Origin of the sequence: Halomonas beimenensis, assembly GCF_002549795.1 — a bacterium.
Lineage (GTDB): Bacteria > Pseudomonadota > Gammaproteobacteria > Pseudomonadales > Halomonadaceae > Halomonas > Halomonas beimenensis.
In genome coordinates this window covers 1,393,138-1,504,018 of record NZ_CP021435.1, presented here as the reverse complement: position 1 = coordinate 1,504,018, position 110,881 = coordinate 1,393,138, and the positions used below count along the sequence as shown (strand labels likewise).

104 protein-coding genes and 4 pseudogenes (2 of these 108 running past the window's edge) are annotated in these 110,881 nt (G+C 68.4%); 57 read left to right on the top strand and 51 right to left on the bottom strand.

What is annotated here, in order from left to right:
• The 5 genes from BEI_RS07130 to amrS form a co-directional block, all read left to right on the top strand.
• A protein-coding gene (locus BEI_RS07130) for an ATP-binding protein (RefSeq protein ID WP_097788863.1) crosses the window boundary here: on the top strand, positions 1 to 1,364 show its 3' portion. The gene continues 928 nt to the left of window position 1, outside the view; 1,364 of the gene's 2,292 nt are visible here — the last part of the coding sequence; its start codon lies off the left edge, out of view; it ends in the stop codon at positions 1,362 to 1,364.
• Entirely contained in the window at positions 1,361 to 1,906 is a 546-nt protein-coding gene (locus BEI_RS18940) for a DUF4242 domain-containing protein (protein ID WP_153045770.1), read from the top strand. Before BEI_RS07130 ends, BEI_RS18940 begins: the two co-directional genes overlap by 4 nt.
• Before the next feature lie 106 nt (positions 1,907 to 2,012).
• A complete protein-coding gene (locus tag BEI_RS07120) occupies positions 2,013 to 2,573 on the top strand; it encodes an OsmC family protein (protein WP_193765173.1) in 561 nt (186 codons plus the stop codon).
• Complete coding sequence (locus tag BEI_RS07115; RefSeq protein WP_097788862.1) at positions 2,570 to 3,865, top strand: NAD(P)-binding domain-containing protein; 1,296 nt, start codon at positions 2,570 to 2,572, stop codon at positions 3,863 to 3,865. The genes BEI_RS07120 and BEI_RS07115 overlap by 4 nt, the downstream gene beginning before the upstream one ends.
• A gap of 151 nt (positions 3,866 to 4,016) precedes the next feature.
• Entirely contained in the window at positions 4,017 to 5,126 is a 1,110-nt protein-coding gene (gene amrS / locus BEI_RS07110) for an AmmeMemoRadiSam system radical SAM enzyme (RefSeq protein WP_097788861.1), read from the top strand.
• A 15-nt stretch (positions 5,127 to 5,141) separates the two neighbouring features.
• On the opposite strand, the gene BEI_RS07105 is transcribed toward amrS, so the two are convergent.
• On the bottom strand, positions 5,142 to 6,044 hold the full coding sequence (locus tag BEI_RS07105; RefSeq protein WP_097788860.1) for a helix-turn-helix transcriptional regulator: 903 nt from the start codon (positions 6,042 to 6,044) through the stop codon (positions 5,142 to 5,144).
• Between the two features lie 121 nt (positions 6,045 to 6,165).
• Here BEI_RS07105 and BEI_RS07100 point away from each other — a divergent pair, with 121 nt between their 5' ends.
• The 8 genes from BEI_RS07100 to BEI_RS07060 all read left to right on the top strand — a co-directional run bounded on the left by BEI_RS07100 (position 6,166) and on the right by BEI_RS07060 (position 16,089).
• Positions 6,166 to 6,870 (top strand): ABC transporter permease, encoded by a 705-nt coding sequence (locus tag BEI_RS07100; protein WP_097791024.1) that lies wholly within the window; start codon positions 6,166 to 6,168, stop codon positions 6,868 to 6,870.
• The gene (locus tag BEI_RS07095) at positions 6,867 to 7,595 is read left to right on the top strand and encodes an ATP-binding cassette domain-containing protein (RefSeq protein WP_227644626.1); all 729 of its coding nucleotides are present in this window, start codon (positions 6,867 to 6,869) and stop codon (positions 7,593 to 7,595) included. The genes BEI_RS07100 and BEI_RS07095 overlap by 4 nt, the downstream gene beginning before the upstream one ends.
• 37 nt (positions 7,596 to 7,632) lie before the next feature.
• On the top strand, positions 7,633 to 8,442 hold the full coding sequence (locus tag BEI_RS07090; protein ID WP_097788859.1) for an ABC transporter substrate-binding protein: 810 nt from the start codon (positions 7,633 to 7,635) through the stop codon (positions 8,440 to 8,442).
• Between the two features lie 459 nt (positions 8,443 to 8,901).
• A complete protein-coding gene (locus tag BEI_RS07085; protein ID WP_097788858.1) occupies positions 8,902 to 10,071 on the top strand; it encodes an isovaleryl-CoA dehydrogenase in 1,170 nt (389 codons plus the stop codon).
• A gap of 110 nt (positions 10,072 to 10,181) precedes the next feature.
• On the top strand, positions 10,182 to 11,789 hold the full coding sequence (locus tag BEI_RS07080; protein WP_097788857.1) for a carboxyl transferase domain-containing protein: 1,608 nt from the start codon (positions 10,182 to 10,184) through the stop codon (positions 11,787 to 11,789).
• A 135-nt stretch (positions 11,790 to 11,924) separates the two neighbouring features.
• Positions 11,925 to 12,755, top strand: coding sequence for an enoyl-CoA hydratase-related protein (locus BEI_RS07075; RefSeq protein WP_097788856.1), 831 nt, complete (start codon positions 11,925 to 11,927; stop codon positions 12,753 to 12,755).
• Positions 12,752 to 14,803, top strand: a complete 2,052-nt coding sequence (locus tag BEI_RS07070; RefSeq protein WP_097788855.1) for an acetyl-CoA carboxylase biotin carboxylase subunit — start codon at positions 12,752 to 12,754, stop codon at positions 14,801 to 14,803. Before BEI_RS07075 ends, BEI_RS07070 begins: the two co-directional genes overlap by 4 nt.
• A 386-nt stretch (positions 14,804 to 15,189) precedes the next feature.
• The gene (locus BEI_RS07060) at positions 15,190 to 16,089 is read left to right on the top strand and encodes a hydroxymethylglutaryl-CoA lyase (RefSeq protein WP_097788854.1); all 900 of its coding nucleotides are present in this window, start codon (positions 15,190 to 15,192) and stop codon (positions 16,087 to 16,089) included.
• A gap of 65 nt (positions 16,090 to 16,154) precedes the next feature.
• On the opposite strand, the gene BEI_RS07055 is transcribed toward BEI_RS07060, so the two are convergent.
• The 4 genes from BEI_RS07055 to BEI_RS07040 form a co-directional block, all read right to left on the bottom strand.
• Entirely contained in the window at positions 16,155 to 17,129 is a 975-nt protein-coding gene (locus BEI_RS07055) for a LysR family transcriptional regulator (RefSeq protein WP_097788853.1), read from the bottom strand.
• Between the two features lie 130 nt (positions 17,130 to 17,259).
• A complete protein-coding gene (locus tag BEI_RS07050) occupies positions 17,260 to 18,900 on the bottom strand; it encodes an acyl-CoA synthetase (protein ID WP_097788852.1) in 1,641 nt (546 codons plus the stop codon).
• Positions 18,901 to 19,069: 169 nt separating this feature from the next.
• On the bottom strand, positions 19,070 to 19,873 hold the full coding sequence (locus BEI_RS07045; RefSeq protein WP_097788851.1) for an enoyl-CoA hydratase: 804 nt from the start codon (positions 19,871 to 19,873) through the stop codon (positions 19,070 to 19,072).
• 26 nt (positions 19,874 to 19,899) lie between these two features.
• Positions 19,900 to 20,349, bottom strand: a complete 450-nt coding sequence (locus tag BEI_RS07040; RefSeq protein WP_097788850.1) for an OsmC family protein — start codon at positions 20,347 to 20,349, stop codon at positions 19,900 to 19,902.
• 288 nt (positions 20,350 to 20,637) lie between these two features.
• Between BEI_RS07040 and BEI_RS07035 the strand changes: the two genes are divergently transcribed.
• The 7 genes from BEI_RS07035 (at position 20,638) to folD (ending at position 28,517) form a co-directional block, all read left to right on the top strand.
• On the top strand, positions 20,638 to 22,062 hold the full coding sequence (locus BEI_RS07035; protein WP_193765172.1) for a dihydrolipoyl dehydrogenase: 1,425 nt from the start codon (positions 20,638 to 20,640) through the stop codon (positions 22,060 to 22,062).
• Between the two features lie 582 nt (positions 22,063 to 22,644).
• Positions 22,645 to 23,136, top strand: a complete 492-nt coding sequence (locus BEI_RS07030) for an Lrp/AsnC family transcriptional regulator (RefSeq protein WP_097788848.1) — start codon at positions 22,645 to 22,647, stop codon at positions 23,134 to 23,136.
• 559 nt (positions 23,137 to 23,695) lie between these two features.
• Positions 23,696 to 24,874, top strand: a complete 1,179-nt coding sequence (locus tag BEI_RS07025; protein WP_227644625.1) for a glycine cleavage T C-terminal barrel domain-containing protein — start codon at positions 23,696 to 23,698, stop codon at positions 24,872 to 24,874.
• 268 nt (positions 24,875 to 25,142) lie between these two features.
• A complete protein-coding gene (locus BEI_RS07020) occupies positions 25,143 to 25,619 on the top strand; it encodes a methylenetetrahydrofolate reductase C-terminal domain-containing protein (RefSeq protein ID WP_097788846.1) in 477 nt (158 codons plus the stop codon).
• A 2-nt stretch (positions 25,620 to 25,621) separates the two neighbouring features.
• Positions 25,622 to 26,629: a methylenetetrahydrofolate reductase gene (locus BEI_RS07015; RefSeq protein WP_097788845.1), complete on the top strand. Its 1,008-nt coding sequence runs from the start codon at positions 25,622 to 25,624 to the stop codon at positions 26,627 to 26,629.
• 137 nt (positions 26,630 to 26,766) lie between these two features.
• Entirely contained in the window at positions 26,767 to 27,642 is an 876-nt protein-coding gene (gene purU / locus BEI_RS07010) for a formyltetrahydrofolate deformylase (RefSeq protein WP_097788844.1), read from the top strand.
• 14 nt (positions 27,643 to 27,656) lie between these two features.
• Entirely contained in the window at positions 27,657 to 28,517 is an 861-nt protein-coding gene (gene folD / locus BEI_RS07005) for a bifunctional methylenetetrahydrofolate dehydrogenase/methenyltetrahydrofolate cyclohydrolase FolD (RefSeq protein ID WP_097788843.1), read from the top strand.
• A gap of 95 nt (positions 28,518 to 28,612) precedes the next feature.
• Here the strand turns inward: folD and BEI_RS07000 are convergent, their stop codons facing one another.
• Both BEI_RS07000 and BEI_RS06995 read right to left on the bottom strand, forming a co-directional pair.
• The gene (locus BEI_RS07000) at positions 28,613 to 31,087 is read right to left on the bottom strand and encodes a YbcC family protein (RefSeq protein WP_097788842.1); all 2,475 of its coding nucleotides are present in this window, start codon (positions 31,085 to 31,087) and stop codon (positions 28,613 to 28,615) included.
• On the bottom strand, positions 31,084 to 32,664 hold the full coding sequence (locus BEI_RS06995) for an NADH-quinone oxidoreductase subunit L (protein WP_097788841.1): 1,581 nt from the start codon (positions 32,662 to 32,664) through the stop codon (positions 31,084 to 31,086). Before BEI_RS06995 ends, BEI_RS07000 begins: the two co-directional genes overlap by 4 nt.
• 100 nt (positions 32,665 to 32,764) lie before the next feature.
• Here BEI_RS06995 and BEI_RS06990 point away from each other — a divergent pair, with 100 nt between their 5' ends.
• The gene (locus BEI_RS06990; protein ID WP_097788840.1) at positions 32,765 to 33,664 is read left to right on the top strand and encodes a LysR family transcriptional regulator; all 900 of its coding nucleotides are present in this window, start codon (positions 32,765 to 32,767) and stop codon (positions 33,662 to 33,664) included.
• A gap of 76 nt (positions 33,665 to 33,740) precedes the next feature.
• Here the strand turns inward: BEI_RS06990 and BEI_RS06985 are convergent, their stop codons facing one another.
• From BEI_RS06985 to BEI_RS18935, 4 genes are all read right to left on the bottom strand, one after another.
• Entirely contained in the window at positions 33,741 to 35,930 is a 2,190-nt protein-coding gene (locus BEI_RS06985) for an OsmC domain/YcaO domain-containing protein (RefSeq protein WP_097788839.1), read from the bottom strand.
• 187 nt (positions 35,931 to 36,117) lie between these two features.
• On the bottom strand, positions 36,118 to 36,699 hold the full coding sequence (locus BEI_RS06980) for an acyloxyacyl hydrolase (protein ID WP_097788838.1): 582 nt from the start codon (positions 36,697 to 36,699) through the stop codon (positions 36,118 to 36,120).
• A gap of 69 nt (positions 36,700 to 36,768) precedes the next feature.
• A complete protein-coding gene (locus BEI_RS06975; protein ID WP_227644622.1) occupies positions 36,769 to 37,104 on the bottom strand; it encodes a cupin domain-containing protein in 336 nt (111 codons plus the stop codon).
• Positions 37,105 to 37,405: 301 nt separating this feature from the next.
• On the bottom strand, positions 37,406 to 38,086 hold the full coding sequence (locus BEI_RS18935) for a hypothetical protein (RefSeq protein ID WP_153045769.1): 681 nt from the start codon (positions 38,084 to 38,086) through the stop codon (positions 37,406 to 37,408).
• Positions 38,087 to 38,722: 636 nt separating this feature from the next.
• Between BEI_RS18935 and BEI_RS06965 the strand changes: the two are divergent.
• Both BEI_RS06965 and BEI_RS06960 read left to right on the top strand, forming a co-directional pair.
• Positions 38,723 to 39,181: pseudogene (locus BEI_RS06965) on the top strand (CIA30 family protein); the annotation flags it as partial.
• On the top strand, positions 39,155 to 39,715 hold the full coding sequence (locus BEI_RS06960; RefSeq protein WP_265331687.1) for a DUF393 domain-containing protein: 561 nt from the start codon (positions 39,155 to 39,157) through the stop codon (positions 39,713 to 39,715). The pseudogene BEI_RS06965 and the gene BEI_RS06960, both read left to right, overlap by 27 nt.
• Before the next feature lie 47 nt (positions 39,716 to 39,762).
• Here the strand turns inward: BEI_RS06960 and BEI_RS06955 are convergent, their stop codons facing one another.
• A complete protein-coding gene (locus BEI_RS06955; protein ID WP_097788835.1) occupies positions 39,763 to 40,524 on the bottom strand; it encodes a hypothetical protein in 762 nt (253 codons plus the stop codon).
• Positions 40,525 to 40,658: 134 nt separating this feature from the next.
• Here BEI_RS06955 and BEI_RS06950 point away from each other — a divergent pair, with 134 nt between their 5' ends.
• The 6 genes from BEI_RS06950 (at position 40,659) to BEI_RS06925 (ending at position 48,792) form a co-directional block, all read left to right on the top strand.
• Entirely contained in the window at positions 40,659 to 43,190 is a 2,532-nt protein-coding gene (locus tag BEI_RS06950; RefSeq protein ID WP_097788834.1) for an ABC transporter substrate-binding protein, read from the top strand.
• On the top strand, positions 43,187 to 44,314 hold the full coding sequence (locus BEI_RS06945) for an ABC transporter permease (protein ID WP_097788833.1): 1,128 nt from the start codon (positions 43,187 to 43,189) through the stop codon (positions 44,312 to 44,314). The genes BEI_RS06950 and BEI_RS06945 overlap by 4 nt, the downstream gene beginning before the upstream one ends.
• Positions 44,311 to 45,663 (top strand): ABC transporter permease, encoded by a 1,353-nt coding sequence (locus BEI_RS06940; RefSeq protein WP_097788832.1) that lies wholly within the window; start codon positions 44,311 to 44,313, stop codon positions 45,661 to 45,663. Before BEI_RS06945 ends, BEI_RS06940 begins: the two co-directional genes overlap by 4 nt.
• Complete coding sequence (locus tag BEI_RS06935) at positions 45,663 to 46,649, top strand: ABC transporter ATP-binding protein (protein ID WP_097788831.1); 987 nt, start codon at positions 45,663 to 45,665, stop codon at positions 46,647 to 46,649. The genes BEI_RS06940 and BEI_RS06935 overlap by 1 nt, the downstream gene beginning before the upstream one ends.
• Complete coding sequence (locus BEI_RS06930) at positions 46,646 to 47,653, top strand: ABC transporter ATP-binding protein (RefSeq protein ID WP_097788830.1); 1,008 nt, start codon at positions 46,646 to 46,648, stop codon at positions 47,651 to 47,653. Before BEI_RS06935 ends, BEI_RS06930 begins: the two co-directional genes overlap by 4 nt.
• A gap of 572 nt (positions 47,654 to 48,225) precedes the next feature.
• Positions 48,226 to 48,792, top strand: coding sequence for an outer membrane beta-barrel protein (locus BEI_RS06925; RefSeq protein WP_153045768.1), 567 nt, complete (start codon positions 48,226 to 48,228; stop codon positions 48,790 to 48,792).
• 526 nt (positions 48,793 to 49,318) lie between these two features.
• Here BEI_RS06925 and BEI_RS06920 read toward each other — a convergent pair.
• From BEI_RS06920 to BEI_RS06910, 3 genes are all read right to left on the bottom strand, one after another.
• Entirely contained in the window at positions 49,319 to 49,741 is a 423-nt protein-coding gene (locus BEI_RS06920; protein ID WP_227644735.1) for a VOC family protein, read from the bottom strand.
• 120 nt (positions 49,742 to 49,861) lie between these two features.
• On the bottom strand, positions 49,862 to 50,968 hold the full coding sequence (locus tag BEI_RS06915) for a DUF262 domain-containing protein (RefSeq protein ID WP_193765171.1): 1,107 nt from the start codon (positions 50,966 to 50,968) through the stop codon (positions 49,862 to 49,864).
• On the bottom strand, positions 50,961 to 51,716 hold the full coding sequence (locus tag BEI_RS06910) for an FRG domain-containing protein (protein ID WP_193765170.1): 756 nt from the start codon (positions 51,714 to 51,716) through the stop codon (positions 50,961 to 50,963). The genes BEI_RS06915 and BEI_RS06910 overlap by 8 nt, the downstream gene beginning before the upstream one ends.
• Before the next feature lie 237 nt (positions 51,717 to 51,953).
• Between BEI_RS06910 and BEI_RS19495 the strand changes: the two are divergent.
• Positions 51,954 to 52,193, top strand: a pseudogene (locus BEI_RS19495) (site-specific integrase); the annotation flags it as partial.
• 256 nt (positions 52,194 to 52,449) lie between these two features.
• Complete coding sequence (locus tag BEI_RS19490) at positions 52,450 to 52,668, top strand: tyrosine-type recombinase/integrase (protein ID WP_227644612.1); 219 nt, start codon at positions 52,450 to 52,452, stop codon at positions 52,666 to 52,668.
• A gap of 528 nt (positions 52,669 to 53,196) precedes the next feature.
• On the opposite strand, the gene BEI_RS06900 is transcribed toward BEI_RS19490, so the two are convergent.
• The 3 genes from BEI_RS06900 to BEI_RS06890 all read right to left on the bottom strand — a co-directional run bounded on the left by BEI_RS06900 (position 53,197) and on the right by BEI_RS06890 (position 57,541).
• Positions 53,197 to 53,682, bottom strand: a complete 486-nt coding sequence (locus BEI_RS06900; protein WP_097788826.1) for a GNAT family N-acetyltransferase — start codon at positions 53,680 to 53,682, stop codon at positions 53,197 to 53,199.
• 97 nt (positions 53,683 to 53,779) lie between these two features.
• On the bottom strand, positions 53,780 to 56,515 hold the full coding sequence (locus tag BEI_RS06895) for a cation-transporting P-type ATPase (protein ID WP_097788825.1): 2,736 nt from the start codon (positions 56,513 to 56,515) through the stop codon (positions 53,780 to 53,782).
• Between the two features lie 102 nt (positions 56,516 to 56,617).
• Positions 56,618 to 57,541, bottom strand: coding sequence for a DMT family transporter (locus BEI_RS06890; protein WP_097788824.1), 924 nt, complete (start codon positions 57,539 to 57,541; stop codon positions 56,618 to 56,620).
• Positions 57,542 to 57,720: 179 nt separating this feature from the next.
• On the opposite strand from BEI_RS06890, the gene ada reads away from it, so the two are divergent.
• Complete coding sequence (ada, locus tag BEI_RS06885) at positions 57,721 to 58,785, top strand: bifunctional DNA-binding transcriptional regulator/O6-methylguanine-DNA methyltransferase Ada (protein ID WP_097788823.1); 1,065 nt, start codon at positions 57,721 to 57,723, stop codon at positions 58,783 to 58,785.
• Positions 58,786 to 58,830: 45 nt separating this feature from the next.
• Here ada and BEI_RS06880 read toward each other — a convergent pair whose 3' ends face one another.
• Complete coding sequence (locus BEI_RS06880) at positions 58,831 to 59,796, bottom strand: universal stress protein (protein ID WP_097788822.1); 966 nt, start codon at positions 59,794 to 59,796, stop codon at positions 58,831 to 58,833.
• Positions 59,793 to 61,457, bottom strand: a complete 1,665-nt coding sequence (locus tag BEI_RS06875) for a cation:proton antiporter (protein ID WP_097788821.1) — start codon at positions 61,455 to 61,457, stop codon at positions 59,793 to 59,795. Before BEI_RS06875 ends, BEI_RS06880 begins: the two co-directional genes overlap by 4 nt.
• Before the next feature lie 174 nt (positions 61,458 to 61,631).
• On the opposite strand from BEI_RS06875, the gene BEI_RS06870 reads away from it, so the two are divergent.
• Both BEI_RS06870 and BEI_RS06865 read left to right on the top strand, forming a co-directional pair.
• The gene (locus tag BEI_RS06870; protein WP_097788820.1) at positions 61,632 to 62,537 is read left to right on the top strand and encodes a cation diffusion facilitator family transporter; all 906 of its coding nucleotides are present in this window, start codon (positions 61,632 to 61,634) and stop codon (positions 62,535 to 62,537) included.
• A gap of 68 nt (positions 62,538 to 62,605) precedes the next feature.
• A complete protein-coding gene (locus BEI_RS06865; protein ID WP_097788819.1) occupies positions 62,606 to 63,082 on the top strand; it encodes a RidA family protein in 477 nt (158 codons plus the stop codon).
• A gap of 32 nt (positions 63,083 to 63,114) precedes the next feature.
• Here the strand turns inward: BEI_RS06865 and BEI_RS06860 are convergent, their stop codons facing one another.
• Positions 63,115 to 64,143 carry a GlxA family transcriptional regulator gene (locus tag BEI_RS06860; RefSeq protein ID WP_097788818.1) on the bottom strand — a complete coding sequence of 343 codons (1,029 nt, stop codon included), beginning with the start codon at positions 64,141 to 64,143 and terminating at the stop codon, positions 63,115 to 63,117.
• Positions 64,144 to 64,253: 110 nt separating this feature from the next.
• Between BEI_RS06860 and BEI_RS06855 the strand changes: the two genes are divergently transcribed.
• The gene (locus tag BEI_RS06855; protein ID WP_097788817.1) at positions 64,254 to 65,348 is read left to right on the top strand and encodes a methyltransferase domain-containing protein; all 1,095 of its coding nucleotides are present in this window, start codon (positions 64,254 to 64,256) and stop codon (positions 65,346 to 65,348) included.
• Between the two features lie 70 nt (positions 65,349 to 65,418).
• Here the strand turns inward: BEI_RS06855 and BEI_RS06850 are convergent, their stop codons facing one another.
• The 6 genes from BEI_RS06850 to BEI_RS06825 all read right to left on the bottom strand — a co-directional run bounded on the left by BEI_RS06850 (position 65,419) and on the right by BEI_RS06825 (position 70,120).
• On the bottom strand, positions 65,419 to 65,772 hold the full coding sequence (locus BEI_RS06850; protein WP_097788816.1) for a DUF1428 domain-containing protein: 354 nt from the start codon (positions 65,770 to 65,772) through the stop codon (positions 65,419 to 65,421).
• Complete coding sequence (locus BEI_RS06845; protein WP_097788815.1) at positions 65,769 to 66,146, bottom strand: YciI family protein; 378 nt, start codon at positions 66,144 to 66,146, stop codon at positions 65,769 to 65,771. Before BEI_RS06845 ends, BEI_RS06850 begins: the two co-directional genes overlap by 4 nt.
• Positions 66,147 to 66,166: 20 nt before the next feature.
• Positions 66,167 to 66,988: a YciI family protein gene (locus tag BEI_RS06840; protein WP_097788814.1), complete on the bottom strand. Its 822-nt coding sequence runs from the start codon at positions 66,986 to 66,988 to the stop codon at positions 66,167 to 66,169.
• 78 nt (positions 66,989 to 67,066) lie between these two features.
• On the bottom strand, positions 67,067 to 68,290 hold the full coding sequence (locus BEI_RS06835) for an RNA polymerase sigma factor (RefSeq protein ID WP_097788813.1): 1,224 nt from the start codon (positions 68,288 to 68,290) through the stop codon (positions 67,067 to 67,069).
• Between the two features lie 72 nt (positions 68,291 to 68,362).
• Complete coding sequence (locus tag BEI_RS06830; RefSeq protein WP_097788812.1) at positions 68,363 to 69,208, bottom strand: PhzF family phenazine biosynthesis protein; 846 nt, start codon at positions 69,206 to 69,208, stop codon at positions 68,363 to 68,365.
• Between the two features lie 312 nt (positions 69,209 to 69,520).
• Positions 69,521 to 70,120 carry a LysE family translocator gene (locus BEI_RS06825; RefSeq protein ID WP_097788811.1) on the bottom strand — a complete coding sequence of 200 codons (600 nt, stop codon included), beginning with the start codon at positions 70,118 to 70,120 and terminating at the stop codon, positions 69,521 to 69,523.
• Between the two features lie 98 nt (positions 70,121 to 70,218).
• Here BEI_RS06825 and BEI_RS06820 point away from each other — a divergent pair, with 98 nt between their 5' ends.
• The 8 genes and pseudogenes from BEI_RS06820 to BEI_RS06785 form a co-directional block, all read left to right on the top strand.
• Positions 70,219 to 71,613 (top strand): aminotransferase-like domain-containing protein, encoded by a 1,395-nt coding sequence (locus BEI_RS06820; RefSeq protein WP_097788810.1) that lies wholly within the window; start codon positions 70,219 to 70,221, stop codon positions 71,611 to 71,613.
• A 198-nt stretch (positions 71,614 to 71,811) separates the two neighbouring features.
• Complete coding sequence (locus tag BEI_RS06815; protein ID WP_097788809.1) at positions 71,812 to 73,020, top strand: ammonium transporter; 1,209 nt, start codon at positions 71,812 to 71,814, stop codon at positions 73,018 to 73,020.
• A 147-nt stretch (positions 73,021 to 73,167) separates the two neighbouring features.
• Positions 73,168 to 74,922 carry a chloride channel protein gene (locus tag BEI_RS06810; RefSeq protein ID WP_227644611.1) on the top strand — a complete coding sequence of 585 codons (1,755 nt, stop codon included), beginning with the start codon at positions 73,168 to 73,170 and terminating at the stop codon, positions 74,920 to 74,922.
• Positions 74,909 to 76,039, top strand: coding sequence for an ABC transporter substrate-binding protein (locus tag BEI_RS06805; RefSeq protein WP_097788807.1), 1,131 nt, complete (start codon positions 74,909 to 74,911; stop codon positions 76,037 to 76,039). Before BEI_RS06810 ends, BEI_RS06805 begins: the two co-directional genes overlap by 14 nt.
• 17 nt (positions 76,040 to 76,056) lie before the next feature.
• Complete coding sequence (locus BEI_RS06800; RefSeq protein WP_097788806.1) at positions 76,057 to 77,007, top strand: threonine ammonia-lyase; 951 nt, start codon at positions 76,057 to 76,059, stop codon at positions 77,005 to 77,007.
• A 51-nt stretch (positions 77,008 to 77,058) separates the two neighbouring features.
• Positions 77,059 to 77,289: pseudogene (locus BEI_RS06795) on the top strand (YjbQ family protein); the annotation flags it as partial.
• A 186-nt stretch (positions 77,290 to 77,475) separates the two neighbouring features.
• Positions 77,476 to 78,465, top strand: a complete 990-nt coding sequence (locus tag BEI_RS06790) for an IS110 family RNA-guided transposase (RefSeq protein ID WP_097788805.1) — start codon at positions 77,476 to 77,478, stop codon at positions 78,463 to 78,465.
• A gap of 17 nt (positions 78,466 to 78,482) precedes the next feature.
• Positions 78,483 to 78,680: pseudogene (locus tag BEI_RS06785) on the top strand (YjbQ family protein); the annotation flags it as partial.
• Positions 78,681 to 78,758: 78 nt separating this feature from the next.
• On the opposite strand, the gene BEI_RS06780 reads toward BEI_RS06785, so the two are convergent.
• A complete protein-coding gene (locus BEI_RS06780) occupies positions 78,759 to 79,328 on the bottom strand; it encodes a carboxymuconolactone decarboxylase family protein (RefSeq protein ID WP_097788804.1) in 570 nt (189 codons plus the stop codon).
• Between the two features lie 64 nt (positions 79,329 to 79,392).
• Positions 79,393 to 79,980, bottom strand: coding sequence for a TetR/AcrR family transcriptional regulator (locus BEI_RS06775; RefSeq protein WP_097788803.1), 588 nt, complete (start codon positions 79,978 to 79,980; stop codon positions 79,393 to 79,395).
• 261 nt (positions 79,981 to 80,241) lie between these two features.
• Here BEI_RS06775 and BEI_RS19125 point away from each other — a divergent pair, with 261 nt between their 5' ends.
• The 3 genes from BEI_RS19125 to BEI_RS06760 all read left to right on the top strand — a co-directional run bounded on the left by BEI_RS19125 (position 80,242) and on the right by BEI_RS06760 (position 81,538).
• Entirely contained in the window at positions 80,242 to 80,508 is a 267-nt protein-coding gene (locus tag BEI_RS19125) for a hypothetical protein (RefSeq protein ID WP_193765169.1), read from the top strand.
• A gap of 9 nt (positions 80,509 to 80,517) precedes the next feature.
• Positions 80,518 to 80,856: a periplasmic heavy metal sensor gene (locus BEI_RS06765; RefSeq protein WP_097788802.1), complete on the top strand. Its 339-nt coding sequence runs from the start codon at positions 80,518 to 80,520 to the stop codon at positions 80,854 to 80,856.
• 211 nt (positions 80,857 to 81,067) lie between these two features.
• Positions 81,068 to 81,538: an aminoacyl-tRNA deacylase gene (locus tag BEI_RS06760; RefSeq protein ID WP_097788801.1), complete on the top strand. Its 471-nt coding sequence runs from the start codon at positions 81,068 to 81,070 to the stop codon at positions 81,536 to 81,538.
• A gap of 65 nt (positions 81,539 to 81,603) precedes the next feature.
• On the opposite strand, the gene BEI_RS06755 is transcribed toward BEI_RS06760, so the two are convergent.
• The 7 genes from BEI_RS06755 to BEI_RS06725 form a co-directional block, all read right to left on the bottom strand.
• Complete coding sequence (locus tag BEI_RS06755; RefSeq protein ID WP_097788800.1) at positions 81,604 to 82,095, bottom strand: GNAT family N-acetyltransferase; 492 nt, start codon at positions 82,093 to 82,095, stop codon at positions 81,604 to 81,606.
• 49 nt (positions 82,096 to 82,144) lie between these two features.
• On the bottom strand, positions 82,145 to 83,068 hold the full coding sequence (locus BEI_RS06750; RefSeq protein ID WP_097788799.1) for an EamA family transporter: 924 nt from the start codon (positions 83,066 to 83,068) through the stop codon (positions 82,145 to 82,147).
• A gap of 54 nt (positions 83,069 to 83,122) precedes the next feature.
• Positions 83,123 to 83,788 (bottom strand): DsbA family oxidoreductase, encoded by a 666-nt coding sequence (locus tag BEI_RS06745; RefSeq protein ID WP_097788798.1) that lies wholly within the window; start codon positions 83,786 to 83,788, stop codon positions 83,123 to 83,125.
• Positions 83,788 to 84,420 carry an NAD(P)H:quinone oxidoreductase gene (gene wrbA, locus BEI_RS06740; RefSeq protein ID WP_097788797.1) on the bottom strand — a complete coding sequence of 211 codons (633 nt, stop codon included), beginning with the start codon at positions 84,418 to 84,420 and terminating at the stop codon, positions 83,788 to 83,790. Before wrbA ends, BEI_RS06745 begins: the two co-directional genes overlap by 1 nt.
• 105 nt (positions 84,421 to 84,525) lie before the next feature.
• Positions 84,526 to 85,419, bottom strand: coding sequence for a LysR family transcriptional regulator (locus BEI_RS06735; RefSeq protein WP_227644610.1), 894 nt, complete (start codon positions 85,417 to 85,419; stop codon positions 84,526 to 84,528).
• An 82-nt stretch (positions 85,420 to 85,501) separates the two neighbouring features.
• Complete coding sequence (locus tag BEI_RS06730; RefSeq protein ID WP_097788796.1) at positions 85,502 to 86,701, bottom strand: methyltransferase; 1,200 nt, start codon at positions 86,699 to 86,701, stop codon at positions 85,502 to 85,504.
• Positions 86,691 to 87,653: a YbgA family protein gene (locus tag BEI_RS06725; RefSeq protein ID WP_097788795.1), complete on the bottom strand. Its 963-nt coding sequence runs from the start codon at positions 87,651 to 87,653 to the stop codon at positions 86,691 to 86,693. The genes BEI_RS06730 and BEI_RS06725 overlap by 11 nt, the downstream gene beginning before the upstream one ends.
• 158 nt (positions 87,654 to 87,811) lie before the next feature.
• Here BEI_RS06725 and BEI_RS06720 point away from each other — a divergent pair, with 158 nt between their 5' ends.
• Positions 87,812 to 88,957: a ChaN family lipoprotein gene (locus BEI_RS06720; RefSeq protein ID WP_097788794.1), complete on the top strand. Its 1,146-nt coding sequence runs from the start codon at positions 87,812 to 87,814 to the stop codon at positions 88,955 to 88,957.
• A 248-nt stretch (positions 88,958 to 89,205) separates the two neighbouring features.
• Positions 89,206 to 90,687, top strand: a complete 1,482-nt coding sequence (nhaD, locus tag BEI_RS06715; protein WP_097788793.1) for a sodium:proton antiporter NhaD — start codon at positions 89,206 to 89,208, stop codon at positions 90,685 to 90,687.
• 72 nt (positions 90,688 to 90,759) lie between these two features.
• On the opposite strand, the gene BEI_RS06710 is transcribed toward nhaD, so the two are convergent.
• From BEI_RS06710 to folE2, 8 genes are all read right to left on the bottom strand, one after another.
• Positions 90,760 to 92,526 (bottom strand): methyl-accepting chemotaxis protein, encoded by a 1,767-nt coding sequence (locus tag BEI_RS06710; RefSeq protein ID WP_097788792.1) that lies wholly within the window; start codon positions 92,524 to 92,526, stop codon positions 90,760 to 90,762.
• A gap of 192 nt (positions 92,527 to 92,718) precedes the next feature.
• Positions 92,719 to 93,189: a GFA family protein gene (locus BEI_RS06705; protein ID WP_097788791.1), complete on the bottom strand. Its 471-nt coding sequence runs from the start codon at positions 93,187 to 93,189 to the stop codon at positions 92,719 to 92,721.
• Between the two features lie 118 nt (positions 93,190 to 93,307).
• Positions 93,308 to 93,580, bottom strand: coding sequence for a hypothetical protein (locus BEI_RS06700; protein WP_097788790.1), 273 nt, complete (start codon positions 93,578 to 93,580; stop codon positions 93,308 to 93,310).
• A 304-nt stretch (positions 93,581 to 93,884) separates the two neighbouring features.
• The gene (locus BEI_RS06695) at positions 93,885 to 94,610 is read right to left on the bottom strand and encodes an aspartate racemase/maleate isomerase family protein (RefSeq protein WP_097788789.1); all 726 of its coding nucleotides are present in this window, start codon (positions 94,608 to 94,610) and stop codon (positions 93,885 to 93,887) included.
• Positions 94,611 to 94,768: 158 nt separating this feature from the next.
• Positions 94,769 to 95,095: a hypothetical protein gene (locus BEI_RS06690; protein ID WP_097788788.1), complete on the bottom strand. Its 327-nt coding sequence runs from the start codon at positions 95,093 to 95,095 to the stop codon at positions 94,769 to 94,771.
• Positions 95,076 to 95,600, bottom strand: coding sequence for an S-ribosylhomocysteine lyase (luxS, locus tag BEI_RS06685; protein ID WP_097788787.1), 525 nt, complete (start codon positions 95,598 to 95,600; stop codon positions 95,076 to 95,078). Before luxS ends, BEI_RS06690 begins: the two co-directional genes overlap by 20 nt.
• Before the next feature lie 218 nt (positions 95,601 to 95,818).
• Positions 95,819 to 96,232 (bottom strand): phosphoribosyl-AMP cyclohydrolase, encoded by a 414-nt coding sequence (hisI, locus tag BEI_RS06680; protein WP_097788786.1) that lies wholly within the window; start codon positions 96,230 to 96,232, stop codon positions 95,819 to 95,821.
• A complete protein-coding gene (gene folE2 / locus BEI_RS06675) occupies positions 96,232 to 97,131 on the bottom strand; it encodes a GTP cyclohydrolase FolE2 (protein ID WP_097788785.1) in 900 nt (299 codons plus the stop codon). Before folE2 ends, hisI begins: the two co-directional genes overlap by 1 nt.
• A 137-nt stretch (positions 97,132 to 97,268) precedes the next feature.
• Between folE2 and BEI_RS06670 the strand changes: the two genes are divergently transcribed.
• Complete coding sequence (locus BEI_RS06670) at positions 97,269 to 97,931, top strand: DUF1826 domain-containing protein (RefSeq protein ID WP_097788784.1); 663 nt, start codon at positions 97,269 to 97,271, stop codon at positions 97,929 to 97,931.
• Positions 97,932 to 97,946: 15 nt separating this feature from the next.
• On the opposite strand, the gene BEI_RS06665 is transcribed toward BEI_RS06670, so the two are convergent.
• The 4 genes from BEI_RS06665 to BEI_RS06650 form a co-directional block, all read right to left on the bottom strand.
• Complete coding sequence (locus BEI_RS06665; protein ID WP_097788783.1) at positions 97,947 to 98,525, bottom strand: antibiotic biosynthesis monooxygenase; 579 nt, start codon at positions 98,523 to 98,525, stop codon at positions 97,947 to 97,949.
• Positions 98,526 to 98,562: 37 nt separating this feature from the next.
• Positions 98,563 to 99,504, bottom strand: coding sequence for a pirin family protein (locus BEI_RS06660; protein WP_097788782.1), 942 nt, complete (start codon positions 99,502 to 99,504; stop codon positions 98,563 to 98,565).
• A 93-nt stretch (positions 99,505 to 99,597) separates the two neighbouring features.
• Positions 99,598 to 100,221, bottom strand: coding sequence for an isochorismate family cysteine hydrolase YcaC (ycaC, locus tag BEI_RS06655; protein ID WP_097788781.1), 624 nt, complete (start codon positions 100,219 to 100,221; stop codon positions 99,598 to 99,600).
• 77 nt (positions 100,222 to 100,298) lie between these two features.
• Positions 100,299 to 101,168 (bottom strand): pirin family protein, encoded by an 870-nt coding sequence (locus BEI_RS06650; RefSeq protein WP_097788780.1) that lies wholly within the window; start codon positions 101,166 to 101,168, stop codon positions 100,299 to 100,301.
• A 122-nt stretch (positions 101,169 to 101,290) separates the two neighbouring features.
• Between BEI_RS06650 and BEI_RS06645 the strand changes: the two genes are divergently transcribed.
• Entirely contained in the window at positions 101,291 to 102,247 is a 957-nt protein-coding gene (locus BEI_RS06645; protein WP_097788779.1) for a LysR family transcriptional regulator, read from the top strand.
• A gap of 237 nt (positions 102,248 to 102,484) precedes the next feature.
• Here BEI_RS06645 and BEI_RS06640 read toward each other — a convergent pair whose 3' ends face one another.
• Positions 102,485 to 102,856: a VOC family protein gene (locus BEI_RS06640; protein WP_097788778.1), complete on the bottom strand. Its 372-nt coding sequence runs from the start codon at positions 102,854 to 102,856 to the stop codon at positions 102,485 to 102,487.
• Positions 102,857 to 103,009: 153 nt separating this feature from the next.
• Between BEI_RS06640 and BEI_RS06635 the strand changes: the two genes are divergently transcribed.
• The 6 genes from BEI_RS06635 (at position 103,010) to BEI_RS06610 (ending at position 108,458) form a co-directional block, all read left to right on the top strand.
• Positions 103,010 to 103,288 (top strand): peptidylprolyl isomerase, encoded by a 279-nt coding sequence (locus BEI_RS06635; protein ID WP_097788777.1) that lies wholly within the window; start codon positions 103,010 to 103,012, stop codon positions 103,286 to 103,288.
• Positions 103,289 to 103,503: 215 nt separating this feature from the next.
• On the top strand, positions 103,504 to 104,457 hold the full coding sequence (locus BEI_RS06630) for an ATP-binding cassette domain-containing protein (RefSeq protein WP_097791019.1): 954 nt from the start codon (positions 103,504 to 103,506) through the stop codon (positions 104,455 to 104,457).
• On the top strand, positions 104,454 to 105,215 hold the full coding sequence (locus BEI_RS06625) for an ABC transporter permease (protein WP_097788776.1): 762 nt from the start codon (positions 104,454 to 104,456) through the stop codon (positions 105,213 to 105,215). Before BEI_RS06630 ends, BEI_RS06625 begins: the two co-directional genes overlap by 4 nt.
• Positions 105,216 to 105,283: 68 nt before the next feature.
• Positions 105,284 to 105,871, top strand: a complete 588-nt coding sequence (locus BEI_RS06620; protein ID WP_097788775.1) for an NAD(P)H-dependent oxidoreductase — start codon at positions 105,284 to 105,286, stop codon at positions 105,869 to 105,871.
• 87 nt (positions 105,872 to 105,958) lie between these two features.
• Positions 105,959 to 106,960 (top strand): nucleoid-associated protein, encoded by a 1,002-nt coding sequence (locus BEI_RS06615; RefSeq protein WP_097788774.1) that lies wholly within the window; start codon positions 105,959 to 105,961, stop codon positions 106,958 to 106,960.
• A 274-nt stretch (positions 106,961 to 107,234) separates the two neighbouring features.
• Positions 107,235 to 108,458, top strand: coding sequence for a GGDEF domain-containing protein (locus BEI_RS06610; RefSeq protein ID WP_097788773.1), 1,224 nt, complete (start codon positions 107,235 to 107,237; stop codon positions 108,456 to 108,458).
• A 9-nt stretch (positions 108,459 to 108,467) separates the two neighbouring features.
• Here BEI_RS06610 and trxC read toward each other — a convergent pair whose 3' ends face one another.
• Complete coding sequence (gene trxC, locus BEI_RS06605; RefSeq protein WP_097788772.1) at positions 108,468 to 108,905, bottom strand: thioredoxin TrxC; 438 nt, start codon at positions 108,903 to 108,905, stop codon at positions 108,468 to 108,470.
• 127 nt (positions 108,906 to 109,032) lie between these two features.
• Between trxC and BEI_RS06600 the strand changes: the two genes are divergently transcribed.
• Positions 109,033 to 110,823 (top strand): ABC transporter transmembrane domain-containing protein, encoded by a 1,791-nt coding sequence (locus BEI_RS06600; protein ID WP_097788771.1) that lies wholly within the window; start codon positions 109,033 to 109,035, stop codon positions 110,821 to 110,823.
• Between the two features lie 11 nt (positions 110,824 to 110,834).
• On the opposite strand, the gene BEI_RS06595 is transcribed toward BEI_RS06600, so the two are convergent.
• On the bottom strand, positions 110,835 to 110,881 hold the 3' portion of the coding sequence (locus tag BEI_RS06595) for a DNA polymerase II (RefSeq protein WP_097788770.1). The gene runs 2,317 nt beyond the window's last position; only the last 47 of its 2,364 coding nucleotides appear in the window; the start codon falls outside the window, past its right edge; its stop codon occupies positions 110,835 to 110,837.

The window sequence follows — 110,881 nt, the reverse complement described above, 5'->3', positions numbered from 1 at the left end:
CCAGCGAGCGCGGCCTCTGCTTCGCCGACGACGACTTGGCCGCACGGCTCTACGAGACGATCTCCCCGGCCAGGCGTCAGATCATGCATCGCAGCATCGCCCACCGACTGGTCGCCTCGCCGATCGGCGACCTCGACGCGGCGACCGAGCTCGCCCACCATGCCCAGCGCAGCGGCGACCCGGCGCTCGCCGCCGACGCCCTGGTCACCGCCGGCCGGCTCTGCCTGCGCTTCTTCGCCCATGAGGAAGCGATGCGCCTGGCCCGGCGCGGCCTGGCCCTGGCCGAGGAGTTGTCCGGCCTGCGCCGTATCTGCCTGCTGCTGGACCTGCGCGCGGTCATGCTCGGTGCCGCCCCACCGGAGGACTGGGAGGCCGCCGCCGAGGAACTGGTGATGCTCGCCGAGCAGGCCCTGGAGCACGGCGCCCTCGCCCATGCCCGGCGCGGCTACCACCTGGCCAGCCACCTGCGCTGGGCCCATGGCCAGTGGCGGCACGCCAGGGAGGAGGCGCTGCAGTCGGAGCGGGTGACCCGCAGCGCCGAGGATCCCGAACAGATCATCGCCATGGCCGAGGCGGCACGGTGCCTGGCCATGCTCGAACGCGACCTGGACGAAGCCCGGAGCCTGCTGGGGAGCGCCGAGCGGCGTGCCGGCCGGCAGGGCGTCGCTCACCCCGCCCTGTCCCTGGCCCGGGGCCTGCTGGCCTGGCACGACGAGCGCGTCGCCGAGGCGGAAGCGGCCTTGCTGGAGGCGCGCACCCTGTGCAAGGCCGCCGGCGATCGCCTCGGGGAGTTCCAGGCCATCGAGACCCTGATGATGATGGCGATGGAGGGGCAACGCTATCCGACCGCCTGCCGGCATGCCGAGGGACTGGTCACCCTGGGCGAACGACTGGCCGGCGGCAGCGAGGCGCCCTTCGCCCATGCCGCCCTGGGGCTATGCCGACTGGCCCTGGACGACGATGCCACGGCCCTGGAGGCGGCCCTGCCGGCCCTGCGCGGCGCCGATGCCAAGTTTCGCCTGGCCTGGATCCTGAACCGGGCGGCGCTGCTTCACCTGGCCCGGGGACGCGCGGCCGAGGCCCTTCACGCCGCCGAGGAGGCGCTCGCCGATGCCGAGGCGCTGGAGCGGGCCGGGGAACAATTGCTGGCCCATGCGGTCCTGGCCAGGTCACGGCAGGTCCTGGGCGCCCCCCCGGCCGCCCTCGCCCATGTGCGCGCCGCCGAGGCCTTCCGGGATGTCCCGCTGTCCGGCTGGGCCCGCGGGCAGGCGGCACAACTGCTGATGGTCTGGGAGACCGCTCCGCGCAGCGATGCCCAGCCGGCCGGGCAGGCAGACGCCGGCGACGAGGCCGCATCGCCATGATCGACGTCTTCCTGGAACGCCGCTTCGCCAGTCCCCAGGCGCCGGACCGGGTCAGCGAGGCGACGCTGGCCGCCCGGGCCTGCCTCGACCGCCACCGGATCGCCTGGCAGGGCAGCCTGCTGGCCCGGGACGGCCGGCGGCTGGTCTGCCACTTCCGGGCCCCGGATGCCGAGGGGGCGAGAATGGGCCTGCGCCAGGCCGGGACCGACGTCGCGCGGCTCTGGGCCGGCACGGTGCACGAGGCGCCCACGCCGGACGCCGCCGCGGATGCCGGCAACGTCCTGGTGGAGCGTGCCTTCGCCGAGCCGGTGAACCTGGCCGACGTCCAGGCCATCGAGGACGCCGGCTCGGCCTGCCTGCAGAACCACCGGGTGCGCTTCCTGCGCACCTTCTTCTCCCTCGACCGGTGCCGCATGCTGTGCCTCTACCGAGCGCCGGACGCCGAGTCGGTGCGCGTCGCCCAGCGCCAGGCCGGCATGCCGCTGGAGGCCGCCTGGGCCTTCCGGTGGGTGCTCCCGCCGGCTTCCACGCCCACGCCGTGAGAAACCACGCCCTTTCCCACGCTGGATCCCACGTCTTCCTCTCAAGCTGGTCTCCGAGCCGGACGACACCGGCCTCGACCATGACGACAACGCGAGGAGAGACCTCATGCACACCGCGATCCGCCCCATCGACAACGGCGTCAATGTCACCGCCCTGCTGGACGCCCGCGAGGCCCTGAGCCAGGCCCCGGAGGCCGCCCGCTTCAACTGGCGGGCGAGCTGTGACTGGATCCGGGGCACCCATAGCCGCCACACCATCGAGGGCTTCCACGGCCTCGGCGAGCCGCAGCGCCATCGCCGACGCTTCACCTTCGATAGCGACCATCCGGAGGTCTTCGCCTCCGAGGACCAGGGCCCCACCCCGGTGGAGTACGTGCTGGTCGGACTGGCAGGCTGTCTGACCGCGGGCATCGCCGCCGTGGCCCAGCATCGCGGCATCCAGCTGCATTCGGTGAAGGCCAGCGTGGAGGGCAGCATGGACATCCAGGGCATCCTGGGCATGGACAGCGAGGTGCGCAACGGTTTCGACGACGTGCGCGTGACCTTCGACATCGACGCCGAGGCGAGTCGGGAGGAGATCGCCGCCCTGGTGGCCCAGTCCCAGAAGCGCTCCGCGGTGTTCGACCTGCTCACCAATCCCACCCAGGTCTCGGTGAGGCTGGCATGAGCCGGGCACCGAGCCGCCGCGCCCGCGCCGTGACCGCCGTGGTCATCGGCGCGGGCCATGCCGGGCTGGCCATGTCCCACCACCTGGCGGCACGCGGCATCGACCATGTCATCCTGGAGCGCGGCGAGGTGGCCAACTCCTGGCGAAAGGAGCGGTGGGACTCGCTGCGCCTGCTCACGCCCAACTGGCAATGCCGGCTACCCGGGCAAGGCTACGCGGGCCCCGACCCGGACGGGTTCATGACCATGCCCGAGCTGATCGGCTTCCTCGACGACTACGCCCGGCGGTTCTCCGCGCCGGTCCATCCCCATACCCGGGTGCACTCGGTGCGCCCCGGGGACACCGGCTACCGGGTGCTCACCGACCGGGACGAGTGGCATTGCCGGGCGGTGGTGCTGGCGAGCGGCGCCTGCAACCTGCCGCGGGTGCCGGCCCTGGCCACGGCGCTGCCGTCGGGCATCGCCAGCCTGACCCTGCACGACTACCGGCGTCCCGAGGCCCTGCCGGAAGGCGGTGTGCTGGTGGTGGGCGCTTCGGCGAGCGGCGTCCAGCTGGCCGAGGAGATCCAGCGCAGCGGGCGAGCGGTGACCCTGGCGGTGGGCGACCATGTGCGCATGCCCCGTCGCTACCGGGGCCGTGACGTCCAGTGGTGGATGGAGGGAGCAGGCCTGCTCGACCAGCGCCTCGACGAGGTGGAGGACCCGGAGCGTGCCCGGCGCCTGCCCTCGCCCCAGCTGGTGGGCAGCCCCGACCACCGCAGCCTGTCGCTGGGAGACCTGGCCGCCCGGGGCGTCCGCCTGGTCGGCCGCCTGGCCGGCCTGAACGGGACGCGCCTGCAGTTCTCGGGGTCGCTGCACAACCACTGCGCCGCGGCGGACCTCAAGCTCGACCGCCTGCTTGAGACCTTCGACGCCTGGGCGAGGGCGGCGGGACTGGACGATGCCCTGCCGGCCCCCGAGCGCTTCGCCCCCACGCCGGTGCCGGAGAGGCCCTGTCTGGGGCTGGACCTCGCCCGTGGCGAGATCGGCAGCGTCGTCTGGGCCACCGGCTACCGCCCCGACTATCGCTGGCTGCACCTGCCGGTCTTCGACCGCAAGGGACGGCTGCGCCACCGCGGCGGGGTGGTGGACGCCCCCGGGGTCTACGTCCTCGGGCTGCCCTTCCTGCGGCGGCGCAAGTCGAGCTTCCTGCACGGCGCCGATGACGACGCCCGGGAGCTCAGCGCCCACCTGGCCCGGTGGCTGGCCGCGGATCGCCGCGCCAGACGCCCGAGCCCCGGGCTCTTTGCCTAGCCCCGTGCGCCGGCTCGCCCGGCGCCTCTTTTTTCCTCTTCGCCCCGTGGCGTGACTACCAGCCAGATCCGAGGCCAGGCGGGCCCCGCCGGCGACGTGTCACCGGAACGACGTCGGTCGCGGGCAGTCTCAAGGGATCGAGGACTCCGACATGACCCGCGATCTCGGCCGCCACCTTCACCCCACCCGCCACTGGCACCGGCTGGACGACGGCCGGTTGCAGTGCGACGTCTGCCCGCGGGCCTGCAGGCTGCGCGAGGGGCAGCGCGGGCTCTGCTTCGTGCGCGCCCGCCAGGACGATGAGGTGGTGCTCACCAGCTACGGGCGCTCCAGCGGCTTCTGCCTGGATCCCATCGAGAAGAAGCCGCTCAACCACTTCCTGCCCGGCACCGCGGTGCTCTCCTTCGGCACCGCCGGCTGCAACCTGGCGTGCAAGTTCTGCCAGAACTGGGAAACCAGCAAGTCACGGGAGATGGACACCCTGGCCGACGCCGCCAGCCCCGAGACCCTGGCCGAGGCCGCCGCGTCCCAAGGCGCCCACAGCGTCGCCTACACCTACAACGACCCGGTGATCTTCCTGGAGTACGCCAGGGACGTGGCCGAGGCCTGCCGCGAGCGCGGCGTGCGCTCCGTGGCGGTCACCGCGGGCTATGTCTGCGACGCCCCGCGCCGGGAGTTCTTCGCCCGCATGGACGCCGCCAACGTCGACCTCAAGGCGTTCACCGAGGGGTTCTACCGCCGGATCTGCGGCGCCGGCCTGAGCCCGGTGCTCGACACCCTGCTCTACCTGCGCCACGAGACCGACGTCTGGCTGGAAATCACCACCCTGCTGATCCCGGGGCACAACGACGCCTCACGCGAGATCGAGGCGCTGAGCCGCTGGGTGGTGGACGAGTTGGGCCCCGACGTCCCGCTGCACTTCAGCGCCTTCCACCCCGACTGGAAGATGCGCGACACGCCCCCCACCCCGCCCGCCACCCTGAGCCGGGCGCGGGAGATCGCCAAGGCCAACGGCGCGCGCTACGCCTTCACCGGCAACGTCCACGATCCCGACGGCGGCAGCACCTACTGCCATGGCTGCGGCGAGTTGCTGATCGAACGCGACTGGTTCGCCCTCTCGGCCTGGCACCTGACCGACGACGGCCACTGCCGCCACTGCGGCACCGCCTGCGCCGGCGTCTTCGCCGGCCCGCCCGGCCGCTGGGGCCGCCGCCGCCAGCCCCTGCGCCTCGGCGAGGCGGTGCCGGCGTCTCGCCGTTGAGCGGCGATGCCGCCGTCAGGCGTTATAGGTGATCCGCCCCAGTTCTCCCACCTCGTAGCCGCCCATGGCCGCGGCCTGCTCGAGGAAGCGCGGCTCCCGGGCGAAGGCCAGCAGCCGCTGGAGCGGCGGCTCGAAGTAGCTGCGCCGGCGCAGGGCCAGGTCGAAGGCCTCCTCGTGGAGGGGCAGGAAGGCCAGGCCCTGGCGTCGGGCGGCGGCCTCCACGCCCAGGCCGGCATCGGCCTCGCCCTGGCGGATGGCCAGCGCCAGGTCATCCTCGCCTAGCGACGGATGCGCCGTGAAGGCGAGATCCGAGGCCGCCAGGCCCGCCCGCGCCAGCAGCCAGGCCAGCAGCCGCTGCGCCCCGGCCCCGGACTGGCGATGACCCACCCGCACCCCGGGTCGGGCCAGGTCCGCGAGCCCCTGGATGCTTCGGGGATTGTCCGGGGGGAGCATCAGTCCCTGCCGGCGCACCGCCCAGCGCACCATCACCAGGTCACGCATGCCGGCCAGCCCCAGGACCTCGGGGCGGTTGTAGCGTCCCGAGGCCGGGTCGACGAGGTGCAGCCCCGCCACCATGGCCTCCCCGGCGAGCAGCCGTGTCACGCCGTCGCCGCTGCCGTGGCACAGGGTCGCCAGTCCCGCCCCGCTCTCGCGCACCGCCCACTCCAGCAGCGGGTCCTGGCTGCCGGCGAGCACCGTCGGCACCGGCCGGGTGCCGGGCACGTCCCCCTCCAGGTGGTTCATCAGCCACAGATCGATGCTCTGGCGGGGAAACAGCAGCTTGCCGGTGGCTCGGGTGCAGGGAATCTGGCCCTGGCGCACCAGGTCGTAGACCTTGCGCGGCTTGAGGCGCAGGTAGTCGGCCACCTCGGCGGTGGTCAGGTAGGCGTGCCCCGGCTCCGCGCCCTGGGTCGTCATGGGCGAGCCTCCCGTCGTCGTCAGCATGTCGTTTGGATGATTCTAGCGGCATATTTTCCATCACCCCATGCAAACCGGCGACACAAGGCACATCATGCCGGTGAACGACTCGGAGAACGGCATGCCCCAGCACGACTCCGCCCTGGCCACCGCCCTGGCCATGATCCTCGAACTGGACCCGACCCTGCTCGGCATCGTGATGCTGTCGCTGCAGGTCTCGCTGAGCGCGGTGCTGATCGCCGCCCTGCTGGGCCTGCCCCTGGGGGCGGCCCTGGCGCTGTGGCGTTTCCCGGGCCGCGGGGTGCTGATCGTCGCGCTCAACGCCCTGATGGGCCTGCCCCCGGTGGTGGCCGGCCTCACCGTCTACCTGCTGCTCTCCCGGGCCGGGCCGCTCGGCGAGTTCGGCCTGCTGTTCTCCCCCGGCGCCATGGTGGTCGCCCAGGTCATGCTGGTGCTGCCGATCATCGCCGCCCTCACCCGCCAGCAGGTGGAGGAGCTGCACCAGGAGTATCACGAACAGCTGCACTCCCTGGGCCTGTCCCGGGCGCGCATGATCCCCACCCTGCTGTGGGACGCCCGCCTCGGGCTGCTCACGGTGGTGCTGGCGGGCTTCGGCCGCGCCAGCGCCGAGGTCGGCGCGGTCATGATCGTCGGCGGCAACATCGAGGGCGTGACCCGGGTAATGACCACGGCCATCGTGCTGGAGACCAGCAAGGGCAACCTGCCCCTGGCCCTGGGGCTCGGCATCGTGCTGCTGACGCTGGTCGCCCTGGTCAACGCCGCGGCCCACCTGCTCGGCGAGACGGCACGGAGGCGACTGGGATGAACACCATGCTGCAGGCCCGACAGCACGCCGACGTCGCCGCCCTGGCGCTCGAGGGGACGAGCTTCGTCCATCGCGGCCAGCCCCTGCTCACGGACGTCTCGCTGCGCCTCGAAGGCTGCCGGCGCACCCTGGTCATGGGCCCCAACGGCGCCGGCAAGAGCCTGCTGATGCGCCTGGCCCACGGCCTGCTGCCCCCCAGCCGGGGACGGGTGCGCTGGGAAGGGGCACCGCCGCGTCAGGCGATGGTCTTCCAGCGCCCGGTGCTGCTCAAGCGCTGCGCCCTGGACAACCTGACCTATGCCCTGGCCGTGAACGGCATCCCCTGGCGGCGGCGACGCCGCCTGGCCCGCGAGGCCCTGGAACGCTTCGGCCTGGGCGAACTGGCCCGCCGGCCGGCCCGGGTGCTGTCCGGCGGCGAGCAGCAGCGCCTGGCCCTGGCCCGGGCCTGGCTGCTGGAGCCCGACATGCTCTTCCTGGACGAGCCCACCTCGGCCCTGGACCCCGCCGCCATCCGGGCGGTGGAGGCGGCGGTCGACGACTTCCACCGCCGCGGCACGCGGATCCTGATGAGCACCCACGACCTGCACCAGGCACGTCGCCTGGCCGACGAGGTGATCTTCCTGTGCGACGGCCGCCTGCTCGAACAGGCCGACGCCGAGCGCTTCTTCTCGGCCCCCGCCACGCCCGAGGCGGCGGCCTTCCTGCGCGGGGAGCTGGTCGGCTAGCCCCGCCGATGTCAACCGCCATAGAAGGAACGTCACCATGCGAATCGGCATCACGCTCGCCACCGCCGGCCTGCTGGGCCTTTCCATGTTCGCTCAGGCCCAGGACGAGGCGCCCTACATCACCCTGGCCTCCACCACCTCCACCGAGAACTCGGGGCTGTTCGACGCCATCATCCCCAAGTTCACCGATAGCACCGGCATCGAGGTCCGGGTGGTCGCCGTGGGCACCGGCCAGGCCTTCGAGATCGCCCGCCGCGGCGACGCCGACAGCCTCCTGGTCCACGATACCGAAGGCGAGAAGCGCTTCGTCGCCGAGGGCTACGCCAGCGAGCGGGCCGATGTCATGGTCAACGACTTCGTGATCCTCGGTCCCGCCGAGGATCCGGCGGGCATCGAGGGGGCCGGGAGCGTCGCCCAGGCGCTGACGCGCATCCGCCAGGCCGAGGCGCCCTTCGCCTCCCGGGGCGACGACAGCGGGACCCACCGGGCCGAGCGGCGCCTCTGGGACGCCGCCGGCATCGAACCCGACGGAGCCTGGTACCGGGAGCTCGGCAGCGGCATGGGGGCGACGCTCAACACCGCCGCCGGCATGGACGCCTACGTGATGGCCGACCGCGCCACCTGGGTGGCCTTCGACAACCGCCAGAACCTCGCGCTGCTCTTCGAGGGTGACCCCGCGCTGTTCAACCAGTACGGCAGCCTGGTGCTCTCCGAGCAGCGACACCCCCACCTCGAGCACGACCTCGCCGAGCAGTGGCACGACTGGCTGCTTTCCGACGCGGGCCAGCGGGCCATCGCCGACTTCACGGTGAAGGGCCAGCAGCTGTTCTTCCCCAACGCCCCGTGAGCCCACGCCGCCGCGGCCTCGCCCCCGGCTGGAACAGGGGGTGTTCGGCCCCGCGAAGCACGCCCCTGCGCGCGGTGACGAAGGCCTCGAGGCCGGCCCGGTCAGGGAAGCGGACATGGCCTGCCCATGACCTGCCTGTCCCTCTCCTTGGTCGACCGCCCCGTTGAGTGTGTTCCTGGGCCTCCCCCGCCCTCAGCCCTGGCGTCAGTGACTAGGCTGAGGGAAGGTGTTGTGAGGAAAAGCCACGCCGGAGGCTCGCTGCCAGGCGAGACGGGGCCGACGCCCGCCTTCCCGGCCTGCGGCGACGGCGGAAGGCCGAGTCACGAATGCGACCTTGGTCTACGCCTCCAAGGCTGCACTTTACGTTAACGTAAACCTGGCCTAGGCTTGCCACATCCACCCAATTGCCTGATGCAGCCGCAACCCGGCGCACGACTCGACATAGCAAGGGAGATCGCCATGCACGCCCCCTACAAGCCCCTCGACTTCGGCCTCGACGACGAACTCAACATGCTGCGCGACCAGGTGAACGCCTTCGCCCGGGACGAGATCGCCCCCCGCGCCGCCGAGATCGACGAGAAGAACGAGTTCCCCAACGACCTCTGGCAGAAGTTCGGCGACATGGGCCTGCTCGGCATCACCGTGCCGGACGAGGACGGCGGGACCGGCATGGGCTACCTGGCCCACTGCATCGCCATGGAGGAGATCTCCCGGGCCAGCGCCTCGGTGGGGCTGTCCTACGGGGCTCACTCCAACCTCTGCGTGAACCAGCTCAAGATCAATGCCAACGCGGAGCAGAAGGCCAAGTACCTGCCCAGGCTGATCAGCGGCGAGCACGTCGGCGCCCTGGCCATGTCCGAGCCGGGCGCCGGTTCCGACGTGGTGTCCATGAAGCTGCGTGCCCGCAAGGACGGCGACCGCTACATCCTCAACGGCAACAAGATGTGGATCACCAACGGTCCCGACGCCGACGTCCTGGTGGTCTACGCCAAGACCGACCCGGACGCCGGTTCCAAGGGCATCACCGCCTTCATCATCGAGAAGGGCATGAAGGGCTTCTCCACCGCCCAGAAGCTCGACAAGCTGGGCATGCGCGGCTCCAACACCTGCGAGCTGGTGTTCGAGGACTGCGAGGTGCCCGAGGAGAACGTGCTCGGCGAGGTCGGCCGGGGCGTGCGCGTGCTGATGAGCGGCCTGGACTACGAGCGCACCGTGCTGGCCGCCGGCCCCATCGGCATCATGCAGGCCGCCATGGACGTGGTGGTGCCCTACATCCACGAGCGCAAGCAGTTCGACCAGTCGATCGGCGAGTTCCAGCTGGTGCAGGGCAAGGTGGCCGACATGTACACCACCCTGAACGCCTGCCGCGCCTACCTCTACAGCGTGGCCGCCGCCTGCGACCGCGGCCAGACCTCGCGCAAGGACGCCGCCGGCGTCATCCTCTACTGTGCCGAGAAGGCCACCCAGGTCGCCCTGGACGCCATCCAGCTGCTGGGCGGCAACGGCTACATCAACGAGTATCCCACCGGGCGACTGCTGCGCGACGCCAAGCTCTACGAGATCGGCGCCGGCACCAGCGAGATCCGGCGCATGCTGATCGGCCGCGAGATCTTCAACGAATCGGCTTAAACCCAGCTACAAGCAGGAAGCTTGAAGCTGGAAGAGATCGTCCCTCCACGTTCATGGGATTCCTTCCAGCTTCCGGCTTCGAGCTTCCCGCTTTTATCCCGGAGGGATAAATGAGCGTTCTGACGTCCCAGATCAATCCGCGCAGCGAGGGCTTCCAGGCCAACGACGAAGCCATGCGGGCCGAGGTCGGCAAGCTGCGCGACCTGACCGCCTCCATCCGCCAGGGCGGCGGCGAGAAGGCCCGAAAACGCCACGAGTCCCGCGGCAAGCTGTTCGTGCGCGACCGCATCGACCACCTGCTCGACGAGGGCTCGCCCTTCCTCGAGTTCTCGGCGCTGGCCGCCCACGAGGTGTACGACAGCCCGGTGCCCGCCGCCGGCGTGGTCACCGGCATCGGCCGGGTCTCCGCCGTGGAGTGCGTGATCGTCGCCAACGACGCCACCGTCAAGGGCGGCACCTACTTCCCGCTGACCGTGAAGAAGCACCTGCGCGCCCAGGAGATCGCCCGCAAGCATCGCCTGCCCTGCCTCTACCTGGTGGACTCCGGTGGCGCCTTCCTGCCCCGCCAGGACGAGGTCTTCCCCGACCGCGACCACTTCGGGCGCATCTTCTACAACCAGGCCACCCTCTCCGCCGAGGGCATCCCGCAGATCGCCGTGGTGATGGGCTCCTGCACCGCCGCCCGCGCCTACGTGCCGGCCATGGCCGACGAGTCGATCATCGTCCGCGAGCAAGGCACCATCTTCCTGGGCGGCCCGCCGCTGGTGAAGGCCGCCACCGGCGAGTCGATCAGCGCCGAGGACCTGGGCGGCGCCGACGTCCACGCCAAGCAGAGCGGCGTGGCCGACCACTACGCCGAGAACGACGCCCATGCCCTGCAGCTGGCCCGTCGCTGCGTGGCCCGGCTGAACTGGCAGAAGCGCGGCAGGCTTGCCATGGCCGAACCCAAGCCGCCGCGCCTGGACCCCGAGGAGCTCTACGGCATCGTCGGCACCGACCTCAAGAAGCCCTTCGAGGTCCGCGAGGTCATCGCCCGCATCGTCGACGACTCGGCCTTCGACGAGTTCAAGCGCTACTACGGCGACACCCTGGTGACCGGCTTCGCCCATATCCACGGCCATCCGGTGGGCATCGTCGCCAACAACGGCGTGCTCTTCTCCGAGAGCGCCGTCAAGGGCGCGCACTTCATCGAGCTCTGCGCCCAGCGCAAGATCCCGCTGGTGTTCCTGCAGAACATCACCGGTTTCATGGTCGGCTCCAAGTACGAGCACGAGGGCATCGCCAAGCATGGCGCCAAGCTGGTCACCGCGGTGGCCTGCGCCAAGGTGCCCAAGTTCACCGTGCTGATCGGCGGCAGCTTCGGCGCCGGCAACTACGGCATGTGCGGCCGCGCCTACGACCCCAACCTGCTGTTCATGTGGCCCAACGCCCGGATCTCCGTCATGGGCGGCGAGCAGGCCGCCGGGGTACTGGCCCAGGTCAAGCGCGAGCAGATCGAGCGCGAGGGGCGCGAATGGACGGCCGAGGAAGAGGCCGCCTTCAAGCAGCCGACCCGCGACCAGTACGAGCACCAGGGGCACCCCTACTACGCCAGCGCACGGCTCTGGGACGACGGGGTCATCGACCCGGCCCAGACCCGCGACGTCCTCGGCCTGTCCCTGGCCGCGGCCATGAATGCCGAGGTGGAAGAGACCCGCTTCGGCGTGTTCAGGATGTAGTCCCCTTGCTGCGCAAGGGAGCCGGAAGCTTGAGGCTCTAAGCTGGAAGTCACCACCGCACGCCCCGGAGGCAAGCTACCGGGGTTTCTTCAAGCTTCCAGCTTCCGGCTTCAAGCTCTGCTAACGAGGTCTGACATGTCACAGACAAGCTTCTCAAGACTCGAGATCGACGACCGCGGGGTCGCCCGGCTGACGCTCGATCGCCCGGAGGTCCACAACGCCTTCGACGACCATCTCATCGCCGAGCTCAACGACCACCTGCAGCGGCTCGGCGAGCTGGCTCACCGCGGCGAGGTACGCTTGCTGGTGCTGGGCTCGGAGGGCAAGAGCTTCTCCGCCGGGGCCGACCTGAACTGGATGAAGCGCATGGTCGACTACGACTTCGAGGACAACCTCGCGGACTCCCGCGAGCTCTCGGCGCTGATGCACGGCCTGGACACCCTGCCCTGCCCCACCGTCTGCCGCGTGCAGGGCGCCACCTTCGGCGGCGCCGTGGGCCTGGCGGCCTGCTGCGACGTGGTAATCGCCTCGGAGAAGGCCAGGTTCTGCCTCTCCGAGGTCCGCATCGGCCTCTCGCCGGCGGTGATCAGCCCCTACGTGCAGCGGGCCCTCGGCGAGCGCCAGATGCGCCGCTACGCCCTGACCGCCGAGGTCATGGACGCCGCCACCGCCGAACGGCTGGACCTGGTCCACCGGGTAGTCGAGCCGGATGCCCTCGACGAGGCGGTGGAGGCCATGGTCGAGACCCTGCTCGGCACCTCGCCCCAGGCCAGCCGCGCCACCAAGGCGCTGCTCGCCGAGGTCGCCCGGGAACCCGACAGCAATGCCACCCGCGACCACACCTGCCGCATCATCAGCGAGCTGCGGGTGAGCCACGAGGGCCAGGAGGGCCTGGCCAGCTTCTTGGAGAAACGTCGCCCCGCCTGGGCCCCCGACTCCTCATCGAACACGGAGCGCCGTAAATGACCCGGACGAACCAGCACACCCCCCAGCGCTTCGACACCCTGCTGGTGGCCAACCGCGGCGAGATCGCCTGCCGCGTGATGCGCACCGCCCGCCGCATGGGCCTGCGCACCGTGGCGGTCTACTCCGACGCCGACGCCAACGCCCGCCACGTGCGCGAGGCCGACGAGGCCGTGCGCCTGGGCCCGGCCGCCGCCCGGGAGAGCTACCTGAACGTGGAGGCCGTGGTCGAGGCCGCCCGGCGCACCGGCGCCGGCGCCATCCACCCCGGCTACGGTTTCCTCTCCGAGAACGGCCTCTTCGTGGAGGCCCTGGATGCCGCCGGCATCACCTTCGTCGGCCCGCCCGCCTCGGCCATCGCCGCCATGGGCGACAAGTCCGCCGCCAAGGCGCGCATGCATGATGCCGGGGTGCCCCTGGTGCCCGGCTACCATGGCGAGTCCCAGGACGACGCCCTGCTGCGCGACGAGGCCGAGCGCATCGGCTACCCGGTGCTGCTCAAGGCCAGCGCCGGCGGCGGGGGCAAGGGCATGCGCGTGGTGGAGTCCGCGGACGGCTTCCAGGCCGCCCTGGACGGCTGCCGCCGCGAGTCCAAGGCCGCCTTCGGCGACGACCGCATGCTGATCGAGAAGTACCTGGTCCAGCCGCGCCACGTCGAGGTCCAGGTGTTCTGCGACACTCACGGCAACGGCGTCTACCTCTTCGAGCGCGACTGCTCGGTACAGCGCCGCCACCAGAAGGTGCTCGAGGAGGCCCCCGCCCCCGGCATGACCGAGGAGTTGCGCCGCGAGATGGGCGAGGCCGCCGTGCGCGCCGCCCGGGAGATCGGCTATGTGGGCGCGGGCACCGTCGAGTTCCTGCTCGACGTGGACGGCAGCTTCTACTTCATGGAGATGAACACCCGTCTCCAGGTGGAACACCCGGTCACCGAGATGATCACCGGCCAGGACCTGGTGGAGTGGCAGCTTCGCGTGGCCATGGGCGAACGCCTGCCGCTGGCCCAGGACGAGCTGACCATCACCGGGCACAGCTTCGAGGCACGCCTCTATGCCGAGGACCCGGAGCAGGACTTCCTGCCCGCTACCGGCACCCTGACCCGCTTCGGCATGGACCTGGCCGGCGCCGGCCTGGACCCGGACCGGGTGCGGCTGGACAGCGGCGTGGAGACCGGTGACGCCGTCTCCATGCACTACGACCCCATGCTGGCCAAGCTGATCGTCCATGCCGACGACCGCACCCAGGCGCTCGCCACCCTCAACCGGGCCCTGGCCGCCCTGGACGTGCGCGGCGTGGTGACCAACCGGGCCTTCCTGCAGCGTCTGGCCACCCATCCGGCCTTCCGTGACGCCAACCTCGACACGCGCTTCATCGAGCGCAACGAGGCCACCCTGTTCGCCGAGCGCCGCCATGCGCCCGAGGAATACGCCAGCGCGGCCCTGATCGGCCTGCACCAGCTGGCCCGGGAATGCGAAAGCGATTCGCCCTGGGATCGTCACGACGGCTTCCGGCTGAACGCCCCGCACACCATCCGCATCGCCCTGTGCGACCCGGCCCACGCCCAGGACGAGGACGACTCCGAGGCCGTGGTGGTGGTCGAGGGCCGGCGCGAGACGGAAGGCTCGCCCTGGCAGCTGACCCTGGGCGGGGAGACCTTCGCCGCCACCCTGGAGCCGCTGGAGGGTGACGCCGTGGCGGTGACCCTGAACGGCCACCGCCGCCGCCTGCAGGCCCGCCGCGACGGCAACGTGGTGGTGCTGGTGGACCCGCAGCGGGAGACCCGGCTGTTCTGGCGGCGCATCGATGCCATCGACCACGGCCACCACGAGGCCGAGTCCACCCTCACCGCGCCCATGCACGGCACCGTGGTCGCCCTGTTGGTGGAGGCCGGCGCCCGGGTGGAGAAGGGCATGCCGCTGATGGTCATGGAGGCCATGAAGATGGAGCACACCATGACCGCCCCCGCCGACGGCCACGTGGAGAGCTTCCACTTCGCCGCCGGCGATACCGTGGGCCAGGGCGACGTGCTGCTGGAGTTCGCCGCGGACGAATAGTGCCGAGCGCCGAGCGCCGAGCGCCGAGCGCCGAGCGCCGAGCGCCGAGCGCCGAGCGCCGAGCGCCGAGCGCCGAGCGCCGAGCGCCGAGCAGTAGCATGGCCGTATCGGCGATGATGGCAATCGCCAGGTACAACTCAGGTGAGCGGCGCCGGGGACAGTTCGAAGAGGGGGTCCTATGCCATGGGTGAGGAGCACCGCTCCGAACGGGCGGGCCATGGATGGCCCGCACCGGCCCTGCAAGCGGCGCAGGATGCAAGAGCGCCGCAGGGCATCGGTAGCGTACAGGGAAGTATTTACAGCGCCCCCTCGGAGAACTGTCGCCGGGTAAGCCGCGACGCGAGGCCAGATCATCGGCCCGTCTTGAGCAGGACAGGAGATAACCCATGGCATTTCCCAAGCGCGTGCGCCTGGTCGAGGTCGGCCCTCGCGACGGGCTGCAGAACGAACCCGAGGCGATCGGGACCGAGACCAAGCTGGAACTGATCGACCGCCTGGGCGCGGCGGGGCTTGCCCATATCGAGGCGGCCAGCTTCGTCTCCCCCAAGTGGGTGCCGCAGATGGCCGACCACCGCGAGGTGATGACCGGCCTCGAGCGCCGCGAGGGCGTCGTCTACTCGGCGCTGACCCCCAACCTCAAGGGCCTCGAGGCCGCGCTGGAGTGCGGCGTCGAGGAGGTCGCGGTGTTCGGCGCCGCCTCCGAGTCCTTCTCCCGCAAGAACATCAACTGCTCCGTGGCCGAGTCCCTGGAGCGCTTCGCCCCGGTGCTCGAGCGCGCCCGGGAGGCAAACGTCCGCGTGCGCGGCTACGTCTCCTGCGTGCTGGGCTGCCCCTACGAGGGCGAGATCGCCCCCGCCAAGGTGGCCGAGGTCGCCAAGGCCCTGCATGACATGGGCTGCTACGAGATCTCGCTGGGCGACACCATCGGAACCGGCACCCCGCTCAAGGCCAAGCGCATGCTGGAGGCCGTGGCTCGGGAGGTGCCCATGGCCCGGCTCGCCGCCCACTTCCACGACACCTACGGCCAGGCACTGGCCAACCTCTACGCGGTGCTCGAGGAAGGCGTGGCCGTGGTCGACAGCTCGGTGGCCGGGCTCGGCGGATGCCCGTATGCGAAAGGCGCCTCCGGCAACGTGGCCAGCGAGGACGTGGTCTACCTGCTCGACGGCCTCGGCATCGACACCGGCATCGACCTGGACAAGCTCGCCGCGACCGGCAGCTGGATCACCCAGGCCATCGGCCGGCCCAACCGCTCCAAGGTCGGCGTGGCGCTCGCCGCCAAGTAATGGCACGGCCTTGAAACCGCCGATGCCGTCCCTGGCTCACCCAGCGGACGGCATCGGCGGCGTTCTCAGGCGTTGTCCGAAAGGTCGACGGGCGCGGATGGGATCTCCTCTTCGGCCGGCATGCCGGCCTCTTCCAGCAACCACTCACGGAACTGTCCCGCGATGGGGCGCTCCAGGCCCTCGCCCGCGCTCACCACGTAGTAGGCCTGATCACAGTTCAGGGGACGATCGGCCACCACCACCAGCTTGCCCGCGGACAGCTCGGCCTGGAGGAGATCCCGACTGCCGAGCAGGACGCCCTGGCCGGCGATGGCCGCCTCCAGCGCCAGCAGCCCGTTGCCGAATCGCAGTTCGCGCAGCCCCCCGCTCTCGCATCCCTGCTGCTGGAACCACTCCTTCCAGCCGAAGGGCTCGTTCAAGCGAGTCAGGGTGCCGTCGCACAGCAACGGCAATCCCCTCAGGGTCTCGATATCGTCCACGGCGGAGGCCAGCTCCGGCGCGCAGAGTGGCACCAGATCCAGGCTCAACAGCCGCCGAGGCGCCAGGTCCGGATAGTTGCCGTAGCCGAGACGCACGGAGACATCGATGCCGGCACGCTTGAGATCGGCCACCCCCAAGGCGCTCTCCCGGGCACGATCCACCGTGTGCAGGCTCGCCTGCAGCCTCACTTCGGCCTCGGGACAACGGGCGTAGAACCGGTGCAGGCGGGGGACGATCCACTTGGTGGCGAACAAGGGTTCGGCGCACACGGTGACGATCAGGCGCTCCTCGCCGTAGGAGCGGATCTTGTCCACCGCCCGCGCCAGGGTCTGGAAGCCCTCATGCAACTCGGGCAAGGCCCCACGCGCGGCCGGCGTCAGGCTGACCCGGCGGTGGTGGCGGACGAACAGATCGACGCCGAGATACTCCTCGAGCGCCTTGATCTGATGGCTGATCGCCGCCGGGGTGACATTGAGCTCCTTGGCCGCCGCGGCGAAGCTCCTGGTGCGCGCGGCGACCTCGAAATAGGACAGGGCGATCAGGGGAGGGAGTCGTGACATGACCAATACTCGCTGGAGTGACGGTGGCCACCGGCCCGATCGAGTGACCCGGTGAAGGCTCACTATAATCGCTGCCGGGGCACACGCCATAGTGCCCGCCTCGGGGCCTTCGCCTCCTGTTCCCGATGGCTCAGGCCGGCAGACCGCTCTCGAGCTGCTGGCGCAACTGGAACTTCTGGATCTTCCCGGTCGAGGTGGTCGGCAGCCGGGTGAAGATCACCTTCTTGGGCGCCTTGAAGCGACTGATGTTCTCCCGGCAGAAGCGGATCAATGCCTCTTCGGTCAACTCGCTACCGGGACGCAGCTGAACGAAGGCCGCGGGCACTTCTCCCCACTTCTCGTCCGCCATCGCCACGACCGCCGCCAGCTCGACGTCGCCGTGGCGCTGGATGACCTCCTCGACTTCCAGGGAGGAGATGTTCTCCCCGCCCGAGATGATCACGTCCTTGAGCCGGTCGCGAATCTTGACGTAGCCATCCGATTCCACCACGGCGAGGTCACCGGAGTGGAACCAGCCACCGGCAAAGGCTTCCTGGGTGGCGGCCTCGTTGCGCAGGTAGCCCTTCATGACGATGTTGCCCCGGAACATGATCTCGCCCACCGTCTCGCCATCGGCCGGGACGGGCTCCATGGTGGCCGGGTCCAGCACCGCCAGGCTTTCCTGCAAGGGGTAGGCCACCCCCTGACGCCCGTTGAGCCGGACCCGCTCCTCCAGGGAGCACTGATCCCAGCCCTCCTGTTTGGCGCACACCGACGCCGGGCCGTAGGTCTCGGTCAGGCCGTAGACGTGGGTGAGCTCGATGCCGATGGTCTCCATCCGCTCCAGCACCGACGCCGGGGGGGCCGCGCCGGCGATCAGCCCCGCCACGGGGTGATCGATCGGCGCCTGGGCCGCCACGGCGGCATCGGCGATCATCGAGTGGACGACGGGTGCACCGCAGTAGTGGGTGACCCGATGCCGCCGGATCAAGTCCAGGATCAGCTCCGGGTCGACCCGGCGCAGGCAGACGCTGGTCCCGCCGATCGCCGCCAGCGTCCACGGGAAGCACCAGCCGTTGCAGTGAAACATCGGCAGCGTCCAGAGGTAGACCACCTCGGCCGGCAGCGTCCAGGACAGCACGTTACTGACCGCATTCAGGTAGGCGCCGCGATGGTGGGAGACGACCCCCTTCGGATTGCCGGTGGTGCCGGACGTGTAACCCAGCGAGATCGCATCCCACTCGTCGGCCGGAAGCTCCCAGTCGTCCAGCTCCGGCTGCTCGGCCAGCAGCGCCTCGTACTCCAGGTCGCCGAGGAAACGCTCGGCGCCCTGACTCGGGTCCGAGACGTTGATCACCCGGGGCGCCGGCCCTTCCAGCCGGGCCAGGGCCTTGTCGACCACCTCCGCGTACTCGGGATCGACCAACAGCAGGCGGGAACGGCTGTGATCGAGGATGAAGGCCACCGCTTCGGCATCCAGGCGCACGTTGATCGCGTTCAGCACCGCTCCCACCATGGGCACCCCGAAGTGAGCCTCGTACATGGCCGGGACATTCGGCAACATGACCGCGACCGTATCTCCCCGGGAGATGCCGAAATGCTTCAGCAGGGCGGCCAGCCGACGACAGCGGCCGTAGGTCTGCCGCCAGGTGTACCGCGTCTCGTTGTAGATCAGCGCCGTCCGGTCGGGATAAACGGCGGCGGCCCGCTTGATGAAGCTCAAGGGAGACAGCGGAACATGATTCGCCGCCGTTTTCTCGAGAGCCTCATTGAATTGGCAAATATCGTTCATGGATCAACCCCTGTTATTTTAGGTAAGGGTTATAAACCCGGCCTTTCAACCGCCACCCCGGCGGCACGAGCCATCGAATGTCCCGCCGTCACCACGCATCCCGACGCGTCGTCAAATGCACGCCGCGGTACCGGGCGCTGTCTATCGAGTCGACGAACGCAGGCACGGTTCAGGCATTGCCTGGCTGCTCCCAGACGGGCCTACGCTTGCCGAGAAAGGCATCGATCCCTTCGCCTGCGTCGGGGCTCATCATGTTTTCCGCCATCACGTTGCCGGCGAAGTCGTAGGCATCGGCCAAGGCCATCTGACGCTGGGGATGGAACATGGACTTGCCGAAGCGTACCGCCGCCGGACTCTTGCTCAGGATCAGCTCCACCTTGTCCGCCACGGCGGCGTCCAGGTCGTCGTCATCGGTGACGGCACTGAGCAGCCCCCACTCCAACGCCGTGTCCGCATCGATGAAATTGCCTGACACCAGCATGTCGAACGCCCGCTTGGGCGAGATGCTGCGGGACAGCGCCACGGCCGGGGTCGAGCAGAACAGGCCCACGTTGATGCCCGATACCGCGAAGCTGGCCGATTGGCCGGCGATGGCCAGATCGCAGCTGGCGACCAGTTGGCACCCCGCCGCCGTGGCCATCCCCTGGACCTTGGCGATGACCGGGACCGGCATCTCGACGATGCTCTGCATCACCCGGCTGCAGCGGCGAAACAGCGCCTGGTAATAGGCCTTGTCGGGATTGGCGCGCATTTCCTTGAGGTCATGGCCGGCGCAGAACCCCCGCCCATTGGCACCGATCACCACACAGCGGACGGCAGGATCGGCGGCGATCGCATCCAGCTCCCGCTGCAACACGTCCAGCATCGCTTCGGACAGGGTGTTGAACTTGTCCGGCCGATTCAGCGTGAGATAGACGGCTCCGTCCCTGTCTTCCCTGAGAAGGATGTCGTCCGTAGTGTGATTGAGACTCATGAATGCCTCCCGACAGAACTGGCTGATTAAAGGTGGTTGACCGTCACCTCGGCGGTGATCGAGTTGCGGATGAAACAATTCCTGTGAGCCCCGGCGTGCATTCGGGATATCGCCTTCTGATCGGGCACTTTATCACCCCCGAAGGTGATGCGCGGTGACAGTTCGATACGCGTCACCTCCATCCCCTTCTTATCGTTGCGCTCCAGATAGCCGAGCGGATCGTCCTCATAGGATTCGACCCGATAACCCTGAAACTCGGCGATGGCCAGAAAAAACAGCATATGACAGCTGGACACCGCGCTGATCAGCATTTGTTCCGGGTCGGCACAGCTCGAATCCCCCTTGAACTCGACCGATGCGGAAACATCGACCTGCTGGTCACCGTTCAGCGTGACTCGGTGATTACGCGAATAGGTGCTTGGGTCGCTTTCGTGGGGGGCACGCTGCCAACGGATGACGGACTGATGGACTGACATAGACAAACCTCCTGAGCATGCCCGCAAGCTAAGCGATCCCCGGGACGCCCGTAAAACGACGATTGCTAACCAGAAGGGTTAGCCCAGCTAATGTGAAAGTTCAACTGCCAGCCCCTTCCCAGCCAGCCGACGGCTCAGTGGAGGGATAAAACGAAGGATCGTCGAGTGAAGCGATAAGGAGTGAATGACGAAAGGTAAGCCAAATGCTTAGTAAGCATCACTTTACCCCCCAGCAGGCCCCGCTTAGCCTGCATGGATCGTGAAGTCATGTGGGATGGGGGGTTGAGCATGAAGACCATGAATGTGGAATACGCGATCATCGGCGCCGGCACCAGCGGACTGGGCGCCTATTCGAAGATCAGCCGACAGACCGACAGCCTGGTGATGATCCAGGACGGTCCCTACGGCACCACCTGTGCCAGGGTCGGCTGCATGCCCAGCAAGCTGCTGATCACCGCTGCCGACTACGCCCACCACCTGCAGACCAGCGATTTCTTCGGGGTGCCCGCCTCGGGCCATGTGGAAGGCCGCCAGGTCCTGGAACGCTTGCGCCGAGAGCGGGATCATCGGTTCGTCGCCCGCAACCTCGGCTACGTCGACAAGATTCCGGCTCGTCACAAGCTCGAGGGGCGCGCCCGGTTCGTCGGGCCGGGGCGCCTGATGGTGGGCGAATCGGTGGAGGTCAGGGCGGAGAAGATCATCCTCGCCTGCGGCTCGCGCCCCGCGATCGGCGAGGTGTTCGAGCCCGTGATGTCCCGCGTGCTCACCAGCGACACGATCTTCGAGCTGGAGGACCTGCCCCGCTCGATCGCCGTGATCGGCATGGGCGTCATCGCCCTGGAACTGGGCCAGGCCCTCCATCGGCTGGGGGTCGAGACGACCATCTACGGCCGCTCCGGCAGGATCAACGCCCTCACCCACCCGGCCATGCGCCGCCAGGCGCTCGATGTCCTCGCCGACGAGCTGGATATCCATCCCAGCGGCCGGGTGCTGAGCACCTGGGAGGACGCGGAAGGCGCCTGGATCGACTTCGAGCGGTCGGACGGCCAGCGGGTCACCAAGGCATTCGACAGCGTCCTGGTCGCCACGGGACGGGTGTCCAACCTGGATCGGCTGGGGCTGGAGCATGCCGGCGTGGAGATCACCGACACCGGCGCGGTGAGTGTCGATCCGCACACGATGCGCTGCGGCAACCTGCCCATCTTCATCGCCGGGGATGCCACCGATCACCTGCCGGTGTGGCATGAAGCCTACGACGAGGGGCGCATCGCCGCCGACAATGCGCTGAACTACCCGGACCCCACCCCTGCAGGGCGTCGGCCGCCATTGATGGTCTTCTTCACCGATCCCCAGATCGCCGTCATCGGCCAGAGCTTCCAGCAGCTTCAAGGCCGGGAGATCGTCATCGGTGAGCTGCCGTTCACCAGCCCCCGCCATGTGGTCTGGAACAAGGTGCAAGGGCATATGCAGGTCTATCTGGACGCGCGCACCGACGTCATCCTGGGCGCCGAGCTGCTGGGATACCAGGCCGAACACCTGGCCCACCTGCTCGCCCTGGCCATCACGCACGGCATGACGGCGGAGCAGGTACTGGAGATGCCCATCTACCACCCCAGTGCCGAAGAGTTGCTGCGGGATGTGTTGATCGACGCCCAGAAGAAGCGCAGGCGTCACGAAGCGGAGTCGACGGGCCTCGCCACCTCGGCTTATTAACCCGGCAAGGTTTTATGTCGGGTCAATCGCGGCACAGGGACGTGCCGCCGCCGGCCGTCGGGCCGGCGCGAGCCCGCGCCACACCAGCAGATCCACGCATCTGCGCCAGGGTGGCGCGGGCGACAATCAAAGAGATCAGGATGATCTATTGGATTGCAAGGTTAATAGTGGCCGGCCAGTCATTCACACGGGGGGCGCCCCGCCCCTTCCAGGTGCCGGGGCGACCGACCTCCGCAAGCGCCGCTGAGCTTCCGCCCCGGGAGCCCCATCCCGCCCGGGGGCCCGGTCCCGGGGATTCCTGCTTTACGGTACGGGGCGATATGATATCGTGCCCGGGAGCCAGCCCCATACGCCCCTGAGGCGGTTGTCCGTGGCTGGCCTGCCCCCCTCCTGCCTGACCGTTTCGGAAGCCAGCGACGGATGAGCCACGGATCGCCCCTGGATGGTTGCGGTTTTCCCATTAGCCCATTACGACTTCACCTGTGGCGTGACCGCCGGACGCCATGCAGCGCACCGAGAAACCTTGCACCTCACTCCTGAATCAGTCACATCTTTAGGGATTACCATGAAGGCTGAGAGCCAATGAGGAAAATTGCCATTGATGCGGCCGACATCCGCATTCTCCGCGCACTGCAGCAGCACGGCCAGCTCAGCAAGACCAAGCTGTCAGAACTCGTCAACCTGTCTCCGACGCCATGCTGGATTCGCTTCACGCGATTGAAGGAAGCCGGCCTGATCCGTGGGTATCACGCGGATATCGCGCTCGACAAGATCGCCAATGCCACCACCGTGGTGGTCACCGTTTCACTCGAGGGGCATCGCAAGGCGAACTTCGAGCGATTCGAGGAATATATCGGTCGAGTCGATGAGATCGTCGAATGCCTGACGACCGGAGGGGGCATGGACTACGTGCTGAAAGTCGTGACGCCGAGCCTTTCCGCCTTTCAGCGCGTCATGGACCGGTTGCTCTCGGCGGAACTGGGGATCGAACGCTACATGACCTACATCGCCACCCGTGAGATCAAGTCGACCCAGGTCAATCTCGCCAACCTGATCACCGACCCGGATGACTGAGCGGACACCCGATGCGGGTCCTGGCCTCCAGCAGGCGCCCACGAGTCACCGTCCCGGCCGACCCGCACGGCAGGCTCCCCTGGGCCTCCGACACGAGGCCACAGGCCCGGCGGCCGCTGGCCTCGCCAGCCCGTCCATCCTCGGGGGCTGCCTCGGCCTGACCTCCCCTCCCGGCACCCGTTGCCATTCCTGAACGCCCCCTCTGCGATCCCGCCCTGCCCCTTGCCGAGGGCCGGGTCGTGCCCGGCCGTGTGTCGGCCTGTCGGGACGTCCCTGCCAGCCGCGGCCTGTCGCGGCTCGAAGCCCGCTCGGGTCGCCCTCGCGCCTCGCGCCGGCGGGCATCGCCAGGTCGCGAGGGGCAGCTCCACGGGGGGCGCGGCGGGCCCTCGCCGGCGCCGGACCAAACGGTCTGCGCAGCGCCACCAATTTGGCCTGTTCATCCTAGTTTTGCCGTGCTTTTAGGCCGCGTTTCGATGACCTGTGGGGCTATAGTGAGCCGTGCCGAATACGCGAGTTCGCGCAGCACGATGAATTCAACATCACAATAAAGGTGATCAGCATGACAAACGTGTCGCCCAGCAATGTAGTGCAAATGGAAAAAAAGGCTGAGTTTGGTTTCGGCACCCAGATCCGAAAGTCTCCCTACTTTGACGCGACAGTACGTTGGGGCGCAACGGCATTCTCGGTATACAACCACATGTATATCCCGCGCGATTTCGGGGACCCGGAGCAGAACTTCTGGAACCTCGTGAACGATGCGATCCTCTGCGATGTCGCCGCCGAGCGTCAGGTGGAGATCACGGGTCCGGATGCGGCGACGTTCGTGCAGTACCTGACCCCGCGCGATCTGTCGGAAATGGCTGTCGGACAGTGCAAATACATCCTGATCACCAATGCCGACGGTGGCATCCTGAATGACCCGATCCTGTTGCGCCTGGCAGAGAATCATTTCTGGATCTCCCTGGCCGACAGCGACATCCTGCTGTGGGCACAGGGTGTGGCGATCAACTCCGGGCTCGATGTCACCATTCGCGAACCCGATGTCTCTCCCCTGCAACTGCAAGGTCCGCAATCCGGCGAGATCATGAAGACGCTCTTCGGAGACGGCATCATGGACCTGCGCTACTACTGGCTTCGCGAGCTCGAACTCGACGGCATTCCGCTGATCGTCTCGCGCACCGGCTGGTCGAGCGAGCTGGGCTATGAACTGTATCTTCAGGACGGCTCCCGCGGCGACGAGCTGTGGGAGAAGATCATGGCGGCAGGCCTGCCCTTCGGCCTGAAGCCCGGTCATACCTCCTCCATCCGCCGCATCGAAGGAGGCATGCTTTCCTATCACGCCGATGCGGACATGGAAACCAATCCCTACGAACTGGGGATGGACCGTCTGGTGAATCCGGACATGGAGGCCGATTTCATCGGCAAGGCCGCGCTGAAGCGTATCCGCGAGACCGGCGTGAGCCGGAAGCAGGTCGGCCTGCGCATCGAGGGGGCGCCCCTCAAGGGCCCGAACACCTCCTTCTGGCCGCTCAGCCATGGGGGCGAGACCGTCGGCAAGGTGACGTCTGCGGTCTACTCCCCGCGCCTGGAGCAGAACATCGCCCTGGCCATGGTGGACGTCGCACAGTCCCGGCTCGGCACCGAGCTGGAAGTGCAGACCCTGTCGGGTCCGGCGAAGGCCGTGGTGGTCGAGAAGCCGTTCTTCGACCCCAAGAAGAGAATCGCCGCATCCGCGTGATCGCGGATCTTCGGTCATGATGGCCCGGGATCGCCGATCGAGGCTTGCTAGCCACGATCGCGGGCCATCCCACCCGGCGATTTCCCTACATTGGCTGGACGCGTGAGTGCTATCGGAACATCAAAGGGGTGCCTCGGCTGACGGCACCTCCTCGAGGAAGCCATCCCGGCCTTGGCCGATCGATGGCCAGCGATGCCCGAGAGACGTCTCACGCCCCCAGGAAGCAACGATTGGCTCCACGGCGGCGTTGCCGTGGCAGGAGAGGCTTGTGTATTCCGTTCGTCTATGGGCCGCACGCCACGCGAGATTGTTTGAGCTCACCTATCGGGCCTTCGAACCGGTGATCGTCAAGCTGCATCCGCTGTGGAAGTCGGTGGGCTACCAGCGTGCCGAAAGGCCAATGGGCAAGCTGGAGAAGCTCGGCAAGGGCTTGCTGTTCGACTGCCAGATGTGTGGTCAGTGCATCCTCAGCTCTACCGGCATGTCCTGTTCGATGAACTGCCCCAAGACCATGCGCAACGGCCCCTGTGGAGGCGTCATGCAGAACGGGAATTGCGAAGTGTACCCCGAGAAGCGTTGTGTCTGGGTCGAGGCCTGGGAGGGAAGTCGGAAGATGAAGGAAGGCGACGCGATACAGGTGGTTCAACTGCCCGTGGATCATCGCCTGAAGGGCAGTTCGTCCTGGCTGCGCGTGGCCCGTGGGGCATCGGATCAACAGGCAGGGCACGAGGAGGCGTCACAGTGAACATGAACGTTGGGGCCGATCGTGGCCACCTGGCATCCGATACACCGGGCTACAGCTCTGCCGGACGGCTGGAGCGCGTGCTGAGGGCCGGGCACTTCGCCGTCACCGCCGAGCTGGCGCCCCCCGATGCGGCGAACCCGGAGGAGGTCTACGCCCGGGCCCGCGTCTTCGACGGCTACGTGGACGGCCTGAACGCCACCGATGGCTCCGGGGCCAACTGTCACATGTCCAGCGTGGCGATGTGTGCGCTGCTGTCGCGGATGGGCTATGAGACGGTGATGCAGGTCTCCTGCCGGGACAGGAACCGGATCGCCATTCAAGGGGACGTGCTGGGCGGCGCCGCCCTGGGCATCAACAACATCCTCTGCCTGACGGGGGATGGCGTGCAGGTGGGGGATCATCCGGAAGCCAAGCCGGTCTTCGATCTCGACTCCATGTCGCTGCTGGAGACGGTCGCCAGGTTACGGGACAAGCATGTGTTCGCCAGCGGAAGGAAGCTCAGCGATCCGCCGAGGGTCTTTCTCGGGGCGGCAGAGAACCCGTTCGTGCCGCCCTTCGATTTCCGCCCTCATCGGTTGGCGAAGAAGATTGCGGCGGGTGCGCAGTTCATTCAGACACAGTATTGTTTCGACCTGCCGCGTTTCCGCACCTTCATGGCACGCTCCCGGGATCTGGGCCTGCTGGACAAGTGTTTCATCCTGCCCGGGGTGGGACCGCTGGCCTCGGCACGCACGGCGAACTGGATGCGCAGGAACGTCCCGGGGATTCACATTCCGGATGCCATCATCAGTCGCCTGGAGGGTGCCAGGGATCAGAAGGCGGAGGGCCGGAACATCTGCATCGAGATGATCCAGCAGCTGCGGGAGATCGAGGGGGTCAGCGGCGTCCACGTCATGGCCCATCGCCAGGAGTCTTCCGTCGCCGACATCATCGAGAGATCCGGGGTGCTGGGCGACCGAGCGCCATGGACTCCCTCCCGCGAATCCGCCCTCGAGAGGGAATACGCATGAGGGCGGGCGTGCAGACTCGGATGACAAACCTGACAACCCACTGAACCAGGGGTCCCAAGGCCTTCGACACGATGAGCGGGCCGAGGTGACCCTCTAGGGTAGCGGCAAACAACCATTACGACATAGGGCTTCCTGTCATGACAACCTCCCTGGACCAGAACAACCAATTCGTCCTCACCGTCAGCTGCGAAACCGGGACCGGCATCGTGTCCGGCATCACCTCCTACCTGTCGGATCGTGGCTGCAACATCGTCGAGCTGGCGCAGTTCGACGACAAGGTCACCGGCCAGTTCTTCATGCGGAGCGTGTTCAGCATCCTGCCGGATGCTTCCCACACCATCGACGACCTGCGTGACGGCTTCGTCGACCTGGCGGAGAAGTTCGGCCTGGAATGGGCCATGCACGATGCCCACCGCCCGACCAAGGTCCTGATCATGGTCTCCCGGTTCGATCACTGCCTCGTCGATCTTCTCTACCGTCACCGCAAGGGAGAGCTGAACATCGAGATCACGGCGGTGGTCTCCAATCACCTGGACCTGCGTCCGATCGCCGAACGGGAAGGCATTCGCTTCGTCTACCTCCCGGTGACGAAGGAGACCAAGCCGGAGAAGGAGGCCGAGCTGCTCAATATCGTCAACGAGACCGGCACGGAGCTGGTGGTGCTGGCCCGTTACATGCAAGTGCTGTCCGACAACCTCTGCGAGAAGCTGCACGGGCGCGCCATCAACATCCATCACTCCTTCCTGCCCGGCTTCAAGGGCGCCAAACCCTATCACCAGGCGTTCGAGCGCGGCGTCAAGCTGATCGGGGCCACCGCGCACTACGTGACCGCCGACCTGGATGAAGGCCCGATCATCGAGCAGTCCGTGCAACCGGTGAATCATGCCTACTACCCGGAAGAGCTGGTTGCCCTGGGTCGCGACACCGAGACGGTCGCGCTGGCCCGTGCCGTGAAGCTGCACGCCGAGCACCGGGTCTTCCTGTCCGGCAACAAGACCGTCATTTTCAAGTAGGAGTGGAGGCGACCATGGCGCAACTCATCGACGGAAAACAGCTCTCGAACCAGGTGCTCCAGGAGGTGGCGTCCGAGGTCGAACGCCTCAAGGCCGAGCACGACGTGGAGCCGACGCTCGCCGTGGTGCTGGTGGGTGAGGATCCCGCCAGCCAGGTGTACGTGAGAAACAAGGTCAAGCGGGCGAAGGAAGCGGGGATGGGCTCCATCGAGCACCGCCTCGGCACCGAGACCACCCAGGGTGACCTGAATCAGCTGATCGAGCGGCTGAACCATGACCCTCGGGTGCACGGCATCCTGGTACAGCTCCCGCTGCCGTCGCACCTCGATGAGGAGGAAGTGATCGCCGCCATCAACCCGGCCAAGGATGTCGATGGCTTCCACCCGCTCAATGTCGGGGCGCTCGCCGCCGGGCAGGCATCGCTGGTGCCGTGCACGCCCCAGGGCTGCATGATCATGCTGCGTCAGGTGCATCCGGACCTGAGCGGCAAGCATGCCGTGGTGGTGGGTCGCTCCAACATCGTCGGCAAGCCGATGGCGGCCCTGCTGCTGCAGGCGAACTGCACCGTCACCATCGCGCATTCCCGCACCCAGGACATCGAGTCGCTGTGCCGCAACGCCGATATCGTGGTCGCCGCCGCCGGTCGCAGGGAACTCGTCGACGCCGACTGGATCAAGCCCGGGGCCACGGTCATCGATGTCGGCATCAATGCCATCGAGGTGGAGGGCAAGCGCAAGCTCGTGGGGGACGTGGCGTTCGAGGCGGTCGCCGAAAAGGCGGGAGCCATCACCCCGGTGCCCGGCGGCGTTGGCCCGATGACCATCGCCTGCCTGCTCCTGAACACGACGCGCGCCGCCAGGCATCAGCTGGCCTGAGCCTCGCCACGACGTCTCGTATCGACGAGCCCCCGAGCCGGGTGACCGGCTCGGGGGCTTGCTCTTGCCTGGTGGATGTCACGCCGGGCGTCGCACTAGTCGGCGACCCAATCCCCTTGTCGATAGGCGAGGATCTCGCCGCTGGCGTCATCGAGCGTGAACAGGTGGAGCCAGTCGTTCGCCACCAGTGACTGCAGCATCTCGTGACGCCCGATGATCGCATCGACCGCCTCGGACGGCGCCGCCAGGTAGGCACTCAGGCGCAGGGGGTCGTGCCGCCAGCGCTCGCCGTCGTGCAGCGACTGCATCGGCAGGCCGATGCGCAGGTCTCCGCCGTTGCCCTCGAACACGCCGATGTGTCCGCCGACCACGTTGTGCAGCACCTTGTTGCCGCTGCCCAGCTTCCGGTTGTCCAGGGTCGAGGCGTTGTACTGCATGTTGATCCAGTGGGCGACGACCAGGGGGGCGGTCATGATCAGCTCCAGCCGGGCGAAGTCGGGATCCGTGCGCCAGTCGTAGTCGTGCAGGAAGCTGCGCCCGGCCAGGTCGATGGGGGCGGTGACACGGCGCGGGGCGGCGATGAAGCTGGCGTTGTTGGCCAGCCCCCACTCCGGCCGGGTCTGCGACCAGTCCCCGGCGCGGCGATCGAGCCTCTCCGCCAGTTGCGGGCCATCCGGCGCCAGCCCCAGGGACGGGGCACGCTCGCGCCGCGCCTCGGCCCCGGCCCGGTCGAGCCATTGCCGCTCGTCCGGGCTCAGCGGGGCTTCGCCCTCCGGCAACCCGATCCGGTCGGTGATGGTGTGATGCAGCGCCGGCACGAAACGGGTCCGTTCCGGGATGGCGATGCCGCTATCGGCCAGCTCACGGCGCAGCGCCGGCTCGTTGAGCAGCCGGGCCAGGGCCCGCACCGAGACCTCGCCGGACTGACCGCCGCAGGCGCCGCATTCCAGCCCCGCCGCATGCGGGTTGTTGGCGCTGTGGCTGCCATGGCCCACCAACAGCACCCGGGGCGCGAAGCCCTCGGTGAGTCCCATCGCTTCGAGCACGCTCCGCGCGAGCCCCACCTTGTCGTCCAGGGTCAGGGCCTCCCCGGTATCCCGCCAGTGCCAGTCGAGCCGATCCATGGCCAGGGGGGAAGGCCGTGCCCCCGGGGCCAGCGAACGGCGCAGGAGCTTGCCGGCGTACAGCAGCCCCCCGGCCTCCACGGCGGTGAAGGTGGCGCTCGCCGCCCGGCTCCATTCCTGCAGGCGCGCCTGCCAGTTGAGCCGCCGGGCCGAGCGGCGATCGCCCTCGGCCGAACCGCTGCTCAGGGTCACCCGGGGGGCCAGCAGGCCCGGCAGGTGGGGCTGAGCCATCTCGGCGCCGCCCGGCCGATGCTCCAGCGGCAGCCCGAAGAAGCCGGCGAACCCCAGGGTCTGGATGGCCGGACTCTGCCGCTCCAGCGCCCGGCGCATCGGCTCGGAGCGCACGTCGATGCAGAACACCGCCTGGAGCTGTGGCGGCGTCGCACTCGGTGCTGCCGCGCGCACCGACTCGCTCAGGGCCCGGTGCAGCGGCTGCTGGTAAGCCAGCTCGCTGGCGAGCTGCCAGACCCACAGGGGCTGCTGGGCGCGGCGATGGCGCGCGATCCGCTCCGGCAGCTCCACCAGCTCGCGGCGCCAGAGGTCCGTCAGGCGCGCGGCCTGCTCGGGGTCCGTCTCCCGGGTGTAGCGCCACAGCACCAGCTCCCAGGCCAGCCGGATGGCCAGCAGGCTGCGCATGGCGGAAGGCGTCCGAGGCGTCCCGGGAGACGCCAGGTCCTGCTGCCAGTCCTGGTAGGCCACCCAGGCGGCCCAGCCATTGATGTCCAGCAGCAGCGCCTGGGCATAGGCGCTCAAGCGGCTGGCGTCGAGATCCAGCTCGGCGACCGCGGCCTGGAAGAGGCCGGCCTCGGAGGTCGGCAGGGTCTCGAAGTAGCGCCCGAGCCCCGGCTCCCCCATCAGGATGGCGATGCCGCGATCCTTGAGGGTCATGTCCCGCCAGTGGCCATAGAGCCGCTTGCCGGCGGGAGCGTTCAGCCGTTGGGCGTTGAGCGGTCCGTCGTCCTGGAAGAAGGCGGCGCAGAACTGGCTGATCTGGTGGGTGATCTCGTCGCGCCAGGCCATCTTGTGCTGCCGGTCACGGCGCGCGTCCACCAGGTCGCTGATGTTGTGCCAGTGGGGCAGGCGGCCGAGTTCCTCGACGACGTTCAGCAGGTTCCGGTAGGGCCCGCGATAGCCGATCCGCTCCGCCGCCTGCTCCAGGTGGTGATCGGTGATCTCGCCACGCTGCCGGCGCGCCAGGTAATGGCTCGGCGGCATCAGGCAGTGCACATTGCCCAGCGCCGAGAGCCGGGCGGAGACGCTGGCGAAGGCCTCCCCGCGCATCGTCCAGAAGGGGCTGACCGCGATCAGCCGATCCAGGGGCCAGCTCGGCGCCACGCTGGCACAGGCCTGCTCCAGGGCCGTCTCATGCGCCGGCGTCAGGGGCGGGTAATCGCCCTCCTCGACCCGGGACATCCAGGCGACCTTGGTGTTTTCGAGATTCGTCATGGTGAACCCTCCCCGGTGGTGGCGTGCAGTCGTTTGGCCTTGATCCGAGCGGGCAGCTGGTGTGGCCAGAGTCTCAGGGTGTTACGGGTGACCCACTCGTCCAGGTAGAACCCGGCGTAGCAGTAGAGGTTGAGCGTCTGCACCCAGCGGTGGTGCAGGCCATGGCGCTGCAAGCAGTAGCCGGCGAACAGCAGCACGAACAGCGCGCTCATCCAGAGGTCCGCCCACAGCGGGGCCGTATGCTCCACGGGGGGCAGCAGGACGGCGAACAGCGACTTGAGGCCGAAGTACGCGAGCACCACCAGCGCGGCCAGGCCGAGGAAACCCGCCCCGGCTCCCGACGCCAGCGGGCCGCGCCGCTCGGCCAGCAAGGCGGTCAGGGCCAGGGCCAGCAGCACCCAGGGGCTGAACACCTCGAAGGCGCTCGAGTCGGAGACGACGCGGACGGTGGCCGCCAGGCCCGCCACCAGGGCGACGCTGATGACGCCGGCCGCGAGCCACTGCGCCGGTGTCGGACGGCGGCCGGGGGCCTGGCGACGCAGCAGGTCCTGTTGCACCGCCTCGCCGGAGCTGAGGAAGGCGTAGGCCTTGTAGCAGGAGTGCGCCAGCAGGTGCAGCAGCGCCAGCTCCACCAGCCCCAGCGCGATCTCGACCAGCATCAGCCCCATCTGGGCGCTGGTCGACCAGGCCAGCCGGACCTTGATGCTGATGCGCGTCATCATGACCAGCGCCGCCAGCACGCTGCCGACGCCCGCGACGACCAGGATCAGGGCCTGGGCCGGGGTGGACTGCAGCAACAGCGGGGAGAACAGCAGCAGCAGGTAGCCGCCGAGGTTGATCACGCCCCCGTGCAGCGCCGCCGAGACCGGCGTGGGGGCCTCGACCACCTGGATCAGCCAGCCGTGCAGGGGCAGCTGGGCGCACTTGATCAGCGCCGCCAGCGCCAGCAGGCAGGCCGCCGCCTGCTCCCCGGCGGACAAGGCCTCGACCGGTGCCGCGTAGGCGCCGATGATGTCGCTGATCCGGGCGCTGTCGTGGTGCAGGTACAGCAGCAGGAAGGCCCCCAGGGCACACAGCTCGGCGCCGCGGGCGAAGAGGAACTTCTTGTGGGCCGCCAGGGCCGCGCGGGGCCGGTCGGGATAGAACATCAGCAGCTGATGCATGGCCAGGCCGATGCCCAGCCAGGCGGCCAGGAACACCAGGAGATGGTCGCTCAGCACCGCCACGCTGACCGCCGCGAACACCGCCTGGGCGAGCGCGACGAAGCGCGGCTGACGCGGTTCGCCCTGCAGATAGGTGGCGCTGTAGCGGACCACCACGAAGGCGATGAAGTTGGCGAGCAGCAGCATGATCAGCTGCAGGGGCGTGGTCTGCCACCAGCCGGTCACCGCGGGCAGGACCTGCGACAGGCCCAGCGCCAGCAACGAGGCCGAGAGCAGCAGCCCGCCCAGGGTAGCGGCCCGGGCCGTGCGCCAGGCCCGCCCGCTCGGCTGGCGGGCGCTCGCCAGGGCGCCCAGGGCCAGGATGGCGGGCACCAGGGAGAGCAGGAAGGTGAATAACAGCTCGTTCCAATGCATGGAATGCCTCCGATGATCCATGGAGCGAGCAGTATCCGGCCTGCCTTTCTTGAATTAAAATAGATATAAATTGATGTATTGTTCTACAAGAGAGAACGATATGAGCCGCCTGAACTATCACCACCTCTACTATTTCTGGCGCGTGGCCCGCGAGGGCAAGCTCACGCGGGTCGCCGAGTCGCTGCACCTCTCGCAGAGCGCCCTGTCGGCCCAGATCCGCAAGCTGGAAGAGCGGATGGGCAAGCCGCTGTTCGAGCGGCGCAATCGCACCCTGGTGCTGACCGAGGCGGGACGGCAGGTGTTCAACTATGCCGAGGTGATCTTCACCAAGGGCGAGGAGCTGGAATCACTGATCAGCCGAGGCATCGAACCCGAGTATCAGCGCCTGCGGATCGGCATGCTGTCGACCATGTCGCGCAACTTCATCGAGGGGTTCATCGCCCCCCTGCTCGACCTGGACGAGCACAAGGTCCACTTCAGCCTGCACGCCCGAGGCATGGCCAACCTGCTCGATGGCCTGGCCCGGCACGAGCTCGACGTCGTGCTCACCAACACCCAACTGCCCCCCTCCGATTCGCCCCAGGCGGCCTGGCAGAGCCAGCTGCTGGCCCGCCAGCCGCTGTCGATTCTCGGGCCGCCGGGGTCCGACCCCGGCACCGCCTTCCCCGAGGGCTACGCCGGCCTGCGCTGGGTGTTGCCCGGCGAGCATCACGAGATACGCCGCGCCTTCGACGGCTTCTGCAGCCTGCATCAATACGAGCCGGAGATCCTCGCCGAGGCCGACGACATGGCCATGCTGCGCCTGCTGGCCCGGGACAGCGGCGCGCTGAGCGTGCTGCCGGAGGTGGTGGTCAAGGATGAGCTGAAGCAGGGGCGGCTGACCCGCTTCGCCCGGCTGCCCAACGTCTACGAGAACTTCTATGCCATCACCCTGCCCCGGGAGTTCATGCCGACCGTGGTCTCGGAACTGCTCGCCCGCCCGCTGAAGGACCTGGGCTAGGGCCCCAACGCAAAGCCCCCGAGCCGGCGGACCGACTCGGGGGCTTCGACATGGGCCGCGCGAGGACGCGCTCGGCTTACGGCTGGGCGGCCAGGGCGGCGCGGGCCGCGTGCAGCTTCTTGTAGCTCTCGATCAGGCGCTGGTGCTTCTCGAGCCCTTCCAGCTGCATGTTGGTCGGGGTCAGGCCGTGGAAGCGCACGCTGCCGTCCACCGAGCCGACCACGGCGTCCATGGTGTCCTCGCCGAACATGCGCCGGAGGTTGTAGAGGTAGTCGTCCAGCTCCAGCTCGTCGTCCAGGGCGATCTCCAGCACCGCGTTCACCGCCTGGTAGAAGAGCCCGCGTTCGACGGTGTTGTCGTTGAACTGCAGGAACATCTGCACCCGGTCCAGGGCGTCCTCGTGCTGGCCCAGCGCCAGGTTGATCAGCAGCTTGAGCTCGAGGATGGTCAACTGGCCCCAGACGGTGTTCTCGTCGAATTCGATGCCGATCAGGGTGATGATGTCCTCGTGGTCATCGATCTGGGTCTCCTCCAGACGCTCCAGCAGGTCGGCCAGCCGCTCGTCGCTGAGCTCGTGGAGATGCAGGATGTCCTCGCGGAACAGCAGCGCCTTGTTGGTGTTGTCCCAGACCAGGTCCTCCACCGGATAGACCTCGGAGTAGCCCGGCACCAGGATGCGGCACACCGGCGCGCCCAGGTCGTCGAAGACCGCCTGGTACGCCTCCAGGCCCAGCTCCTCGAGGATGCCGAACAGGGTCGCCGCCTCCTCCTCGTTGGTGCCCGAGAAGTCCCACTCGACGAACTCGACGTCGGCCTTCGAGCTGAAGAAGCGCCAGGACACCACGCCGGAGGAGTCGATGAAGTGCTCGACGAAGTTGTTCGGCTCGGACACCGCCAGGGAGTTGAAGGTCGGCGGCAGGAAGTCGTTCAGGCCCTCGAAGCTGCGGCCCTGCATCAGCTCGGTGAGGCTGCGCTCCAGGGCCACCTCGAAGCTCGGGTGGGCGCCGAAGGAGGCGAAGACGCCGCCGGTCTTGGGGTTCATCAGGGTGACGCACATCACCGGGAACTGGCCGCCCAGGGAGGCATCCTTGACCAGGATCGGGAAGCCCTGGGCCTCCAGCGCCTCGACGCCCTCGAGGATGTCCGGGTACTTCTTCAGCACCTCCAGGGGCACGTCGGGCAGGGTGATCTCCTCCTCGATGATCTGGCGCTTCACCGCCCGCTCGAAGATCTCCGACAGGCACTGCACCTGCGCCTCGGGCAGGGTGTTGCCGGCGCTCATGCCGTTGCTGAGGAAGAGGTTCTCGATCAGGTTGGAGGGGAAGTAGACCGTCTCGCCGTCCGACTGGCGCACGTAGGGGATGGAGACGATGCCCCGCTCCACCTTGCCGGAGTTGGTGTCGACCAGGTTCGAGCCGCGAAGCTCGCCGTCCGGGTCGTAGATCGCCCGGCAGTGGTCGTCCAGGATGCCCTCGGGCAGCTCGTCGTTGGGCCCCGGCTGGAACCACTCCTCGTTCGGGTAGTGGACGAACCGGCTGTTCGCGATCTCCTCGCCGAAGAACTGGTCGTTGTAGAAGAAGTTGCAGCTCAGGCGCTCGATGAACTCGCCCAGCGCCGAGCACAGCGCGCTCTCCTTGGTGGCGCCCTTGCCGTTGGTGAAGCACATGTTGGAGTAGGCGTCGCGGATGTGCAGCGACCACACGTGGGGCACGATGTTGCGCCAGGAGGCGATCTCCACCTTCATGCCCAGCCGCTCGAAGATGCCCGTCATGTTGGCGATGGTCTGCTCCAGCGGCAGGTCCTTGCCCTCGATCCAGGTGCTGGCGCCCTCCTCCGGCTCGGCCATCAGCAGCGCCTGGGCGTCCTCATCCAGGTTCTCCACCGTCTCGATCTGGAACTCGGGGCCGGTCTGCACCACCTTCTTGACCGTGCAGCGCTCGATGGAGCGCAGGATGCCCTCGCGATCCTTGGCGGAGAGGTCCTCCGGCAGCTCGACCTGGATCTTGAAGATCTGCTTGTAGCGGTTCTCCGGGTCGACGATGTTGTTCTGCGACAGCCGGATGTTCTCGGTGGGGATGTTGCGCGCGTTGCAGTAGACCTTGACGAAATAGGCCGCGCACATGGCCGACGACGCCAGGAAGTAGTCGAAGGGCCCGGGGGCCGAGCCGTCGCCCTTGTAGCGGATCGGCTGGTCGGAGATGACCGTGAAGTCGTCGAACTTGGCCTCCAGCCGGAGGTTGTCGAGATAGTTGACCTTGATTTCCATTGACGAAGCACCGGATATGTGGTTTCGGGCGACTGTGGCGCGTAACCCGCCATTATCCAGCTTTTGGGGGGCGTCGTCTTGGGCGGGTGGCTAAAAAATCACCACCACGGGCGAGCCAGGGAGGGGAACGCTCCGCTCGGGCCGGCCTCCCGCTGGGAGGCGCCGACAGGCGTCAGGCCGAGGAGGATCAGAATCGGTAGCGGAACTCGACCATGTGGAAATCCGCGCCCGTCGTGTCGGGCCCGTTCACGCCGGCATCGGAATAGTGAAGAAACCGATAGCCGATCCCCAGCTGGCGATACAGCGGCGCGCCGACGCCCAGGCTCAGGGCAAACTGGAAGGGCCCCCCGAAATCCTGCTCCCCGAAGCGATGCCGACTGAACAGGGCGACACCGGCTCCGAGGTCCAGGAGGAAGCGCCCGTCCTCGCTTCCCAGCGTCCATTCGGGGATGAGCGACACGACCAGGGCGTTTTCCCCCGATCCCCGCAACGCTCCGGCGCTGGCCATCAAGCGGGTGCCCATCCCCCAGCCCGACGCGGAGTAGCGCTCCCATGGCAAGGCGACGTTGGCCGACAGGTCGTACTCCTTGAAGTCCTCCGGCGCCTCCTTCCCCAGCAGGGTCTTCTCCGACACTCGGGCGCGCAGGCTCAGGCTCTGCAGTGCCCAGTCGTCGGCGTAGCTCGGGCCGGGAGCGAGCAGGCCACAGAGGACGATCGGCACCAGCCCGAAGGCAACCGCATGACGAGGCAAACCGGTCACTGGCCGCATAGGTTCATGGAAATCAAGGTGTGGCGGTCTCGAGCTCCATTGGACCCCCGGAAGCACCGAAGGTTGGCATCAGGCGTCTCGATGCACGGTCTCGGGGGAGAAGGCGGGCAGACAGACCGCGACATATTCCGCACCGCCAGCATCCGGGGTGCTGTAGCGAACCCACTCGCCGGGCTCGGTGACGACGGCCTGTCCGGCCGCGATGTCAAACTCGCCTCCCTCGTGCTCCAGGTGAACCCGGCCCTTCAGGACAACGGTGATCTCCATGAACTCCGGGCGCTGGCCGGGTTCGGCCCATCCCGAAGGCGACACCATCCGCGCCACGCTCAACTCGGAATGCCCGGTATTCACCCTACCCACATACTCGTGAATCTGCTTCGGCTTGTTTCCGTCCGCTTCGATCATCGTGGGTGCTTCTATGATTCTAGGCATGGCCAGGGACTCCAGTTTATTTTTCCTAACGTATGAAATAACAGATCAATCATATCCACGAAATCAGCAAGGGAACCAATTCCAGCATAGCAGGAAACTCATCAGCCTCTGGAAGAAAGTTGTTTTGGCTCAGGCTATTCCACTTTGTAACTGGCGCCTAAGCACATTGGACGCCAGGTCAGGACCTGCCTCTCCCCAGGCCGCACTTCTCCAGGCCACTTTCCTTATATTAAAGCATTGATACCCAGGATTTTCGGAGACCCTATGGTGAACCTCAGATGCCAGCGGCTTTCTTGGTAAACTCGAATAGACTCTTCAAGCTGTTCACATCATCGACCACTGCATTCCGATCAGCCAGATACGCGATCATGCGCTTCCCCCGGAATTGAATTTCTGGCCTGAAAGGCAGGTCCTCGGCAAAGCTCACCAACTGCTTCAGGACATGCTCGTCCAACAACCTCCCCGCACACGAAGAGCTTTTCGACCTGACCACCACTTTGAAAGATCCAATAGCTTGCTCTTTTACTATGTCGTCCTGAAGGTACATCGTACTCTTGTCCGATCCTTTTTTACAAAACTGCACCGCACAACGGTCCGCAACATGATCGTTCGTAATTAACCCAGCGACGAACCACTCTCTCGCCCAGCCGGCTGAATACCGAATGCTATGACGGAACAGGAAAGTCCTTGATAAGTTTTCTTTTCCACTGACGACATCCTTTGGTATCACTCGGCCAAGAGAGGGTGAGAAAAATCTCCCGATTCCATCAAAGTCTTGTGCGAACTCCTGAACCCTTCCATCGTCTTCATCCAGATATGACAACCCCTGCTCACGTGCGAATTCCTCAAAGATGTTCTTTTTGGCCGTTCTCTGCTTTCGTGCCGAATGAACCATGGCATAGGCAAACAAGGCAATAAAGAGAAGCAAACCAACGGGAATGAGACCGTCTTTCATAAGGCAACCCTCACTACAATGCGGTATCGCACCTGGCGACTTTCTATGGGGCGGAGAAGCGTCATCGAAGGCGTTCCAGCAGCGCGATTTTTCACTGCAACAACAGCATATTTTTCCTGATAGGTCTATCGAAAGACCGGTTACCGACCCATTTACATCCGAGCACCCGTGTGGTTCAGGCACGGCTGTGACAAAGAGCGTGAAAACCACCCCGATCAATACCCTCGCGGCGGGGAACGCCTTGTCCAAGTGCTCAGCATCTTGAATTACTCGCTATGCGCGGAAAACCGTCACGCTAACGCCGCCTACCTTGCACGAGTCGACGGCGCAGCCTCCACTCCTCGGTAGTCCATGCATTCCCTTTAGCCGTCTTCATCGGCCTTCGTTGGTAATCCTAGGCAAACCTCATGGGGACTGAACAGTTTCGACATCCCCCTGCCGGTTGATGCAAGTCATGGAGCGATTGGCATCAGATCCCGGTCGAATAGAAGGGTCAGGGTGGACCACGGGCATCATCGGCACGCCTGTCGAACCATTGAAGGAGCGTTTGAGCCGACTGCGGGCCACACGCCGGTGGTTTCCCGGCGCGCGGGGCCGGCGTAGGCTGGAAGGCGCCCATCGCGAAGAGAGCACGCTGTGTCACGATCGATCGATTTCCGGGAGCCCGACGAGGTCCGCCACTGGCGCGCCATCAACGATGACGTCATGGGCGGCGTCTCCGAGAGCGAGATGCGCCACGAGGCGGGCATCGGCGTCTTCACGGGGACGCTGTCGCTCGAGCATGGCGGCGGTTTCGCCTCGGTGCGGCGCGCGCCGCAGGCGGCCCCGACGGTGGGCCGGGCGGGGCTGCGGCTGACGGTGCGCGGCGACGGTCGCCGCTACCAGCTGCGCCTGTACACCCACCGGTTGGCCGATGGGGCGGCCTATCGGGCCGGCTTCCAGCCGCAGGCGGGCGAATGGCGGCGCATCGCCCTGCCCTAGGCGGCGTTCGAGCCGGTCTTCCGCGGCCGGGTGCTGGAGGACGCCCCGCCCCTGGTGCCGGAGGAGATCCGCCAGCTCGGGCTGCTGATCGCCGACCGCCGCGCCGGGGCCTTCCGCCTGGAGATCGCCGTTATCGCGCCGCTGGAGGACGACGCGCCGGTAGACGAGCCCGAGACGCAAGCCCCCGCAAGCGAGATCGACGGCCGTCCCGGCACGCCCCAAGCCGCCCCGCCCTCGGAGCACCGGCTGCGCCTGGTCTACGATGGCGACTGCCCGATGTGTCGGCGCTATGTGCGCTGGCAGCGCATTCGCCGCGACGTCGGCGAGCTCGAGCTGATCGACGGGCGACGGGAGAGCGAGGCGCGCCGCGAGCTCAGCGCCCGGGGCATCGACCTGGACCAGGGTTTCGCCCTGCAGGTCGGCTATCGCTGGTACCACGGCGGCGAGGCCCTGCATCGCCTGGCCTTGCTCGGTACCCGCAGCGGCGTGTTCAACCGGCTGATGTATCGCCTTTTCGCCAGCCCCCGGCACGCCGCCCGCCTCTACCCCTGGCTCAGGGCCTGTCGCAACGGCCTGCTGCGCCTGATGGGGGTAGCGCCCATCGGCAACCTCCACGGGAAGCGGCCGCAACGACGTGGCCAGGAGTAGAACGCGACGGGCGCGAATCAGGCCATCCGGCGCTCGATGTCGCGCCGTTATTCCTGGGGCTCGGACGCGCCCCGGTTCAGGCGCCGCTCGCACGCATCCAGCGCCGCCGGGCCCGTGATCGGCTCGCTCGACGGGCAGCGCTCGGTTTCGACCAGCGCTCCGTCCCTCAGCATGATGGCGCGCACGCTCTCCCGCCGCGCGTCGGGCACCAGGAGCCGCATGCGTCCCTCGATCCGCGCGGGCCTCGACAGGCCCAGCTCCGAGGCGCCGTAGACATGGTTCGAGAAGCCGCCTAACGAGGCGATCTCCACCAGGCGCTCGCCGCGGCGCCGATAGACCCTCAGCACCCCGCCGAGGTGGGGCGTGGTCACCGCGGCGATCTCCGCCTCGCCGTCGCCGTTGAGGTCGGCGACGCCGACCGGATTGAGCCAGCGGTTGGGCCTGCCGATGGGAGCCGACTGCGCCACGATTGCCAGCCGCTCGTCCTCGAGGCCGACCAGCGCCAGCCGCGAGCCGCCGTCACGGGAGCTGACGATCACCAGCCAGGCCGGCTCCGCCCGATCCGTGAGTCGCACGAGCCGAGGCGCCAGGTCCTCGAACACCTCATCGTTGGGCAACGCCAGCACCGCTTCCCGTCCGGCGTCGGTCGTCGCGACCAGGCGCGCATATTCATGGGGCCGTCCCAGGGCGAAATGGCCGTATCGCTCGACCGGCTCGGCATAGCGGGCCGCGACGCTCCGCTCCGCGTGAGCGGCAGGCGTCATCAGCACGAGCAGCGCACACAGCGCGAGAAGGTACCGTCTCATCATCCTGACTCCCCGGTGGCGGTCGAACGCCGAGTATGGCAGACACGGCCCTGGTCGGGCGGCCTGTCCCCGTTGGCCGAACTCGCCTAGGGTGAAGGGAAAGGCGGGCAACCGGGGACGTGGCCGACGGTGGATCGATGAGAGGTCTGTGGCTTCTTGGCGCGACGCTGATCCTGGTGGGCGTGGTCGCGGTGGCACTGCGTCAACCGGGCCCGTCGAGCGCGCCGGCCATGGGCCAGGCGAGCGCGGAGGTGGACCTTGGCGCCCGCCGCGGGGCGCTGGTGGATCAGGTCGTGTTCACCCGCGAGGACGAGGCGGGCCGGGTCACCGGCCTGACCGAGGCGGGCACCCATCAGGTCTTCACCCAGGGCATCTCCAATCCCGGCGTCTTCCGCCGGCTGCGCGATTCGCTGGCCGCCGGCTACGACCTCTCCTACGGCACCTCCAGCGAGCTGACCCTGAACCCGGCCGGGCCGAAGCTGGCCGACGGCACCCTCAACCCCTTCCATGTGCCGGCCATTCGCGAGGCGCTGAACCGCCTTGTGGATCGCGACTACATCGCTCAGGAACTCTACGGGGGCCTGGCCGAGCCGCGCTTCCTGCCGCTCTCCACCGCCTTTCCCGACTATGCGCGCCTGGCCGCCACGGCCCGCGAGCTGGAGCTGCGCTACGCCCATGACCCCGACGCCGCCCGCGAGGCGATCCACTGCGAGATGGCCGCCCTCGGCGCGGAGCTCCGCGAGGGCCTATGGCACTACGAAGGCGAGCCGGTGCGCCTGATCGTGCTGATCCGCACCGAGGACGAACGCCGCCAGGTCGGCGACTACGCCGCCAACCTGCTGGCGGAGCTGGGCTTCGTCGTCGAGCGTCGCTATCGCACCGCCGAGGAGGCCTCACGGATCTGGATCGCCACCGACCCCAGGGCCGGGCGCTGGCACCTCTACACCGGCGGCTGGATCAGCATCGTCATCCAGCGCGATCAGGCGGAGGTCTTCAGCTTCTACTACACCCCCCGTGGGCGCGCCGAGCCCCTGTGGCAGGCCTACGCGCCGGCCCCGGAGTTCGACGAGCTCGCCGAGCGCCTGCAGCGCCGCGACTACCGCGACTGGGAGCAGCGCCAGGCGATGATGGCGCGGGCCCTGGAGCTGGCCATGCAGGACTCGGCGCGGATCTGGCTCGTCGACCAGCTCAACGCCTCGGCGCGGGCCGCCGACGTCGAGGTCGCCGTCGATCTCGCCGGGGGGCTCGCCGGTTCGGCGCTCTGGCCCTACACCCTGCGCTATGCCGACCGGGTGGGCGGACGCATGGTGTTCGGCACGCCGGGACTCCTGACCGAGCCGTGGAACCCGGTGGCGGGCAGCAACTGGATCTTCGACCAGATGATCATGCGCGCGACCCAGGACCCGGTGGCCCTGCCCGATCCCTTCACCGGGCTCTACCGGCCCCAGCGCATCGTGCGGGCCGCGGTGACCGTGCAGGAAGACGTGACGATCGCGCGCAGCCTCGACTGGTTGAGCGTCTCGACGGCGGAGCAGATCGTCGTGCCGGAGGCGGCCTGGATCGACTGGGACGTCGAGGCGGGGCGCTTCGTCAGCGTCGGCGAGGCCCACGACGCGCCCCTCACCGCCCGCACCCGGGTCCGGGTGCGCTACGACGCCGACCTGTTCGAGCAGCGCTGGCACGACGGCTCGCCACTGTCGCTGGCCGACTTCGTGCTGCCGTGGATCCTGGCCTTCGAGCGGGCCGATGAGGCGAGCCGACTGTTCGACCCGGCCTACCTGCCCACCTTCGAGGTCTTCCGGCGCCACTTCCGCGGCTGGCACCTCGTCTCCCGCGACCCGCTGGTCATCGAGGTGTACAGCGATCAGGGCTTTCCCGATGCCGAGACCCTGGTGGCCACCCGCGCCCCCGCGCCGCAGCCGTGGCACGCCCTGGCCCTGGGGATCTTCGCCGAGCGCCAGGGTGAGCTGGCGTTCTCCTCCAACAAGGCGGACCGACGGCGGGTGGACTGGATGAGCCTGGTGGCCGGGCCCAGCGTGCCGATCCTCGCGCGCCACCTCGAGTGGGCCCGCGACCGTACGGCCTCGCCCTTCCCCGGCATGCTCGACGAGCTGCTCGACGAGGAGGAGATCGCCGCCCGCTATCGGGCGCTCGCCGACTGGCATGCCGAGCGCGGGCACTTCTGGATCGGCAACGGCCCCTTCCTGCTCGATTCGGTCCACCCCGTGGCGGGCAGCCTGGTACTCGAGCGCTTCCGCGACTTCCCCGACCCGGCCGACAAGTGGCAGGGCTTCACCCGTCCCGCGATTCCGGAGCTCGCCCTCGACGGCCCCCTGGTCACGGCGCCCGGCCCGGCGGACGGGGGCGGTGCGGCGACGTTCCGCCTGGCGGTGACCCTCGAGGGCGAGCCCTACCCGCCGCAGGCGATCGACCGGGTGCAGTTCCTGCTCTTCGACGGCCGCGGGACCCTGGTCGAGCGCGGCGAGGCCGAGCCGGGCGGCGCCCCCGGGCATTGGCGGATCGCCCCCTCGTCGGCGACGCTCGCCGCCCTGGGCGTCGGGGCCAACCGCCTGGAGGTCGCCGTGACCAGCCACCGCGTGGCCCTGCCGGCCTTCGCCTCCCACGTCTTCGCCACGGTGCCGCCCGGCGGCACGGAGGCCTCGCCATGAGCGCCCGCCGGGGAGCGGCCGCCCCCGAGCCTACCGCCCGCCGCGGCGGATGGCGCGACCTGCGCCGGCTGCTGTTCTACACGGTCAAGCGGCTGCTGGCGCTGTTCGTCACCGTGCTGGTCGGGGTCTACCTGACCATCGTCATCGCCAACATGGGGGGCCAGGTGGACGACCTGCGCCGCGTGCAGATCCGCAGCGAGGCCGCCGAGGCGGTGCGGGCCGATCCCGCCTTCCAGGACCTCTCGCCCGGTGAGCGCAACGACCTGATCGAGCGGCAGGTGGCGCTGGAAGTGGAGCGGCTGCGCCTCGACGAGCCCTTCCTGGTGCGCAGCGTCGACTACCTGCAGCAGGCGCTGCGTCTCGACCTGGGGCGTGCCGAGCAGATGCACAGCGACCGGGGCTCCCGCGACGTCTACGACATCATCGTCGAGCGCCTGCCGGCGACCCTGCTGCTGTTCGGCACCGCCAACCTGCTGGTCTTCTTCGTCTCGGTGTTCGTGGCGCTGTTCCTGTCGCGGCGCTACGGCGGCCCGCTGGACCGCAGCGTGGTCGCCCTGGCCCCGAGCTCGGCGGCGCCGGGCTGGTTCTACGGCATCTTCCTGATCCTGGTCTTCGCCTTCGTGGTCCCCCTGCTGCCCGCCGGCGGCATGGTGGCCGTGCCGCCGCCGGAAGACGGCTGGGCCTACGCCGCCAGCGTGGTGCGGCACATGCTGCTGCCGGTGGCGGCCATGTTCCTGTCGCAGATCTTCATCTCCATCTATTCCTGGCGCACCTTCTTCCTGATCCACTCCAGCGAGGACTACGTGGAGATGGCCCGCGCCAAGGGCCTGCCGTCGCGGCTCATCGAGCGGCGCTACATCCTGCGCCCCACCCTGTCGCCGATCGTCACCAGCTTCCTGCTGATGCTGATCGGGCTGTGGAGCGGCGCCATCATCCTCGAGCAGGTGTTCAACTGGCCGGGGCTGGGCTCGCTGCTCTTCCGGGCCATCGGCTACCGCGACACCCCGGTGATCATCGGCGGCGTGGTGATCTTCGCCTACCTGCTCGCCGCGACGGTGTTCCTGCTCGACATCCTCTACGCGCTGCTCGACCCGCGCGTGCGCCTGGAAGGAGGACCGCGATGACGGGCGGACGCTGGCGGCAGGGCTGGCGGGAGCTGCGCCGCTACCCGTCGGCGCTGCTGGGGCTCGCGATCATCGCCGCCCTGGTGGCGCTGGCGCTCGCCACGCCGATCGCCATCCCCTACGGCGAGGCGCTGGCCAAGTGGCGCGGCAGCGAGGCCTGGCAGCGCAATCCCGTCAACGCCGCCCCACTGTGGCTCGACCGCCTCACCGGCGGCGACGCGCCGCACACCCTGGTCGTCGAGAGCGCCTCGGCGCCGGTCGAGGAGCATGCCTTCGCAGGCGGGCGCCGCCTGCGCATCCCGCTGGCCTTCGACTACGAGGCCGGCGGCTTCCCCAGCGAACTGAACCTCTTCCTGCACGCCCCGGGCCATGCGCAGCCGCCCTTCGCGCGGCTGACCTGGCGCACGCCCGACGGCCGCGAGCTGGGACTGGGCGGGTATCGCATCGGCGCGCGGGAGCGCATCGCGCTCTCCCAGGACCGGGCCCTGGAGCGCCGGCTGGACGGCCTGGTGCCGCACATCGGCCTGCTGGCCGAGCCGGGCAGCGCGGCGGCGCCCGGCGCCGAGCCGCGGGTGCTGCCCGGGCGCTACACGCTGCGGCTGGACGTGCTGGTCTTCGACGAGGCGGCGGCCTGCGATGCCGAGCTGGTGCTCTACGGCCGGGTGCACGGCATCGCCGGCACCGACCACCAGCGCCGGGATCTCGCCCTGGCGCTGATGTGGGGCACCCCGGTGGCGCTGGCCTTCGGCCTGCTGGCGGCCGTGGGCACCACCGTCACCACCCTGGTGATCGCCGCCGTGGGGGTGTGGTACCGCGGCTGGGTCGACGCCACCATCCAGCGGCTCACCGAGGTCAACATGATCCTGCCGATCCTGCCCATCCTGGTGATGGTCGGCACCCTCTACTCGACCAGCATCTGGCTGATGCTCGGGGTGGTGGTGGTGCTGGGCATCTTCAGCGCCGGCATCAAGATGTACCGGGCGATGCTGCTGCCGATCCGCGAGGCGCCCTACATCGAGGCGGCCCGGGCCTATGGGGCAAGCAACGCGCGCATCGTGCTGCGCTACCTGATCCCGCGCATCCTGCCGGTGCTGATCCCCACCTTCGTCACCCTGATTCCCACCTTCGTGTTCCTGGAGGCCTCGCTGGCCGTGCTGGGCCTGGGCGACCCGCTGCTGCCCACCTGGGGCAAGGTGCTCAACGATGCCCAGTCGCAGAGCGCGCTCTACAACGGCTACTACTACTGGGTGATCTCGCCGGCGGTGCTGCTGATGCTGACCGGGCTGGGCTTCGCCATGCTCGGCTTCGCGCTGGACCGCGTCTTCAACCCGCGGTTGAGGAGCCTGTGATGCGCGACCGGACGCTGCTGCGCGTGGAGGGGCTGGAGCTGCACTACCAGACCCGGCAGGGGGCGGTGCATGCCGTCGACGGCGTGAGCTTCGACCTGCACCGCCAGGAGGCGCTGGTGGTGCTCGGCGAATCCGGCTGCGGCAAGAGCTCGCTGGCCAAGGCGCTGATGCGCCTGCTGCCGCGCAACGTCCACCACACGGCGGGGCGGGTCACCCTGGACGGCGTCGACGTCACGGCGCTGCCCGACGAGCGCTTCCGCCGCGAGGTGCAGTGGTCGCGCCTGGCGCTAGTCATGCAGGCCTCGATGAACGCCCTCAATCCCGTGGTGCGGGTCGGCGAGCAGGTCGCCGAGCCCTTGCGGGTGCTGCGCGGCTGGCCCCGGGGCAAGGCCCTGGCCCGGGCCGCGGAGGTGTTCGAGCTGGTGGGGGTGTCCACGGACTTCCTGGCCCGCTACCCCTTCGAGCTCTCCGGCGGCATGCGCCAGCGCGCCGTGCTGGCCATGGCGCTGGTCGCCGAGCCGGCGCTGGTGATCCTCGACGAGCCCACCTCGGCGCTGGACGTGCTCACCCAGGCGAGCATCATGAACGCCCTGAAGCGGGTCAAGCGCGAGCTGGGCACCAGCTTCATCCTGATCACCCACGACGTGGCCACCTCCAGCGAGCTGGGAGACCGGGTGGCGCTGATGTATGCCGGCCAGCTCGTCGAGGTGGCCGATGCCGAACGCTTCTTCACCGAACCGGCACACCCCTACTCGCGGATGCTGATGGCCAGCGTGCCGCGCCTGCGCCAGCGGGCCCGCCCCGAGGCGATCCCCGGCGAGCCGCCCAGCCTGGCCGCCCCGCCTGGTGGCTGTCGCTACGCCGAGCGCTGCCCGTACCGCTTCGCGCGCTGCGCCCAGGACCCGCCCGCCTTCCGGCTCGGCGAACGCCACCGGGCCCGCTGCTGGCTGCACGCCGACGACGCCCCGGCCGGAGGTGGCGCATGACCTCGTCCCCCGCCCATGGCGCCGACGATCAGGCGCCGCTGATCGCCGCCCGCGACCTGCACACCTGGTTCGAGCTGCGCCAGTGGGGCTTTTTGCGCGTGGGCGCGGTGCGGGCCGTGGACGGCGTCGAGTTTGCCCTGGCGCCCGGCGAGGCGGTGGCCTTCGTCGGCGAGAGCGGCTGCGGCAAGAGCACCCTGGCGCGCACCCTGCTCGGGCTGCATCGCCCCACCCGCGGCGAGGTGCGCTTCGCCGGCCGCTCGCTCGGCGAGCTCCAGGGGCGCGCGCTCAAGGCCTACCGGGCCGAGGTGGGCTATGTGCAGCAGGATCCCTACGGGGCCCTGCCGCCCTTCCTGGACGTGCGGCGCATCCTCGCCGAGCCGCTGATCGTGCATGGGGTGCGCGACCGGGCCGAGCGCGAGCGGCGCATCCGCGCGGCCCTGGAGGAGGTGCGCCTGTCACCGGCCGAGGCCTTCCTCAATCAGTTCCCGCACATGCTCAGCGGCGGCCAGCAGCAGCGGGTGGTGATCGCCCGGGCGCTGATCCTCGCCCCGCGGCTGCTGATCGCCGACGAGCCGGTCTCGATGCTCGACGCCTCGGTGCGGGTGGAGATCCTCGAGCTGCTGCGGCACATCCAGCGCGAGCGCGGGCTGACGCTGGCCTTCATCACCCACGACCTCTCCACGGTGCGCCACTACGCCGAGCGCATCTTCGTGATGTACGCCGGGCGCGTGGTGGAGAGCGCGCCGGTGGACGACCTGCTCGATCACCCCCAGCACCCCTACACCCAGGCGCTGCTCGCCGCCATCGCCGACCCCGACGCCGCCAACGCCACCCGGCTGCGCGAGGTGCCCGCCGGCGAGCCCCCGAGCCTGCTGCATCCGCCGGCGGCCTGCCGCTTCCACCCGCGCTGCCCGCACTTCATGGCCGGGCTGTGCGACGTCGAGGATCCCCCCGACTTTTCACCGCGGCGCGATCACCGCTCGGCCTGCTGGCTGCATCGCTGAGTTGAGGCGCCGGTGCGTGAGTTCTCTCGAAGCCCAGGTAGGGGTAAGCGTCAGTCCACCACTCAGGCTCCGACACCCCCGTAGCCCTCGTAGGGGAGATAAGCGCTAGCGCATCTACCATGGCCATGTCCCGTGGCTTCGCCGGATGCACCTGATCCGCGAGCTTATCCGGCCGACACCTGACCTGACCTATTGCCCGCCGCCCCAGGCAGCACCAATAGAAAGCCCCCGAGCCGGCTGACCGACTCGGGGGCGATTTCTCGGGGCGACGACACGATATCTTCGATAAGGGTTCACCCGTTGCCGGAGGTCCTGCCATGGGCACCTATGCGGCTAACTTACTGGTAAGACGGACAATTCCGAGCTCTCGGACAAAGTCGACGCCACCTTCTATACTGGGGATTGGCCTGAAGGCTCGCCGATTTCGGCCGGCTATCAGGCAAGGATTGACAGCAAACCCACCAGTGACCGTTTTCGACAGAATGGTCCGAAAGACCAGGGCGTGAAGTGCCCGGGTCTGCCATAACACGCCATGGCGTGATGAAACGGTGACGTTGATTCGAGGTGTTGTCATGAAAAGGTTAACAAAGGCTTCGCTGGTCGCGCTGGTAAGCGTTTCGCTTCTGCCCGCCTCCTATGCCATGGCGCAATCTTCCATGGGAGGACACGGCACGATGGGCCCGCAAGCAGGGGACAATGAGTTTACGCTCTCCGGTACGGGCAGCAGCGACAAGGACTTCGATAACAGCAGCTTTGGGGCTTCCGTCGACTACGGCTGGTACCTGTCCCGCAGCACCCTGGTAGGCGTTCGTCAGAGCGTCAACTTCGCCGACGTGGAGGGTGAGGGAATCTCTGACGACTTCTGGAACGGCAGCACGCGTGGTTTTGCCGATTATCACTTCGGCCTGGGTGCGGCTCGGCCCTTCGTGGGCGCTTCGCTCGGCGCGATCTATGGTGACGGTGTCAAGGACACCGGCGTCGCCGGCCTGGAAACCGGCCTCAAGTACTATGTGTTGCCCACTACCTTCATTCAGGCAAGGGCCGAGTACCAGTTCCTGTTCGAGGACAGTGACACTGCCGAAGACAACTTCGATGATGGCGTCTGGGCCTATACCTTCGGCATGGGCGTCAACTTCTGAGAGGCAAGGCTGACGCCGTGAAGAACAAGCAGCCCCGTCGTCGGGGCTGCTTGTTGTTTATGTGCTGTAAAAAGCCATTGCCTCGCCCGCCCGAGCTTCTCAGCTCACCGATGAATAATCGGGGACAGGCAACGGAAATAGGGGTACGTCCCCGATTACCCCCTGTCAGATCACCCACTACCTGAACATGGTGCGCGAGGCGGTGGCCTACAACGCGCTCCTAAATCCGATAGCGAAAGCTCTGAGCACGCTGGAACGACATGCCGAGCAGGTGGTGAGACGCCGGCACTCCGGCCTGACCAACGTGCGCGCCTGGAAGGCATGAACGGCCTGTTCCAGGCAGCCAGGTCACGCGCAAGCGGCTATCGGAACGAGGCCAACTTCATCGCCATGATCTACTTGATCGGTAGCCCGTGGGGCACATGCTGGATCACACCAAATCCACATGGAGTGACGAAGCCCCCTTTTTGGTCCCCCTGCAACACATGGTCAGCAATAGGCTACCATAGTACCAAATTTCCTGCGGTTACAAGGAATAGTCATTCCTCTCTTCATATTTTTCCGAATAATATTGCATAAATTCATACTGTATATTATTACTGTCGAAAATATATACGTTGCGTCGATACGGGTGATCAGCGCCTGCGTGGTCTACCGGATAGCCCGCTTCAGATAGACGACTTACTAGTGAATCAAGGTCTGGTACCACTATTCCAATATGCTTGACCCCAGTCCACCTCTCCTTCCAATTTTGAACCTGACCAAAGCCCCCTTCTTGTACAGCAATATAAGACTGGTTATCACCCACGTGAAACCATCGTATCTGTTCTCCAAACCAATTCATTTCCCCCTGCCCTCGTACTGACCATGACGGGATTGCAGTAGTTAAAAAGTTGATGGTTTCTTCAACATTCAAAACTGAGATGTTGGCATGTTCCACGTAAGCCATAATTATTTCCTTAAAATCCACGAATACTACGGTTGCTAACGCTTTGAATAAGCCGCCGTTTGGAGCGCGAGCTCAAAACGGTCGGCTTGATTCACTGGTTAAACAACACTGCACTAAAGATCAAAGATCCCCGGCCTCCATATGTTGCAGCACTTCTTTTTGAACTTCACTGTGCAAAATACGTTTTGCAAGAACCTCAATACGGAATCTAATCGCGTAAGCATCGTTGGGAGTTTGATTTAGCCGATCAAACTCTAAGTAATGATATTGAACTTTCTCATCTGCCTCATCATCCTGCGCCAGCTCTCGATTCCTCTTTCTTTCGTCTTCAAATTTTAATAGTTCAGTGCGATCAATCACCTGATCATAGCCCGCTTTCATTGAAGCAGACTGAACCCAGAAGTAGACGGGCACTATGCCCATTGATTTAAGCAGAGGATCAGAATCAATAAATACCTTACACAGCTCATTTAGAACCCTTAAAACCTGCTCCTGAAGCCCCTTCGCCATGCCCTCATCAGCATCTTTAAAAGACTTCACAAATCGATCGAGATGAATTTTCTTTGTATCAGTCACTGTCTCTTTGTGACACAGCAACAAAAGTTTTGCGATGAGGTCGTAATGCCGAAATCGCTTGTTATCAAACTTTACTTTCCTCTCAAAAAAATCATGCCCGGATAGCTCTCTTATAATCTTTGGCAACGGCCCTCCAAATGCATTCCTCTTTTCGGCTGCATTTAGAGGAGCCGCTTCGTTTAATCGAGAAAACATATCTTCAATCAAATCTAAATCGTCAGCTCGAATTCCATACACTGGCAGAGTATAAGCATCTAGAAGCATCTTTATTTTAGGTTGCTTCTTCGCTAGCTCGGAATAGGTGAGCCCTTCAATTCTTATTTCGGGGTCCCTCATGTAGGTGAAATCGTCAGCTAACGGAAAACCATTGTCTATAAACTGAAATATTGCATTTAATCTTTGCTTCCCGTCGACGACAGCATATCGGTACGTAGACCCATCTTTTTCTATTGGCTTGCTAAACTCATGAAAATATATCTTTGGAAGATCATAGCCGTTCAAGATAGAATCGATGAGAAGCTGCCTTTTAGATACCGGCCAAACATCACCCATTCTCTGGTAACTAGGACTCATGTCGATTTCATCTCTAATCGAATAGAGATAAAGGATGCCGGCTTGTTGGATAGGGGCAACTTGGATGATATCAGCCATTAATTCTCTCCTTCGCCAACTGAGCGGCATTAGCTAACTCTGGAAATAAACTGAATTTATTAATTTGTAAAACCTCTAAATCCTTTCTTATTCGCGGCTTAGAAGCTGCTGGTATGATGTATTTCCAGACATGCTGTCTTTCGCAAAGATTTTCCAGTGGTTCAAAATCTGCATGAAAAACCGTAAACACCCCCAACTGGGCGGCGATTCGAGCTGACGAACGAGGGGCCATCGCAGCAATCGGGTTTTGCGGGGATTGGACACTCGCCATTACGTTTCGAGTTAAATACCCCTCCATCAGGTTATCAACGCCACAAAAGGGAAAGTCGCCGGGTATACTCCCTCCGCAATTGTTGGAATGATTGAAGTGCAAAGGATCAAGAACCCATAATGCCGCGTCTGTGTCATCTCTCTCATCGTTGTAAACAGAGAAATAAAGAGCTAAAAGCGGGCTCTCTGTCCAATCCAGTAATCGTGTTTCCACGCCATAGTGTTGCATCAAGAAAAGCCATTCCCATTCTGTTGTAACGGCTTCACTTAGTAAACGGGGCGCATTCTGCCTGAATCTCTTCAGAAGGGCCCACTCAGTTTCAACAGGTGCATCAGGATAGGCACGAACTATCGAAGGAACTAAGGGCCAGGACTTATCACCTTGGCCGCGATACCAAAGGGTTTGACCTTCAGAATGGGCCCGCAGTGTAGCGATAAGATCGCTAACAGTGGCAACTTCTATAGCGTCATGTTTCATAGACATTCATTCACATTTGTTCCAAAGAAACTCAGAGGTTTTCTTTTTGTTTAACAGTGATTAGACGGAACGCTCTGATATGGGATGAACGCGCCGGCGCGTTCAACAATGTTATCTAGCGTCCCATTCCTTACGTAACCCATTGATATATAAAGACCCTAAGAATAGATCGGCTATCTATGCAGGATTCGCGCGCTTGCGCGTTTTGCCGACACCAATAATACTGTATGCATATCCATGCCTCGAGAGACGCACCATATGGATACGCACAGCAGACCACCGAAGCTGATGGATCGAGTGAAGGCCACCATGCGGGTGAAGCGCTACAGCCCCAGAACCGAGAAGACCTACTGCTACTGGATACGCTTCTTCATCCGATTCCACGGCGTGCGGCATCCCGCCAGCATGGGAGCCCCCGAGATAAAGGCCTTCCTGGAATACCTTGCGGTGGAACGCCATGTGGCGGCGGCCACACAGAACCAGGCCCTGAACGCCCTCGTCTTCCTGTATCGCCACATCCTTGAGCAGCCTCTGGGCGATATCGGTGAATTCTCGCGCGCCAGGCGCCCTCGCCGGCTGCCGGTGGTGCTGTCCCATGAGGAAGCGACGCGCGTGCTGAGCCATCTATCGGGCCCCATGTGTTTGATGGGCATGCTAATGTACGGCTCGGGGCTGCGGCTCCTTGAAACATGCCGATTGCGTGTACGGGATATCGAGGTAGAGGGGCAGAGCGGTGCAAAAAGCCGTCAAACACGCCATGCGAGCCGCCTCTCTGCCAAGCCCCGGTTCTTGTCACACCCTGCGACACAGCTTCGCCACTCAGTTGCTGAACCAGGGCACGGATATCCGCACGGTTCAGGAATTACTCGGGCACAAGAGCGTGGAAACCACCCAGATCTACACGCATGTGCTGGGCAAGGGCTTTGCCGGCGTGCGCAGCCCCTTAGGATAAAGGGCCAGCAGGGACACCGTGCACGCTACCGCCAGACCCACCTGCATGATGCGACGGCGCTCCTGCCATCTCCTGCGGTAGTCCCTGCGAGTCCCTTGGTGGCCATCTTCCGCAGCCTTATCAGGCCAGACTAATCAAGGAGCGTCGCCAGCGCAAAAGTCGCCTGCAAAATGTGCCAAAACAGGCGTGAGGGGCAAGGAATCGTGGCATTCCTCTGCGACTTTCGGAGAGTTCTCGCTGGCTCGGGCAGGCGCGTGGGGATCGGGAATCCGGTATCCATTGGCCCCCGGGCTGGCGGAAGGCCATTCGCGCAACAAGTTGCGCTCCCACGAAAACCCATTCGGTGGCATCGTCACTCGAATCGAAGCCAATCGCGCAACGAGTTGCGCTCCTACGAAACCCCATTCGGTGGCTGCGCTTCTCGACTCGCAAGCTTTCGCGCAACGAGTTGCGCTCCCACGAAAACCTAAGTCGGTGGCATCGTCTCTCGGGTCGAAGCCGTTCGGTGGCCGCGTCCCTCGCTCGAGGTCAGGGCGTGGACGCGAGGTCGCGGTGCATGATGGTCACCGCCTCGCCGCGGTAGCGGCGATCCTCCAGGTCCTTCCAGCCCAGGCGCCGGTAGAGGGCCTGCTGATCCGGGGTGTAGAGGTAGAAGCGGCGGTGGCCGTGGACATGGGCCTCTTCCTCCACCCGGCGCACCAGCCGCGAGGCGATGCCCCTCCCCCGCCACTCGGGGCGCACGTAGACGGAGGCCAGCCAGGGCGTCAGGTCCTGGCGGTCGCTCATGTCGTCGGCCACCAGGCTGGCCATGCCCACCGGACGCGCCTCGTGCATGACGGCGAACACCGAGGGCACCCCGGCCGGTCCGCAGTCGGCGCGGAACGACTCGACGGCGGCCTCCAGGCCGCGGCCGGGATGCAGGTGCCCCCACTCGCCGTGCGCCCAGCCGGCCAGGGTGTCGACATGGGGCGAGGCGTCGTCGATGCGGATGAGGCGGAAACAGCCAGAGTTCATGAGGCGGGGTCCCGTGTCGGAGGTGGCAGGTCGATTCTGCACATCCTGACCCAATCTCGGGGCCGGCGCATCCCGGCCAGCGACCCCTCGCCCGACTTCAACCGTCATCGGCACGGCGGCGGCCGGCGGTGCGGCGCAACCAGAGCTTCTCCCCTTCCAGCACGGCGAACAGGCTGACCCCGATCAGCACGATCTCGACGCCGTGGACGAAGTCCACCGGCCGGGTGTCGAAGAAAAGGTTCATGAAGGGCGCGTAGGTGAAGGTCAGCTGCAGCACGGCCACCACGCCGACGGCGACGATGGCGGCGCGGGAGTTGAACATGCGCTCCCAGGTCAACGAGGGCGGGCGCAGGAAGCGCACGCTGAACAGGTAGAAGATCTCCATCAGCACCAGGGTGTTGACGGCATAGGTGCGCGCCTCCTCCAGGCTGGCCCCCTCGGCCAGCGCCAGGCGGAAGATCCCGAACACCCCCGCCGCCATCAGCGACGCCACCAGGGCGATGCGCCACAGCAGGAACCCCGAGATCATGGCCTCGTCGGCGGGCCGGGGTGGGCGGCGCATGGCATCCGGCTCGGTGGCCTCGAAGGCCAGGGCCATGGCCAGCGCCACGGAGCTGACCATGTTGACCCAGAGGATCTGCACCGGAGTGATCGGCAGGGTGAGACCGAACAGCACGGCGATCAGGATACTGATGGCCTCCCCGCCGTTGATGGGAAGCAGGAAGACGATCGCCTTCTTCAGGTTGTCGTAGACGGTGCGGCCCTGCTCGACGGCGCGGACGATGGAGGCGAAGTTGTCGTCCGCGATGACCATCTCCGAGGCCTCCTTGGCCGCCTCGGTCCCCTTGCGGCCCATGGCGATGCCGACGTCGGCCCGCTTGAGGGCCGGGGCATCGTTCACGCCGTCGCCGGTCATGGCGACGATCGCGCCCTGTGCCTGCAGCAGGGTGACCAGGCGCAGCTTGTGCTCGGGGCTGACCCGGGCGTAGACGTCCACCTCCCCGACGCGCCGGGCCAGGGCGTCGTCGTCCATGCGCTCAAGCTGCTGCCCGGTGATCACCTCGTCGGCGTTGGCGAGCTCGAGCTGGGCGGCGATGGCCCGGGCGGTACCGGCGTGGTCGCCGGTGATCATCTTGACGCGGATTCCCGCCGCCCGGCAGTCGGCGACGGCGCGGATGGCCTCTTCCCGGGGCGGGTCGATCAGGCCCAGCAGGCCGAGCAACACCAGGTCGGATTCCACGTCGGCGAAGTCCACCTCCTGGGCATGGGACGGCATGGCCTTGCAGGCCACCGCCAGCACGCGCTGGCCGTCCGCCGCCAGGGCCTCGATCCGGCCTTCCCAGGCCTCGGGGTCCAGCGCCTCCTCGCCCTGCTCGCCCCACACGGCCCGGCAGGCGCCCAGCACCGCCTCCGGCGCGCCCTTGACGTAGACGAAGGCCTCCCCCCGGTGGTCGTGGTGCAGGGTGGCCATGAACCTGTGCTCGGCATCGAAGGGGATGAGGTCGGTGCGCGGGTTCGCGGCGCGCTCGTCGTCAGCCTCCAGGCCGCCCTTCAGGGCGGCGGCGATTAGTGCCCCCTCCATGGGGTCGCCGTGCACCTGCCAGTCGCCGTCCGAGCCTTCCAGGGTGGCGTCGTTGCAGAGCAGGCCCGCCCGCAGCAGCCGCGTCAGCCCCGGGTGCCGTGCCGGGTCCAGGGGCTCATCGCCGCGCCGGAAGCCGCCGCGCGGGCGATAGCCCTCGCCCTCCACCGTGCAGTGGCCCGCGGCCGTGACCAGGCTGCGAACCATCATCTCGTTGCGGGTCAGGGTGCCGGTCTTGTCGGAGCAGATCACGCCGAGCGAGCCGAGCGTCTCCACCACCGGCAGGCGGCGGATGATCGCCTGGCGGCCGGCCAGTCGCTGGACGCCGATGGCCAAAGTCACGGTGAGGATGGCCGGCAGGCCCTCGGGGATGGCCGCGACGGCCAGGCCCACCACCGTCATGAAGGTCTCGCCGGGGGCCATGCCGCGCCACAGGGTGCCGAACAGGAAGATCAGGGCGGCGAGCCCCAGGACGGCGCCGGTCAGCCAGCGGGAGAAGGTCGCCATCTGGCGCAGCAGGGGCGTGGTCAGGGTCTCGACCTGGGACACCAGGCGGCTGATGCGGCCGATCTCGGTGTCCGCCCCCGTCCCCACCACGATGCCGGTGCCCTGGCCGTGAGTCACCAGGGTGCCGGAGTAGGCCATGCCCAGGCGATCGCCGAGCACCGACTCGCCCGGCACCGGCTCGGTGGCCTTCTGCTGGGCCACCGACTCGCCGGTCAGCGCCGCCTCCTCGATCTGCAGGCCCCGGGCACGCCACAGCCGCATGTCGGCCGGCACCCGGTCACCGGCCTGTAGCAGCACGATGTCGCCGGGCACCAGTTCCTCCGCCGGCAGGGTGAACTGGCGGCCGTCTCGGAGCACCATGGCCCGGGCGGAGAGCATGTCGCGGATGGCGCGCAGGGCGTCCTCGGCCTTGCCCTCCTGGACGAAGCCGATGACCGCGTTCACCAGCACCACCCCCAGGATGACCGCCGTGTCCACCCAGTGGCCGAGCAGGGCCGTGATCAGGGCCGCGCCGAGCAGCACGTAGATGAGCAGGTTGCGGAACTGGGCCAGGAAGCGGCTCAGCGCACTGCGGGGCTGGGCCTCGGGCAGGCGGTTGGGGCCATGGCGCTCGCGGCGGCGGGCCACCTCCGGCTCGTCCAGCCCCCGCTCCGGCGCGACGGTCCAGTGCTCCGCCACGGCCTCGGCCGGCCGAGCATGCCAGTCCGGCGTGGCCGCCCCTCCTTGCTCCCGCCATGCCTCGTTCATCGCCTCCCCTCCCGCCGGCTCGTAGGAGATCGACGCCGACCGACGAGCGGCGCCCTCTTCGCCAATCTACCTCAGGCGTTGCAGGAGGGCTTGCGACCTGGATCAAGGTTCGGGGTGTCCCCCGGGCCGCCAGAGTCGCCCGTCGATGGCGGACAAGCCCAGCGCGATCAGCGCCATGCCCATGAAGTGGGCCGCCTCCAGGGTCTCGTCGAGGAAGACCGAGCCGAGCAGTATCGCCGAGACGGGAACCAGCAAGGTGACCAGCAGCAAGTTCGTTGCGCCTGACGATTCCAGTATCTTGAAATAGAGCACATAGGCGATGGCCGTCGAAAGGACCGCCAACCCAAGGATGGCGCCCCATGTCCCGAGGCTGGGCCCTGAAACATCGAGCGGGCCGTCTACGGCCAGGGTGATCGGTGCCAGCACCAGGGCGGAAGCCGTGACCTGGCCAGCCGCCGTCATCATGGGGTTGATCGCCATCGCCTTGAATCTGCGGCCATAGACCCCCGCACAGGCATAGGACAGGGTCGCGGCAATGACAGCCGCTTGAGCGATCAAGCGGCTGTCACCCTCGATAGCGGGTAGCCCGATCATCACGACGACCCCGATGAAGCCCACCATCACACCGATAAGCTTCAAGGGTGTGGCGCGCTCGTCAGGCAACAGCAGGCCCGCGACCACGACGGTGAAGATGGGCGTCGCCGCGTTCAGGATCGACGCCAGCCCGGAGGCGATCTGCGTTTGCCCCCAGACGATGAGGACGAAGGGAATGACATTGTTCAACAACCCCATTCCCAGGAATGCCGCCCAGACCCCCAGGCGCTTGGGCGGGCGATGCCCCAATGCCAGAGCGATGCCCCATAACGCGATCGCCGCCAGCCCGACCCTGAGCGTGACGATCGTCAATGGCGGCAGGTCCGCCACGGCCACACCGATGAAGAAGAACGATCCTCCCCACAGCACCGACAAGGTGATCAGCATCGCCCATCCACGAGCATCCATGGAGGCGTTTATCGTCGGTTTCATGATGCTCACCGCTCCCGCGTCGATACGTGTGGAGAACACGCTAGCGGGCGATCCCGACTCGCAACATCCGATTCTTGCCGAGACATTGCCGTCACCAGTGTCTCGGCAAGAATCGGATGGAAGCGTCGAGCGAAACCCGCTGTTATCACGGGTGTCACGGTCGAACGATAGGTCATGCCATGTCGATGCCATCCGAACGGGAAATGCGGGAAGCGGTAGCGGCAAGGGACGAGTCCCGTGACGGCCAGTTCTTCTATGGTGTCATCACGACAGGGGTATTCTGCCAGCCGTCCTGCTCCGCACGCCCCGCCAGGCCCGAGAACCTGCGATTCTTCCCTACGGTGGAAAGCGCCATGTCGTCAGGCTTCAGGCCTTGCAAGCGCTGCCAGCCCACCGAAGGCCTACCACGGGTGGCTCGACTGGTGGAGATCGCGCGTCATATCGAGGCGCATGCCGATGAACGGCTGACACTGGCTGACCTGGCCGAGATAGCCGGGCTTTCTCCTTCAAGGCTGCAAAGAGCCTTCAAGGCGGCGTTTGGCATTTCGCCGAAAGCCTATCAGGACGCGGTTCGCATGCGTCACTTCAAGCGGTCCCTGAAGGAAAGCGACAGCGTGACCGAGGCGATCTTCTCCGCTGGATTCGGCTCCATGAGCCGTGTCTACGGCGAAGCATCCCGCAATATCGGCATGACGCCCAAGGCCTACCGAGCGGGTGGCGCCGGCGAAGTGATCGCCTACGCCTGCCGAACCACTGCGCTTGGCCTGATGGCCATGGCGGCGACCGGCAAGGGCGTCTGTTTCGTCCAGTTCGGTGATGATGAAGCGTCACTGCTCGACGCCCTGAAGGCCGAGTTTCCCCATGCCGAGCTGCGCGTTTCCCCGGCTCAGGATGCCCCTGAACTCGATGCCTGGATGGACGCCCTGGATCGGCATATCAGCCAAGGCGCTCCCAGGCCCGAGTTGCCCCTGGATATGCGAGGCACGGCGTTTCAGATGAAGGTATGGCAGTTCCTGTTGAGCATCCAGGAAGGCGACGTACTCAGCTATGCTGAGGTGGCCGCGAAAATCGACCGGCCCGACGCCGTGCGGGCCGTCGCCTCCGCCTGTGCGAGAAACCGTATCGGCGTGCTGATCCCCTGCCATCGCGTCTTGAGAGGGGACGGCAGCCTCGGCGGATACCGCTGGGGACTGGAGCGCAAGCGAGCCTTACTGGACGCCGAGAGAGAACATCCTGTCGAGTAGTCACGGCTCGCCGGTTCGATGGGGATCGACGCCGCCCGGGCCGGGTCACGCCAGGGTGACCGGGGAGACGAACCCCGGCGGCTTCAGCGCCAGCACCGAACACTGCAGCTGGTGGAGCACCGCCTCGGCGGTGTTGCCGATGATGAAGCCGGGGATCCCGGTCCTCGCCACCGTCCCCATCACCAGCAGGTCCGCCTGCAGCTTGCCGACCAGCTCGGGAATCTTCTTCTTCGCCGAGCCCATGGGCAGGTGGACCCGGGGCGAGAGGTAGTCGTAGGCTTCCTCGCCGATCCGTTCGCGGAGCCGATGGGTCAGCCGGTCCATGCCGACCTTGTGACGGGAATGCTCGCCGTCGACGATGTGCCGCTCCATGCGGTCGGGATCATTCGCCCAGAGCCCCACGAAACCGGCCTCCGGCGCATCCCAGGCATGCACCAGGTGAAGCTCGGCGAAGTCGGACAGGGCCAGGGCGCTGGCGACGTCCAGGATGCGGTCGTTGAGCGCCTGCTCGCCGGGCACGTTGCGGTGGACGTCGACATCCACGGCCGCGACGATGCGCCGGTAGTCGGCCTTCTCCTCCGGCTTCATCAGCCAGACCGGACAGGGGCACTTGCGCATCAGGTGCATGTCGTCGCTGCCGAACAGCAACCGGCTCCACTCCGGGTTCTCCGCCGCCTTGATCACCAGATCGTAGTCGGCCCTCAGCACGGCCCGGATGACCTCGATGAAGCGGATGCCGGTCAGCACCTCGACATGGCAGGCGAGCCGGTCGGCATGGGGGACGATCAGCGATTCGATCCAGGCGCGGCGCTCGGCGATCACCCGCCCCCTGAGCTCGGCGGTTGAGGGCCCCCGGGGGGCGAGCGAGAGGTCCAGCATCTCCTCGGGGATGACATCGATGAGGGTCAGCGTGGCCTGGTTGTTCTCGGCCAGGGAGACCGCCCGGGCGAGCCCCGCCTGCTGGGGGACCGAGGGCTCGACGACATAGAGGATGTTCCGGAAACGTTTCATGCGCTCTTCCCTTCCCGAGATTCGACCGATGAGGGGGAGGCCATCACCCGGATGGCCGCTTCCCGTGCCGCGTCCGCATAGGGCACCAGCACCAGGTCCACGCCGTCCTGCTCGAAGCGCCGCGCCTCCCGGCGATGGGAGACGGCGACCGCGACCTTGCCGGTGAACCCCTGCTGGCGCAGGCCATGCAGCAGCATGCGGTTGACGGCGGGGTCCCGGAGGGTGCTGACGACCCAGCGCGCCTGGTTCAGCGGCAGGGTCGCCAGGAACTCCGGATCCTCGGCATCCCCGTAGCAGACCCGATAGCGGTCGCGCACGTGCTGCTGGACGGTGGTGGGATCGAAATCCACCGCCAGCAGGCGACAGCCCCGCGCCCGGAGGTCCGCCGCGAGTGCCGCCCCGTAGCGGCCCAGCCCGATCAGCAGGACGTCCACCTCATTGTTGGCCTCGTCCAGGCTGTCGAGTTCCCGGTGCGGCACCTCGCGCTCGAAGAACGACAGCCGCGGCGCCAGGCGCTCGTAGAGAGCATGGGAGTAGAGGATCATGTAGGTGGACACGCTGATGGTGATCATGCCGACCAGTGTGATCAGCCCCACCGTCTCCTGTTGCAGGTGCCCCAGGGTCAGGCCCATGGCCGCGAGGATCAGCGAGAACTCGCTGATCTGGGCGACCGTGAGGCCGGCGAGGAAGCCGGTCCGCTTGCGATAGCCCATGTAGCCCATGATCGCCATGACGATCAGCGGGTTGCCGATCAGCACGAACAGCGACAGGACCGCCGAGGCGCCGAGCTGGGCCCCCAGGGTGCCGAGGTTCAGGGTCGCCCCCAGCTCGATGAAGAAGAACAGCAGCAGGAAGTCGCGCAAGCTCACCAGGCGCGAGGCCACCTGCTCGCGGTAGGGGGTGGAGGCGATGGACACCCCGGCCAGGAAGGCCCCCACCTCCTTGCTGAAGCCGAGCAGCTCGCCGGCCACGGCGCCGATCACGGCCCAGGCGATGGCGAAGAGCATCAGCAGCTCCGACGAATGGGCCAGCCGATGCAGCAGCCCCGGCAGGACATAGCGCATCAGCAGGGCCAGCCCCGCCAGCATGGCCGCGCCCGTCAGCAGGACCTTCAGGGCCTCCCAGCCCATGTTGGCGTCGCCGCCGGCCTGGCCGTAGGCGGTCAGGCCGATCATCACCAGCACCACCACGATGTCCTGCACGATCAAGAAGCCCACCGCGATGCGGCCGTGCAGGGCATCCACCTCGCGCTTGTCGGAGAGCAGCTTGACGATGATGATGGTGCTGGAGAAGGTCAGGGCCACGGCCACGTAGAGGGCGGTCACCGGCGACATCCCCAGCCCCAGCGCGATGACGTAGCCCATCGCCGAGGTGAAGACCACCTGGCCCAGGCCCGAGGCCAACGCCACCGGCCCCACGGTGCGGATGATGTGCAGGTCGAGCTTCAGCCCCACCACGAACAGCAGCAGGGCGATGCCGAGCCGGGCGAACAGCTCGATCTCGGTGCGCTGCTCCACCAGCCCCAGGCCCGAGGGCCCGAGCAGGATGCCCACGCCGATGAAGGCGACGATCAGCGGCTGACGCAGCCACTGGGCGAGTATCCCGCCCAGCACGGCGAGGCCGAGGACCATCCCGATCTGGGCAAACACGCTCTCGAGCATCGCGACCGCCTTCGTAGCGAACAAAGCAACCCACTGATCATGCAGGCACTTCAGGTAACGCTGTCACCTGCACTCGAGAGTACACTCTAGCTCCTCGTGCGGGATTCGGCCCGCCTCGTCCGGACCCTTCGCCTGGGATAGACTCGAGGCCTTGCTCATCAGGGAAGATCGCCGATGTCCGCCGCCCTCGAACAACGTGCCTTGAAAGTCTCCATCGCCATGACGCTGTTCGTGGCGGGCCTCGGCGTGACCTTCGGCCTGCTCGCCGGGTCGCGCTCGATCCTCTTCGACGGGGTCTTCTCCAGCATCGATGCGGCGATGGCGGGCCTCGCCCTGGTGGTGTCGCGGCTGGTGGTGCGCGAGGCCAGCCGGCGCTTCCAGCATGGCTACTGGCACCTGGAGCCGCTGGTGGCGGCGCTCAACGGCGCCATCCTGCTGCTGCTGTGCTTCTATGCCTTCCTGAACGCCGTCCAGGGCCTGATCGACGGCGGCCATGACTTCGCCTTCGACCTGGCCCTGGTCTACGCCCTGGCGGTCACCCTGGTCTGCACCGGCATGACCCTCCATCAGCGCCGGCTCAACCGCCGGGTGGACTCGGAACTGGTGCGCATCGACATGCACGGCTGGCTGATGGCCGCCCTGATCACCGGCGCCCTGCTGGTCGCCTTCGCCATCGCCCTGTGGCTCCAGCAGACGGCCTATGCCCATCTCACGCCCTACGTGGATTCGCTGCTGCTGGCGGTGCTGACGCTGGCTTTCCTGCCCGTGCCCCTCGGCATCGTGCGCCGGGCCATGAAGGAAGTCTTCCTGATCGCGCCGAGCGACGTCGACCGGGAGGTCCAGGCCGCCATGGCGCCGGTGATGCGCCGCGATGGCCTGCTCGACTACAACAGCCACGTGGCCAAGGCCGGGCGCGGCCACTTCATCGAGATCCACATCCTCACCCGGGCGGACTTCGCCGCCGAACGGGGCATGGTCGAGCTCGACGAGATCCGCGAGCAGATCGCCGCGGGGCTGAGCATCCCCCCGGAGCGACGCTGGTTCACCGTGTCGTTCACCGCCGAGCCGCGCTGGACCTGAGCGCAGGAACCTCAGGGCGGCGGTCCCTGTCGCACCCCATGAATGCCCGCGACATGCAAGGAGGCCGAATGCCCGAGTTCCACAACTCCGCGACCCTGCCCCATCCCCAGTTCCCCGGCAGCCATATCGTAATGGACGAGGACTATATCCATCTCTCCGGCCTGACCGCGGCGGACATCCAGGGCAGCGAGGCCGTGCTCGGCGACATCGGCGAGGAGACCCGCTGGATCATGCGCCGCCTGGCTCACCTGCTGGAGTCCGCGGGCTGCGGGCTCGAGGATGTGGTCCGCGTGATGGTGCACATGACCGATCTCGACGAGGCGGAGGCGATGGACGCCGCCTACGTGGAGTTCTTCACTCCGCCGAACTTCCCGGCCCGCACCTGCACCGAGTCGCCGCGGCTGCTCGGCGGCGCCCACGTGGAAATCACCCTGACCGCCCGGCGCCCCACCAAGGACAAGGCCCCCCGGGAGCCGGACGCCGAGGAGGACGAAAACATGGACGGGGACGCGGCCGATCGCGGCCGGGACCCGGCCGACGACTGACCCTCGCGCCGCGGCGCTCGGGCCTCGGCCGGTCACTGCAGGCGCAGCCGCATGCTGCGGAAGCGACGACGATACTGGCTGGGCGTCAGCCCCACCCGGCGGCCGAACAGCCGACGGAAGAAACTGGGATCGGCGTAGCCCACCTCCTCGGCCACCTCGTCGATGGGCGCGTCACTGCTCTCCAGCACCTGCTTGGCCTCCTCGAGGCGCAGGGTGTGCACATAGTCCATCGGCGTCATCCCCGTGGCCGCCTTGAAGCGCCGCTTGAAGGACCGCTCGGTCAGGCCGCTGACCGCCACCATGCCGGCCACCGGCGAGTGGGTGTCGTAGTGCTCGGCCACCCACAGCTGGCAGCGGGCGATGCAGGCGTCCTCTATCTGGCGGGAACTGGACAGGGTGGCATAGGGCTGCTGGCCCTCGCGGTGCCAGTCGATGAGGTTGAGCCGCGCCAGGTGCATGGCCTCGTCCACGCCCACCAGCCGCGCCACCAGGAACAGCGCCAGGTCTTGCCAGGTGGTGCCGCCGCCGGCCATGACCAGCCGCTGCCCCTCGCCGCTGACCACCAGGCTGCGGTGGGCGTGCACCCGCACCCGGGGAAAGCGTTGCGCCAGGGCGTCGCAGTAGGCCCAGTGGGTGGTGGCGTCCTGGTCGTCGAGCAGCCCCGCCTCCGCGAACAGCAGCGCGCCGGTGCAGGCCGCCGCCATCAGGGCCCCGGCCGCCTGGCAATCCCGTAGCCAGGCCATCTCGGCGGCATAGCTCGCCAGGCTGGCGCCGGGGGCGATCATCAGGTCCGGCACGCATGCCGCCAACGGCGCGGGGCACTCGGCCAGGGCCATGTCAGGAGCGATCCAGGCGCCGTTGGCGGTGCGAAAGCCCCGGCCGTCCCGGGAGACGATCACCGGCTCGAGCAGCGACTCGCCCGGGCGGCCGTGCATCAGCAGCTCCCAGTCCCGGCCCGCCGAGCCGAAGATGTCGTACATGCCGAAGAGGGTCGAGGCGGTCACGTCGGGACCGGCCAGCAGCGCGATGGTCGCCTTGTCTCGTGTCTCGGGCTCACCCATGGCAGAAACCCCTCGTTTGCGGCGCGATGCGCCTGAGTGTCGGCGACTTCCCGGTCGTATCGTGAACCTGGCCCCAAGGCCAACACGACAACGACCCGAGGAGCCCACTCATGTGCGATATCGACATCCCGACACGCCCGACGCCCCAGACGACTCACGCCGACGACTTCGAGTCACGGCTGGTCAAGGCGCTCAACCACGGCGGCCTGCTGCTGCTGACCTCGATCGGCTACCGCACCGGGCTGCTGGAGGCGCTGGCCGGCCAGCCGCCCCTCACCAGCCAGGCCCTGGCCGAGCGCAGCGGCCTCCAGGAGCGCTACGTGCGCGAGTGGCTCGGCGGCATGGTGGCGGCCGAGGTGGTCGAGACCGACCCGGCCGACGCCACCTATTGGCTGCCGGATGAACGCGCCGCACTGCTCACCGATCGGGGCGAGGCGAACCTGGCCGTCTACGCCCAGTTTATTCCCTTGCTGGGGAGCGTGGAGGACGACGTGGTGCGCTGCTTCCGCGAGGGCGGCGGCGTGCCCTACTCCCGCTACCCGCGCTTCCAGGAGGTGATGGCCAGCGACAGCGGCCAGACGGTGCTGCCGGCGCTGTTCGACGCCATCCTGCCGCTTGCCCCGGGGCTCACCGAGCGCCTGGAGGCCGGCATCCGGGTGCTGGACTGCGCCTGCGGACGGGGCCGGGCCCTGCTGGCCCTGGCCGAGCGCTTCCCGGCCAGCCGCTTCGTCGGCTACGACCTCTCCGAGGAGGCCATCGCCTGGGCCCGCGACCAGGCCGAACGGGCCGGGCTGACCAACCTGGCCTTCGAGGTCCGGGACCTCGGCGACTTCGACGCCACCGCCGAGCCAGGGGCCTTCGAGCTGGTCACGACCTTCGACGGCATCCACGACCAGGCCCAGCCGCGCCGGCTGCTGGCGGGGATTCATCGCAGCCTGACCGCGGACGGCGTCTACCTGGTGCAGGACATCCACGCCTCGAGCCACCATCACCTGGACCGCGAGCACCCGCTGGGCGCGATACTCTATGCCGTGTCGCTCAGCCACTGCATGACGGTCTCGCTGGCCCAGGGCGGCGAGGGCCTGGGCACCATGTGGGGCCGCGAGCGGGCCCTGGCCTACCTGAAGGACGCCGGGTTCCGCGACATCCAGGTTCACCAGCTCGAGCACGACATCCAGAACGACTACTTCGTCTGCCGGCCCTGACCGGGGCGAACGCCGTCTCCACCGGCCCGGAGGTCTCCATTACCCCTCCGGGCCGGCACGGCGTGACGCGCTATGCCTCCTCCACCATCTCGAAGCCGCCGTAGATCAGTCGCTTGCCGTCGAAGGGCATGGGATTGACCTCCGGCGACAGGCGCGGGTCCTCCATGATCCGCGGCATGGCCCGGTCGCGCACCTCGCGGGAGGGCCAGACCAGCCAGGAGAAGATCACGGTCTCGTCGGGCTTGCACTGCACCGCCAGGGGGAAGGAGGTCAGCTCCCCGTCCGGGACGTCGTCGCCCCAGCACTCGATCACCTTCAGGGCGCCGTGCTCCTTGAAGACCGCTGCCGCCTGGCGGGCGTGTTCGATGAAGGCCTGCCGATTGGCGGTGGGCACGGCGGCCACGAAGCCATCCACGTAGCTCATGACGTCTCTCCTCTGTCGTCTCCGGGGGGCAGTTCCCGCACGGGGCGCACCTCGATGGTGCCGAAACGCGCGGGGGGAATGCGGCTGGCCAGCCGCAGGGCCTCGTTCAGGTCGCGGGCGTCGAGCAGGTAGAAGCCGGCCAGTTGCTCCTTGGTCTCGGCGAAGGGGCCATCGGACAGCAGCACCTCGCCGTCCCGCACCTGGATGCAGGTGGCGCTCTCCACCGGCTGCAGGGCCTGGCCGGCCAGGAAGTGGCCCTGCTCGGTCAGGCGCTCCACCCCCGCCACGCATTCCCGGTTGAGGGCCTGCCAGTCCCGCTCGGTCATGGCGTCGATCAACCGCTCCTGGTAGTACACCAAGGCCACGTACTTCATCGGTTCCTCCTCCTTGTGGTTCACGGGCACTCATCGCTCGGGCAGGCGACCATCCACTGCACGCCGAAGCGGTCGGTGGCCATGCCGAAGCCCTTGGCCCAGAAGGTGGACGCGAAGGGCATGATCACCCGGCCGCCCTCGGCCAGGCGCCGGAAGACCTCCGCCGCCTGCTCGGCGTCCGTGTAGTCCAGGAACACCTGGGCGCCCCGGGGCGCCTGGTAGCCGTCGCCCATCATGTCGGCGCCCATCACCCGGTGCCCGCGGATGTTGAGCGAGGCGTGGATGATGCGGTCGTGCCACTCGGGCGGTACCTCCTCGGCGGCGGGGGTCTCGCCGTAGGTCAGCACGGCCTCCAGGTGGCCGCCGGTGACCTCGGCGTAGAAGCCCATCGCCTCGCGGCAGGTCCCCGGGAAGGCCAGGTGCACCTGCACCGCCCGGGGCATCCGGGTCTGGGCGATGTGCTTGTCCAGCCCGGCGCCGGGCGCGAAGTCCTCCATGGCGAAGTAGCGGCGCAGCTCCAGGGTGACGTTGCCCCCGGCGTCCTCCCGGGGCCACTGCCTGGCCCACTCGATGGCCTCCTCCAGGGACTCCACCTCGAGCACGGTATAGCCCGCCAGCAGCTCCTCGGTCGCGGGGAAGGGCCCCTCGATCACCCGGGGCTCGCCGTTGCGGAAGTCGATCCGGCAGCCCTCCCGGCTGGGCCGCAGGCCGTCGCCGGTGGCGAAGACCCCGGCCCGGATCAGGCGCTCGTTGTAGTCGGCCATGGCCTGCAGCACCGTTTCGGTAGGCAGCACGCCCGCCTCGGTCTCGGCATCGGCCTTGCGCATCAGCATGTATCGCATGACGTCGTCCTCCTTGGTGGGTGGGTACCCGGGAGTCGCGCGACGACGCCGGGAATCGACAGGGCGAGACGAGTCTGTTCAGTCGGCGACTTCCAGCGCCGCCAGGCGGCGGGCCAGAAAGCGTCGCTCCGGCCCCTGGGCGGTCAGCCCCAGGGCCCGCTCGTAGGCCTGCCGGGCCGCCTCGCGATGGCCGGCACGCCGGTGCAGGTCGGCCCGGGCGGCATGGTAGAGGCGGTAGTGGACGATCTGCCGGTGCCCGGCGAGCCCCTCGAGCAGCGCCAGGCCCGCCTCGGGCGAGTCGCGCATGGCCACGGCGACCGCCCGGTTGAGGGCGATCACCGGCGAGGGCTGGCGACGATACAGCGCCTCGTAGAGGCGCACGATGCGCTGCCAGTCCGTGGCCTCGGCGCGTTCCGCCTGGGCATGCACGGCGGCGATGGAGGCCTGCAGGGTGTAGGGCCCCGTGGGGGTCCGCGCCAGGGCGCGCTCGAGCCAGGCGAGGCCGGCCTCGACCTGCGCCCGGTCCCAGAGGCGGCGATCCTGCTCCTCCAGGGGAATCAGCTCGCCCGCCGCGTCCTGGCGCGCCGCGCGGCGGGCGTCGTGGAGCAGCATCAGCGCCAGCAGGCCGAACGCCTCGCCCCGGGGCAGCAGGCGAGCCAGGGCCTGGGCCAGGCGGATGGCCTCGTCGGCCAGGCGAACGTCCACCACGGCCTCGCCGTCGCTGCGGGAGTACCCCTCGTTGAAGATCAGGTAGATCACCGCCAGCACCCCCGGGAGCCGTGCCGGCAGCTCGGCGTCGTCGGGCACCTCGTAGGGGATGCCGGCGTCACGGATGCGGCGCTTGGCGCGGACGATGCGCTGGGCCAGCGACGCCGGCTTCTGCAGCAGGGCGCTGGCCACCTGCTCGGTGGTCAGCCCGGCCATCTCGCGCAGGGTCAGGGCGAGCCGGTCGGGCATGGCCAGGTCGGGATGGCAACAGGTGAACAGCAGCCGCAGGAGATCGTCCTCGATGCCCCGGCCCTCCGCGGCCTCGCCTTCCTCGGGAACGAGCAGGTGCGCCTGCTGGCGAGCGGTCTGCCGGCGCCGGATCTGGTCGATGCCGCGCCGGTGGCCGACCCGGATCAGCCAGGCCACGGGGTCATCCGGGATGCCCTCCTCGGGCCAGCGGGCCACCGCCGCGGCAAAGGCCTCGTGCAGGGCGTCCTCGGCCGGATCGAAGTCGCCGAGTCGGCGGATCAGGGTCGCCCGCACGCGGGGCGCGTGGCGGCGATAGAGCGAATCGATATCGGCCAGGATCGGCATGGCGAAGACACTCCCGGAAACCTTCCTTGGCGTGCTGCGCCTTCCAGCATAGTCGTTGCGACGGCCTGCCGATCACGCGACGAAGGCGAGATCGGCCACCTTGACGACATCGCCCCTGACCCGCACGTCCACCAGCTCCGCGGCTTCGATGACCAGGTCCACCTCGATGCGGCTCGGCCTGCCCACGAAACGCCCCTGGGAGATCGAGATGGTCCTGTCGAGCGTCAGCCCGTGCTTGTGGAGATAGGCCGCCGCGGGGCCCGCGGCACTGCCCGTGGCCACGTCCTCGACCCGCCCGGCGTTGTCCCAGGTCCGCCCCTCGAAGCCTTCCACGTCGAGGACGTAGACGAAGCGGGCGCCGTGGGCGGCCAGCAGGCCCGACAGGTCCGGGACCCGGAACGCGACCTTCTCCAGGCCCCCCGGCACGGGCAGGATGAGGTAGGGCAAGCCGGTCGTCACCACCTCGGCCGGGTAGTTGCGATGCCCGCCCTCGTCCAGCCCCAGGGCGGCGTAGACGCCCGCGGCCTCGTCGCGGGTCAGGGTCTTGAGGAAGGCGGGACGCCCCTGCGCCATGGTCGCCGTGAAACGGCCGTCCCGCCGGTGGCTGGTCAGCCCGATGGTGCGCCGATTCAGCCGCACCCGCCACTCGTGCCGCTCCCCCTCCCCGAAGACCTCGTGGAGGTGGTAGGCCAGCCCCAGCAGCGGATGGCCGGCGAAGTCCAGCTCCTCGTCCAGGGTGAAGATCCTCGCCGCGAAGTCCTCCCCCTCCCGGGACACGAAGATGGACTCGAACTGACGCATCTCCCGCGTCAGCGCCTGCATCTCCCCGGCCGACAGGCCGTCGGCCTCGGGGAAGATCGTAAGACCATTGCCGCCGAACCGCTCGGCGCTGAACACATCCACCAGCTTGGCTTTCATATCCCCCTCCTCATTCCAGGCCTCTCGGGCCGTCTCGTTCGGGGCGGTGGTGTCACCCCAGGATGAAGAGCACGCAGGCCGCGGTCGGCGCGCCCATGATGCCGTTGAACAGCCGCCAGGAACGCGGCCCCGTTCGGCCGCTAACGAATGCGGCCCTTGGTCGCCACCTGGCATCGACGGTCGCCCGCTTGGTGGACGTTCACCTCGGACGGCGCCGATGCTCGAAGCATCGCCCCGTGGCGAGTAAGCGGGCGTGGAAGTCAGCGTGGTATTTTGCAGGCCTCACGGGCCCTCTCGTTCGGGGCGATGGTGTCACCCCAAGATGAAGAGCACGCAGGCCGCGGTCAGCGCGCCCATGGTGCCGTTGAACACCCGCCAGGAGCGCGGGCCCTTGAGCCAGCGGCCGATGGCCATGCCGAAGCCCGCCCAGAGCGCGATGCAGGGCAGCGCCACCAGCTCGGCGAAGGCGGCCAGCAGCAGGGCGTTGACGACGGTGTTGCCGTCCTCCGGCAGGAAACTGGCCATCAGCGTCAGCCCCATCACCCAGGCCTTGGGGTTGGCGAACTGGAAGGCGGCGGCCTGCCAGTAGCTCAGCGGCCGCCCCTCGACCGCGCCGAACCGAGGCGGCGGGGCCGTGGCGATGCCCCAGGCCAGGTACAGCAGGTAGGCGCTGCCGACCAGGCGCAGCAGGGTCTGCACGATCGGGAAACGCTCGAAGACGATCCCCAGGCCCAGGGCGATGGCCGCGAAGAGCACGAAGCAGCCGCCCAGGATGCCCAGCAGGTGCGGCAGGGTGCGCCGGAAGCCGTAGTTGGCCCCGGAGGCGGTGAGCATCACGTTGTTGGGGCCGGGGGTGAGGGTCATCGAGATCATGAACAGGGACGCGGGGCCCAGAGTCGCCAAGGTTTCCATGCAATTGTACCCCTACAATTTTGTCAATATGGTTTCAATTGGCCGGCTTTTCTGAGCATAATGAGCACAAATACGGCGTCAAAGGTTTTATTGTCACCATGACAATCTGGACTCCCGACCTCCCCGAAGGCGGACCGCGCTACCGCCGCATCGCCGAGCACATGGCCGAGGCCATCCGCCGCGGCGAGCTGGCCCCGGGCGAGAAGCTGCCGCCCCAGCGCCAACTCGCCGATCGCCTGGGCGTCACCGTGGGGACCATCACCCGCGCCTACACCGAGGCCCAGCGCCAGGGCTGGGTGGAGTCCCGGGTGGGCAGCGGCACCTACGTGCGCCTGCCGGAGGACGAGGACGCCACCGTCTTCCGCGCCGGCGTGCCGGTGGAGGACGGCGTCATCGACATGAGCATGGCGCTGCCTCCGCCCCACCCCCTGCGCCCCCAGGGCCTGCAGCGGGCGCTGCGGACGATCGCCGAGTCCCCCCTGGCCCTCCAGGCCGCCACCGACTACCAGCCGGAGGCGGGCACGCCGGCCCAGCGGGCGCGCATCGCCGCCTGGCAGGGCGAGCTCGGCCTGCCCGACGATCCCGACCGCCTGCTGATCACCCAGGGCGGTCAGCACGGCATCCACCTGGCGCTGCGCACCCTGGCCCAGCCGGGCGAGCTGGTGGCCGGGGATGCCCTCACCTATCCCGGCTTCATCTGCGCCGCCCAGCAGGCCCACCTGCGCCTGGCGGCGGTGCCGATGGACGAGGCGGGGCTGGACGTCGATGCCCTGGCGCGCCTGTGTGCCCGCCATCCGCCCCGGGTGCTCTACCTGACGCCGGACCTGAACAACCCCACCGGCGCGCGACTCTCCGAGGCCCGCCGGGAGCGCCTGGCGGCCCTGGCCCGGGAGCACGACATCTGGCTGGTGGAGGACGCCGTGCAGTACCTGCCCCGGGAGCGGCGAGGCACGCCGCTGGTCGAGCTGGCCCCGGAGCGTACCCTGCACCTCTTCAGCACCTCCAAGGTGCTGGCCGGCGGGCTGCGCATCGGCACCCTCACCGCGCCGGAGCGTCTACAGGAACGCCTGTGCTCGGCGCTGCGCTCCCAGAGCTGGATGGCGCCGCCACTAATGGTGGAGGCGGCCTGTCGCTGGATGGAGGATCCGGCCAGCCGCGAGCTGCTGGCCTGGCAGGTGGAGGAGATCGCCGCACGCCGCGCCCGGGCCCTGGAACGCCTGGCGGCCTTCGGGGCGCAGAGCGGCGAGGGCTCGTCGCTGATCTGGCTGCCGCTGCCCGCCGGACGGCGCAGCAGCGAGGTCCAGGCGCTGCTCGCCCGACGCGGCCTGAAGGTATCGACCCCGGAGCCCTTCTGCGTGGGCAGCGAGCCGGCTCCCCAGGCCATTCGCCTCTGCCTGGGGCCGCCGGAAGATCGCGAGGCCCTGGAACGGGCGCTGGCGATCGTCGACGAGGTGCTGTCCGAGCCCCCTTCCTCGCCCTGGCAGACGCTATGACGGCGTGATTCACTCCGAGGGTGCATGGCGAACCATAACAGCACCACTTCGGTGCATGTTCGCGATAACAATGACCCACCGCTCCACTTCGGTGCCGGGAAAGCGCTGTCCTGGCGCTTATTGCGCCAGGATGGAACACGACTTGCATCTCTCCGGTGAACTTCACCATCCCTTCATGCATCAGGAGAGATCATTCCCGTGGATATCCCCAGTGCCGTCCAGACCCTGACCGAGAGCGCCAACACGCTCTTCATCCTGCTCGGCGCCATCATGGTGCTGGCCATGCACGCCGGCTTCGCCTTCCTCGAGGTGGGCACGGTGCGCCACAAGAACCAGGTCAACGCTCTGGTCAAGATCATGACGGACTTCGGCGTCTCCGCCGTGGTCTACTTCTTCGTCGGCTACTTCATCGCCTACGACACCCACTTCCTGCAGGGCGCCGGCGAGCTGACCGCCGGCCATGGCTATGACCTGGTGAAGTTCTTCTTCCTGATGACCTTCGCCGCCGCCATCCCCGCCATCGTCTCCGGGGGCATCGCCGAGCGGGCCCGCTTCTATCCCATGCTGATCGCCGCCGGGGCCATCGTCGGCCTGGTCTATCCGTTCTTCGAGGGCATCGTCTGGAACGGCAACTACGGCCTGCAGGCCTGGCTGGCCGCCACCTTCGGCGCCGGCTTCCATGACTTCGCCGGCTCCGTGGTGGTGCATGCCTTCGGCGGCTGGGTGGCGCTGGTGGCCCTGCTGCTGCTGGGCGCCCGCAACGGCCGCTACCGCGGCGGCAAGGTGGTCGCCTTCGCGCCCTCCAACATTCCCTTCCTGTCGCTGGGGGCCTGGATCCTGACCATCGGCTGGTTCGGCTTCAACGTCATGTCCGCCCAGACCCTGGACGCCATCAGCGGCCTGGTGGCGGTGAACAGCCTGATGGCCATGGCCGGCGGCATCCTGGTGTCCATGGTGCTGGGCCGCAAGGACCCGGGCTTCATCCACAACGGGCCGCTGGCCGGATTGGTGGCCGTGTGTGCCGGCTCTGACCTGATGCACCCCGTCGGTGCGCTGATCACCGGCGGCGTGGCCGGGGCGCTGTTCGTGTTCCTCTTCGAGTGGGCCCAGGAGCGCATCGAGCGCCTCGACGACGTCCTGGGCGTCTGGCCGCTGCACGGCGTATGCGGGGTCTGGGGCGGCATCGCCGCGGGCATCTTCGGCCAGCAAGGGCTGGGCGGCCTGGGCGGCGTCAGCCTGATGGCCCAGCTCGTCGGCTCCCTGGCCGGCGTGGCGGTCGCGGTCATCGGCGCCCTGGTGGTCTACGGCCTGGTGGCCAAGGTCTCCGGCCTGCGCCTCAGCGAGGAGGACGAGTTCAACGGCGCCGACCTCAGCATCCATCGCATCGGTGCCACCTCCCTGGACTGAACGCCCCGCGGGGCCCATCGTGCCCCCAGGGCTATCGCAGTTAGCGGTATCGCTCGGGGCTGATCCGTCGACAGATCCAACTGCGATAACCCTGATCATGTCCCGCTAATCCTTGCAGCCGCCCGTCGCCCCACCTACACCTTGAGCATGACTCGAGCGGATGCGGGAGACCCGAGCCACCACGGGGCCCGGGGCGTGGTGCGCTTCCTGGGGCTGGTGGTACTGGGCGCGGTGATCGGCGGCCTGGCGGCGCTGGCCGCCGTGACCTTCGTCGCCGCCGTGCTGTGGCTCAACGACCTGCTGCTGGTCTCGCCGCGGGGGCGCATGATGTTCGCCCACCCGGAATGGCTGGCGGTGGCCACGGTGCTGGTGCCGGCCGCCGGCGGCCTGGTGGTGGGCCAGCTGCACCGTGCCATCCCCGAGCGCCGCCCCCATACCCCCGCCGACGTCATCGCCGCCGTCCAGACCCGCCGCGGCCGCCTGCCGCCCAAGGCCGGGGCGCTCTCGGCGCTCTCCGGCCTGGTATCGCTGGGTGCCGGCGCCTCGGTGGGCCAGTACGGCCCCCTGGTGCACATGGGGGCGAGCCTGGGGTCGGCGGGGGCCCGGCTGCTGCGGCTGGGGCGCTCCGAGGACAACATCACCATCGCCTGCGGCGTCTCCGCGGCGATCGCCACCGCCTTCAACGCCCCCCTGGCGGGCATCGTCTTCGCCCACGAGGTGGTGCTGCGCCACTACGCCCTGCGCGCCTTCGCCCCGGTGGCCGCCGCCGCCCTGGTGGGCCATGTGATCGCAACCAACGTCCTGGCCCGGGGGGCGCTCTTCCACGTGGCCGACCCCGCCCTGCCCCGCCCCTGGGAATTCGCCGCCTTCCTGGCCATCGGCGGGGTCGGCGCCCTGGTCGCCGGGGCCTACATGCGCGCCATCCTGGGCGTGGGCCGGCTGGCCAGACGGCTGCCGGTGGCCGCCCCCTGGCGCCCGGCGCTGGCCGGGGCGACGCTCGGCGTGGTCGCCCTCTGGGTACCCGACATCCTGGGCATGGGCCAGGAGACCCTGCGCTTCGCCACCATCGCCGGGGCCTTCGGCAGCGTCGAGCTGGTGGTGGTGCTGGCGCTCAAGCTCGCCGCCACGGCGCTGTGCCTGGGCATGGGCTTCGGCGGCGGGGTGTTCAGCCCGGCGCTGGTGATCGGCACCCTGTTCGGCGCCCTGTGCGGGACCCTGGTGGCCACGCTCACCGGCGCCCAGGACACCTTCGTCTTCTACGCCATCTGCGGCATGGTGGCGGTGACAGCGCCGGTGATCGGCGCCCCCCTGACCAGCCTGCTGATCGTCTTCGAGCTCACCGGCAGCTACGCCCTGACCACCGCCGCCCTGGCCAGCGTCACCCTGGCGAGCCCCATCGCCGCCCAGCTGTTCGGCCGTTCGCTGTTCGACATCCAGCTCGCCGGCCGGGGCCTGGATCTTTCCTCGGGCCGGGGTCGGGCGGTGCTCGAGGACGCCCGGCTGGCGGACCTGATGAGCCGGGAGGGCGTGACCCTGCGCCCCGAGACGCCGGTGGACGAGGCCGTGGTCACCCCCGGCGGCGCGGGCCACGGCGAGGCCTACGTGGTCGACGCCACCGGTCGCTACCGGGCCAGCGTGACCCTCGCCGACCTGGAGGTGATGCGCGAGGAGGGCCGGGGCGACCACCCGGTGTCCGGTTGCCCGCGCACGCCGCGCCCGGTGCTGGGGCCCGACGCCTCGGTCTGGGAGGCCATGCGCCATCTGCAGGAGGTCACCGGCGAGGCCATCGCCGTGGTGGACGAGGACGACGTCTTCCTGGGCGTGGTGTTCGAGGCAACCATCGCCCAGGCCTTCCTGCGCTACAGCGACGAGCTCAGGCGGGAGGAACATGGCACGGGGTAAGCGTGGGCTGGGCCGGCTGGTCCTGATCCTGGGCCTGGCCCTCGGGTCGGCGGGGCCCGGCGCGACTCGATCCGAGCCGGTGGTGGAGCCGCTCACGGTGCTGAGCTGGGGCGGCGCCTACGAGCGCGCCCAGGCGCGAGCCCTCTTCGCCCCCTTCACCGAGGCCACCGGCATCCCCGTGCGGGTCGCGCGCTACGACGGGGGGCTCTCGGCCCTTCGCGCCGCCGTGGCCGAGCGGGACCCGCCCTGGGACGTCCTGGACATGACCCGCAGCCAGGCCATGGCGGCCTGCGACGAGGGGCTGCTCGAGCCGCTCCCGGCCGACATCGCCGCGCCGGCCCCGGACGGCACCCCGGCCGAGGAGGATTTCATCGACGAGGCCTTCGGCCCCTGCAGCCTGACCCACTCGGTGTTCGCCACCGTGGTGGCCTATCGCACCGATGCCTTCCCCGGCCGGCGGCCGACCCGGATCGCCGACCTCTTCGACCAGCGGCGCTTCCCCGGCCCCCGGGCACTGCAGCGGACGCCGTCGGTGAACCTGGAATGGGCGCTGCTCTCCTACGGCGTGCCCCGCCAGGAGCTCTACCGCCTGCTCAGCACCCGCCGCGGCCTGTCCCTGGCCCTGGAGCGCCTGGCCGGCCTGGAGGACCTGCGCTGGTGGGAGGCCGGCAGCGCCCCGCCGGAGCTGCTGATCCAGGGCGAGGTGGTGATGGCTTCCGGCTACAACGGCCGATTCTTCGATGCCATGGTCAACCGCGACGCCCCCATCGCCATCCTCTGGGACGGCCAGGTCCAGGAGCACGAAACCTGGGCGATCCCTCGTCATGCCCCCCACCCCGAGGCGGCCCGGGCCTTCATCCGCTTCGCCACCGCCACCGAGCGCCAGGCGGCGCTGACCCGCTATATTCCCTACGGGCCCTCGCGGCACAGCGCGGCGCGCCGGGTCGCCACCCACGCGGACACCGGCCTCGACATGCGCCTGCACATCCCCACCCACCCGCTCAACGCCGAGCGGGCGGTGACCAAGGACGAGGCCTGGTACGCCCGGACCCGGGAGCGCATCGGCGACTACTTCCGCGCGGCGCTGTTTCCCGACGACGCGACCACCACCGATTGATACTACCGGGAGGTGCCATGCTCGATCACGCCACGCTTCAAGCGGCCGCGGACCGGTTGCACGAGCGACTGCCGATCACTCCGCTGGTGCCGGATCATGCCTTGAGCGATCGACTGGGCCGGCGCGTCTGGCTGAAGCTCGAATCTTTGCAGCGCACCGGCTCCTTCAAGGCCCGGGGCGCGCTCAACTGGCTGCTCACCGCCTCCGCCGAGGCATTGGCCGGCGGGCTGGGGGCGGTCTCCGCCGGCAACCACGCCCTGGCGCTGGCCTGGGCGGCCGGCCGGGACGGGGTACCGGTGACCATCGTCATGCCCGAGGACGCCAGCGCCTACAAGGTGGCGGGCTGCCGTGCCCTGGGCGCGGAGGTGATCCTCCATGGCGACATCAACGCCGCCTGGGAACTGATGCACCGGCTGGTGGAGGAGCGCGGACTCACCCTGGTGCATCCCTACGACGACGAGCGCATCATCGCCGGCCAGGGCAGCATCGGCCTGGAGCTGCTCGACCAGGCTCCCGAGGCCTCGACGGCGCTCTGCCCCATCGGCGGCGGTGGGCTGATCTCGGGCATCGGCTTGGCCACCGCGCCGCGTCGCGAGTCCCTGAGCGTGATCGGCGTGGAGCCCGTGGGCGCGGCGAGCATGGCCCATGCCTGGGCCCAGGGCGGCGCGGTCCACCTCGACAAGCTCGACACCGCCGCCAAGAGCCTGGCCGCGGCCATCGTCGGCGAGCACACCTACCCGCTGTGCCGGGCCCAGGTGAGCGCGCTCGCCCAGGTCAACGAGCACGACATCGAGCGCGCCATGCACCACCTGCTCTTCGACGCCAAGCTGATGGCCGAGCCCGGCGCCGCCGTGGGCATCGCCGCCCTGCTCGCCGCGCATGGCCCCGCGCTGCCGCCGGAGGGCGACATCGTGGTGGTGGTCACCGGCGCCAACCTGGGGCCGGATGAACTGCGCGACTACCTCTGAACGTCCGGGCTCGCGTATCCTGGCGGCCTTGACCGCCAAGGGAGACCCGCCATGACCTGGGATCAGCAGGAAATCCGCCTCGCCCCGCGGGAGCGGGGCTTTCACCTGATCACCGACGAGATCGTCCGGGCCCTGCCCGGCCTCGCCGACCTCGAGGTCGGGCTGCTGCACCTGCAGCTGCTGCACACCTCGGCCTCGCTGACCCTCAACGAGAACGCCGACCCGGACGTGCGCCACGACCTGGATGCCTTCCTTCGTCACCTGGTGCCCGGCGACCTACCCTTGTGTCTCTCCAGTGGGGAGTGATTAGCTACCACCCCCACGGCCTGGGAGAAACCCGGATCTACCCTGACGGTTTCGAACCTGTTCCGTAGATTGGTCTCCCAGGCTTCTATCTCGCAAACCTGAACGGTATCCAATGCCCCCTTCCGGCGAGGAGAGGCTGTACGCACAAGGGAAAGTGGTGAGATGGCACATATCGGCATCGATATCGGCAAGAAGAAACTGGATTGCCTCTGGCTTCGTGATATGGAGAAGGGCAAGGTCAAAACCAAGGTCTTTACCAATCGGCACCAGGATTATCCAGCGCTGCTGGACTGGCTGACCCGGCAGACCGGTGAGTCTCCCGAAGCGTTGCATGTCTACATGGAAGCCACGGGGATCTACCATGAGCCCCTGGCTTATTGGCTCCATGAGGCTGGCGTCAATGTCTACGTGCTCAACCCCGCACACGCGCATCATTATGCCAAGAGTGCAGGTCGCCTTCACAAGACGGACAAGGCAGACAGCCGTGTCCTAGCAGAGTTCGGCGCGTCCCGAAGCCACCGGCGGTGGACACCGGAGCCTGAAGAAACGCGTGAGCTGAAGCGCCTGGTGGCGCGCCTCGAAGCGGTTTATCAGGATATTCAGCGCGAAAAGAATCGTCTCGAGAAAGCTCAATTCAGCCGTGATACAGGGGCCGAGACCTCGATCGGCCATGTCCTGGCGGCCCTGGAGCGCGAAGCCAAGCGCTTACAGGAGGAGATCGAGACGCACCTCGACCGCCATGATCATCTAAAACGAGATCGACAGTTGCTGATGAGCATTCCTGGCATCGGTCCCGGGCTTTCCACAAGGCTGGTCGCGGTCCTGCGAAGCCGACCATTCGAGAGTGCTCGACAGGCGGCCGCTTTCCTGGGGCTCGTGCCGACGTATTACACCTCTGGCACGTCGGTCAAGAAGACACCAACCCTCTCCAAGACGGGGAGTGCCGTGATGCGTCGGAAGTTGTACATGGGAGCCGTGGTGGCCATGACACACAACCCGGATATCCAGGCGCAATATGCCCGGCTGAAGGCACGAGGGAAGCACAGCATGTCGGCCCTCGGGGCGGCCATGCGTAAGCTGGTGCATATCGCCTATGGCGTCCTGAAGACGCAAACCGAGTATCGACCCCAACCCATCCCTGCGGGGGGTTGAGGTCGGTCGGGAGAGACGGTATCTACTTCCGCCACACCCTGGAGGGGCCGGACGACATGCCGGCCCACGTGGCCGCCAGCCTGCTCGGCACCCAGCTGACCCTGGCGGTGCGCGGCGGGCGCCTGGCGCTCGGCACCTGGCAGGGCATCTGGCTCGGCGAGCATCGCGACCGGGGCGGGAGCCGGCGGATCATCGCCACCCTGAACGGCCAATGAGCGCAAGACGCCCCGCACTCGGCGGGGCGTCTTGGAGACTTCGTGGTGGATGCGCTGGCGCTTATCCCCTAGCGCCGATCAGCCCTGCCAGGCGTGGCCGGCGAAGGCCTCGTCCAGCGCCGGCTGGTTGAGGTGGTTGGAGTAGTTGCTCAGCGTCTTCACCGCGAGCGCCAGCACCACCTGCAGCATGTGCCGCTCCTCGAAGCCCGCGTCCAGGAAGGCCCGGGCCTCGTCGTTCGACGGGCGGCCGCGGGTCTCGAACATCACCCGGGTGAAGCGGCTCAGCGCCGCCAGGCGGTCGTCGGGGATCTCGCGGTCCTCGCGCAAGGCCTGGATGGCGGCCTCCGGCACCTGGGAGACCTTGTCGGCGATCATGCTGTGGGCCGACATGCAGTATTCGCAGCCGTTGAGCCGGCTGATGGTCAGGAACACCACCTCCTGCTCGGCCGGCGAGAAGCCGGAGTCCTCGCGGAACAGCTGGTAGCCGTGCAGGTAGGTGTCGAGCACGCCCGGCGCCTTGGCCATGGCCTCGTACATGTTGGGCACGAACCCCAGGTTCTCCTTGGCCTGCTCGAGCAACGGCCGGGCCTTGGGGTCGGCGTTATCGAGGGTCTGGGGGGCCTGCTGGATACGATATTCGGTGGTCATGGTCTTGCCTCCTCGGTGAGCGCGCCTTTTGGACCATTCGTTCCAGAAAAGGCGCAGGAAAACGTCAATCCAGGACCTCGAGGACCAGCGCCGCCGCCTGGCGGGCCTCCTCGGGATCGGTGCCGCTCTTGATCAGGGTACGCAGCCCGGCCATGCCCAGGGTCAGATAGCGGGCCAGGACGTCCGGCTCGCGTCCGGGAGCGATGCTGCCCTCGGCCTGCCCCTGTTCGACGGCCCGGCGGAAGACGTCGGTGATCGCCGCCACGCCGGCGCCTGCCTCCCGGGCCGGGGCGTCGTCGCGGCGACCGAGTTCGGTGGCCGAGTTGAAGATCAGGCAGCCCAGGGCGGCCCGCTCGCTGGCCGCCTCGCCGGCGGTCTCGAGGAACAGGGACTCGAGGAAGGAACGCGCCGTGGGGGCGGCCGCCAGCCGGCGCTCCAGGCGCGCGATCAAGGTCTCCCGGTAGCGGCGCAGGGCTGCGAGGAACAGCTGTTCCTTGTTGCCGAAGGCCTGGTAGAGGCTGCTGCGGGACAGGTGCATGGCGTCGAGCAGCTGTCGCGTCGAAGCGGCCTCGTAGCCGCTGGCCCAGAACACCTGGAGGGCGGCGGCCAGGGCCTCGTCGGGGCTATAGGCGATGGGGCGTCCGCGTGTCATGTCTGACAATTTAGGATCGATCGTTCCATTATTCAAGGCGCAGAAGCTGCCATTTTCCGTAGGGGGCGCTGAGACAGCAGGAAAATTTACGGCATAACAGCAACCTATGGGCGGCTCAAGGCTTGCTGGAACATCTCGCCCCTTGATGCAGGTCAACGGCCCCAGGGAGAGAGTCGCCTAGGCTGAACGGAGGTGAGCCTCGCCCGTGGCAGGCTCGCGTCACGGTCCCGCAACGCGGGCCTCGCCCGCCAGGAGAGCCTCATGAAACGCCGCAGACTTCCCCGCACCCTCGGTCTCATCCTCGCCACCGCCTTGCTCTCGAGCCCTGCCGCCTTCGGGCATGGCGGGGGCGGCATGGGACATCACGGCATGATGGGCGAGTACGGCCCGGGCATGGGCCCCGGCATGATGGGCGGCTTTGGGCCGGGCATGGGGCCCGGCATGATGGGCGGCTTTGGCCCGGGCATGGGGCCCGGCATGATGGGCGGCCATGGCCCGGGCATGGGGCCCGGCATGATGGGCGGCTAAGGCCCGGGCATGGGGCCCGGCATGATGGGCGGCTATGGCCCGGGCCCGGAATACGGCTTCTGGTCACTGCTGAACGACGACCAGCGCGAGCAGGCCCGCACCCTGATGCAGGATTTCCGAGACGACCAGTACGAGCGCGGCGGCGAGATGATGGCCCTGCAACGGCAACTGATGGCACTGATCCATGCCGAGGGGGATATCGACACCGATGCGGTGGCCGACACCCAGGCCCGCCTGGCCGAATTGCAGCGGCAGATCTGGCAGGAGCACCGCCGGCTCCATCGCTCCCTGTTCGAGCTGCTCGACGAGGAGCAGCGCCGGCGGCTCTCCCCCCAGGCCGAGGAATGATCCCAGGGCCGGCGGGGGCTCTCCCGGGGCCGGGATCGCCTGGCCCGCCCCTGCCCGGGGCGGGGGATCCGCCGCTCGGGGGGACGAGATGAAGGCCACCCGATACAGCGCGCCACAGTCGGACTATCCTGAGAGACAGGATGAGACGCATGCCACGAAGGGAGGCACGGTAACCTGTTGGTTCGGCCCCAGGGCCGAAGGAGTAAGCGTCATGGCCATGCCGATGACGATCCGGGAATACCTCCGCGCCTGCGACATCGACTTCGAGGAGGTTCCCCACCCGCGCGAGGCTACCAGCAGTCGCATCGCCGAGATGGCCCACATCGACGGCGAGCAGATGGCGAAGGCGGTGATGCTGCATGGCGACCATGGCTATCGCCTGGCCGTCGTCCCCAGCACCTGCGATGCCGACCTGGAGAGGCTCTCGCAAATGTTCCACGAGAAGCTGGAACTCGCCTCCGAGGAGGAGGTGCGTCGCGAGTTCCGCGACTGTGATCCGGGCGCCACCATCCCGGTGGGCCAGGCCTACGGCCTGCAGGTCTACCTCGATGACCAGCTGCGCCATCAGCCGGACATCTACTTCGATGCCGGCGACCATGAGACCCTGGTCCACATGAGCGGCCACGAGTTCGACCGTCTGATGGCCGACAGCCGCCACGGGACCATCAGCCGTCACCACTGACGCCCCAGAGGTGTCCACCATCGGCCACGCCACCCGGCGTGGCCGCCCTCTTCGTGCGGGCGGCGTCAGGCGTCCCGGGGAGGCCGTGCGTACTTGATGAAGGGCGTCAGGACCCCGATCCGGTCGTACAGCCGTCGGGCTTGCCGGTTGAAGTCCTGGGTCAGCCAGTAGACGTCGGGCGCCCCCTCCTCGCTGGCCTGGTCGTAGACCCGTTCGATCAGCCGGCGTCCCAGGCCCTGCCCGCGGTCATGGGGATCGACGAACAGGTCCTGCAGATAGCAGACCGGGGTCAGCTTCCAGCAATGGGCGTGGTAGAGATAGTGGACGAGTCCCGCGAGCCTCGGAGCCTCGCGATCCTCCCCCGCCGGGGTCGGCGCCTCCACCACGAAGCCCCTCGGCTCGCCGGCCCCCGGTACCAGCAGGCTCGCGAAGGTGCTGTCGTACACCGCCTCCGGGAGTTCCGCCCCGTAGAAGGTCAGGTAGTCCTGCCAGAGCCGGGCCCATTCCGGCTTGTCGCCGGCCCGGAGGGGACGGATCAGGTACGGGGCGTCGGTCATGGTGCCTTCCTCTGGGAGCATGTCCTTCCCACTCTACGCGATAGGCGCATCATGCGCCCTCCTCGACCGTCGCGACGGGACTCGACCGACCGCCCTGAAGACCCCGGCCCCCCGCGGGTGTCGCCCCCCGACGGGCGGCCCACTGGCCCAGCCACACCGAGCCGAGCACGACCGCCGCCCCGAGCAGCTGCCAGGACGTCAGCCGCTGCTCCAGCAGCCACCAGCCCAGCAGGACGGCGGTCAGGGGGCTCATCATCCCCAGCATGGAGATCGCCGCCGGCTCGATGCGCGCGACGCCGCGGAACCACAGGTAGTAGGTCAAGGCCGCGCCGACCAGTCCCAGGTAGGCCATCCCGCCGAGGTTGGCGGCATCGAGCGCGGGCAAGGGCGGCTCGTGCCACCAGGCGATCGGCACCAGCAGCAGCCCGCCCGCGGTGAGCTGCCAGGCGGTGAAGGTCAGCGGCGAGACCGGGGGCTGCCAGCGGCGGCTCAGCACGGTGCCCGCCGCCATCGAGACGGCGCCGCCCAGGCCGGCCGCCAGCCCGAGAGGGTCCAGGGCGGCCGAGGGCGTCAGCACCAGCAGCGCGACCCCCGCCGCCCCGGCCAGCGCCGCGATCACCGACAGGCCGACGATCGGCGTGCCCAGCCAGCCACGGGCCAGGAGGATCACGCACAGGGCCTGCAGCGACCCCAGGGTGGCGGCGACGCCCCCCGGCAGGCGATAGGCCGCGACGAACAGCAGGGTCCAGAAGATCGCGAAGTTCACGGCGCCCAGCAGGAAGACGCGGCCCAGCCACTCGCGCCCGGGTAGCCGCCTGACCAGCGCCAGCAGCAGCAGGCCGGCGGGCAGGGCCCGCAGCACCGCCAGGGTGACGGGATACCCCGCGGGCATGAACTCGGTGGTGACGTAGTAGGTACTGCCCCACACCGCGGGTGCGAGGGCGGTGAGGAAGAGGTCGAGGGAACGCGGCATGGTGGATCCTCCCATGGCCGGGGGGGGCGGCCCGAGGCCGGACACCCGAGATGATCAGTGCACCGCCCTGGCGGCGGCGACGAGGGACAGGTTGCCCTGAAGCTGCATGCGCAGGTCCTCCAACGGCGCGTTGACCAGTCGCCGGCCGGTCTCGCGAACGATGACCGTCGGCACCTGGGTCACCTGCAGCAGATGGGCGCGGCGTCGATGCCCCTCGACGGTCTGGAGCGTGAGCGGGTCGGTGACCAGGCGCCGGAAGCGTGGGACGTCGAGACCGATCGACTCCGCGATCTCGACGAGCACGCCCCAGTCGGCGACATTGCGGGCCTCACCGAGGTGGGCGGCCTGCACCGCATCGAAGTACCGCCAATGAGCCTCCGGCCCCCCAAGGCGCTCGGCGGCCACGCAGCCCAGCGCGCCAGGCAGGCCGTGGGGGTAGTCGAAGGAAGCGGCCCGCATGCCCTCGATGTCGAAGCGCTCGGGCGACTCGCTGGCCTCGCGGCAGGCCGCCCAGTGGCCGAGGATGGTGGCCTTGGCCTGCTCCATGGAGCCGAAGACCTCCACCATCCGCTCGGGGCCGTCCTGCAGCACGAAGGTGCGATGACGAATCTCGAGGTCGAACTCCTCGGCCAGACGCCGGAGCCGGGGCGAGAGGTTGTAGCACCAGCCGCAGACCACGTCGTGGAAGAATTCCAGGGTGAGCGAGGGCGGACGGGCCATCAGACCACCTCCATGTCCGCCGTCGCGGACTGGTCCGCATGGAGCCGGGCGGCAAGCTCGGCGACGTGGCGCCCGTGGAAGCGGGCCCCGGCCAGGTCGGTCTCGTCGGGCCGGCGCGAGCCGTCGCCGCCGGCGACGGTGCCCGCGCCGTAGGGGGAGCCGCCGACGATCCGGTCCATGCGCATCTGATCGGCGAAGGTATAGGGCATCCCGGCGACCAGCATGCCGAAGTGCAGCAGCGGCACATGGGTGGAGAGCACCGCCGCCTCGTGGCCGCCGTGCTGGGAGCCGGTGGAGGTGAACACGGCTCCCACCTTGCCCACCAGGGCGTTGCGGGCCCAGAGGCCGCCGGCCTGGTCGAGGAACTGCTTGACCTGGGCGGCCATGTTGCCGAAGCGGGTGGGGGTGCCGATGATGATGGCGTCGTAGTCGGGCAGTTCCTCCACCCTGGCCTCGGGGGTGGCGTCCGCCACATAGCCCGCCGCGTCGCGGACCTCGGCCGGCACGGTCTCGGGCACGCGGCGCAGGTCGACGCGAACGCCGGGGACGCTGCGGGCGCCCTCGGCTTCCGCCTCGGCGAGGGTACGGACATGGCCGTAGCTGGAGTAATAGAGCACGAGCACTCGGGTCATGGGAGCCTCTCCGGTTGATGGGGTGACACCGGAGAGGATGACGCGGACGCCGGCCCGGAATAAGCCGGCCGGCGCGAAGACACTCTTTACGTTGGTTGAAGAATCTCAGGCGGCGGGCGCGAGAGCCTCGCGGAGATAGTCGAGGAAGGCCAGGGTCCGGGCGTCGGTGCCCAGCCGCGAGGCGGTGACGGCGAAGATGTGACGCGCCGGCAAGGCGTGCGACGGCAGCACCCGGACCAGCCGCCCTTCGGCCTCCTCGGTCGCCGAGATGAAATCCGGCAGGGTGCCGATCCCCTGCCCGGCGATCAGCATGTCCCGAAGCATCAGGCTGCTGCCGACCTCCAGCGAGGGGGCGACGGGCACCGAGGTGCGGCCCTCGGGCCCCTCCAGGCACCACTGCCCCGGGTCGTCGGCCAGCAGGTAGCCGATCAGGCGGTGGTCGGCCAGCGCCTCCGGTGTCCGGGGGACGCCCCGGGCGGCCAGGTAGGCCGGCGAGGCGAAGAGCCGCTGATCGACCGTCCCCAGGCGCCGGGCGATCAGCCCCGAATCCGGCAGCGCGGCCCGGATGCGGATCGACAGGTCGAACCCGCTCTCGACCATGTCCACCACCCGGTCGTCCAGCGCCAGGGACAGTTCCACCTCGGGATAACGCTCGAGGAAGCCGGGAAGCCGCGGCGACAGCACCGTCATGCCGAAGGAATGCGGCGCGTTGATCCGCAGGCGCCCCGCCACCCGTCGGCTGCCTTCCCGGACCCGGTCCTCCACCCACTCGAGCTCCTCCAGCAGGCGGCGGCACTCCTCGTAGTACAGGCGCCCCGGCTCGGTGAGCGACATGCGCCGGGTGGTGCGATGCAGCAGGGTACACCCCAGGCGCCGCTCGAGGCGCTTGGTATCTCGGCTCAGCAGGGCCGGCGAGACGCCCAGGTCCTCCGCCGCCCGGGCGAAGCTGCCGCGTTCCACGATCCGGCAGAACGCCTTCATCACCGCCAGTTGGTCCAAGGGCCGTCTCTCCATGAAGGTCATCCCGGCCGACGGCACCCGGGCCATCGGCCGGGCCGACGCCGCCCCGCCGGGTCGGGGCTCAGAGCGTCTCGATCAGCAGGTTGCGCGGGGTCAGCGCCCGCTCGCAGAAGGTGCCCAGCCGCACCCGGAACCCGGCCTCCTCGAGCCGGGCGACCCGATCCAGCGCCAGCCAGACCTCCAGGGGCCGCCGGAACAGCTGGCGCACCAGTTCCAGGCGCGACACCTCGGCGAGCCGACGCCAGCCCGCGGCCTCGAAGGCCCCCCAGTCCACCGAGGCCGGGAGCTCGACGCCCTTGCGCTCGGCGGCCCAGCGGCAGAAACCGGCGAAGTCCTCCGGCAGCCGGCCATAGGCCAGGCTCGGCACCGGCAGGTAGGCATCCCGACCCCGGGCCTCGCGCTGCAGCAGGTCGAAGCCCAGCCGCCAGGCATTGGCCCGCTGCCGATGGCGCCGGTGACCGCGTGGCGCGGTCACCGTCTCCTGCACCGCCATGGCCAGGTCCTCCCGGGTCAGGCGCAGGCCCTGTTCGGCCATCAGCGCCCGGCCTTGCCGGGACAACGCTCGGTAGTCGGTGGCCGCCGTGCGGTGATAGCAGCAGGGCGCCAGGCTCACCGCCGCCCCGCGCTCGGCGGCCCACTCGAGCAGCTGGGCATGCAGGTCGCCGCAGGCGTGGAGCGCCGCCACGCGATGACCGGGTGCCAGCCAGTCGCCGGCGCCCGGCGCCAGCACGTCCTGGGCGTGCAGCCGCACCGGCAGGCCCTCGCGGTCGGCCAGGGCCTGGCCGGCCTCGCACAGCGAGGGCTGGTGCTCGAGGCCGGTGACCGGCACTCCGTGGCAGCGGGCCAGGGTCCGCGCCAGGTGGCCCTTGCCGGCACACCACTCCACCAGGCGCTCGTCCTCGATGGCCCCCATGCCGGCGACGAAGGCCTGGATCTGGCGCCACTTGCGCGCGCCGATGCCCTCCCCCCAGTCGGCCGGCAGGGACTGGCGCGCGTTCGACAGGATCGGCAGCCGGCTCAGCTCGGCCAGCTCCCGCACCGGCAACCAGGCCGGCAGGGGCGAATCCACGAAGGGGTCGGCCTGGAGGCGCTCGACCTCGGCGTCGGGCAACGACAGCAGGGTCTCGGCCAGCCCGCCATGCGCCCCCCGCCAGGGCGGCTCGCGATGCTGGAAGGGCAAGGGCGCCCAGAGCGGGCGCCACTCGGCCAGCCGCCGGCCGAGCGCCGCGAGACGCCCGGCGGTGGCCGATTCAGATGGCATTGCGCAGGCCCAGCTCGTAGGGGTGCGGATCCAGGTAGGACTGCCGGCGGATGTACTCCGAGCCATGGCGCCTGAGATAATGGTTGAGCAGTCGCATCGGGACCGCCAGGGGGACCTGCTCGGTGCGGTATTCCTCCACGGCGGCGAGCAGGTCCCGGCGGGTCTCGCCATCCAGCGCCTGCTTGAGATAGCCCATCACGTGCATCAGGGCATTGGTGTGGGTCTTGCGGGTGGCCGGACGCGACAGCGCCGCCATGAAGCGCCCCAGGTAGTGGGCCATGGCGTCCTCCACCGGAACCCGGTGGGCCTCGGCCAGGTAGCGCCCCAGCTCCCGGTAGGCCTCCACCTCGTGGGCCATCAGCAGGAACTTCTGGCGACTGTGGAACTGCAGCAGGGCGTGGTGGCTCGGCGACGGCTCCACATGGCGCTTCCAGTCGTCCATGGCGTAGATGCGGGTGATGAAGTTCTCGCGCAGGACGGGATCGTTCATGCGCGCCTCCTCCTCCAGCGGCAGTTCCGGGAAGTGCCGGCGCAGGGTACGCACGAAGACGCCGGAGTCGGCATGGCTGGGCATGCCGTTCTCGTGGTAGACCTTGACCCGCTCGAGCCCGCAGCTGGGCGAGCCCTTCATGAGGATGAAGCCCCGCAGGTGTCGATGGGCGTCGACGAAGGTCCGACCCACCGCCTCCAGCTCGTCGGTGACGTCCCGCTCGGTGGTCACCGTGCCCCGCGCCCGGGGCGTCTCGCCGAGCCGCCCCACCAGCCGGATCGGCTCCCGGGGCACGCCAAGGCCGGCCTCCAGTTCCGGGCAGAAGGGCTCGAAGCGGAAGCATTCCGCCAGCACCTGCAGGCAGTAACGCGACCGCTTGTGGCCGCCGTTGTAGCGCACCTCCTCCCCCATCAGGCAGGCGCTGATGCCGACCGGGATGCCGTCTCGCGGGTGCTGCTCCATACCGGGCGCTCCTTGATGATGTTCCGACCCGGACAGGATAACGCTCCCGATGATGCCTCGCGAGCGCCGGCGCCAACGGCCGGACGGGGGCACCGCACTTTGCAGGATGCCGACCGCCGGGTAGGCTGAGGGGCCGAGCACCGCCGTCCGGAGTTCCCATGTCACGCCGTCGCTTCCCGCCGCTGTCCGCCCTGGCCCTGCTGGCCGGCCTGGCCCTGCCCGCCCTGGCCCACGGTCAAGACTGCCCCGCTCCCGGCCAATGGCTGGCCGGCGACGGCACGCCGGTGACCACCGACGCCCTGATGCGGGCCATGGCCGACCAGGAGGTCGTGCTGCTGGGCGAGCAGCACGACCGGGCCGACCATCATCGCTGGCAGCTGCACACCCTGGCCGGCCTGCACGCCCTGCGCCCGGACCTGGTCATCGGCCTGGAGATGCTGCCCCGGGAGTCCCAGCCGGCGCTGGATGCCTGGGTGGCCGGGGAACTCACCGAGGCCGAGTTCCTCGAGGCCAGCGGCTGGTACGCGCACTGGCGGCTGGACCCGGACCTCTACCTGCCGATCCTGCACTTCGCCCGGCTGCACGGGATCCCGCTCAAGGCGCTCAACGTCTCCGGGGAGCTGCGCCGTCGCCTGGCCCAGGAGGGCTGGGAGGCGATACCGGCGGCGGAGCGATACGGCATCACCCCGCCGGCCGCGCCCGCGGAGGGCTATCGGCGAGACCTGGAAACGGCCTTCGCCGAGCACGACCTGACGGACGAGACCGTCCTGGAGCGCTTCATCGACGCCCAACTGGTGTGGGACCGCGCCATGGCCACGGCCCTGGCCGAGGCGGCCGAGGGCGATGCCCTGGTGGTGGGGCTGATGGGGTGGCGTCACCTGACGAACGGGCATGGCGTGCCTCACCAGCTGGCCGACCTGGGGGTGACCGACCAGCGCGCCCTCCTGCCCCGGTCGCCGGGTGACGCCTGCGAGCCGCCCCCGGACGGTCTGGCCGACGCCTTCTTCGTGCTCGCCGAGCCGCCCGGCGGGGAACCCCCTGCGCCGCCTCGCCTGGGGGTGCTGATCGACGCCGGCGAGGACGGCGTGACCGTCCAGGCGGTGGAGGCCGGCTCCGTGGCGGAGGCGACGGGACTGCGCGAGGGCGACATCATCCTCTCCGCCGCGGGGCGACCGCTGGCCTCCCCCGGCGAGCTGTCGGCGCTGATCCATGACCTGCTGCCGGGCACCCTGCTCCCCCTGGAGGTGCGTCGGGGCGACGCGACCCGGGAGATGCTGGCCCGGTTCCCCTCGGTGACCCGCTGAGTCCCTCCCTGCCACATTCGAGGCCCTCGACGGCGTCCTTAAGCCTCCCTTAAGCATGGGCCAGCAGGCTATCGCCGGCCCGGCCAGGCCCGATGACGCCCCGTCAAGCTAGGTTGACGGACACGCACACCGATGACGCGAATTCATAAGCGACGCGACAAGACCAAATAGTTAACTCGCTAGCTTTGTAGTAAAATTCCGCGCGTTTTCTAACCCCTCCTCTCCCTACCACTCAGGATGCCTCTGTCATGCTGACACGATGTCGTTCGCAATTCCGGCTCCGGCACAGCGCCCGGTGGCCGGGCTTCGCCGTGCTCGCGGGTCTGCTGCTGTTCAGCCCCTTCGCCCAGGCCGCCGCCGGCCCCCTGGACCTGACCTACTCCCTGAGCGGCTTCATCGCCGTGTTGCTTTTCATCGCCGCCTACGCCCTGGTGATGGCCGAGGAACAGCTGCACATGCGCAAGTCGAAGCCGGTGCTCGTCGCGGCGGGCCTTATCTGGACGGTGATCGGTTGGGTCTACGTCCAGGAAGGCCTGCCCGAGACCGCGGAAGCCGCCTTCAAGCACACCCTGCTGGAATACACCGAGCTGCTGCTCTTCCTGCTGGTGGCGATGACCTACGTCAACGCCATGGAGGAACGCCGCGTCTTCGACAAGCTGCGGGCCTGGATGGTCGAGAAGGGCTTCAGCTACCGCAAGCTGTTCTGGATCACCGGGATCCTGGCCTTCATGATCTCGGCGATCGCCAACAACCTGACCACCGCCATGCTGATGTGTGCCGTGATCCTCAAGGTGGCCGAGGGCGACAAGCGCTACATCAGCCTGGCCTGCGTCAATATCGTGGTGGCCTCCAACGCCGGCGGAGCCTTCAGCCCCTTCGGCGACATCACCACCCTGATGGTCTGGCAGGCCAAGCTGGTCGAGTTCCAGGAATTCTTCGAGCTGCTCGGTCCCTCGCTGGTCAACTACCTGGTACCGGCCCTGGTGATGAGCCTGTTCATCAAGAACCGCAAGCCCGCCTCCCTCGAGGAGCACACCTGGCTCAAGCGCGGCGCCCGCCGCATCGTCTTCCTGTTCCTGCTTACCGTGAGCATCTCGGTGCTGTGCCACACCGTGCTGCACCTGCCGCCGGCGCTGGGCATGATGACCGGCCTGGGCTTCCTGCAGTTCTTCGGCTACTACCTGCGCCGCAGCCTGCCGCGCTCGCTGGCCCGCAAGCGCACCCGCTACAGCCAGCGGGGCGACTGGCGCAAGCTCGAGGCGCTGGGCAGCGTGGTGCCCTTCGACGTCTTCACCCGGATCGCCCGCTCCGAGTGGGACACCCTGCTGTTCTTCTACGGCGTGGTGGTGTGCGTCGGCGGCCTGGGCTTCATGGGCTACCTGGCGCTGCTGTCCGAGACCCTCTACACCGGCTGGGATCCCACCTGGGCCAACGTGGTGCTGGGCGTGGTCTCAGCGGTGGTCGACAACATCCCGGTGATGTTCGCGGTCATCTCCATGGACCCGGAGATGTCCATGGGCAACTGGCTGCTGATCACCCTGACCGCCGGGGTCGGCGGCAGCCTGCTCTCGGTGGGCTCCGCCGCCGGGGTGGCGCTGATGGGCCAGGCCCGCGGCAACTACACCTTCGGCGGCCACCTGCGCTGGGCCCCGGTCATCGCGCTGGGCTACGTGGCCAGCGTGCTGATGCACCTGTGGCTCAACGCCGAGAGCTTCAACGTCTTCCACTGATCCCGGAGCCTTCCGGAACGAGCGCGGCGGGCCCTGGGCCCGCCGCGCGTTTTACTGGCTGCTTCGCTGGAATCAGAACGCCTCCCACTCCGGCTCCTCGGCGTGCCGGGCCGGGACCGCCTGACCGGCGGCAGGCTGGCGGGCCCGGGGCAGCACCGGGCCGGCCGACACCGGCTCGCCCAGCACGAAGGTCCCGATCAGGCGATTGAGGCGCTCGGCCTGCTCGCGCATCTGCGCCGCCGTGCCGGCACTCTGCTCGACCATGGCGGCGTTTTCCTGGGTCATGGTATCGAGCTGGCTGACGGCGGTGTTGACCTCGCCGACGCCCAGGCTCTGTTCCCGGGAACCGGCGGTGATCTCGGCGATGACGGCGGCCACCTGCCCCACTCCCTCGTGGATGCCGGCCATCTTCTCGCCGGCCCGCTGGACGATCTCGGCGCCATGCCGGGAATGCTCGGTGGAAGTCTCGATCAGGCCCTTGATCTCCCGGGCGGCACCGGCCGAGTCCTGGGCCAGCTTGCGTACCTCCTGGGCCACCACCGCGAAGCCGCGGCCATGCTCGCCGGCCCGGGCCGCCTCCACCGAGGCGTTCAGCGCCAGGATGTTGGTCTGGAAGGCGATGGCATCGATCATCGAGACGATATCGCCGATCCGCGTCGACGACGCGTTGATGTCCTGCATGGTCCGCTCGACCTCGCCCATGGCCGCCTGCCCCTCCCGGGCGACCTCGGCGGCGGCCTGGACCAGGCGATCGGCCTCTCGGGTGTGCTCGGCGTTGTTCTCCACCGTGGAGGTGATCTCCTCCATGGCCGAGGACGTCTGCTGGAGGTTGGCCGCCGCCTGATCGGTGCGGGTTGCCAGCTCCTGGCTGCCCTGGGCGATGTCCTCGGCGGCGACATGCACCTCGCGCGCCCCGCGCTGGACGTCGAGCAGGGTGGCCTGCATCCGCTCGAGGAAGGCATTGAACTGCTCCCCCAGCTCGGCGACCTCGTCGTGACCCCGGACCTCGAGGCGATGCGTCAGGTCGCCGCGCCCGGCGGCGACCTCGCGGGCGATATCGCGGATGGAGGTGGCCGTGCCCCGCAGCTGCCGGACGGTGCGCCGGGCCAGCCAGGCCGCCAGGCCGGTGATGGCGAGGTTGACCAGGCAGCCGAAGACGAAGAGGCGCAGCAGCGTCGCCATCAGGCTCTCGTGGGCCGAGGCCGCGATGTCGGCCATGGCGGCATCGAGATCCTCCACGTAGACCCCCGCGCCGATCACCCACTCCCATTCGGGAATGGCGGCGGCATAGGAGTACTTGGGCGCCGGCTCGCCGGTGGCGGGATGGGGCCAGTCGTAGCGGTAATAGCCGCCGCCGTTGCGAGCCCGCTCGGCCAGGTCCCGGATCATGTGGCGGCCGCTGGCGTCGGTGGCCCCGAGCATGTTGGTGCCCTCGCTCTCGGGCGAGGCGGGCTGGACCAGCATGGTCCCGTCGTAACGGAAGGCGAAGAGATAACCATCGCCATCGAAGCGCATGGCGCGCAGCAGCTCCTGCGCCTGGCGTTTCGCCTCTCGAGGCTCGGGCACCCGCTCGGCGATCCGCTGCACCATGGACTGGGCGAGCTCGACGTGGCCCCGGATGGCCTGCTGACGGGAATCGAGGAGGCGTTCCCGCTGCTCGGCGAGCCGGGCCTGGTTGGCCTGGATCCGGTCATAGGCCTCGAAGCCCATCAGGGCCGACGACGAGACGATCAGCGGCATCAATACCAGCAGCAGGATCTTGACCTGCAGGTTCCCCGTGACCCAGCGCCGCCACAGGCCGGCGGCGGAGCGTGATGAGGACGCGTTGGGGGGCGTCATGGAATCCTCCCTGTATGACAAGCGACGCGGGGTGGACCCATCCGTTGTCCTGCCCGGGATGTCGGCGTCCTGCGGCGGGTCCCTCGACATCGTATCCTGACACTCATCAGCATCCGCTGATACGGGAGAAACTTGTTCCAGATCAAGGGAGTGGCCATCAGCGGCGCCGTCGGTCGCCTCTCCCCCGGGTCCCTAGCGCGTCAGGCCGAGCCGCCGGTGCCACTCGGCGAGGCTCTCGTCGGGATAGCCGGCGAAGCACCTGTCCTGCTCCCGGGCCTCGACCTCGACCCAGGCCGGCTTGCTGTCCAGCATCAGGTGCACACGCTCCGGCGGCACGGGGAGCTCGGTATCGATGGCCGAGGCGAAGGGGTGCACCAGCTCCGGCCAGCGCGGGTCATGGACCCAGAGCGCACTGCCGCAGCGCGAGCAGAAGTGGCGCTCTCCCGGGCTTTCGTGCCCGTCGATCACGGCATGGTAGACCGTTTCATGCTCCTGCCCCTCGACCGTCAGGGTGTCGGCCAGCGCCCCGAGATTGATGGCGTAGCCGCCTCCGCCGGCGGTCTTGCGGCAGATCGAGCAATAGCAGCGATTGAAGGGATAGGGATGTGGCGCTTCGACCCGGAAGCGCACCGCTCCGCAGTGGCAGGAACCGTCGAGTCTCATGGGAACGTCTCCATCGGGGGTTGCCGCCTGCAGCCTGGCCCAGCCAGGACGTCTCCGCCAGGGGGCCGGACACGAAACGGCCGAGGCGCGGGCCCCGGCCGTGTTGGTTCGCCCGGCCTCAACGCCACGGATTGCCGGCCCCGACGGGACGGCGATACTTCCGTGGTTGGCTGACGCGTGGGCTGAGCGGCTGCTGCAGCCGTGCACTGCGCTGCTCCCAGTAGGCCGGAGAGCCTTCGGCCACCCCATCGCCCAGCGGCATTACGCTGGTCGTCGGACCGCCCTGATTGAGGCGAGCGGCCTGTCGCTCGAGCATCAGGGAATCCGCCTGGGCCGCGGCCGCCGCCATCAGGCAGGTCAGGCCGCATGCCATCAAGATCGTGCGCTTCATGGGACACCTCAACGTCAGTACTGCACTACCAACGTCCGGCGGATGGGAAGCCAAGTCTCGGCATGGCCACCCGGGGGACACAACCGTGCCACTCGCCATGTCCGTCCTGGTGTGGGAAGAGGAGACGCGGGAAGAAATTCGGGTCGACTGGGGATAGCGGCCCAGGTTCTTGGCGCTTCGCCTGTTGACCGCCTTGGAGCGGCCGGCGCTGGCTTCATCACTATAGCCCCCGGCGCCCGGCCCGGGACGCGGCGGCGCGAGAAAACGGGGGTAGCTGAGACAAAATCAGCCCTTGGACTGCCACTCAGTCAGCCATCTCGTCCTGCCCGAGAGACGAAGAGGCCATATCGGGCAGGCGACGCACCCCCGCCCAGAGGGTCACCTGGTTCGCGGTCAGCACCGGGCGTCGGGCCTCACGGCGCATCGCGTCCAGCAGCGAGAGGCTGTTCACCGCGGTGTCGGGCACCAGCAAAGGGATCGAGACGCTCGGGTGATCGGCACAGAAGCGACGCAGCTCGTCCAGGATGTCGGCGGCGTGGGAATCGGTGGCATAGGGACAATCTAGGGCCTTGGCCTCCCGCACCGAGACGCCGCCCTCGCGCAGGAAGGACACCAGCCGCAGGGTCACGTCGTCGGGATAGGGACTCAACAGATCCACCCGCCAGTGGCCCATGGCGTCCAGGGCCTCGAGGAAGGCCAGGGCGGTGCTGGTCACCGGCACGCCCAGGGCACGCTCCAGACTCGCTGCCTGATCCCGCGCCCAGGCCAGCCCGCCGATGAAGCTCGCGCTGGTGCAGGCCCAGACCAGGGCCTCGGCGCCTTCGTCCACCAGTTGCCGACCCACCGGCTCGAGCCGCTCGGGCGCGCCCAGGGCCATCAGCGCCGCCGGGGCATGATGGCCATCGCTGGCGACCCCGCCCACCGCGATGGCCGGCAGCCCCTCATCGGTGCGGGCCGCCAGGTCATACCATTCGTAGTCCTCCGGGCCATCATCGGGCAGCAGGATGCCCAGGCGGTGCTCAGGCGTCATGGTCGGCCTCTCTCGATCGCAACGCAGCGCTTCGGTCTCGTCCTCCCTTACGCTGGCACAGCGCATGTCACCGGGCAATGCTGCTGGCCAAGCCATCTTCAACCTTCCACGCTACCCCCCGCTTGCATCGAGGCCCCTGGCCCTCGCGATGAAACGCGTCACTCCTCCGCACAGCGTGCCACGCCCTGTGCCAGCTCGCGGATGACGCCGGCACAGAGATCGGGGCCCGGTGCGTGCTCCACGCCCAGGGGGTCGCTGACCACCGAGGTGTCCACGGGCATGTCGCCGAAGACGCTGCGCACCAGCTCGGGGTTGTACTGGGGCTCGGAGAAGACGCAGTCGATATCGAGTGCTTCAACCTGGCGCTGGGCCTCGCGGTCGGGAGCCTGATACGGCCCCTCGCGCGGAACGGCGAAGGGGCGATGATCGACTGTGCGTGTCGAGGACGGCGGGAAGTAGAGACGCCTACCCCAGGTCGTTGCCAAGCGCCTTGAGCTTTTCGGGGCTCAGGGCCAGGTCGTCGTTACGATTGACGCCAATGCCCTGCTCGATGATGCCCCGAGCGATCTCCTGCGCCTCCTCCAGGGAGTGCATCCGGTAGGTGCCGCACTGATGCTCGTTGAGCTCCGGAATCTCCTCCATGCGCTCGACGTTCAGCACATCGTGCATGGCGGCCTGCCAGGCATCGGCGACGCTCTGCTCACTCGGGCTGCCCAGCAGGCTCATGTAGAAGCCGGTGCGACACCCCATGGGGGAGATATCGATGATCTCGACGCCATCGCCGTTCAGGTGCTGGCGCATGAAGCCGGCAAACAGGTGCTCGAGGGTGTGAACCCCCTTTTCGCCCATCAAGTCCTCGTTGGGCTTGTTGAAGCGCAGGTCGAAGACGGTGATGGTATCGCCCGAGGGAGAGCGCATGGTCTTGGCGACGCGCACCGCGGGGGCGCTCATGATGGTGTGGTCCACGGTAAAGCTGTCGAGTAGGGGCATGTCGGCTCCTGCAGGTCATGGGGAAGGGTACGGCAGCACAGGCCGTGCCCGGCGCGAGCATGGTATCTCCCCGCGGCGCCTGGTTGTAGACCGTGGGGCCGCAGACATGGAACGTCACACGGTCCGGCCGTTCGGTGTACAGCGTCTCGCGCCGACGGGTCAGGGTATTCAAGAGTTGCATCGTGCTCCCGTGGCATTGCGTTCGGGCGGCAGGTCCGTCAGGGGCTCAGCGGCGCGGTGATGACCTCCACCGCATCGTCGCGGATGGCGTTGTAGAAGCAGTTGGGTCGTCCCGTATGGCAGGCCGGTCCCTGCTGGTCGACCCGCAGCAGCACGGCATCGCCGTCGCAATCCAGCCTGGCCTCGATGAGTCGCTGCCGATGGCCCGAGCTCTCGCCCTTGCGCCACAGGGCCTGCCGCGAGCGCGACCAGTAGCAGACTCGCCCGGTGTCCAGGGTCTCCCGCAGCGCCTCGCGGTTCATCCAGGCGAGCATCAGCACCTCGCCGCTGTCGTGCTGCTGGGCGATGGCGGTGATCAGGCCGTCGGCGTTCCAGGGAATGGCCGCGATCACCGCCTCGAGCGGCCGGCGTTCGCCGCGCTCGGCATCTTCCAGCTGCCTCCAGATGTCCATCAGCCCTCCTGCCAGTTCCACTGGCTGCGCGCCACGGCGTCGTGGGCATGCAGGCTCTCGGCATGCACCACCCGCAGGGAGAAGCCCTCGATGCCTGGCTGGTCGCGCAGGGCGCGATGCAGCCGACGGGCGGCATCCTCGCAGAACATCAGGTTCTGGCCGTTGGCCAGGGCGAAGGCCTGCTCGTCGACCCGCTTGACCGCGGTCTGCAGGGCGGTGCCCAGGGCCGCTTCCGCCCGGTCGACGACCTCGGCCACGGGGAGGGTCTCGGTGTCGGGGGCCAGGAGCAGCGCCAGATGCGCCTGGCTGCGCTGGCTGTGGGGCGTGGCGACGATGCCCTGCTCGCCGCCCAGCCAGTCCCGCATGGCCCGGGACTCGACGGTGTCTTGCTCGGCGAAATCACGGTCGAAGCGCTCCTGGATGAGCTGGCGGGCCAGGGCCGCGGAACAGGGACAGGTCGAGGAGTAGCCGATGGACAGCGCCAGCCGCGCCTCGAAGCCCGCGGGGGTGAGACGCGTTCGGATGGCCATCGGATAGGCCTTCCAGCCCGCCAGGGGGCTGATCAGGGCGGGCCGGCGCAGCAGCGCCTCCCCGCTCAGGTCGAGGAAGGCCTGCTGCGAGAGCCCGTGGTGGCTGTCGAGAAAGTGCGCCAGCACCTCCCGCAGCCTCGGGAGGGTCAGGTCCCGGCCCGCCAGCCGCTCGAGGGCCAGGTAGAGCCGCGACATGTGGATGCCCCTGGCCTCGGGGTCGTCCAGGCTGACGCCCGCGTCGGCCTTCGCGGCCAGGGACTGCCCCGCCATCTGCAGCGGCAGGTCGATGCCCTCCATGCCGACCCAGGCCAACGGAGTGTCGCCAATGGCCGCTTCGCCCAGGATATCGGCCAGCCTGTCTTCGCTCATCGATCGGGTTCCTTGTCGGTGGTTTCGGGAGTGGCTCTTGCGATCCGGCGCCGTCGCGCCACAAAATGATACGTTATAACGTATCATATACAAGCGTAATCCCAGGACTCATCCGATATCGACAAGGAACCGCCGGAATGTCGCCGACCGCCGCCCTGCCCACCTTCGACCTGACCGCCACGACGTCTCACTGGGCGGAAGGCGGGGGGATCGAGGTGCTGCCGCGCATCTTCGAGGACGCCATCAATCTCGCCGTGCTGCGCCGCCCCCTGCCCCACGACCTGCTGGCCGGGGCCCTGGCCCAGACCCGGGCCGAGCGCCCGCTGGCGTTCAGCTGGCGGGGTGCCCCGGACGACGGCCTGCGCGCCGCCCTGCTGGAGAGCGTGCACTGCCCCGGCGCCTCGGGCCCGCTGGTGGAGGACGTCGTGACCCTGGCCGACGCCATGGCCTGCCTATTCGACACCGACGAGGTGGGCGTGCGGCTAAGAAGAATGGACGCCCCCATGTGCCCACGCTTCCATTGCGACAACCTGCCGGTGCGGCTGGTGACGACCTACCTGGGGCCGGGCAGCGAGTGGCTGCCCGAGACGGCGGTGAATCGCGCGGGGCTGGGAGCGCCGACGCCCGGCAAGCCGGACATCGTGCGCGAGGAAGGCGCCATCCGTCGGCTGGAGGCCGGCGACGTGGCCCTGCTCAAGGGCAGCGGCTGGGTGGGCAACGAGGCGCGGGGGCTGGTGCATCGCAGCCCGGCGGTGGGGCCCGATCAGCAGCGGCTGCTGCTGACCATCGACCCCGCCTGAGGACGGCCGGCTGGCCTACTCGAACATCCAGTGGGCCACCAGGCGCACCACCCGGGGCATAACCACATAGACCACCAGGGCCACCACGGTGGCGGCGATGATGCCGTGGCGCAGCCCCCAGGTATCGAGCCAGGGGAGGACGGAGAAGACCGGCTGCCAGAGCAGCGGCACCAGGATAGTGAGCGGCCAGATGACCCCCGTGGTGACCAGCCACTGCTTCCAGCGCACGGGCTGCTTGCTGGCGGCGGTCGGCGGCGTGAACCAGTAATCGATGCCGGAGAGGATCTCGACCGCCTCGTCCTGCTCAAGGACGTCGCGGATGTCGTCCATCAGCTCGCGGCGATCGTCGGAGGAGCGCCAGCGCTCCGCCTGGGCCTCGGAGGCGAAGCGCACGGCAATCTCGTAGTCCTGCCCCCCCGCCTGGGGCCGCAGGATATGCACGCCCTGGTGGCCGGCGTAGCGGCCGGCGGCCTCGATGATCTGGCGCAGCCAGGTCTCGTAGCGATCCCGGGCCTCGGGGCGGACCCGATGATGGATGCGGATGGTCACGCCCCCCTCCTGCGAGTGGCGTGACGCGGCTTGGGGCTCGGTCATGTGCTGTCCTTTGCCGTGGGGATCCCGGGAGCCATCGCTATGCCTTCCAGGGCAGCGGCGGCGGCGTCAGGGGCTCCCCGTCGTAGTCGGGAATGCGGCCGAAGCGCTCGCTGCCGGTCTCCCAGTCGCGCTGGGCCTCGGCGATCTCGGCCTTGCTGTGGCCGACGAAGTTCCACCAGATGAGGATCTCCTCGTCCAGGGGCTCGCCCCCGACCAGGATGACCCGGGCGCCTTCGGGCAGGCTCAGGGTGACGCGATCTCGCCCGCGGCCCAGGTAGGCCAGCTCGTTGGGCGGGAAGGTCTCGCCCTCGATGTCCAGCTCGCCCTCCAGGGACAGCAGGCCGTACTCGAAGTCCTCGCGCAGCGACAGCTCGAGGGTGGTCGCCTCCCGGGCGACGAGATCCAGGCCCACCAGGGGCGAGAAGGCCAGGGTCGGGGCCTTGCGGCCGGCGAACTCGCCGGTGAGCAGGGTGAAGGCGACGCCCTGCGCTTCCCAGGCCGGCAGGTCGGGGTAGTGATCGAAGCGCGGCTCGGTCTCGCGATGGGCCTCGGGCAGGGCGATCCACAGCTGGGCGGCATGCAGGTGGCGCTCGCCGGGCACCGACTCCTCGGTGTGGCTGATGCCGCGGCCGGCGGTCATCAGGTTGACCTGGCCGGGACGGATCACCTGCTCGTTGCCCAGGCTGTCGCGGTGCAGTACCTCGCCCTCGATCATCCAGGTGAAGGTCTGCAGGCCGATGTGCGGATGAGGACCCACGCGCAGGCCGCGGGAATCGCCCTTGAAGACGGCCGGCCCGGCATGGTCGAGGAAGCACCAGGCGCCTACCAGGCGGCGATGGCGGGAAGGCAGCACCCGGTTGACGGGGATCCCGCCGACATCGGCGGTGCGCGGCGCCACGTGCTGGATCTGGCGCTTGCCCTCGACGATGGGACAGTCGCGGGACGAGGCCAGGTCACGATCTTCGATGAATGTGCTCATGGGATATCCTTCCTTCAGGAACGAATGGGGCTCGGCCCGGGGGGCATGCATGTCGCCATGCAAACCATTTCCCCGGGGCCGAGCCGGCCGCGCTTAGCCCTGAGTCTGCTGGTTGTAGCTCTGGATCAGGTTGGCGTACGCGGGCAGGTGGCCGGCCAGCAGGCCGCCGAAGCCTTCGATGTCGTTGCGCCAGTCACGGTGCAGCTCGCAGCCGACGCCGAACCAGGTCATCAGCTGGGCCCCGGCCTGGGACATGCGATCCCAGGCGGCGTCTCGAGTGGTCTGGTTGAAGGTGCCGGAGGCGTCGGTGACCACGAAGACCTCGTAGCCTTCCTCCAGGGCGGAGAGCACCGGGAAGCTCACGCAGACCTCGGTGACCACGCCGGCGACCAGCAGCTGCTTCTTGCCGGTGGCCTTGACGGCGGCGACGAAGTCCTCGTTGTCCCAGGCATTGATCTGGCCCGGGCGGGCGAGGTACGGCGCCTCGGGGAACATCTCCTTGAGCTCCGGGACGATCGGGCCGTTGGGGCCGGTCTCGAAGCTGGTAGTGAGGATGGTGGGAATCTCGAAGAACTTGGCGATATCCGCCAGCGCCAGAACGTTGTTCTTGAACTCGTCGGCACTGAAATCGCGGGCCAGGGACAGCAGGCCGGCCTGATGGTCGACCATCAGCAGGGCCACGTCGTCCTTGTCGAGGCGATTGTAGGTGAAGGACATGATCACTCTCCTATTGCATCAGGGGGGAAACCCGGCGGCTCGGCCGCCGGGGACGAACGCCAACGGATATCCTCCCGCTAGGCGTTCAGGGCGCCGTACTTCCCGCGCTGGAAGTCGGCGAAGGCTTGGTGGATCTCCTCCACGCTGTTCATCACGAAGGGCCCGTGGCCGACGACCGGCTCCTCGATGGGCTCGCCGCTGAGCAGCAGCAGCTTGGCGTCGTTGTTGGCCTCCAGGTGCACCTCCTCGCCACGACGCTCGAAGCTCACCACGGCCTCGTCGCGCACGATGGTCTCGCCGTTGACCTGGACGGTGCCCGCCAGGACCACCAGCAGGGTGGTGTGACCCTCCGGCACCGGCAGCGCGGCATGCCGCCCCGCGGCCAGCCGCACGTCCCACATGTTGATCGGGGTGAAGGTGCTGGCCGGTCCCTCATGTCCAAGATAGTGTCCCGCCACCACGCGTACCCGGCCGGCCTCGTCGTCCAGCGCCACGCTGGGAATGTCGGCATCGAGCAGCGTCTGGTAGGCGGCCGGAGCGTCCTTGTCCCGGGCCGGCAGGTTGACCCAGAGCTGCACCATCTCCAGCCGGCCGCCACGCTCGGTGAAGGCCCGGGAATGGAACTCCTCGTGGATGATGCCGCCTCCGGCGGTCATCCACTGCACGTCCCCCTCGCCGATCGTCCCGCCGCTGCCGGTGGAGTCGCGGTGCTCGAGCTCTCCTTCGTAGACCAGGGTCACCGTCTCGAAGCCGCGGTGGAGGTGCTGCCCCACGCCGCGCGGCCGCCTGGCGGGCTTGAAGGTGTGGGGGCCGGCATGATCCAGCATCAGGAAGGGGCTGATGTGCTCGGCGCCCATGCGGTCATAGGTGAGCAGGGAACGCACGGGGAAGCCGTCACCGACCCAATGGCCGTGGGGCGCGCCGTATACGGCTTGGATCTTCTTCATCGTCAGGCTCCATTGTGTTGAGGGGAGGCGGGTGGCCTCGATGGCAATAAGCCTATTTAATGAACGGCAAACCCACTAGACGGCACATACGGCACGGACCGTTGCATGAATAGGACGATTGAATGCAGGACCTCAACGACCTCTATTACTTCGTACAGGTAGTGGATCACGGAGGGTTCGCGCCGGCCGGCCGTGCCCTGGGCATCCCCAAGTCGAAACTGAGCCGGCGCATCGCCCAGCTGGAGGAGCGCCTGGAGACCCGGCTGGTGAATCGCTCGACGCGCCACTTCTCGGTGACCGAGATCGGCCAGGCCTACTATCGCCATTGCGTGGCGATGCTGGTGGAGGCCGAGGCGGCGGACGAGCTGATCCAGCGCAATCGCGCCGAGCCCCGGGGCGTGGTACGGCTGAGCTGCTCGCCGAGCGTGCTGCATTACCTGATCACTCCCCTGCTGGTCCGCTTCATGACGAAGTTCCCCAAGGTCGATGTCCAGGTGGAGGCCACCAGCCGCCGGGTGGACGTGGTCAAGGAAGGCTTCGACATGGCGATCCGCATCCGCTTCCCGCCCCTCGAGGACAGCGACCTGACCATGAAGGTGCTGTCGCGCAGCCCCCAGCGGCTGGTGGCGGCCCCGAGCCTGTTCGAGGACCATCCTCGGCCTCGCGCGCCCGCCGACCTGTGCCAACTCCCCACCCTGGACTTCGAGCAGCCCGACAAGCAGCATCGCTGGGACCTGGTCGGTCCGGACGGGGTCACCGCCCAGATCCCGCACCGCCCCCGGCTGGTGACGGACAGCGCCGAGACCCTGCACGAGGCGGCCCTGGCGGGGATGGGCGTGGTCAAGCTGGCCCTGCTGGTCGCCGGGCGGGACCTGCAGGCCGGCCGGCTGGTCGACGTGCTGCCGGGCTGGGCGCCCCGGGGCGGCATCCTGCATGCCGTCTTCCCGTCCCGGCGCTGCCTGCTGCCCTCGGTCCGGGCCCTGCTGGACTTCCTTGCCGAGGAGATCGCCGAGGAGGACGTCAGGACCCGGGACGTCATCCTGGCGACCGAACGGACCAGCGCCAGCCTGGATGAATGAGTCCGCGGTGGCCCCGCCTCACCCCCGGAAGGCACCGACCTGGCACAGACGCGGCGAGACACGAGCGCCTGAGCCCGGAGGGCGTCATGACGCGGGGAACGGTGGACGGCGAGGCCAAGGCGATAGCGGCCGGTGATCGGCAGGAGGGGCGCCAGACGACGCGGGAGGTAGTGCCTCCGAGGATGACCGAGGCATCGAAGGCTATGTCTTGCCCTCGCCCCTCGGCGGCGGCCCTCCTCACATGGATTCCTGCTCCTGGCAGACCAGGTGGATGATCTGGGCGGGGCTGGAGATCCAGAAGGCATCGAAGCCCTCCGGCAAGGGCTCGATCTCGTCGCAGCGCACCACGCCGGCGGCCTGGAGCCGCTCGGCCGCGGCACTGGCGTCATCGGTGACCACCTCGAGCCAGGTCTCGGCCTGGCTGAGCCCCGGTACGGGGTCGATCCACAGCTGGTTGGCCCCGAAGGCGAAGACCATCGAGGGCCGGCCGGCCTCGATCTGGGGGAGGCCCAGCACATCCCGGTAGAACCCCACCGTCGCCTCGTACTGGTGGGGCGGCACCTTCAGGGCGATGTTACGCCCGCCCTGGAAGCCCGCTTTCCCGTTCATCGCCGCCTCCGCTCGCTGGCCTGCCTGCGCTTCAGCTTAGCCGCCTGCTCTGCCCGTCGCCTGCACTCGCGACAAGCGCAGCCAGCCCCTCGCCGCCATGCTATGCTCTTCCCTCCCACCATCGGCACCCCGTGCCCCATCGAGGAGACTCCCATGACCCAGGCCACCGCCCGTCATATCCTGGTCGACAGCGAAGCCCAGTGTCAGGCCCTCAAGGCCGAGATCGAGAACGGCCGCGACTTCGCCGAGGTCGCCCGCGAGCATTCCCGGTGCCCCTCCGGCCAGCAGGGTGGCGAGCTCGGCAGCTTCGGCCCGGGCCAGATGGTCCCCGAGTTCGACAAGGTCGTGTTCTCCGGCGAGCTCAACCGGGTCCATGGCCCGGTGAAGACCCAGTTCGGCTATCACCTGCTGGAAATCACCAGCCGCAGCTGATCCCGTCGCCGACGCCGTACCGCGAAAGCCGCGCGTGGCCATCCACCGCGGCTTTCGTCCTTGATGGGCGGTGTGTCGCGGGAGACGTCGCGCTAGGATGGGGAAACGCCTGCTCCATGAGGAGATAGTGATACATGCCGACATCGTCCACCATGACCGAATCCAGCCTGACACACAGGGACGAGGTTCCCGCCCCGCAGGGGACGCGCGAGGAGATGGCGAGAGTGAGTGAGGACTGCGTGATCCGCGTGGAGGGGCTGTCGAAGACCTACGACAGCGGCTTCCAGGCGCTCAGGGACGTGGACCTGGCGATACGCCGCGGCGAGATCTTCGCCCTGCTCGGCCCCAACGGCGCGGGCAAGACCACCCTGATCAGCGTGATCTGCGGTCTGGTCAATGCCACCGAGGGCCGGGTCCTGGTGGACGGACACGACAACGTCCGCGACTACCGCCGGGCCCGGGAGATCATCGGCCTGGTGCCCCAGGAGCTGACCAGCGAGGCCTTCTCCACGGTCTGGGACACGGTGAGCTTCAGCCGCGGGCTGTTCGGCAAGCCCAGGGATCCCGCCCATATCGAGCGGGTGTTGAAATCGCTGTCCCTGTGGGACAAGCGACGCAATCGCCTGATCACCCTCTCCGGCGGCATGAAGCGCCGGGTGCTGATCGCCAAGGCACTGGCCCACGAGCCGGAGATCCTCTTCCTCGACGAGCCCACCGCCGGCGTCGACGTGGAACTGCGCCGCGACATGTGGGAGGTGGTGCGGGGGCTGCGCGACAGCGGGGTGACCATCATCCTCACCACCCACTACATCGAGGAAGCCGAGGAGATGGCCGACCGCATCGGGGTGATCCGCGCCGGCGAGCTGGTGCTGGTGGAGGAAAAGCACGCGCTGATGCGCCAGCTCGGCCGCAAGGAGCTCACCCTGCAGCTGCGCGAGCCGCTGGACCGGCTTCCCGACGGGCTGGACGACCATCGCCTGACCCTGGCCGAGGACGGCCAAGCGCTGATCTACACCTACGACGGCCGCCGCGACGGCGACGACGACCAGGCCGGCATCGCCGAGCTGCTCGCCGACCTGGACGCCGCCGGCATCCGTTTCAAGGATCTCCACACCCGGCAGAGCTCGCTGGAGGAGATCTTCGTCCGCCTGGTCCGGGAGGAGGCATGAACCTGCAGTCCGTGAAGACCATCTACCAGGCCGAGATGGCCCGCAGCCTGCGCACCGTGCTGCAAAGCATCGTCTCGCCGGTGATCTCCACCTCGCTGTACTTCGTGGTGTTCGGCGCGGCCATCGGCACCCGCATCAGCGAGGTGGAGGGCGTAAGCTACGGGGCCTTCATCGTCCCCGGCCTGATCATGCTGATGCTGCTGACCCAGAGCGTCTCCAACGCCTCCTTCGGCATCTTCTTCCCGCGCTTCTCGGGTTCGATCTACGAGATCCTCTCGGCGCCGATCTCCTACTTCGAGGTGGTGCTCGGCTACGTGGGCGCGGCGGCCACCAAGTCGGTGATCCTGGGGCTGATCGTGCTGGGCACGGCGAGCCTCTTCGTGCCCTTCTCCATCGTCCATCCGCTGGTGATGCTGCTGTTCCTGGTGCTCACCGCCCTCACCTTCAGCCTGCTCGGCTTCATCATCGGCATCTGGGCGGACGGCTTCGAGAAGCTGCAGCTGGTGCCGCTGCTGGTGATCACCCCGCTGACCTTCCTCGGCGGCACCTTCTACTCCATCGACATGCTGCCGCCGGTCTGGCAGGCGGTGACCCTGGCCAACCCGGTGGTCTACCTGGTCAGCGGCTTCCGATGGAGCTTCTACGGCATGGGCGACGTCAGCATCTGGGCGAGCCTGGGGATGATCCTGCTCTTCCTGACGGTGGCGCTGGCGGTGGTGAGCTGGATCTTCCGGACCGGCTATCGGCTCAAGCCTTGATCCCGCGCAAGTCGGCCGCCGCAGGTCGCGACTAGGCTGGGGGATCAGCTATGGAGGGAGGAGCGATCATGCCGTCACCCATCCTGATCCTGCAAGGCCATCCCGACGGCCAGGCCGAGCATCTCTGCCACGCCCTGGCCGAGCACTACCGACGCGGCGCCGAGCAGGCCGGCCACCAGGTGGAGGTCCTCGACATCGCCAAGCTGGACGTACCGCTGTTGCACAGCCAGCGCGACTGGCAGGAGGGTGCGCCTCCCGAGCACCTGGCCCGAGCCCAGCAGGCCATCGCCGCCTGCCGGCACCTGGTGCTGGTCTTCCCGCTGTGGCTCGGCGACATGCCGGCGATGGTCAAGGCCTTCCTCGAGCAGGTGCTGCGGCCGGGCTTCGCCTTCGAGTACGTCGAGGGCAACCCCCTGGGGCACAAGGGGCTGAAGGGGCGTTCGGCCCGGGTGGTCGTGACCATGGGCATGCCGGCGGCCATCTACCGCCACCTCTACCGGGCCCATAGCGTCAAGTCGCTGGAGCGCAACATTCTCGGCTTCGTGGGCTTCGCCCCGGTGCGCGAGACCCTGATCGGCTCGGTGGAGAACCTCGACGAGGCGGCCCGGCAGAAGTGGTTCGACCGCCTGGCGCGGCTCGGCGCCGCCGCGGAGTGAGTCCGGGGCGCCGCATCGCGCCTCGCTGTCGGAACCCCGACTCGACGGGTATGATCGCTCCCTCGTCCGTTCACCGAGGGAGGTCCCATGCCGATCCTGCACAGCATCATCCACCGCATCGACAAGGGCGACGGCGAGACGCCGGCGCGTCTCCTCCCGGGCAGCGCGGCGTCGGCCTCCTCGCCGGCCCTGGACGACCTGCTGGCCAGCCTGAATGACGCCTATCATGGCAAGGCCAAGGCCTGGGGCCGCTTCGCGGACGACGAGACGCCTCCCCCCTTTCCCGCGGCCCTCTCCCGCTACCTCGCCGGGGAGCTCGACTTCACCGCCCTGACCCGGGAACTGGCCGAGCGCCTGACTCCGCTGGTCGATGCCCACCTGCCGCTGGGCGGCCACCTGCTGGTCATCGACCATCGCCAGGGCGAGGCCCGCTACCTGATCCTCGCGCTGCTCCACCATCGCGAGGGCTTCGGCATCGATGACGACCTGACGGTGGTCCCGACCCGCCAGCTCAACCTCGCCCAGATGCCCCTGGCCGCCCGTCTCGACATCGGCCAGTGGCAGGGCGGCTCGGCCTCTCACCCCTACCTGTCCTGGACCCGGGACCGGGGCGGCAAGGCGCTGGCCGAGGGCTTCGCCGAGGCGCTGGGCGTGCATGAACCCCTGGATGCTTCCCAGGAGACCCGTACCCTGCTCAAGGCCTTCAGCGACTATGTGGAGCAGGAGGACCTCCCCGAGGACACCAGTCGCGAGAAGACCGACGCCCTGATCGACTACGCCAGCGACCAGGCCAGCCGCGGCGAGCCGATCAGCCTGGAGGAGCTCTCGGAGCTGGTCGACGAGCAGCAGCCCAGGGCCTTCTACGACCACATCCGCAACAGCGACTATGGCCTGGCTCCCGAGATCCCGCCGGACAAGCGCACCCTCAAGGCCTTCAAGCGGTTCACCGGCCGGGCCGCGGGCGTCTCGATCAGCTTCGATTCCCACCTGCTGGGCGCCGCCGTGGAGTACGACGAGGATCGGGACCGACTGATCATCAAGAAGGTGCCGACGAGCCTGCGGGACCAGATCAAGCGACGTCAGGAGTGAAAGCCCCCGTCGATAGGTTGAACAGCTTTTCGCCGCGCTCCACGAGGAACGCCAGCTCAGGCGGCGCCTGCACGAGGAGATCGATCGCCGGCGGCCGTGAAGAGCGGAGCATGAGGGAGCCTGCTGCCCGCTGCTCGTCAGGTTGTCATCGATCGCCCCCGCCATGCGCAGGAGATGACGCAAATCCTCGTCTCATGCGGGGGTAGCAGGATTTCCCTCTCGCCACCCGCCCCGTCCGCCGTCTAGATTTCTTACACGGCAGGGAGGAAGGACGATGGAACGCGAACGGGATGAGCTGGAACTGACGCCCTGGAGCGGCGAGTTCAAGGATCGCCTGCAGGAGAGGCACTTCCGCCAGTCGGTCCGCGACGATACGGCCGAGCTGTTGCGTACGGCCATGCTGGTGGGCGCCTTGATGTTCCTGCTGCTCGGGCTGGCGGATCATGCCCTGCTGGGCCCATCCGCCAGTTTCTGGCAGTTGCTCGGGCTGCGCCTGCTGGTCTCGGCGGGATGCCTGCTGACCTGGTGGGCGGTGCGACGCGACCCCGACCTCACCTTCCGTTTCCTGCCCTTGAACCCGGTGATCTGGCTGGGATGCACGGTGATCATCCTGATCGTCCCCTTGCGGCCCGAAACCATCGGCACCCATGCCCCGGCCACCGCCGTGGCGGTGATGGCGCTCTACCTGTTCGTGCCCAACCGCATCCCCTGGATGGTCGCCGCCAATCTCTACCTGACGCTGGGCTTCCTGACCGCCATGACGGTCTGGGCGGGCGTGCCCGGCAGTGTCATCCTGATCCAGGGTATCGTACTGGGCTTCGCCAACACCGTCGGCTGGCTGACCGCCCGGCGGCTGGCTCGGCTTCGGCGCCAGCAGTATGCCTCGCTGCTCGACGAGCGAGCCTTCTGCCAACGCCTCCAGGGCGAGATCCAGGAGCGCAAGCGGCTCGAGGAACGCCTGCGCCACATGGCCGGCACCGACGAGCTCACCGGACTCGACAATCGACGCCGCTTCTTCGAACGGGCCGACCGGGCCCTGCGCCGGGCGCGACGCCATGGCAGCCCCATGACCCTGTGCATGATCGACCTCGATCACTTCAAGACCATCAACGACCGTTACGGGCATGCGACCGGGGATCGGGTCCTGGTTCAGGTGGCCAGCCAGTGCCGGACGCACATCCGCGACATCGACCTCATCGGCCGCTTCGGCGGCGAGGAATTCGTCGTCGCGCTGCCCGATGCCGACCTGGGCCAGGCCCTGGAGATCACCGAGCGCCTGCGGCGACGCATCGAAGGCCTGCCCCATCCGGACCCCGCCGCGGGCGATCGCCTCACCGTGACCATCGGCATCTCCCGGGTGGAGGCCGACGAGGACGCGCTCGGCCCGGCGCTCAAGCGCGCCGACGAGGCCCTCTATCGCGGCAAGGCGATCGGGCGCAACGTGGTCATGGTCGCCGGCCACGACGAGGGCCCCCACCTGTCCGTGGTGGACGGTTGAGCGACGGCCTCAGGTCAGGAAGGGGGCCAGCCACTGGCGCAGCTGGGGGCCCTGCAGCAGGCCCGGCTGGCGGGCCACCTCGCGGCCCTCCCGGAACACGATCAGCGTGGGAATGCTGCGGATGCCGAATCGTCCGGCCAGGGTCGGCTCGGCCTCGGTGTCGAGCTTGGCGAAGCGCAGGCGCGGTTCGAGCTCCCGGGCGGCCTGGGCGAAGATCGGCGCCATCATCTTGCAGGGCCCGCACCAGCTGGCCCAGAAATCCACCACCACCGGCAATGAGCTGCGGCCGACCAGGGCCGGGAAGTTGTCGGCGGTCAGGGGCACGGGCTCCCCCGTGAACAGCGGCTCCCGGCACTTGCCGCAGCGGGGACCGGTGGTCAGGCGATCGGCCGCGACACGATTCACGGCGGCACAGTGGGCACAGCCCAGGAGGAGAGGGTCGGACATGGGGCGGCTCCATGATGGCAGGGGCATTCGCCTGGACTATGTCGCCTCCGGGACGAGCCATCAAGCTTAGGCATGGCCGGTGCGGGCTGATAACGTGCGCAGAGACGCCTTCGCTCGGGAGACTGCCATGGGCCCCGGCCCCGACCCGCGTATCCTGCTGCGGCTCGCCGCGCTGCTTCGCCCCTACCGGCGACGCCTGGCCCTGGCGGGCCTGGCGCTGCTGGTGGCCTCCGCCTGCGTGCTGCTGCTGGGGCAGGGCCTGCGCCTGGTGATCGACCAGGGTTTCCTGGCCGAGGATGCCGCGCGCCTGAACCGGGTCCTGGTCGGCATGCTCGCCGTGGTGGGCGTGCTGGCCGGTGCCTCGGCGCTGCGCTACTACCTGGTGACCTGGATCGGCGAGCGTCTCGCCGCCGACCTGCGCCGCACCGTCTTCGCCCATCTGCTGGACCTGGAGCCGGGGTTCTTCGAGAACCCCGGGGACACCGACCAGGGCGCCGGCGAGATCGCCTCCCGGCTGACCGCCGACACCAGCGTCCTGCAGACGCTGTTCGGCTCTTCCCTCTCGCTGGCGCTGCGCAACCTGATCATGCTGGTCGGCGCCAGCGCCTTGATGCTGATCACCCAGCCCTGGCTGTCGGGCCTGGTGCTGCTGGGCATCCCCGCCACCCTGGCCCCGCTGCTGTGGTTCGGTCGACGCGTGCGGCGTCTCTCGCGCCATAGCCAGGATCGTGTCGCGGAGCTCGGGCGCTATGCGGCGGAGGCGCTGACCGGCATCCGGACCATCCAGGCCTTCAACCATGAAGTCGTCGATCGGCGCGACTACGGGACCCGTGTCGAGTGGGCCTTCGACGCCGCGGTGGCGCGGACGCGCCAGCGGGCCTGGCTGACCGGCGCCGCCATGCTGGTGATCTTCGCCGCCGTCGGGGTGATGCTCTGGCAGGGCGGTCAGGCGGTGCTCGCCGGACGGCTCACCGCCGGCGAGCTCTCGGCCTTCGTCTTCTATGCGGTGCTGGCCGCCGGGGCGGTGGCCACCCTGGCCGAGGTGGCGGGCGACGTGCAACGTGCCGCCGGGGCCGCCGAGCGCCTGCTGGAGCTGCTGGACGCCCGCCCGGCGATCGCGCCACCGGCCAACCCCCACCCCCTGCCGACGCCGGTGGCCGGCGAGATACGCCTCGAGGGCGTGACCTTCACCTACCCGGGACGCGACCGCCCGGCCCTGGTCGACCTCGACCTGACGATCCAGGCCGGGGAGCGGGTCGCCCTGATCGGGCCGTCCGGGGCCGGCAAGAGCACCCTGTTCGCCCTGCTGCTGCGCTTCCACGACCCCGACCGGGGCCGGGTGAGCCTGGATGGGCTCGACCTCCGTGACCTGGACCTCCAGGCCCTGCGCGCCGGCATCGGTCTGGTCGCCCAGGAGCCGGTGCTGTTCACCGGCACCGCGGCGGAGAACCTGCGCTTCGGCAAGCCGGAGGCGAGTGTCGAGGAACTGCGTCGCGCCGCCCGGGACGCCAACGCCCTGGCGTTCCTCGAGGCCCTGCCCCAGGGGCTGGATACTCCGCTGGGGCCGGGCGGCGTCCAGCTCTCCGGCGGTCAGCGCCAGCGCCTGGCCATCGCCCGGGCCCTGCTGAAGGCGCCGAGCGTGCTGCTGCTGGACGAGGCCACCAGCGCCCTGGATGCCGAGAGCGAGCGGCTCGTCCAGCAGGCCCTGGACCGGCTGATGGCCGAGCGCACCAGCCTGGTGATCGCCCATCGCCTGGCCACGGTGATGGCCGCCGACCGGCTGCTGGTCATGGACGAGGGCCGGCTGGTGGCGGCCGGGCGCCACGACGAGCTGCTCGAGACGAGCCCGCTGTATCGGCACCTGGCGGAGTTGCAGTTCGGTCGACGGTCCTGGTCCCGGGCCTCCTCCGGTGGCTGAACCGGCCGGGCTCAGAACAGCCCCAGCTGGCGATCGATCAGGGTCGCGAAGTCGTCCC

What these genes read in the sequence shown, in the direction of transcription:
- BEI_RS06790 (WP_097788805.1), top strand. Translation starts at nt 77,476, where the DNA reads ATGGCACATATCGGCATCGATATCGGCAAGAAGAAACTGGATTGCCTC.
- BEI_RS06720 (WP_097788794.1), top strand. Translation starts at nt 87,812, where the DNA reads ATGTCACGCCGTCGCTTCCCGCCGCTGTCCGCCCTGGCCCTGCTGGCC.
- BEI_RS07045 (WP_097788851.1), bottom strand. Translation starts at nt 19,873, where the DNA reads ATGAGTCTCAATCACACTACGGACGACATCCTTCTCAGGGAAGACAGG.
- hisI (WP_097788786.1), bottom strand. Translation starts at nt 96,232, where the DNA reads ATGGACATCTGGAGGCAGCTGGAAGATGCCGAGCGCGGCGAACGCCGG.
- BEI_RS18940 (WP_153045770.1), top strand. Translation starts at nt 1,361, where the DNA reads ATGATCGACGTCTTCCTGGAACGCCGCTTCGCCAGTCCCCAGGCGCCG.
- BEI_RS07075 (WP_097788856.1), top strand. Translation starts at nt 11,925, where the DNA reads ATGTCACAGACAAGCTTCTCAAGACTCGAGATCGACGACCGCGGGGTC.
- BEI_RS06615 (WP_097788774.1), top strand. Translation starts at nt 105,959, where the DNA reads ATGCCGATCCTGCACAGCATCATCCACCGCATCGACAAGGGCGACGGC.
- BEI_RS06780 (WP_097788804.1), bottom strand. Translation starts at nt 79,328, where the DNA reads ATGACCACCGAATATCGTATCCAGCAGGCCCCCCAGACCCTCGATAAC.
- BEI_RS07115 (WP_097788862.1), top strand. Translation starts at nt 2,570, where the DNA reads ATGAGCCGGGCACCGAGCCGCCGCGCCCGCGCCGTGACCGCCGTGGTC.
- BEI_RS07030 (WP_097788848.1), top strand. Translation starts at nt 22,645, where the DNA reads ATGAGGAAAATTGCCATTGATGCGGCCGACATCCGCATTCTCCGCGCA.
- BEI_RS07025 (WP_227644625.1), top strand. Translation starts at nt 23,696, where the DNA reads ATGACAAACGTGTCGCCCAGCAATGTAGTGCAAATGGAAAAAAAGGCT.
- BEI_RS07060 (WP_097788854.1), top strand. Translation starts at nt 15,190, where the DNA reads ATGGCATTTCCCAAGCGCGTGCGCCTGGTCGAGGTCGGCCCTCGCGAC.
- BEI_RS07015 (WP_097788845.1), top strand. Translation starts at nt 25,622, where the DNA reads ATGAACGTTGGGGCCGATCGTGGCCACCTGGCATCCGATACACCGGGC.
- BEI_RS06825 (WP_097788811.1), bottom strand. Translation starts at nt 70,120, where the DNA reads ATGGAAACCTTGGCGACTCTGGGCCCCGCGTCCCTGTTCATGATCTCG.
- BEI_RS06760 (WP_097788801.1), top strand. Translation starts at nt 81,068, where the DNA reads ATGGCCATGCCGATGACGATCCGGGAATACCTCCGCGCCTGCGACATC.
- wrbA (WP_097788797.1), bottom strand. Translation starts at nt 84,420, where the DNA reads ATGACCCGAGTGCTCGTGCTCTATTACTCCAGCTACGGCCATGTCCGT.
- BEI_RS06640 (WP_097788778.1), bottom strand. Translation starts at nt 102,856, where the DNA reads ATGAACGGGAAAGCGGGCTTCCAGGGCGGGCGTAACATCGCCCTGAAG.
- BEI_RS06730 (WP_097788796.1), bottom strand. Translation starts at nt 86,701, where the DNA reads ATGCCATCTGAATCGGCCACCGCCGGGCGTCTCGCGGCGCTCGGCCGG.
- BEI_RS06810 (WP_227644611.1), top strand. Translation starts at nt 73,168, where the DNA reads ATGACTCGAGCGGATGCGGGAGACCCGAGCCACCACGGGGCCCGGGGC.
- BEI_RS07095 (WP_227644626.1), top strand. Translation starts at nt 6,867, where the DNA reads ATGAACACCATGCTGCAGGCCCGACAGCACGCCGACGTCGCCGCCCTG.
- BEI_RS19125 (WP_193765169.1), top strand. Translation starts at nt 80,242, where the DNA reads ATGAAACGCCGCAGACTTCCCCGCACCCTCGGTCTCATCCTCGCCACC.
- BEI_RS06750 (WP_097788799.1), bottom strand. Translation starts at nt 83,068, where the DNA reads ATGCCGCGTTCCCTCGACCTCTTCCTCACCGCCCTCGCACCCGCGGTG.
- BEI_RS07050 (WP_097788852.1), bottom strand. Translation starts at nt 18,900, where the DNA reads ATGAACGATATTTGCCAATTCAATGAGGCTCTCGAGAAAACGGCGGCG.
- BEI_RS06985 (WP_097788839.1), bottom strand. Translation starts at nt 35,930, where the DNA reads ATGGAAATCAAGGTCAACTATCTCGACAACCTCCGGCTGGAGGCCAAG.
- BEI_RS06920 (WP_227644735.1), bottom strand. Translation starts at nt 49,741, where the DNA reads ATGGCTTACGTGGAACATGCCAACATCTCAGTTTTGAATGTTGAAGAA.
- nhaD (WP_097788793.1), top strand. Translation starts at nt 89,206, where the DNA reads ATGCTGACACGATGTCGTTCGCAATTCCGGCTCCGGCACAGCGCCCGG.
- BEI_RS07080 (WP_097788857.1), top strand. Translation starts at nt 10,182, where the DNA reads ATGAGCGTTCTGACGTCCCAGATCAATCCGCGCAGCGAGGGCTTCCAG.
- BEI_RS06745 (WP_097788798.1), bottom strand. Translation starts at nt 83,788, where the DNA reads ATGGCCCGTCCGCCCTCGCTCACCCTGGAATTCTTCCACGACGTGGTC.
- BEI_RS06975 (WP_227644622.1), bottom strand. Translation starts at nt 37,104, where the DNA reads ATGATCGAAGCGGACGGAAACAAGCCGAAGCAGATTCACGAGTATGTG.
- BEI_RS06695 (WP_097788789.1), bottom strand. Translation starts at nt 94,610, where the DNA reads ATGACGCCTGAGCACCGCCTGGGCATCCTGCTGCCCGATGATGGCCCG.
- BEI_RS06650 (WP_097788780.1), bottom strand. Translation starts at nt 101,168, where the DNA reads ATGAAGAAGATCCAAGCCGTATACGGCGCGCCCCACGGCCATTGGGTC.
- BEI_RS06705 (WP_097788791.1), bottom strand. Translation starts at nt 93,189, where the DNA reads ATGAGACTCGACGGTTCCTGCCACTGCGGAGCGGTGCGCTTCCGGGTC.
- BEI_RS07105 (WP_097788860.1), bottom strand. Translation starts at nt 6,044, where the DNA reads ATGACGACCCAGGGCGCGGAGCCGGGGCACGCCTACCTGACCACCGCC.
- BEI_RS07100 (WP_097791024.1), top strand. Translation starts at nt 6,166, where the DNA reads ATGCCCCAGCACGACTCCGCCCTGGCCACCGCCCTGGCCATGATCCTC.
- BEI_RS06775 (WP_097788803.1), bottom strand. Translation starts at nt 79,980, where the DNA reads ATGACACGCGGACGCCCCATCGCCTATAGCCCCGACGAGGCCCTGGCC.
- BEI_RS07085 (WP_097788858.1), top strand. Translation starts at nt 8,902, where the DNA reads ATGCACGCCCCCTACAAGCCCCTCGACTTCGGCCTCGACGACGAACTC.
- BEI_RS06865 (WP_097788819.1), top strand. Translation starts at nt 62,606, where the DNA reads ATGCCCGAGTTCCACAACTCCGCGACCCTGCCCCATCCCCAGTTCCCC.
- BEI_RS06820 (WP_097788810.1), top strand. Translation starts at nt 70,219, where the DNA reads ATGACAATCTGGACTCCCGACCTCCCCGAAGGCGGACCGCGCTACCGC.
- BEI_RS06855 (WP_097788817.1), top strand. Translation starts at nt 64,254, where the DNA reads ATGTGCGATATCGACATCCCGACACGCCCGACGCCCCAGACGACTCAC.
- BEI_RS06665 (WP_097788783.1), bottom strand. Translation starts at nt 98,525, where the DNA reads ATGACCGAGCCCCAAGCCGCGTCACGCCACTCGCAGGAGGGGGGCGTG.
- BEI_RS06930 (WP_097788830.1), top strand. Translation starts at nt 46,646, where the DNA reads ATGACCTCGTCCCCCGCCCATGGCGCCGACGATCAGGCGCCGCTGATC.
- BEI_RS06925 (WP_153045768.1), top strand. Translation starts at nt 48,226, where the DNA reads ATGAAAAGGTTAACAAAGGCTTCGCTGGTCGCGCTGGTAAGCGTTTCG.
- BEI_RS06765 (WP_097788802.1), top strand. Translation starts at nt 80,518, where the DNA reads ATGGGGCCCGGCATGATGGGCGGCTATGGCCCGGGCCCGGAATACGGC.
- BEI_RS06860 (WP_097788818.1), bottom strand. Translation starts at nt 64,143, where the DNA reads ATGGGTGAGCCCGAGACACGAGACAAGGCGACCATCGCGCTGCTGGCC.
- BEI_RS06610 (WP_097788773.1), top strand. Translation starts at nt 107,235, where the DNA reads ATGGAACGCGAACGGGATGAGCTGGAACTGACGCCCTGGAGCGGCGAG.
- BEI_RS06870 (WP_097788820.1), top strand. Translation starts at nt 61,632, where the DNA reads ATGTCCGCCGCCCTCGAACAACGTGCCTTGAAAGTCTCCATCGCCATG.
- BEI_RS06660 (WP_097788782.1), bottom strand. Translation starts at nt 99,504, where the DNA reads ATGAGCACATTCATCGAAGATCGTGACCTGGCCTCGTCCCGCGACTGT.
- BEI_RS06910 (WP_193765170.1), bottom strand. Translation starts at nt 51,716, where the DNA reads ATGAAACATGACGCTATAGAAGTTGCCACTGTTAGCGATCTTATCGCT.
- BEI_RS06940 (WP_097788832.1), top strand. Translation starts at nt 44,311, where the DNA reads ATGACGGGCGGACGCTGGCGGCAGGGCTGGCGGGAGCTGCGCCGCTAC.
- BEI_RS06895 (WP_097788825.1), bottom strand. Translation starts at nt 56,515, where the DNA reads ATGAACGAGGCATGGCGGGAGCAAGGAGGGGCGGCCACGCCGGACTGG.
- BEI_RS07040 (WP_097788850.1), bottom strand. Translation starts at nt 20,349, where the DNA reads ATGTCAGTCCATCAGTCCGTCATCCGTTGGCAGCGTGCCCCCCACGAA.
- BEI_RS06800 (WP_097788806.1), top strand. Translation starts at nt 76,057, where the DNA reads ATGCTCGATCACGCCACGCTTCAAGCGGCCGCGGACCGGTTGCACGAG.
- BEI_RS06850 (WP_097788816.1), bottom strand. Translation starts at nt 65,772, where the DNA reads ATGAGCTACGTGGATGGCTTCGTGGCCGCCGTGCCCACCGCCAATCGG.
- BEI_RS06950 (WP_097788834.1), top strand. Translation starts at nt 40,659, where the DNA reads ATGAGAGGTCTGTGGCTTCTTGGCGCGACGCTGATCCTGGTGGGCGTG.
- folE2 (WP_097788785.1), bottom strand. Translation starts at nt 97,131, where the DNA reads ATGAGCGAAGACAGGCTGGCCGATATCCTGGGCGAAGCGGCCATTGGC.
- amrS (WP_097788861.1), top strand. Translation starts at nt 4,017, where the DNA reads ATGACCCGCGATCTCGGCCGCCACCTTCACCCCACCCGCCACTGGCAC.
- BEI_RS06630 (WP_097791019.1), top strand. Translation starts at nt 103,504, where the DNA reads ATGGCGAGAGTGAGTGAGGACTGCGTGATCCGCGTGGAGGGGCTGTCG.
- BEI_RS06625 (WP_097788776.1), top strand. Translation starts at nt 104,454, where the DNA reads ATGAACCTGCAGTCCGTGAAGACCATCTACCAGGCCGAGATGGCCCGC.
- BEI_RS07055 (WP_097788853.1), bottom strand. Translation starts at nt 17,129, where the DNA reads ATGTCACGACTCCCTCCCCTGATCGCCCTGTCCTATTTCGAGGTCGCC.
- BEI_RS06700 (WP_097788790.1), bottom strand. Translation starts at nt 93,580, where the DNA reads ATGAAGCGCACGATCTTGATGGCATGCGGCCTGACCTGCCTGATGGCG.
- BEI_RS06995 (WP_097788841.1), bottom strand. Translation starts at nt 32,664, where the DNA reads ATGCATTGGAACGAGCTGTTATTCACCTTCCTGCTCTCCCTGGTGCCC.
- BEI_RS06830 (WP_097788812.1), bottom strand. Translation starts at nt 69,208, where the DNA reads ATGAAAGCCAAGCTGGTGGATGTGTTCAGCGCCGAGCGGTTCGGCGGC.
- BEI_RS06935 (WP_097788831.1), top strand. Translation starts at nt 45,663, where the DNA reads ATGCGCGACCGGACGCTGCTGCGCGTGGAGGGGCTGGAGCTGCACTAC.
- BEI_RS06840 (WP_097788814.1), bottom strand. Translation starts at nt 66,988, where the DNA reads ATGCGATACATGCTGATGCGCAAGGCCGATGCCGAGACCGAGGCGGGC.
- ycaC (WP_097788781.1), bottom strand. Translation starts at nt 100,221, where the DNA reads ATGTCCTTCACCTACAATCGCCTCGACAAGGACGACGTGGCCCTGCTG.
- BEI_RS06880 (WP_097788822.1), bottom strand. Translation starts at nt 59,796, where the DNA reads ATGAAACGTTTCCGGAACATCCTCTATGTCGTCGAGCCCTCGGTCCCC.
- BEI_RS06945 (WP_097788833.1), top strand. Translation starts at nt 43,187, where the DNA reads ATGAGCGCCCGCCGGGGAGCGGCCGCCCCCGAGCCTACCGCCCGCCGC.
- purU (WP_097788844.1), top strand. Translation starts at nt 26,767, where the DNA reads ATGACAACCTCCCTGGACCAGAACAACCAATTCGTCCTCACCGTCAGC.
- BEI_RS06990 (WP_097788840.1), top strand. Translation starts at nt 32,765, where the DNA reads ATGAGCCGCCTGAACTATCACCACCTCTACTATTTCTGGCGCGTGGCC.
- BEI_RS06645 (WP_097788779.1), top strand. Translation starts at nt 101,291, where the DNA reads ATGCAGGACCTCAACGACCTCTATTACTTCGTACAGGTAGTGGATCAC.
- trxC (WP_097788772.1), bottom strand. Translation starts at nt 108,905, where the DNA reads ATGTCCGACCCTCTCCTCCTGGGCTGTGCCCACTGTGCCGCCGTGAAT.
- BEI_RS07035 (WP_193765172.1), top strand. Translation starts at nt 20,638, where the DNA reads ATGAAGACCATGAATGTGGAATACGCGATCATCGGCGCCGGCACCAGC.
- BEI_RS06670 (WP_097788784.1), top strand. Translation starts at nt 97,269, where the DNA reads ATGTCGCCGACCGCCGCCCTGCCCACCTTCGACCTGACCGCCACGACG.
- BEI_RS06980 (WP_097788838.1), bottom strand. Translation starts at nt 36,699, where the DNA reads ATGCGGCCAGTGACCGGTTTGCCTCGTCATGCGGTTGCCTTCGGGCTG.
- BEI_RS06845 (WP_097788815.1), bottom strand. Translation starts at nt 66,146, where the DNA reads ATGAAGTACGTGGCCTTGGTGTACTACCAGGAGCGGTTGATCGACGCC.
- BEI_RS06725 (WP_097788795.1), bottom strand. Translation starts at nt 87,653, where the DNA reads ATGGAGCAGCACCCGCGAGACGGCATCCCGGTCGGCATCAGCGCCTGC.
- BEI_RS06915 (WP_193765171.1), bottom strand. Translation starts at nt 50,968, where the DNA reads ATGGCTGATATCATCCAAGTTGCCCCTATCCAACAAGCCGGCATCCTT.
- BEI_RS06835 (WP_097788813.1), bottom strand. Translation starts at nt 68,290, where the DNA reads ATGCCGATCCTGGCCGATATCGATTCGCTCTATCGCCGCCACGCGCCC.
- BEI_RS06620 (WP_097788775.1), top strand. Translation starts at nt 105,284, where the DNA reads ATGCCGTCACCCATCCTGATCCTGCAAGGCCATCCCGACGGCCAGGCC.
- BEI_RS06875 (WP_097788821.1), bottom strand. Translation starts at nt 61,457, where the DNA reads ATGCTCGAGAGCGTGTTTGCCCAGATCGGGATGGTCCTCGGCCTCGCC.
- BEI_RS06955 (WP_097788835.1), bottom strand. Translation starts at nt 40,524, where the DNA reads ATGATGAGACGGTACCTTCTCGCGCTGTGTGCGCTGCTCGTGCTGATG.
- BEI_RS06900 (WP_097788826.1), bottom strand. Translation starts at nt 53,682, where the DNA reads ATGAACTCTGGCTGTTTCCGCCTCATCCGCATCGACGACGCCTCGCCC.
- BEI_RS06890 (WP_097788824.1), bottom strand. Translation starts at nt 57,541, where the DNA reads ATGAAACCGACGATAAACGCCTCCATGGATGCTCGTGGATGGGCGATG.
- BEI_RS07120 (WP_193765173.1), top strand. Translation starts at nt 2,013, where the DNA reads ATGCACACCGCGATCCGCCCCATCGACAACGGCGTCAATGTCACCGCC.
- luxS (WP_097788787.1), bottom strand. Translation starts at nt 95,600, where the DNA reads ATGCCCCTACTCGACAGCTTTACCGTGGACCACACCATCATGAGCGCC.
- BEI_RS06805 (WP_097788807.1), top strand. Translation starts at nt 74,909, where the DNA reads ATGGCACGGGGTAAGCGTGGGCTGGGCCGGCTGGTCCTGATCCTGGGC.
- BEI_RS06755 (WP_097788800.1), bottom strand. Translation starts at nt 82,095, where the DNA reads ATGACCGACGCCCCGTACCTGATCCGTCCCCTCCGGGCCGGCGACAAG.
- folD (WP_097788843.1), top strand. Translation starts at nt 27,657, where the DNA reads ATGGCGCAACTCATCGACGGAAAACAGCTCTCGAACCAGGTGCTCCAG.
- BEI_RS07000 (WP_097788842.1), bottom strand. Translation starts at nt 31,087, where the DNA reads ATGACGAATCTCGAAAACACCAAGGTCGCCTGGATGTCCCGGGTCGAG.
- BEI_RS06600 (WP_097788771.1), top strand. Translation starts at nt 109,033, where the DNA reads ATGGGCCCCGGCCCCGACCCGCGTATCCTGCTGCGGCTCGCCGCGCTG.
- BEI_RS06710 (WP_097788792.1), bottom strand. Translation starts at nt 92,526, where the DNA reads ATGACGCCCCCCAACGCGTCCTCATCACGCTCCGCCGCCGGCCTGTGG.
- BEI_RS06635 (WP_097788777.1), top strand. Translation starts at nt 103,010, where the DNA reads ATGACCCAGGCCACCGCCCGTCATATCCTGGTCGACAGCGAAGCCCAG.
- BEI_RS18935 (WP_153045769.1), bottom strand. Translation starts at nt 38,086, where the DNA reads ATGAAAGACGGTCTCATTCCCGTTGGTTTGCTTCTCTTTATTGCCTTG.
- ada (WP_097788823.1), top strand. Translation starts at nt 57,721, where the DNA reads ATGTCGATGCCATCCGAACGGGAAATGCGGGAAGCGGTAGCGGCAAGG.
- BEI_RS07090 (WP_097788859.1), top strand. Translation starts at nt 7,633, where the DNA reads ATGCGAATCGGCATCACGCTCGCCACCGCCGGCCTGCTGGGCCTTTCC.
- BEI_RS07070 (WP_097788855.1), top strand. Translation starts at nt 12,752, where the DNA reads ATGACCCGGACGAACCAGCACACCCCCCAGCGCTTCGACACCCTGCTG.